This is a genomic window from Pseudomonas sp. NFIX49, assembly GCF_900115915.1.
GTDB classification, from domain to species: Bacteria; Pseudomonadota; Gammaproteobacteria; order Pseudomonadales; family Pseudomonadaceae; genus Aquipseudomonas; species Aquipseudomonas pharyngis.
The window spans coordinates 1-100,273 of the sequence record NZ_FOYE01000012.1 but is presented as its reverse complement, the minus strand read 5'-3'; the positions used below and the strand labels follow the sequence as shown (position 1 = coordinate 100,273).

Here is a 100,273-nt window from a genome sequence, read left to right as displayed (position 1 = left end):
GAATCGCTTCCACTACACCGAGCAAGTGCGCACCGCCGTGCAGGTGCAGCGCGACTACACCTTCACCCACCCGCGCTACAACCAGCAGCACACCGCGACGGGCGATCAGGATCTGAACAACCAGCACAAGGACTACGAACGCTACGATTATCCCGGCCGCTACAAGCGCGACATCGCTGGCAAACCCTTTACCAAAACCCGGCTGGCCGCCCTGCGCAATGACGCCAAACTGGCCCATGTGGAAGGCGACGATGCTCGCCTGCAACCGGGATTGGCCTTCGACCTCAACGAGCATCCCCGCGACGATTTCAACGATCGCTGGCGAACCATCGCCATCCAGCACGAGGGCAAGCAGCACACCAGCCTGCAGGAAGAATCATTTGGCAGTGGCCTTGGCACGTCCTATGAAATGAAGGCCAGCGCCATCCGCTGGACCTCGGACTGGAAAGCGCCGCTACGCGACAAGCCCTGCATCGACGGCCCGCAGATTGCCACGGTGGTTGGGCCTCCCGGTGAGGAGATTTATTGCGATGAATGGGGCCGGGTCAAGGTGCAGTTTCCGTGGGACCGTGCGGATAAAAACAACGATCAGAGTTCGTGCTGGATTCGTGTGGCGCAAGGTTGGGCAGGCGCGACCTGGGGCGCGATGGCGATCCCCCGTGTGGGCCAGGAACTGATCATCAGTTATCTCGACGGTGATCCGGACCAGCCGATTGCCACCGGGCGAGCGTACCGGCAGACCAATCTGCCGCCGTATGAGCTGCCCAAACACAAAACGCGGATGACTATCAAAAGCCGCACTCATAAGGGCTCGGGGTTCAATGAGCTGCGTTTTGAGGATGAGTTGGGGCAGCAGGAAGTCTTTATCCATGCGGAAAAAGACAAGAACGTTCATATCAAAAACAACAACGGGATCTTCGTCGGCAATGACCGTAATAAAGAGATTGGTAACGACGAGCATGTTTCGATCGGCAATGATCAAACTCACGCCATAGGCCAGAATCGCAGTCTTGACGTCGGTCGCGACTATAAGGTCTTCATTGGGCGCGACCGGTGGGATGGCGTTGGCAATGACAGATACGAATCCACAACCGCCAACCACAAAATCGAAGTGGGCGGTCATAGCGAGCACACGATCAAGGGACAGCATAGCGTTGCGGCAGGTCAGGGTTTCGAGTGCACCACTACCGTTTATAGCTTGCAGAGCAGTGAAAAAATCGTCTTTCAAAGCCCAGGGGGCAGCATCACTCTCGATGCTCAAGGCATTCACCTCGATGGCTTGGTCATCACGATCCAAGGCCCAGTCTCTGCGACGGCGTCGGGCGGCGGGCAACCTTTTTCTCTGCAACTGGAACCCGATGCGGGACACACTTGCGTGGAGAAAACAAAATGACTCCAGCTATTGTCCAGGCCTTCGCAAAGGAGCAGCACGCCGCCAATGCGTCGTTGTATCTGTTGCTTGATCCATTGGCGGACTGCGCCGAAGACGACCCATTGCATATCGACACTCTGTGCCAATCATTAGGCAGCGATGCAGTAACTAGACTGCGCCGCCCAGATTTGGCCCACACACCGCAAGCATGTCCGGTGCTGGTGACCCTAGCCACGGCTGGCGCCGAACCTTCAGATTATTTGCTGTCGTTGTCGGTGCTGCGGGCCAAAGAAGATGAACGTCGCTCGAGACGCTATGTATGTGGCTGGCTCAGTAGTACCGCAACAGCCGCGACGGTCAGCAATCACCTGATAGAACTCGGTCATTTGCCGACCTCCGCAGGGAAACAATTCTTTCCGGTGTATGAACCGTTGCGCCTGGAGTTACTGGTCGCCACGTTCAAACATGGAGAGACAGGAGGCTGGTGGCCCATCCATCAGTGGCTCTTTCCAACAAGCAGTGGTGCCAGTAGTTGCTTGATTGGCCAGGCAGACACGAGCGTTGTCTTCTCGCCATTCACTAGCGCAGTACAACAGGATGCAGCACTGGTGTCCTCACTGCTCGGCGCGTGGCGTCGCGCTGTCAGCCTTCCCCTTACTTACGCCCCCGCTCGCTGGCAAGGCCATACTTTGCTACCTCCTCAAGCTGCTGCTAGGGCTTATAAACAGATAAATGACGCCCGCCAGTTGGGGCTGAAAAACCAGCACGACATTGTGACCTTGGCACTACACCGTCTGATTCTGCATTCGAGCCTTCATACACACGCATACATAGGCACATCAATAAAGCTGGCAATCGAGAATGGCACCTCGCTCGGAAAGCTTTTTTCCGAATTAAATGACCAGTCCTGGCAAAGGATCGTGTCGGATTTGACGTTTGCAGGAGCACATCAATGACCTTGAGTTCCCAGCTTGAAAATGCAGTATTGGAAACATGCCTTCCTTTGGATCAATGCAACGCCTGCACCCGCCAAGGATTACCAATCCTTCCGCTGCGAAAAGCTCTGGTTCCGCGCGCTAGCGAAGACACCGGTGCGATGTCCAACTCTCGTATGGGCCTGCGTACATTACGCGCCGGCTATTTGTACGTATTACTCGATCAGCAGACGTGGCATGCCTATCAAGTGACACCTGATGGTTATCTACGTCAGTTCAATCCCGACGCGCCCCCCGCCGCCAATGAGACCCCTTTATGCGATGCCTGTACCTCAGCAGGCCACGACGCTCCAGCGTCCTTTCTTAATATCGATATCCGTAAATACACCCATGCATGGCTGGCCTTTGCCAGTGACCCCTGGCCTGGTAGCGTTCTCGATGCCTACAAAAATAGCGCTGCTGCGGGACGCTTCCGAAAACTTGACCTGCGAACTGCTCGGGACACCCCCGACCGCATAGAGGACGCGTTGCTGATGACGGCGACGGAACCTTGCGTCGATCAGCAAGTGCATGAATATCAGCGTCACCAGGCTGTCGGAGACCTGGATAAGGTGCATGGCTTTCACAGCCGAGTAACACGGGTGGGAGCACTGAAAAATTACCTGCGCCAAACGATCGACCAGCAAGGGTTGCAGCGAGGTGTGCTGGCTCTGGTGCTGGATGACACGGTGGGCCTGATTCAACAGTACAACTACTTGCGTAACGGCTGGATTGAAGCTCGTCAGCGGTACATTGAAGACCCTATGAGGGCTTACAAACGCCAAACGTCAGACCTGCTTCTGGCCATTCGCGAAATGCACCCGATCTGGGCCGAACAACAGACCGCTTCATTTGCACCCATGACAGGGGATGCTGCACCGACCTTTGGCGATCCCGAGGTGGAACGCCAGCGCGTTATAAAAGAAAAAGTACGGAAATACACCGCCTCACTGGAAAAACGCTACAGCGAAGCGGATCGCGCCTCGTTTGAAAAAGACTATCAGCGCGAATTGGCAAACTACCAACACTATATCGATTGGTGCGGCAGGCAGTACGCGGAGCTGTGCCACAGCGCGCCGTTCAAGCGCATCGAAGAGCATGACTATGACGGAGCTGATTTCACGTCAGGTGTGGCCTACAGCCTGACCATGACGATGTGTCTGCGCGGCGGCATCAGTGAAGCACCGCTCATCAACCAGCAGAGCGCCGATGAAAAAACGCCTCTTTCGGATAAAGATCCTACAGCCAAGCTTTGGCTTGAGTGGCTGAAAAATCCGCAAAGCCCGGTCTATCGCGCGATATTGAGGCGGGACGAATCGCTGCTGGCGGGCTTGCTACCGAGTTTCAGCGTGACCGGGGAGACCGACTGGAACGATAGCGAAAAGCTCTACTCGGCAGTAACCAAGGCCCTGACCAGCGATGAGTTCAACCGTTATGTTCAGCCGCATATCCAGACCGCCATGGCCCAACTCCTCGGCGCACTCAACGCCGCCAGCGTCCGACTCCAACCCAGACTGGGGCCGGGTGTCGGGCGTGTAGTTTCTCGACTCAATAGCGCAAGCCAGCTGTTGTACAACCGGGTTCACCTCACCGAACTCAAGATCCAAATGAAGATCAGCGAGTACTACGCCCTGCAATCCGAGCACTTGCGCAAGGCGCAGAGTCGGGCTTCCGAAGCCATCCGCCGGGGCGAAAAAAGCGCAAAGGTCAACGTGGACAAGGTGAACCACAAGTTCCAGAAGGTACAACGGAGGGTCGTCCCGCTGATCAGGACAGGGCTTCTCAGCTTGGCTGTGCTGGATCCCAAGGTGGCCAATCAATTGATAACCGTCTCGGTTTGGGTGGAGGGCGAAGCCGACAACCTACGGCGCGACCTGATGCGCAATACCGAACAAGGTATCGGCCGCGCGGGAGCCAGCGCCCAGCATCTGCTGCAGGAAGTTACGGTAGGCGTGGGCAGCCTGGACCCGAAGGCCAGGGCGACGCTACGCGGGCTCAAGGTGTCCGCCGGGGGGGCTGCCAACTGGGTGCGCGCAGGGTTCACTGGGTTGCGGGGAGTTGCCAGTAGCGGCCAGCTGTTGTTGGCGATGGGCGGGTTTTATTTGCTCAACGACTCCATGAAGAAGAACTTTGAAGAAGCCGAGCGAGCCCTGGGCGATAAGGCCCCCGAAGCCAGATTGGCTCTGTATGGCGCGACGCTGGGGGTACTGGCCGCCGGCATGGAAGTCATAGGGATTGCCCTTGAAGCAGGCGCGGGGAGAATTCAGCAGGTGGCAGGCCTGCCTGCTCCGGTGGCAGCCTCCGCCAAGGCTACATTTCGCGCCGGCCAGATACTTACCAGAACGGGAGCCGTGATCGGGGCTGTGACCGGGTTGTTTGATGCGACGCAGGCGGGGATGGCGGCTAGTCGAACTTGGAAGCAAGGAGATAAGTCAGCAGCAGGAGGATATGCATTTTCGGCAGTTTTGTTTGCACTAACAGCTGGCGCAGGCATCTTTGCCGCGTCAACGACATCTCTCGCTCTTATGGGGCCGTTAGGCGTTGCGATAGTCCTAGGCATCGTAGCGTTCTCCTTACAAAAGTGGGCTCAACGGCAGGAATCCACACCACTGGAAACATGGGCCAGGCGCTGCATCTTCGGTTACGCCGACGAAACGCCAAAGATTCACTGGAATCAGCCCGAACACGCTTCGATTGCCATCGCCGAACTCAACGCAGCAACTTTTGGCGTCGAAGCCAATGTTCGCTTTCGTCTGCGTTTGATCGCCGGCCAGAGCCACCATCGGGGTGGTTCGACCGGCGGCGCAGGTACCCTCGCTCAGGAAGAGAGGCTGGAATATCGCTTGGTATTACCCTGCTTTCATCCGGAACATTCGAATTATCAATGGACCCTGCGCCTCCTGCGCGAGGGCGACAATCCATACACTGAGGGTATCGGCGAAGTAGCCGCGAGCGGCAACCTGATTGCTCCTCCCCCACCATCGACAGCCAACGGCACGGCCGAACCCGCCCAAAAAATGCATTATCAGGCGGAGGCCGGCACGCCGACCGTCAAAACTCGCAGCGCCATGTCACCCAACAACAGCGCCCTACAGGTCTTGGACATTTCGGGCGCCCTCGTATTCAAGTCTGTGGAACGTCGCCAACGAGTCGAAGGGGCAATCCTGTCGTTGACCTACTGGCCAGATCGCACCGTCACCGAAGGCTATGCAGCACTGACTCTTACAACGTTCTCCAACCTTTGATCTCTCCAGGGTTCACCTGATGTTTTTCACCAAACCTTTACTCGATCCCCCCGCCCCAGGCTGGAAACGCGATTTGCCGATGCCGGATCTGCCCCCAAGTACCGATCCTTATCCGCCAGTGCTACCCCATCCACCCAATTATCTGGATTCCGTTTACTTGGAGTTGCCGCGCTCGGCATACAGGATGCGAGGCCTTTGCGCATGCGTTGCAGTGGTCTTAATCCTTCTCGCCATTCTTTCACTACTCATTGGAGGTGCGTATATCTTGGCAACGGCCAGTTTTCTGCCTTTAGTTCCGAGCTTAGGTATGCTCCTGAGCTCTATCTCCGGTTTTTGGTTAGGTATCTATGCTTGGCGAATGACTGTGCAAGCCCCCCTCGACGAACCCATCCGCTTCAACCGCTTGCGCCGCAGAGTCTATGTCTATCGGTACCATCACGATGGCTTACGCCCATTCAGCCGAACTGCCTGGGGCGTGCGTACGGAGGTCTACGACTGGAATGATCTGCGCGCCGAGGTGAGCAGCGTATATGGCCCCATGGGCACTGGCGGGCTGATCGAATCGGTCAGCATCGCCGTGGTAAAGCCCGGCACCTGTCAGGTGCGCGAGCGCTTCCATTTCGCCCACGGCACCATGCAGGGCGAAATGTACTGGGCCATGGCCCAACTGTTCATGCAGCAGGGCCCGCAAGCCCTGCCCACTTTCCCCAGACCACCGCGCGACTGGAACAACGAAGAGGTGCGCTTCAATCTCGCCCGCCGCCTCGCCCCGAAAGTGCAATGGCCCGCAGACATTGATCTGCAATCGCGGACGGCGCCGTAATGGCTTTTGCCTTCCCGTTGATCTCCAATCGCTATGCCGACAAGAGACCTTTTATGTATTTTTTTGAATGGCTCATATACGACGGACGTACAACGACTGATTACGAAATATTGGCAAGACAAGCTGATGCAAAAATTCGCCAAAATGAAAAATTATCATCCATTCGTACAAGTCGGACAGTTTCAAAAGAAATAACAAGTAACGATTCACTATATAGTTACAACTCAACCTATATAGACGTCCGTACTCCAAACGATGAGAAGCGAGGACTCATTACTTTAATGATCGGAGGATGTGGCGCAATATTACTTTGGCTGCTAGGCATGACAATCCATTATGCTTTCAGAGACATTTTGGCGGGATATAAAGGCGACCAAATTCCATTGGTTGCGTTTGACTACATCTTATTGGGGGGCATTCCGCTCATACCCTTAACAGCTCTTTATTTTTACGTAAAATACGCATTTCGCTACTTGCGACTTGAGGTTTTCACCGCCCGTCGCCTTATCGTCCGTTTCAACCGCATCACCCGAAAAATCTATCTGCTTCGCCCTAATCATCTAGGAGGGATTGTGGCACTGGACTGGGGCACCGCCGAGGTTTGCATTGATCCAAAAATGTCTGAGCTGAATGGCACCGGCGGATTTGTCGTGCTGGGATGGGACAAGGAAAGTCATTCCGTCCGTGATATCCATGGCAACCTCAAGGACGACTTCGAAATCACCTTTGTGGGCAAACCAACTCGTAATGCATCTGAGCTGCTGGCGTTCTGGGAGTATATCCGGCGATATATGGAGTATGGCCCGGAAGCCGCACCCAAACCCAAGAAGCTCATTGGCAAATTCCCTTGGCCTTGGCGTTCATTCATGGCCGTATGGCGGCTGGACAGCCACTTTGTAAAAGCCCCAAAATTGTGGTTTTTCGTAATCATCTACAGTCTTCTTGTACCGCTGATAGTTGTTCATGCCTGTGCGCATTGGGTTTCCCTATTGCTGTGTTACGAGCCAAAGTTTCCTAGAAATATTGAAGAAGCAGGTAACTAAGCATGGTGATTTGCGCCCAGACCAAACTGGAATTACCCCGATGATATTCACAGCTCCGTTACTCGATCCACCAGCGCCGGGCTGGAAGCGCGACTTGCCGATGCCGGATCAGCCCCCCGGTACCGATCCTCATCCTCCAGTGCTGCCCAATCCTCCCAATCATCTGGACTCTGTTTACTTGGACCTGCCGCGCTCTACCGTTAGAACGCGGGGGATTGGCTCTTGGTTGGCAATCATCATGATTGTCTCATCCCCATTTTCCATCGTGAGCTGGTTTACTTTTCCATTCGAAATACAGACTTCCCATTTTTTTGCATTCACTCTTAGCAGTCTTTTGTTATCCATAACGGCTCTCTGGTTCGGCATTTATGCTTGGCGGATGGACGTAGAATCTCCCCGCGACGAACCCATCCGCTTCAACCGCCTGCGCCGTAAAGTCTACGTCTATCGCTTCCACCACGACGGGCTACGCCCCCTTAGCCGAACTGCATGGGGCGTACGTACGGAGGTTTACGACTGGGATGATCTGCGCGCCGAGGTGAGCAGCGTATATGGCCCCATGGGCACTGGCGGGCTGATCGAATCGGTCAGCATCGCCGTGGTGAAACCCGGCACATGTCAGGTACTTGAGCGCTTCCATTTCGCCCACGGCACCATGCAGGGCGAAATGTACTGGGCCATGGCCCAACTGTTCATGCAGCTAGGCCCGCAAGCCCTGCCCACCTTCCCCCGCCCACCCCGCGACTGGAACAACGAGGACGTGAGTTTCAACCTCGCGCGGCGCCTGGCGCCCAAGGTGGAGTGGCCCGCCGGTATCGACCATGAATCCAGGACGGCCCCTTGATGATATTTGGCGCGGTAAGCGCCCTCGCGGGCATTTATGGATCAAGAATCTGGAGAGGGAGCATGCCCCCTCTCCACACTCGTGGTCAGGCGATCACGATCCCGTCGGCACTGAGGCTGTTCAACGCAACCCCGACCAGCGTCACCGAATCAGCACCGAATTTCAGCACCGTGTCCTGTCCCACCGCCGTGGCATGGGCGCGGAAGTCGTCGCCCGGCAATACGCCCTGCACGCCGAGGAACACCAGCTTGTCGTTGGCGGTGTAACCCACCACGCGATCCTGGCCGAACGCGCCGCTGAACAGGAAGGTATCCGCGCCGCCGCCCGACTCCAGCAGATCATTGCCGGCACCGCCGACGAACACGTCGTTGCCCGCCCCGCCGATCAGATGGTCGTTGCCGTCCAGCCCGAACAGCCAGTCACCGCTGGCCTTGGCCTTGAGGGTGTCGGCGCCGCCGGTGCCCTTCACGCTTGATTCGTATTGAGTGACGTTGTTGCCGACCTTCAAGCCGGTCGCCGTGACGCTGTGGGTCACGTCGTCCTTGAACAGGCCCCAGAGAAAGCCCGGCTCCTTGGTGACGATGCTGCCGATGTCCCGGGTGATGCTGATCCCGCCGTTGGCATCGCGGATGTACAGGTTGCCGGCGCCGTCGTTGGCGAAGTCGAAGGTATTGACCGACTTCTGCAACTCCAGGGTGTTGTTGCCCGAGCCGCCGAGCAGGATGTTGTAGCCCCCGCCATCGCGGAACGTATCGTTGCCGGCGCGGCCCTCCAGGTAATCGTTGCCGCTGCCGCCCTGAATCAGGTCATTGCCGTCGCTGCCGATGATGAAGGTGCTGCCCTTGTGGGTTTCGGCGTTGCGGTTCAGGTCTTGCACCCAGGTGTTGGCCCGCGCCGGATCCGACAGGTTGGCGACGATGATCGTCGAGTCCTTGCTGGTCAGGTCGTAGAACTTCGACTCGATCACCCGGTTCATGCCGTCGCCATAGGCGGTCGGCAGGTGCGAGATCCAGGTCGGAATGTTGACGATCGAGAACGGCAGCACGTTCCACGCCGCCGAGGCGTAGTGGTCGTTGAAGCTGACGATGTTGTCGGTCGCCGACTCCTTGGGCGCGTCGTGCACGCCGAGCGAGGCGCCGGTGAAGGTCGAGCCGTCGAGGGCGCGGAACACCGGATCGTTTTCGTAGCCGACGTTGAGCACCTTGTCGGTGCTGCTCTGGGTTGGCGAGGCGTAGGCGATGTAGTTGGAGTCCTGGAAGAACCCGCCCCATTTGCTGGTGCTCAAGTCCGCCATGCTGTTGACCGCCAGCCCGCCCAGGCTGTGGCCGCTGACCAGCACGTCCTTGCCGGTCAAACCGTTGGCTTTGGCGAACGCCACCACATCGTTCATCAGGTTGCCGAAGGCTTCACCGACGTAGTTTTTGGCGTAATCCTTGGGCCCGAACGCGGCGAGCAAGTCGTTGATCACGTCACCGATGGAGTCGCCGATCAGGATTTCCCGTGGGCCGCTGGTGCCGCGAAAAGCGATGCCGATTTCCGTCAGATGGCCCTGAGCGTCGTATTTGCCGAGGATTTCCACTTGGGCGCTGGTGTAACCGGCCTTTTCACCGAAAAAGGTGCCGCGCGCATCGGTCTTGCCCTCGTACCCCAGTTGCGAGGCGGTGATCGGGGTCCAGCCGGCTTTTTTCACCGCATCGAGCGCGGCTTTTTCCGAATCGGGGTTCCACGGAATGCCGGGGATCACCCCCTGGGAATCCGTGCCGCCGATCAGCGCGGTCACCAGCGTGGCCGGCAAACCGAGGCCAAAGCCGTTGTGCTGATAACCGACGGCAAAGCCGTTATCGAGGTTGTGATAGGAATACAGCGTAATGGCCATGGCGTCGCTGAACAGCGCCTTGGATTCCGCCGTACCGAAATTCTTGTAGTCATACACACCCATTGCTGTTGCCTCTCTCTTTGTTGGAATTGTTCAGAGATAGCTCACAACCAGAACGCCCCTCCCGAGGCGCCCCGGAGCATTTCAGTACAACTTTCGTTTGTCAGGCGAAGACGAAACTCGAATCCGACAGGTTAGCCACACCGACCCCGACCAGCGTCACGGCAAAGTCGCCAATCTTCAGCACGGTATCGCTTCCGGACTGCGACGCGTGTTGCTTGTAGTCGTAGCCCTGCCCTGCGCCTTCGACGCCCATGAACACCAGTTTGTCGCTGCCCTGGTAGCCATTGATTGCGTCGAAGCCGAAGGCACCGCTGAACAGGAAGGTGTTGTTGCCACCCACCGCGCTCATCACGTCATTGCCGGCGCCGCCGACGAAGGTCACGTGGGCCTTGTCGCTTTGCAGGTGATCGTTACCGCCGAGGCCAAACAGCCAGTCGCCGTCGGCGGTGGCTTTGAGGGTATCGCCCATGGCGCCGCCGCTGAGCGAATGGTTGTACTGGGTCAGTTCGGCACCGTTGGCCAGGCCTTTGGCGGTGACGGTCCAGGTGATTTCCTTGCTGCCCCACCACGAACCCGACTCCTTGCTCACGAGCGCGCCGATGTCACGGGTCATGCTGATGCCGCCGTAGGCGTCACGCACGTACAGCGTGCCGTCGCCGTCGTTGGCGAAGCTGAAGTTCTGCAACGGCTTTTGCAGCTCGAAGGTGTTGTGGCCCTGGCCACCGAGCAGGATGTTGAAACCGCCGTCATCACGGAAACGGTCATCGCCGCCCAGGCCTTCGAGGAAGTCGTTGCCCGCTCCGCCCTTGAGCCAGTCACCGCTGTCGGTGCCGATGATGAACGTGCTGCCGGTGTGCGGTTCGCCGCTGCGGCCCAGATCCTCGACCCAGGTCTTGCCCCGCGACGCTTCTTCAAGGTTGGAGACGATGATCGTCGAGTCCTTATGCGTCAGGCCGTAGAACTTCGACGCGATCACCCGATTCAGGCCGTCGGCATACCCCAGCGAGCTGTGGGCCGACCAGTTCAGCGGATTGGCGATGCTGAACGGCACCAGGTTCTGCGCGGTGGACGCGTAGTTGTCGTTGAAGTTGACGATGTTGTCGGTGGTCGAATCGTGCGGCTTGTCGTGCTTGCCCATCGACGCGGTACTGAACGTGGTGCCGTCGAGCACGCGGAACACCGGGTCGTTCTCGTAACCGATGTTCAGCACGTGGGTGCCGGTGCTGCTCTGGGTCGGCGAGGCGAACGAAATGTAGTTGGCGTCCTTGAAGAACCCGCCCCAGTTGCTCGCACTCAACTCCGCCACGCTGTTGACCCCGAGGCCGCCGAGGCTGTGGCCGCTGACAAGTACGTCCTTGGCCGCAATGCCGTGGGCGATGGCGAAAGCAGCCACCGATTTGAGCAGGTTGTCGAACGCGTTTTTCGCGTACTGGGTGGCGTAATCCGACGGGCCGATGGCGGCCAGCAGGTTGTTTTTCATGTCGCCGAAGGTATCGCTGTAACCCAATCCACCGGTGCCCCGGAAGGCTACGCCGATGCCGATCAGCTTGCCTGCGGCGTCGTACTTGCCGAGCACTTCGGCTTCGGCGCTGGTGAAGCCGTCCTTCTCGCCGAAGAACGTGCCCTGCGCCCCGACCTTGCCCTGATAGCCCAGCGCCGTGGCCCCGATCGGCTTCCAACCGGTGCCGGGCAAGGCCTGCCCGGTCGGCGTGTAGGCATACAGCGTCAGGGCGATGGCATCGCTGTACAGCGCTTTGCCGTCGGCATTTTTGTAATCGAACAGTCCCATGTTGTGCTCTCTCTTCCTTTAAAAAACGGCAGTTCTCGAAAGAACTGCCGTTACCCCTTAGAACTGCCAGTCCAGCGTCAGGCCCACGCCGTGGTCCTTTTCGTTGGAGCCGATCAGCCCGTTGTAGTCCAGGTTGACCCGGACATCGCGATTGAGCGCCAGACCGGCGCGCACGCCGACCACCGCTGCATCTCGATCCATCGACACACTTTGCACGCTGAACGCGCTGTTGCCATTGGCGAACGCCAGGTGACTGTCAGCATCCACGCTGCTCAGGTTGTGCTGCCAGCCCAGGCTTGCGCCCAGTTCCAGCTGGTGTTTCTCCGACAGGGCAAACGTGCGTTTGGCCCGTACACCGAGGGTCGACAGCACCACATCGCGGTTGTCTTCGCCGCCCTTCAGTGCGGCGGCATCACCCTTCTCGGTGAAGCTGTCGCTGTTGAGGTGCACGTAGGCCAGATTGGCGAACGGCTCCAGGTTCATCGGTTGCAGGCCCAGGTCGTAGGCCGCTTCGGTGAACAGTTGTGCGGTGGTCGCATCGCGCTTGGTTTTCTGTTTGCCGCTGACGCCACCGAACTGCAGGTCGCGTTTGACGTCGATGCGATGCCAGCTGTAAGCCGCACCGGCGGTCAGACGCAGTGCATCGATCTGATGCCCCAGGTACGCGCCCAGGTGATAGCTATCGACCGAGGCGGACGAATGCGTACCCTCGCCCATGCTCAACGAGCTGTCGCTATAACCAGTAACGAAACCGAGACGAGTATCTTCAGCGATCAAGCCGTCGACACCGGCCAGCAGGCCACCGATGGAGCTGGTGGAATCGGCGTATTTCGACCCGCCATCGCTCTTGCCCCAGGCGCCCAGCACTTTGAGCCAGGCGTTACTGCGGTCATCAGTTGGCGCGCCGGCATCGAACAGATCACGCTCACGCAGACGTTCGCCCACCGCATCGCGCAGGTAGCGGCTGTCGTTGATCAGCAGCGTGCCGATGGCCGGGTGAATCTCGCCGGACAGTTGCTGGAAGGCCTCCTGCGCAGCGGCCGCCGACGGCGACAGCAACAGGGTTTCGAACAACGCATTGCCGGCGCCGAGGCGTTCGGCAGCAGCGCCGACCGCGCGCTGGTTCGGGGTCAGGCCGACGCTGGCGAACGAGGCGCCGTTACGGCCAACGTCCAGTTGCACACCGCTCGCCGAGTACGCCAGGGTGCCGCCGAGGAACGCGTAGTCGGGCAACACTTGGCCGAACTGCCCTTCAATGCCGCCCGCTGCCTGCAAGATGTTGAACTGGGTGCCGAGCAGGCTTTTCACTTCGCCGGTGGTCAACAGCGTCGGGCTGTTTTCCAGCGACATGGTCACGGTTGCGCCTTCGATCAGCGCTTTGCCGCCGGCGACGATCCGGTCGCTGCTGGTCGGCGAGACTTCCACCGCATAGGTCGAACCCGGTGCGAAGGTCACGTCACCGGCCACATTCAAGGTGCCGATGGAGTTGCCCGGCGCCACCGTACCGCCACTGTTGGCGGTCAGCGCAGCGATCCGACCGTTACCGCCGAGGATGCCGCCGTCATTGACCGTGACCGCCGATTGCAGCGAGCCATTGATTGCCAGTCGCCCCTGATTGACCAGAGTCGGGCCGCTGTAGGTGTTGTTGCCGGTCAGCACCAGAGTGCCGATGCCTTGCTTGGTCAGACCGCCGTGGCCTGAGATGTTGTTGCGCCAGGTGTCGAGGCCGCAGGTGATGTCGTTGCACACGCGCTCGGTGGGTTTGCCCGCATCAATGATCGCGCCGATGCCCGGCAGATCGGCCACGAACTGACCGGAACCGTAGGCGCCCTGAATGCGGAATTCTTCGGGAATGTCCTGCTCGGTGACGAACATCGCCGGGCCGTCGATGCCCTTGCGCAGGTTGATCATGCCCCAGCCGTACAGGGCGTCGATGCCCGGTGCGCCGAGGTCGGTGGCCGTGGTGCGCAACACGCTGGCGACCTGGTCGCCGGTCATGTACGGGAAGCGCTCCATCAGCACCGCCATGGAGCCGGCCACGTGCGGCGCGGCCATCGAGGTGCCGTTGTAGTTCTTGTAGCCGGTGGTCAGGTTGTCGGCGTTGGTGCCTTCGATGATCGAACTGTAGATCTGCGTGCCCGGTGCCGAGACGCAGAAACTGGCGGTGTAGCCGCAGCGCGAAGAAAACGTACTCATGATGTACGGATTGGCGCTGGTCTGATCCGGGTTCCTCTGCAATGCGGCGACAGTGATCCAGTTCGGCGCGATGTCCGGCACGAAGTAACCGAGGCCGGCGATGGCGTCCGGGTTGTTCAGGTTGTAGTCGTTGCCCGCTGCGAAAATCGTCACGATCCCGCTGCGTGCGGCGGCGATTGCGCCGTCGTAGGCGCCGCCGGGTTTGGTGCCCAGCAGTGTGCGGATTTCGTTGAACTGCAGTTGCGCGTCGTTGACGGTGAAGTGCGGGTACGCCGGGTCGCGGCCGCCGAGGTCAAAACGGTCGGTGATGCCGATCCCCCAGCTGTTGTTGATGATCCGCGCGCCGCTGGCGATCAGCGCATCCCAGCCGGCCTTGTACACCGCACCGTCGTTGCCGCGCACGATGCCGTCTTCCGGGCCCGGGTCGCCGTTGTCGGCGCTGATGATTTGCGCGCCAAACGCCACACCGTGCATCGGCCCGCCGTCACGGCTGCCGGCGGCGATACCGCCGACGTGGGTGCCGTGGGCGCCGAGCTTGCCGTCGGAACCGACCGAGGGCGAACCGTCATAACGGAACGCGTCCCCGGCTTTGACCGGGATGTACGGGTCGGTGTATTCGCGGATCCCCGAGGTCACCAGGGTGATGACCTTGTTGCTGCCGGAGAACTCCGGGTGCGCGGCGTAGACCGGTTGGTCGAAGATCCCCAGTTTCACGCCTTTGCCTGTATAGCCGGCGGCGTAGGCGTGATCCGCACCGATGGCGCCCAGGCCCCAGTCGGCCTGGAATTCGGCGCTGCGCCAACTGCCTGGATCCCCTGCCCGACCGTTTTCCACATAGGGCGCCGCGTTTGCGTTGCCCCAGGTGGTCATTGCGCAGAGCAAGGCGAAATTGAGGGTTTTCAGGCGAAAGCAGCCACCCGATTGCGCGGGGGTGTTGTTGTTTTTCATCCAGCGACCTTCCTTAGTGATGTTGCGAAAAATCCGTCTATTGAAGTGATCGTTCCCACGCCTTCCCCGTTGATCGTTCCCACGTCGAGGCGTCGAACCGTCTGCGTGGGAATGCCTCTGGGGACGCTCCGCGTCCAGTGACGCGGAGCGTCACGGGCTGCATTCCCACGCGGGAGCGTGGGAACGATCATCTCTCGGTGAGTCAGAATTGCCAGTTCAGACTCAGGCCTACGCCGTGCTGCTTCTCGCGGCTGGCCAGTTGTCCGGTGTAATCGAGGTTGACCCGCACGTCGCGGGTCAGCGCCAGGCTGGCCTGCACGCCGACCAGGGCGGCGTCGCGCACCAGTGGCGAGCTTTCGACCGTGTACGGCGCGCTGCCGTTGGCGAAGCGCACATGCTGTTCGGAGTCGATGTCGGTCAGGCTGTGCTGCCAGCCCAGATGACCGCTCACGTCCAGCTTCTGCGCGGACGGCAGATCAAAGGTCTTGATCGCCCGCACGCCGAGGGTGCTCAACACCGCGTCGCGCTGGTCGCCGTTGCTTTTCAGCGCGGCGGCGTCGCCCTTCTCGGTGAAGCCGTCGGTGTCGAGGTGCACGTAAGCCAGGTTGGCGAACGGCTCCAGGGCCAGCGCTTGCAGATTCAGTCGATAAGCCGCTTCGCCGAATACCTGAGTGGTGGTGGCATCGACCTTGGCTTTCTGCTTGGCGCTGACGTTGCCGTACTGCAAATCGCGCTTCACATCGGCGCGATGCCAGCTGTAGGCGGCGCCGGTACTCAGGCGCCAGGCGCCGATGTCGTGACCGGCGTAGGCGCCGAGGTGATAGCTGTCGACCTTGGCCGAGGAATGGGTGCCCGAGCCCATGCTCAGCGAGCTGTCGCTGTAACCGGTGACCAGACCGATGCGGGTCTGCTCATCGACCGCGCCGTCGATGCCGGCCAGCAAGCCACCGATGGAGGTGCTGTAACCGGCGGTGTCGTGTCGCGAGTCGGTCGTACCCCAGGCGCCGAGGGCCTTGATCCAGCCATTGCTTTGCGTGGTTTGGGCGTCATGCAGGCGCTCGCCGATGGCGTCGCGCAGTTGGCGGCTGTCGTTGATCAGCACCGAACCGAGGGCCGGGTAGATTTCACCGCTCAACTGTTGAAAGGCTTGTTGCGCGTCACTGCCGGTGGCCGACAACAGCAGGCTTTCGTAAACGGAATTGCCCGCGCCCAGACCTTCGACGGCAGTAGCCACGGAGCGCTGATTCGGGGTCTGGCCGACGCTGGCGAACGATGTCGCGTTGCGCTCGACATTCAAGCCGATGCCGTTGTCGCTGTAGGCCAGGCTGCCACCGATGAACAGGTAATCCGGCAGCACCGCACCGAACCGACCCTGAATGCCGCCCGCCGCTTGCAGAATGTTGTACTGCTGGCCGAGCAGGCTTCTGGCTTCGCTGGTACTGAGCAGTGTCGGGCTGTTTTCCAGCGACAGGCTCACGGTGGCGCCGTTGATGGAGGCGATGCCGCCGGCGACGATGCGGTCGCTGCTGGTGGGAGACAACTCCACGGCGTAGGTCGAACCCGGCGCGAAGGCCACGTCACCGGCGACGTTCAACGTACCGATCGAATTGCCCGGTGCCACCCGGCCGCCGCTGTTGGCGGTCAGCGCGCCGATTCGCCCGGAACCGCCAAGAGTGCCGCCGTCGTTGACGGTCACGGCCGATGTCAGCGAGCCGTTCACTGTCAGCAGACCACCATTGACCGTGGTCGGCCCGCGATAGCTGTTGTTACCGGTCAGAATCAGTCGCCCGTCGCCGGACTTGATCAGACTGCCCCGATACACCCGACCGGCCGCCGCTGCGTCGCGGGCCATGCCCACGGCGTAATCGGTCTGATCCTGTTGGCTGGCGCCGGCCGGCACGCCGTTCTGCCAGCCTTTGTTTTGCAGTGTTTGCTGCCAGGCGCTGTGTTCGGCGAGGTCTTCGCGCTGGCGCTGGATCAGCGCCTTGTCGCTGATGTCATTGCTCCAGACATCGCTCTGTCCGGCCGCCAGATGGGCGTCGAACGCCCCGAGCAACTGCCCCGGCCCGCGCATCGCCCGGTAAAGATTGGCCACGCCCCAGCCGACCCGTTCGGTCGGCGCATCGGTCACCGAACCGTCGAGTTGGGTGGCGGTGGTCAGCAACACTTCGAGAGCCTGCTGATTGTTCATGTACGGATAGCGTTCCATCACCAGCGCCAGTGCGCCGGTGGCGTGCGGCGCGGCCATCGAGGTGCCGGACTTGATCGCATAACCGCCGTCGGGAATGGTGCTGTCGATCTTCGCGCCCGGTGTGGTGATGCACCAGTATTTGGCGATGCCACACTGGTTGTACTTCTGCTGATTGCTTTGATCCAGCCCGGAGACCGCCAGCCAATGCCCTTCCAGGTCCGGCTGAAAGTACGGCAGCGCCGAGCGCACGCTGGCATTCGGGTAGCCGCTGTTGCCGGCGCTGAACACGTTGATTACGCCGCGACGGGAAACGTCCGCCGCTGCGTCAATCCACGTGCCCTTGTTCCAGTGCTGAGCGTAAGCGGCGTGCAGATCCGCAAGGGTTCGATAGCTGACATCCGGCGGTTGGCTGCCCCAGCTGTTGTTGATCGCTCGCACACCGGCATCGGCCAGGGCGTCGTACACTGCCTTGAAGTAGCGGGGATCGGGGTTGGGGCCGAACAGGAAACTGTCGTTCTTGTTGGTGTTGCCGACGTAGATTTGCGCGTTGTACGCCACGCCATGCGTGCCGGTGCCGTCACGGGATGCGCCCATGGTGCCGACCACGTGGGTGCCGTGGGAATCGTTGTTCGGGTTGAGGGTGCCGTTGACGCTGAACAGCGAACCGTCGATGTAACTGCCGCTGGCCAATACCGGGTGATAGCGGTCGCTGGCGAACTCGGGATGGGCGGCGTCGAAACCGGAGTCCAGCGCGCCGATTTTCACGCCCTTGCCGGTGATGCCGGCGGCGTAAGCCTGATCGGCCTGCATCCGTTCCAGTCCCCAGTCGCGCAGGAATTCGGCGCTGCGCCAACTGGCCGGATCGCCGGGCTTTCCGGATTCGAGGTATTGGGCCTGAGCCTGGGTTGCAGACATCACAAGCAGCAGGGTGCCGACCGTGATCGGCTTGATGCATACGTCCATGTTCACCACTCACTTTTATTGTTTTATGCAGGTTGATTCTGCGGTGTTGCCCATTCCCTCATCGGAACGCCGCCCGCCCAGCCCTCTCCCCAAGGAGAGGGAGCTGACCGAGGTGTCTTGCGTCATACATCGACCTGAAAAAAACCGGGTCGATGCTGGATTCGGTGACGCCCGATCAGGTCGGTGTACCTCCAAAATATCCCCCGATCAGTCCCCTCTCCCTCCGGGAGAGGATTAGGGTGAGGGCCGGTCTGAAGCCATGCACATCAACGCCGAGCCACACCAAACGCCTCATCCACCCGCGCCAGGTCCTGCTCGCTCAAGGTGCCCGCGTAGTAATGCAATTTGGTCCAGGCCATGAGGTAGTCATAGCGCGCCTGAGCCAGATCACGGCGGGTGGTAAATAGTTGTTGCTCGGCGTTCAGCGCATCGAGATTGGTGCGCTCGCCACCGAGAATGCTTTGTTTGGTCGATACCACCAGCGCTTCGGCCGAGGCCAGGGCCTTTTGATAGGCGCGCAGCTTGTTCACTCCGGACAGGCAGGCGCTGAACTGACGACGCAGTTCGATCAGGGTCTCGCGGGTTTTGCCGTCCAGTTCGTATTCGGCCTGTTCCATGGTGCGGCTGGCCTGACGGGTCGAAGCGGACACGCCGCCACCGGCGTACAACGGCACGCTGACTTCGAAACCGATGGTGTTGGTTTCGTAACGCTGGTTGTAGGTGTTGCCGCTTTCCGATTCGTTCTGGCGCATCGTGGCATAGGCGCTGACTTTCGGCAGATGCCCGGCACGGTTGCGCTCGACTTCGTAGCGCGCCACTTCCACCGCCTGACGCTGGGACGCCAGGTTCGGGTTGTTGCTGACCGCCAGTTCGTGCCAGGTGTCGTAGTTGGCCGGCATCAAGGCGAACGTCTGGAAGTTCTGATCCAGCGGCGCCAGATCGCTGATGTCCACCGCCGGCACCCCCACCAATGCGCCCAGTTCGCGTAGCGCGGCGTCCTGCTCGTTGCGGGCCTCGATTTCCTCGGCGGTCGCCAGTTCATAGCGCGACTCGGCCTCGAGGATATCGGTGCGAGTGCCCTCGCCTTGGCGGAACATGTGCTCGTTCTGCTGGAACTGCTGCTCGTACGCCTTCTTCTTGGCCAGCGCGATGTCGATCTGATCCTGGGCAAACAAGGCCTTGGTGTAGTTGTCGAGCACGCGAACCAGCAGTTCCTGGCTCTTTCCGCGAAAGTTCTCGTCGGCAAACAGCGACTGGGCCACGCCCTTGCGATACGCCGCGTAGGCTTCGTAGTCGAGCAACGGTTGTTGCAGGGTCAGGCTCGAGCCGTAACTGCTGTAGTTGCGGTCATCGGTGCGGTTGCGCGCACGTTCGTCGAGGGAGGTGGCTTTCGACGAGTTACGGCCCTTGTTGTAGTTGTAACCCAGTTTCGGCAACAGCCCGGCGCGGCCGATGGCGCGGTTTTCGAGGCCTGCATCGCGCTCCTTGATCGCACCGAGGAACACCGGGTCATTGCGCAACGCCTGTTCGTAGATCTCGAACGGCCCCATGGCCGCCACTGCACTGTTGCCCGCGAGCAGCGCGAACGCTGCCGCCAGCATGGAAAGCTTATTCATACAGCCGAACATCCTTATTCTTCGGTCAACGCGGAACCGGCGCGGTCGAGCAGCGGCTTGAACAGGTAGTTGAGGAGTGAACGTTCGCCAGTGCGCACGAACATTTCCGCCGGCATGCCGGGCTTGATCACCAGGCCGTTGAGTTTTTCCATGGCCTGATCGCTGACGCTGCTGCGCAACACGTAGTAAGGCACGCCGGTTTTCTCGTCGACCATCTGGTCGGCGGAAATCAGGCTGACTTCGCCGGGCACCCGTGGGGTTTTGCTCTGGTTGAACGCGGTGAACAGGATGTCGACCGGCAAGTGGGTGCCGACCTTGTCGATCAGGTTGATCGGCAGGTGCCCTTCGACTTCCAGGCGCGTGCCTTGCGGGACGATTTCCAGCAGAGTTTCGCCCTGACGCACCACAGCGCCTTCGGTGTGCACGCCGAGGTTGACCGCCACGCCGTCGGCGGTGGCGAGGATTTCGCTGTGTTGCAGGTCGAAACCGGCGGAAGTCAGTTGCTCCGACAGCGTGACGCTTTTCAGTTGTGCGTCGGCCAGCTGAGTGCGGACTTCCTTCTGGTATTCCTCGCCGTGCTGTTGCAGTTTCAGCCGGGATTCAAGAATGCCCTGCTCCACCCGGCCGCTTTCACCGGTGTTCTCGGCCAGTTGCTGCTGCACCTGCGACAGCTGACGCTGGTATTCCATCAAGCGGTTACGCGGGATGTAGCCGTTGTCGGCCAGCGGTTGCAGGTTGCTCAACTGCTGTTGCAGCGAATCGGCTTGCGCGTTGAGGTCAGTTCGGGCGCGGCGCATGCCCGCCAGCTGCGCGGTGGCACCCTCGATGCTCGCGCGCAGGGCGGCCTGTTCGCGGGCAAACGCTTCGCGACGGCTGCTGAACAATTGCCGCTGGCCTTCCAGCACCAGCGCCAGGCGCGGATCTGCGTTGTCGCTCAGCTCTGCCGGAAACGTCACTTGCTTGAGGTTGTCACGCTCGGCCTGCCAGCGCGCCAGGCTGGCCCAGGCCATGCGGTATTGCGCCTGAAGTGACTGCACGTCGGCGGCGACCTGAGTCTGGTCGAGTCGGAACAGTGGCTGGCCCTGCTTCACGATTTCGCCTTCACGCACCAGAATCCGGCTGACCACGCCGCTGCTCATCGACTGCACGGCCTTGCGCTTGCCCGACACCACCACGGTGCCCTGCACCGGAATGCCTTGATCCAGCGGCGCCAATGCCGCCCAGGTGAAGAAACTGCCGGCACCGACCAGTGCCAGAATCCAGCCCATGCGGGCGAAAAACCTGGCGTCGCGTTCCGGGCGCTCGGTGATGTAGTCGTGTTCCATCGTCGCTTCGTTTTGCGTGTTCATGCTCGCGCTGCTCATACACCCGAATTCCTTGTCGTCGGCTGATACTGGCGGCTCATGCTGAGTCCGGCCGGTGCTTGCGCAGGTTTTTCATTTTGTTGTGACTGGTTGCCGGGCTGGTTTGCGGACAGTGCCTTGAGCACATCATGGCTCGGGCCGAAGGCCTGCAGACGGCCGTCGTTGAGTACCAGCAGCTTGTCGGCCTGTGCCAGTACCGAAGAACGGTGGGTGACCAGTACCACGGTGGTGCCCTGGGCCTTGAGCTGCACGATCGCGCTGGACAACGCGGCTTCGCCGACGGTGTCGAGGTTGGAATTCGGCTCATCAAGCACTACCAGGCTCGGGTTGCCGTAAAGCGCACGGGCCAGTGCCACACGCTGTTTCTGGCCGCCGGACAAACCGCTGCCGTCCTCGCCCAATTGCGTGTCGTAGCCTTGCGGCATGCGCAGGATCAGTTCGTGCACGCCGGCCTGTTGCGCGGCGGCCACGACCTTTTGCGGATCGGCTTCGCTGAAGCGGGCAATGTTTTCGGCGATGCTGCCGCTGAACAGCTCGATGTCCTGCGGCAGATAGCCGATGTACGGGCCGAGCTGATCGCGGTTCCAACGGTGGATGTCGGCGCCGTCCAGACGCACCGTGCCACCGAGCGCCGGCCATACGCCGACCAGCACACGCGCGAGGGTCGATTTGCCGGAACCGGAGGCACCCAGCACGCCCAATACTTCACCGGCCGCCAGGTTGAAATTGACCATGTGCAGGGTCGCGGCGCGCTGCCCCGGTGGACCGGCGCTGACTTGTTCGAAGGTGATCTGGCCTTTCGGCGCCGGCAGCGCCATGGCGTCATCGCTCGGCGGGAAGGCTTGCAGCAGCGCATCGAGGCGGCGGTAAGCCAGCTTCGCCCCGCTCCACTGCTTCCACACGGCAATCAACTGGTCGATCGGGCTCAAGACCCGGCCCATCAGGATGGAGCCGGCGATCATCATCCCGGCGGTCATGTCACCTTTGATCACCAGCAGTGCGCCGAGGCCCAGCACCAGCGATTGCAGGCACAGACGCAGGGTCTTGCTCAGCGAGCTGATCACCGCGCCAGTGTCGCTGGCCTGATTTTGCAGACCGAGGAAGCGCGAATGCACCTGGAACCAGCGCTTGCGCAAGGCACCGAGCATGCCCATGGCTTGAATGGTCTCAGCGTTGTGAAGGTGGCTGGTGGCCAACTGGCTGGATTTCTGCGAATAACCGGCGGCTTCGCCCAGCGGCTTCTTGGTCATGTATTCGTTCAGGCAAGCCAGCGCGATCAACAGCAGCGCGCCAGCGGTGGCGAGTACGCCGAGCCAGACGTTGAACAGGTAGATCACGAACAGGTACACCGGGAACCACGGCGCATCGAAAAACGCGAACAGCGCAGGCCCGGTGACGAATTGGCGAATGTGGGTCAGATCGCCAAGGGACTGCCCGGCGTTGCCCTCGCCCTTGAACAGGTTGCGTTCGAACGCTGCCTGATAGACCCGCAGATTGAAACGGCGCTCGAGCTGGCTGCCGATGCGGATCACGATAAAGCTGCGCACCACTTCCAGCAGGCCGATAAACGCGAAGAAACCGACGACCATCAGCGACAGCATCGCCAGGGTGGTTTCGTTCTGCGAAGACAGCACCCGGTCGTAGACCTGGAGCATATAAATGGAGGGCACCAGCATCAGCACGTTTATCAATGCGGTAAAACACCCGACGCTGATCAGAATGCTTTTATAGTCACCCAAGGCCTTGAATAAGGGAGCGGTGGCTGGGGCCTTCGCCATCTTCATTGATTCTTCCTGAAATGATTGAACCCGCCAAATAGAGACGAGCGCTCAATTGTTATTTCGCTTACCTGCGAGAGATGACTTGCAAGTACCCGCTTACATTTTCACAACAACTTTTTCCAAGTCTTATAACTGCCGGGTACTTCTTTATATTCGTTGCGTTATTGCTCGACACGCTTGAGCGTCACGATCAGCCCCGACTTCAAAGTACTGGAATAAAGTCCGTCATGTTGTCGGCTGAAGAACTGGATTCTGGAGCCTTCCTTTCCGGTGATGGACAGACCGTCCGGATCGGGAAACCAGCCGATGGCATTTTCCTGCAGCCAGGCACTCAGGCAGTCGGCGCCGTGGCCAAGTGTCTGGTTTGGCTCAAGGTCGATCTGGCAGGTGTTGGAAGGTTTGTCTTGCAGTACCTGCGCTTCGGGGGCGTCATGGGCGGCGGTCAGCGTCGCCTGCCAATGCCCGGCGAATACCGATGGGTCTTCGAGTCTAAGGCTGCTTGCCATGGTTGTTTCTCCAGAAATCATCATCAGCATCGGCATGAAACAGGCGACTGCCATGCGGGAAAAAGAGTTTCGAATCATAGGAAATTTCACTCCGGCGTGTAGCCTTGCGCACGTAGCGAGACGAAGCAAGCGAAGAAAACGGCGCATCAAGCGCCGCTTTCCCGTGTTACATCACGCCACGATGTCGCTGGTGGCTGCCTGGCCAACGGTGCTGACCTGGAAATCAGCCACGCCGTGCCCGGAGAAGTCCACCGACAGCAGGCTGTTGCCGCCCGAGGACGTCAGAACCGCATCACCCGCCGCACCGGTGAAGGCGCTGACGAAGTGCAGGCCCGCGCCCTTGGTGATACCGGTCAGGTCAATTTTGTCCAGACCGCTGACGAAATCGAGGATCTGATCGATCGCACCCGGCTTGGAGTCGGAGCTGGCCGCGAACACAAAGGTGTCCGAACCCGCGCCGCCCCACAGCTTGTCGGCACCGCCGGCGCCCCAGATGATGTCGTTGCCGGCACCGCCCTTGAGCTCGTTGGCCGCGCTGTTGCCGATCAACAGGTCGTTGCCCGAACCGCCGATCGCGTTCTCGATGGTGACGCCCTTGGCGATGGACACGTTGCCCACCAGGCCGCCAACGTCGGAGAACGAGGCTTCATTGAGGTTGATCTTCTGGTTCTGGGTGAAACCCGAGAAGTCGAAGGTGTCCTTGCCGCCCGCATCCCACACCGAGAACACCAGCTTGTCGGCCGACGACGAGGCGCTGAGGAAATCGCGACCGGCGTTGGAGTTGAAGCCGTAGGTGGTGTCACCGGTACGGGTGGTCAGGTTGGCGCCGTAGAGCTTCTGGATCGCTGCGATGTCATCCATCAGCGGGCCGGAGGAATAGGCTTCCACCCCGCCCTTGCTGAAGTTCTGGCTGGTGTTGCTTTCGCTCCAGTAGCTCATGACGCTGTAGCCGCGGGTGTCTTGCCCGTAGGTCGCGTCGTTGTAGGTCGGGTTGCCGTTGCCGGCGTTGTAGTCGCCCGGGTGTGCCAGGCCAAGGGTGTGGCCGATTTCGTGGGTCAGGGTCTGACGGCCGTAGTTGTTCAGATCCGGGTTTTTGTTTTGCGTGTAGCCACTGTTGATCAGGTACCACGACGTGCCGTCGTAACCGGCGCCGGTGCCCGGCAGATAAGCGAACGCTGCAGCGCCATCCTGGCCGCCGCTGTAGTTGCCGAAGGTCATGTGGCCGTCACCGCCCGAGACTTTCTCGGTGAAGGTCACGTTGGCCACGTCAGCCCAGGATTGCATGGCGAGCTTGGCCTGGGCTTGTTGTTGTGCACTGAACTGACTGAACCCGCTGATCCCGTGCTTGTTCATCGTGCTGGACGATGCAGAGGTCAGGAACGTGTAGGTGAGTTCGATTTTGCCGCTGCCATCCTTGTCCTGGTAGGCAGCGCCGTCGCGCAGCAACTGGGTTGCGGCCTGGTCGACGGAAAAGGAGGGTTTGCCATTGACCGTGAGGTTGCCGCCACGATCGTACTGGTGGCTGAAGCTATTGATCTGGTTATACGCCGTGCTGGTCGCTGCCAGAGGTTGCGGCGCCGCGCCCAGCTGGAAAGCCTGTTCGGCGGTATCAATAGCGTTAGCTTTTACTTTCGACATAAACACACTTCCTTGTTTAGCAATGGAACAGTTTTTGTCCGATAGCGACAACCCCTGGCGAGATTGTCCTATCACTCGCCCAATGAAGGCGTAAGAAACCTGACACAATTTGAAATCTGTCGTCTAGCATTTTTTCGAGATCAAATTGAACTGTTCCGGGAAACTCCCGTAAACAAAGCACGTGCCGCCGAAAGAAGTTTGAAAGTGTGGTGATGTCGCCTAATTGTCTGACGATTTCTTATTTAAATATTAAATATCGGTAAGTTGTTTTTTGTTAGCAGCGTCTCACTTTGCTGCACTTTACCGATGCAATGCCAGTGTATTGATATCAAGTAGATTCAACAGAAAATAGTCAGGCGAGGGCTGTGCCGCCCTCGCCTTTTTTCCTTCAGCTGCCGGTCCGAATCTTGTTCCACACCCGAGTCCGAATCCGGTCGATGTTCAGCGGCATCGCTTCCAGTGCGAACAGCTTGCCCATCATTTCCGGGCTCGGATAAACCTTGGTGTCGTTCTTGATCGCCGGGTCGATCAGGCTGTCAGCCTGTTCGTTGCCATTGGCGTAGTGAACGTAATTGCTGATGCCGGCCATCACGTCGGGCTGCAGCAGGTAGTTCATGAACGCATAGCCGGCCTTCTCGTCCGGTGCGTCGGCGGGCATGGCGACCATGTCGAACCAGATGGCGGCACCTTCCTTGGGAATTTCGTAGCCGATGTCGATGCCGTTCTTCGCCTCTTTGGCGCGGTTTTCCGCTTGCAGGATGTCGCCGGAGAAACCGACAGCCACGCAAATGTCGCCATTGGCCAGGTCGCTGGTGTACTTCGAGGAGTGGAAATAGCTGACGTACGGCCGCACTTTCATCAGCAGCGCTTCAGCTTTCTTGTAGTCCTCGGGGTTCTTGCTGTGATGCGGCAACCCCAGGTAGTTGAGCGCTGCCGGCAACAGTTCCGGGCCGTTGTCGAGGATTGCCACACCGCACTTCTGCAGTTTTTCCATGTATTCGGGTTTGAAGATCAGGTCCCAGGAGTCCACCGGCGCGTTGTCCCCCAGCACAGCCTTGACCTTGGCGATGTTGTAGCCGATGCCGGTGCTGCCCCACAGGTACGGAAAGCCGTGTTCGTTGCCCGGATCGTTGGTCTGCAAGGCCTTGAGCAACACCGGGTTGAGGTTCTTCCAGTTCGGCAACTGGCTCTTGTCGAGCTTCTTCAGGGCCCCGCCCTCGATCTGCCGCGCCATGAAGTGGTTGGACGGAAACACCACGTCGTAACCGGATTTGCCGGTCATCAGCTTGCCGTCGAGAGTTTCGTTGCTGTCGTAGACGTCATAGGTGACGCCAATGCCGCTGGCCTTTTCGAAGTTCTTGGCGGTGTCCGGCGCGATGTAGTCGGACCAGTTGTAAACCTTGACCGTATCCGCGGCCTGAGCAAGGGAAACGGCGAGCATCAAAGGAGCGAGCGCGAGGGTCTTTCGGATCATGGATCGATTCCTGTATTGGCTATTGTTGTTGGCAGGCAATCAAAAGGATCAAAACGTCAGAAAATCAGGACATAGGTCTTGCGCACGGTTTCCTGGATGTCCCAGATCCCGAGCGTATTGGCCGGCAACATCAGTGCGTCGCCACCTTGTATGTGCACGGTTTCGCCGCCGTCGTCCGGGGTGAACGTGCAGCGACCGGAAATGAAATGGCAGAACTCCTGGGCGGTGATCTGCCGCCGCCAGCGACCCGGGGTGCATTCCCAGACGCCGGTTTCGACGCCGTCGTCGCGCTCGACGCTGGTGGTCGAGGCAATCGCCACCGGCGTGCCGAGCGGCACGGCCACCGGGTTTGAATCTTCCAGTTGCAACGTGGCGGTGTTCTTGAATTGGGTGATGCTCATGGCGTTACCTGTCTGGTAGTAAACAACGTTCAGTGCATGAAACCTTCCATGAACCCGGCTACCTGACTGGCAAGCTTGCGCCGCCAGGGCGCAGTCGCCGGGTTGGCCAGGGTCTGGTCTTCGTGGACGAAGCTTTTGATGATCGCGTTGTAGCCGAGCCAGCGGCACGGTTCCGGCTCCCATGCCCGCAGCGCGTGGATCCCGCCGTCGGGCAGCACCCACGGCTGATGCGTCAGCTCGGTGTCGCGCTCGAGAATCAGATCCGCAAGCGTGCGCCCGCCCAGATTGGAAGCGCCGACACCCTCCCCGCCATAGCCGCCGGACAGCGCGATGCCGTTGGCCCGGTCACACAACATGTGCGGTTTGAAATGCCGGGACATGCCGAGGTTGCCACCCCAGGCGTGGGTGATCTGTACGTTTTTCAGTTGCGGAAACAGCTCGCCGAACAGGTAGCGCCGCAGTTCGACTTCGTCGCGGGTCAGGTCGAAGTTATGCCGCAGTTGGCCGGCGAACTGATAACCGCCACGGGCGCCGAAGATCAGTCGGTTGTCGGCGCTGCGCTGGCCGTAAGTGACCTGGCGGCTGAACTCGCTGAAGGCTTGGCCCCGGTTGAGGCCGATTGCGTCCCAGGTCGCGGCGGACAACGGTTCGGTGGCGACGATCAGGCTCTGCACCGGTAATTGATAACGGCCCAGCGGTGGCAGCGTGACGGAATAGCCTTCGATGGCCGGGACGATCCAGCGGCTGCGCACGCTGGCGTTGTCGGTCCGCAAGCTGCCGGCCTGCCAATGGGTCACCGGGCTGTTTTCGTAGATTTTCACTCCCAGGCGTTCGACGGTTCGCGCCAGGCCGCGCACCAGTTTCGCCGGGTGAATGGTCGCCACATGCGGGGCGAAGATGGCGCCGTAGGGTTTGGCGATGCGCAGCTGCTGCGCCAGTTGCTCCGGGCTTAGCCAGCGGTAATCGTCGTCGGTCAGGCCCTGAGCGTGGAGTTTTTTCAGGTATTCGCGAAGATTGGCTTCCTGCTCGGGATAGCGCGCGGCGCAATACAGCACTCCGCCCTTACGGTAGTCGCAGTCGATGCCTTCGCGCTCGAGGACGACTTCTACTTCATCGGGAATGCTGTGCAACAGGTCGAACGAAGCGCGGCGTTGTTGCGGTGACAGGCCCGCCAGCAAACGATCCTCGCCCAGCAGATTGCCCATCAACCAGCCGCCGTTGCGACCGGACGCGCCGAACCCGGCGGTTTGCGCTTCGATGATGGCAATGTTCAGGCTCGGAGCCTGTTGTTTCAGGTAGTACGCGGTCCACAGTCCGGTGTAACCGGCGCCGATGATCGCCACGTCGACATCCAGGTCCTGCGCAAGCGACGGGCGCGCGGTCAGCGGCTCGTCGAGTTGGTCCATCCACAAACTGATAGTGCGCCACGCCGGCATGCAAGACTCCGCCAATCCAGGTTTCGATGGCGTCGATCCTAGTGGCTGGACTCAGGGATTGTCTTGCGCGCGTGTCCGCAAAGAAATTTGCTTCGCATAAGCTTTCGGCGATTGCCCGGTGTGCTGGCGAAAGCAGCTATAGAAAGCCGACAGTGAATTGAACCCGGCGGCAAACGCCAGTTCGTCGATACGCAGCGGCGGCGTGGCGCTGTCCAGCGACTGCAACAGATGCTGCAGGCGCGCCTGATTGACGTAGCGGTAGAAGCTTTGCCCCAGCACTTGGTTCAGCAGGTACGAAATCTGATTGCGGCTGTATCCGCACTCCTTCGCCACCCGTTGCAGGTCGAGCTCCGGATCGAGATACGGTTGCTGGCGCTGGAAATACTGCTGCAAGTCATCGGCCATGAAGCTCAACTGGCGCGGCGACAGGCCCAGGCGACTCACCGCCGGACGCTGGCGGGTTGTCGTCGGACTTTCAGCCTGTTCGCGCACCAGCGATGCATATTCGTTGACCCGCCAGATCCGCCCGTCCTTGACCGTGATCGCTTCACTGGAGCGAAACGACACCAGCCCGTTACCACCGCGCAACGTCACTTCGTATTGAATGAATGCGGTGTTGCCGTCGATGCGGATGCGGTCGCAATGCTCCAGCGCTTCGTCGGATTCGCGTGGCATGCTGACTCGGACGTACTCGCGCAGTTCGTCGAGTCCGAGCACGCGGTTCTGGAAAAAATCGTTGTACTGGATGTCCGGGTGATACAGCGCCATCACGCCATCCAGGTCCCGGTGTTTCCAGCACAGGTGATAGCGCATGACCGTTTCGGCCGTGGCCCTGGTCTGTTCCGGGCCGTCATCATCGGCGTGCATAAGGGACTCTTGGAAAAAGAACCGAGCTTGCCCAACTTCCGGCGCTGCTTCAACAACCGGTGGTGATGGCATTTTGGCGACGATTGGGTTGTATCGTGACTTACATCAAAAGAATCCTCGCAATCGCTAAATGAACTGAAAATTCTCACAGGAATTTCACATTCAGATGCTACTTTTAAAGGCAGTCACCGGTTGAGCCAATGAAGGCTCTTCCCACCTAACATGAGCAAACGGAAGCGCTCGATGAAGAAGGCGGGCAACACATGAACAAAGGGTCAAGCAAAGTCACGTTTCCCAATGCCTGCCAGCTCATGCGCTGGCATTTTCATCCCATGGGTTTCGAGGCCACTATGGATGCGCCAGGCAGTCTGGTCGCGCGCCTGTTTGATCGGGCCAGCGGCGAAACCCTGATCGCGATCGCCGGCATTCCCTGTGCCACGGTCATGAACGCGGCGGATGTGGAGCGAATAATCGAAGCCGTCGAGGACGAATTGGAGGCTTTCATTCCTCCAGAATCTCTCAAGAGTTATGCGTAACTAGCTGATTTAGAATAAAAAGCCCGCTTTTTGCGGGCTTTTTCATGGGCATTGGATTCAGGCCGTTTTCTTTTCAGGCCGATGATCGACGAAGAACGGTTTACCTTTGGCGACCCGGTCCGAGGCCCGAGGCATGTTGACCGCCTGAGTGTCCTGCGGCTCGACATACCAGTAGCAATGGCTGACTGCACGAGTGATGCCGACGTAAGCCAGGCGCAGGATTTCGTCTTTCTGCGCGCTGTCGTACGGCTCGCTGTCGCCGGCCTTGCCCAGTCCGGCCATGCGGTACACCTGATTCTTGTACGGTGAACTGGTCAAGTGCTGGCAATCGCCCAGCAGAAAAACCGCGTCGGCCTGCAGACCTTTGGCGCTGTGATAGGTCAGTTGTTTCAGTCGACGGGACTCGTACGGCAAGCTCGAATCCACATTAACTACAGACTGAATATGCTGCTCAATCAATAACTTATCGCTGCTTTTTCGATAGAGCATCAGGATTGAATCGCCCTTTCGATAGTGTTCCGCCAGGCGCTGGCCGAGTGCCTGATCGTCGCGCTCCAGCACGTTGACTGGCTGCAACGGCCTCTCCTCGCCGCTGGCCTTGGCCTTCTTGCCCGGGATCGCCGGCGCTGCCCGGACGATGTGTTCTGCCGCGTCGATGATGTGCTGATGGCTGCGATAGTTGTCGCTGAGCATCACCCGCGTCGTGCTCGGCGACGGGAATTCCTTGTTGAACTCCATGAAGTAACTCGGCGAGCTGCCGCGCCAACCGTAGATCGATTGCCAGTCATCGCCCACGCAAAGCAGCGACGATCGCTGCGCACCTCGTCCGACGTGCATGGCAGGGCCACGACTGCGGATTTCCGAGAGGCTCGCGCGGATCCACGAGACGATCTGCGGTGAAACGTCTTGAAACTCATCAATCATCAGGTGCGACATCGGCCGCAGCAGCTCATCACTGAGCAGCTTGAAGTTTTCCGGCGAATGCTCGCTGAACAGCGCGAACATCCGGTTGTAGGTCATGACTGGCGGCTTCTGATCAAGCAAATGGTCCTCCAGCGCTCGCCAGAACAGGCTTAAAGCTTCGAAGAAAAACCGGTCCGGATCGTCCTTGGCGAAACTCATGCGGCCAACGGCGTCCGGCACATCCAGGCCCAGGTTCTCGATAAAGCCTGCAGCAGCGACAAAACAATCGAGCAACGGCGCGGAAGCGAGCTCACCCTTTACCTTGTAGTCGAAGCCCGGACCGGCGCTGACATCACCCGCCAGCGTGGCCAATAAACGCTTTGACGACTCGTAACTATCCAGCCAAATCAACGGCTTACGACAGAAAGCTTGAAACAGGGTGCGTTTGACTGCCCACTCTGCACGCACCGTCAGTTTGGCGTTGGGACGGCAGACCTGTGGGTTTTCCCGTGGGTCGAAACCCAATACGACCCAGGCGTCCAGGCTCGGAATGTAGCCGTGGCAATGGAACGATGCGCCATTGATTTCGAATGTCTGGCGGCTCGGTTCGATGCCCTTGATCGGCCAGGCACCGGCACGAAGCCACATGTCTTCGATCATGTCGCACAGCTCTTCGTCGCGGCGAGCCGCCAGTTCCGTTACAGCGACGCGCTTTTGCACGTCCGGGTGATCGCGTTCCAGCTCCTTGAGCTGCAAGGCATGCCGGGACAGCGGCTGGATCAGTTGCGCAAAGCGCGGATCTGCTTTGTAGAGACGGTGGTAACAGGCGTTGAGCTGTTGGCGTTGTGCGTCGTTGATGCGGAGATCGAACGGATTGCTGTCGACGTCTTCATCCCCGCCAGGCGCGCGGTGGCTGAGGTTTTCGAATGCCTGCAAGCGCTCGAATCCGGGCAGACTGCGAACCATCGGCAAGATCCGCGAGTGGAAGGTGCGCACCAGATCCCGCGCGTCTTTCTGACTGAGTGAACGACCCCACAATGCGAACAGTTCGATCAGTTTGCTGATGAAATCCTTGCGCGACTCGCGGGTGAAGGTCACCACGGTCATCGAATCCAGCTCAAATCCCAGGTAGTGAGTCAGCAGCAGGATCCGCAGCACCAGCGTGGTCGACTTGCCGGCTCCGGCGCCGGCAATCACCGAGGTTGACGGGGTATCGCTGAAAATCATCTTCCATTGCGCAACGCTCGGCTGTGCATGGGCCGGTAACAGGCGCGCGACGTCGGCTTTCATGCGCTTCTTCAGCTCTGCGCTGAGCGGCAGGCGCCAGTCGTCGAACAGGTGTTTGTCGATACCGGGTGGCCGATGCTCGGTATTGCGACTGTCGCGGATCAACAAGACCTGGCGGCCCTCTTCCAGCCCGTCAGCCTTGCCTTCCTTGTACCCGTAATCCACGCCGGCGGTATGCCCGCTGCGAAAACCGTCAGCCTGGCCGTGCAGCCACGAGGCACGGTGCTGAGCACGCAGCCGCGTCAGACCGTGGCCAAGGAAACGCGCCGCCAGGCGTTTGAACCAGGGCATCTCGGCCAGGGGACGAAGTTCGGGAGGAAGATCGGGGGTGTGTTGCGCCACGCTGACGGACTCCGGATGTGAGGCTGTTGAGGGCTATGGTGTCTGCATTTGCTTTTTTGTTCTAGCGAAATGCTTACAGGTCATTGGTTTAGGTGATCAATTGAAGGTGAGATGAGACGGTTTCGAGCTTTTTAAATATCAACTGATTCGATTGGAATGCCGCACTTTTTACGCTTTTTCTCGATGATTGACTGATAGATGATGGCTGCCATCAATCACCGGTCTCGCTTCGTGGCTCAGGCGTCACGCCCCATGACGAACCTTTTGAGGAGACGATCATGCTTGAACTCAGACCTTTCAGCTCGCTGGGCGGCGCCCATCACGGCTGGTTGGATGCCCATCACCATTTTTCGTTCGCCGAGTACTACGATCCGCAACGCATGAGCTGGGGCAATCTGCGTGTATGGAACGACGACATCATTGCCGCCGGCACGGGCTTCCCTACTCACCCGCACCGCGACATGGAAATCATCACTTACGTGCGTGAAGGTGCGATCACCCACCAGGACAACCTGGGCAACAAGGGCCGCACCGAGGCTGGCGACGTGCAGGTGATGAGCGCCGGCACCGGGATCGCCCACAGCGAATACAACCTGGAAGCAACGGACACCAGGATTTTCCAGATCTGGATTCTGCCGACCGAAACCGGCGCACCGCCGTCATGGGGCGCCAAACCGTTCCCGAAAGGCGACCGCGAAGGTTTCGTGACTCTCGCCAGCGGCAAGGACGGTGACGATCAAAGCCTGCGCATCCGCGCCGACGCGCGTTTGGTGGCGGCCAATATCAAGGCCGGGGAAACCGCTGAATATCGCCTCGATGCCGGACGTCGTGCGTATCTGGTTCCGGCCAAGGGTGTCATTGAAGTCAACGGCTTGCGCGCACAAGCTCGAGACGGTGTGGCGGTGGCCGATGAACAGGTGTTGACCGTCACGGCGCTGGAAGACAGCGAGATCGTATTGGTGGATCTGGCCTGAACGGCGAATCACGGGCACAAAAAAGGGCGACCTCAGGGTCGCCCTTTTCCATGGTCTGGCTTTAATTAGTGCTGATCGCACCGTCTACCAGAGTTTGCGCTTCAGCCACCAGTTGCTTGAGGTGGTCGTCGCCGATGAAGCTTTCGGCGTAGATCTTGTAGATGTCTTCGGTGCCCGACGGACGCGCAGCGAACCAGCCGTTTTCGGTCATCACCTTCAGACCGCCAATGGCCTGATCGTTGCCTGGAGCCTTGCTGAGAATGCTCTGGATCTTCTCGCCCGCCAGTTCGGTCGAGGTGACCTGTTCCGGCGACAGTTTGCTCAGCAGGGCTTTCTGCTCCGGGTTGGCCTTGGCGTCGACACGCACGGAGAACGGCTCGCCCAGTTCGTCGGTCAATGCACGGTAGGCCTGGCTTGGGTCGCGGCCGGTACGGGCAGTCATTTCAGCGGCCAACAGGGCTGGGATCAGACCGTCCTTGTCGGTGCTCCATACACCGCCGTCCTTGCGCAGGAACGAGGCGCCGGCGCTTTCTTCGCCGCCAAAACCCAGCGAGCCGTCGAACAGGCCATCGGCGAACCATTTGAAGCCGACCGGCACTTCGTACAGACGACGGCCCAGACGCTTGGTCACGCGATCGATCAGACCGCTGCTGACCACGGTTTTACCCACGGCTGCGTCGGCACGCCATTGCGGACGGTTCTGGAACAGGTAGTCAATCGACACCGCCAGGTAGTTGTTCGGTGCCAACAAGCCGCCGGACGGTGTGACGATGCCGTGACGGTCGTGATCCGGGTCGCAGGCGAAGGCCACGTCAAAGCGCTCCTTCAGACCGATCAGGCCTTGCATGGCATGGCTGGACGATGGGTCCATGCGGATCTGCCCGTCCCAGTCGACGGTCATGAAACGGAACGTCGAATCGACTTCCTTGTTCACCACGTCCAGGTCCAGACGATAGTGCTCGGCAATCGCCGACCAGTAGCGCACCCCTGCTCCGCCCAGCGGATCGACGCCCAGGCGCAGTTTGGCGCCGCGAATGGCATCGAAGTCGATGACGTTGATCAGGTCGGCGACGTAGGTGTTGACGTAGTCGTGACGGTGGGTGGTGCCGGCCTTGAGCGCTTGCTCGTAGCTGATGCGTTTGACGCCGGCCAGTTTGTTGGCCAGCAGTTCGTTGGCCTTGGCTTCGATCCACTTGGTGATGTGGGTGTCGGCCGGGCCACCGTTGGTTGGGTTGTACTTGTAACCGCCGCTCTGAGGCGGGTTGTGCGACGGCGTGATGACGATGCCGTCGGCAAGACCCGTGGTGCGACCACGGTTGTAGCAGAGAATGGCGTGAGAAACCGCCGGGGTCGGGGTGTACTCATCCCCTTCGGCGATCATCACGGTCACGCCATTGGCCGCCAGTACTTCCAGGGCGCTGGCCCCGGCCGGAGTCGACAGCGCATGCGTGTCGATACCGACAAACAGCGGGCCGGTGATGCCCTGGGCTTCGCGGTACAGGCAGATCGCCTGGCTGATGGCCAGCACGTGCCACTCGTTGAAACTCAAATCAAAGGAACTGCCCCGGTGCCCTGAGGTGCCGAACGCCACACGCTGGGTGGAAACCGAGGCGTCGGGTTGACCGGTGTAATACGCCGTAACCAGTCGCGGGATGTCGACCAACAATTCTGCCGGTGCCGGTTTGCCCGCAAAAGGACTGAGTGTCATGCAAAACCTCTGAAATAGAGTGGTTCAGGAAATTACAACGGAGTTTACTGGCAGTTGCTCCGGAGCGCGATGGGGTCTATTGCGTACAAGCCGGGTGTTTTCGCGCATCTGTCCGCGGAGCCAGTCGCAACGCATCCCCAAGCAGTCCGACAAGTCTTAACAACTCGTGTTCCATGCTGCTTGTCACGCTTAGACGCAAGTGCTGTGCATGCAGGCCCTGAAGACTGAACAACTCCCCCGGCGCGATCAGTACATGCTGTCTGAGCAGCCGTTGAAACACTGAATCCATCGCGACCGGATGCGCTGAATGCAGCCAGATCGTCGCGCCGCCCTGGGGTTCGACGAGCTGCAGAACGTCGCCCAGGCGCTCTCTTATCAGCTCGACCCATCGGGTCCGACGCTCCCTGAGTATGCGCCTGAGTATCGGCAAGTGCTGTTCGACCCGCCCGCTCCCATAGAGTCGGGCAATGGCCTTCTGCCGGATCGGTGACAGGCGAAACGAACGCAACAGGAAGTGACGCTGCAAATCGGCGCGCCATTGTCGCGACAGGACAAACCCGTAGGGCGCTTCAACCCCGATGATTTTTTCGAACATGGAAAAGACCAGCAGCCGGTCGGGATCCACCAGTTCGCGCAGTGGCTCACCGTCATCTTTGTCCAGCAACTCGCCATGACAATCATTCTCCAGAACCCAGGTGCCATGATTCGCGAGCAACTGCGCGACGGCCTGGCGACTGTCCTGAGGTATACGGCTCCCGTGGGGCATGTTCAATTTCGAGGACAGCAGGATCAGCCGTACCCGCTCGGTTTCGAGCAGCCTCTGCAGTGTATGCAGATCGAGCGCCCCGTCTGGTTGAATCGGGAGTTCGATGACCCGGACTTCGGCAGACTCAAGCAGGCGCAGGATCATCCAGTCACAAGGCGACTCGACGACTACGGTTGCGTGGCGCAATTGGAGCACTGCGATCAGGATCTCCAGCACTCCTCTCAGATCGGCACCGATGTATACATCCTCGGCGTGCCAGCAATGCTTCGCCGATGAGGTGTAGCGAGCCGCCAGCAATGTGCGCAGTTCCAGCTCTCCGCACGGCTGGGCAGGCGCTTGCAAGTGCTGGGGATACTGGCGCAACAGTTCTCGCTCAATCGTCAGCAAGGGGCGATCCAGGGGCTGGACCAAGGCCGGCTCATCGGCACTCAGTACGTGCATGCCGGCGCATCTGGCGTTGACGTAGACCGTTTCCAGCAAATCACTGCCGCGACCGGGCGGCATGATCGTGGATGTCGCCTGCGCAAAGTAACCTGATTTGGCCACGGAATAGACCCGGCCTTCTTTCTCCAACAGTGCGTAGGCGTACTGAATGGTCGAGATCGATACGTTCAAACGCTCGGCCAGTTGCCTTAACGATGGCAGTCGAACAGGTCCCTGATTGCTCGGTTCGCTGATCAGTTGCGTCAGGTAGCGATACACCGCCTGATAGGCAAAATCGGACGCTTGCGACTCACTCATGTCCAGATGCCCGCAGACACATCCGCGTGACGGAGCAGCAAATTCGCACTCAACCTTCCGCCGATCGGTCACTCGCAGTGACCTCGTGCTCGGGCAGCTCATGCGTCTTGGCGTGATCGCCCATCCGGACTGCATCCATTGCATACAACCGGCAGATCAGGCGCAAAGGCATGCCGCTGACATCGGTCATCCATTGCAAGACCTGCTCTGGCGCGTGCAGGCCTTGCATGGCACGGTGCAGATCCGGCATGGCGACCAGCATGCCGGGATGGCAGGTTCGCAGGAAGCGTTCAAGGCCGGCGCCGGCATTGATGAACGGCGCGAACAACAGGCAAACCAGCTGCGGCTCGTTGAGGCCGAAATTCTTTTGCAACGCCGCCGCTGCCAGCGCCCGCTGTCCGACGGGATCGGACAGATTGCAGAATGTGGCAATGAAACGTTCGCAAATCTGTTCGGGTGTGTTCCTGCGGCGCATCGCCGCCAGGTATTGCTGCAGATAGTCCGATACACCGGCTTCGTAGTCGCGCCCTTCGATATAACTGGCTTGCAACCCCTTCAGGTAGGCGCCCACCAAGGGGTCGGTGCATTCACCGGTGCGGGCTTCAAGCATCAGGTCATCGGCCTGAAACCCGAGGAAATCGCTGAGCAAGGGCCAGCGTTCCTCCATTTTGCCGACGACCATATCGTCGATGCCGATATAGCCGGTTCGACGACAGGCTTCGAATTCGCCAAGCGGCCGCCAGGGTACCCGATCATCCTGGGAATAGACTTCGCGAAAGCAATCGCCACCGACGCTATCGAGCAATCCGAACAATTCATCGAACCCACCTCCCTTTCGCGCCAGTCCGCCAAGGCCGGCCTTGCGCACTGCGCGGTCCAGACCGTCGATAAATTGCTCCTGACGGCGCGCGTTGTCGCTACTGATCAAGGCGTCGACACCGTTATTCCAGCGGGCGACCTGACCGTAGAATTCGGCAGTGGTCAGAAACAGGTCGTCCCAGAGTGTCAGATCTTCATCCCATCCACGGCGATGCCCTATCATCAGCAGGTTGAGTCTGCCGGCCTCGCGCCCCTCGTCGCAGACAGGTGCCAGATGGTTGAACGGCAGGATCTCGCGATGATCCACCATCAAAAGCTCGACCCTTGGATCGTCGTGCAGGAACAGCGCGCTGAAGCTGCGATGCATGTTGTGCAATGCCGAAGCCGGTACGCCATTGCAACGCAGCGTCGCGACCCTCAACTGGAATGTGGCAGGTGCTCGGCCGGCAATGCTCAGTTGCGCTGCACGTAACAAGGCCAGGCTGTAGCAACAGTCGCGTGTGCCGGATTGAGTCACCAATACCTTGAATTCACCGATACGCTCCATGCCCCCGGCAGCAACCGCAATGCGCTGGATCAATAGCTGCAATGCCGTTCGTTCGGCACGGGAAAAGAAACTCAGCAGTCTCTGCAATACTTGCTGGTAGACATAATTCATTGCCTGATCATGGATCGTGCTCATCAGTACTTCACCCGGTATCAAAGGTTTTATATCACGCACCCACGCGGGGCGAGCGCGCAATCACGCTTCATTAATTAATAGACGCTGAAATGCTAACACTTAAGTTTTTGTAGTTATTTGAAACAGTTATGCGCGTGGCATTTAGTCATCATGACCAATGCGAGCTCAGGCCCCGTCATTGCAGGGCTCTCGGTAAGCTTTAGTTTTCCTAGGAAACTTCTTACAAGACCCTGCACATAATGAGCACAAGAAATAAAGAAGGGATTACATGGATCCCCTACAAACTTTAAACAGAAGTTTGAAGTGCGATGATAAACAGCTGATCGATACTGCATGGGACAAATAGAATGCACAGACATAGCTCATTCCTTGAGATGAAAGTAGTCATTCAATTATCAGGGTCTGGAGGGCAATTAGAAGATACAGATCAAGAGCAAAAACCAGTTCAGTTGCTGAACGTCCCCAGGTGTCTGACCCAGGGGTTCTTGATGTCTGAAGGATAAAACGCACAAGAGTCCGTGGGGCCACGGACTCTGATTGGAAAGGTCAGGCAGTTTCGATTTGCAGGGCAACCCGCTCGCGGCACGGACATTCATCCATGTAGCGGTGAGCTTCGACAAACTCGTTGAACGGGAAAACCCGGGTCTTGAGCGGAAGCAGTACACGGTCAGCGGTGAGTTGGTTGATATCACGCAAGGCACGCTGCAAGGCGACGTGATCCTGGATGATGCCCAGCTCCGGCTTGCCGGTGAAGTTGCCGATGCAGTGCACGAAGAACTGAATGTTCTTCTGGAACGCCGCACAGGCCGGGAACGGCGTCTGGTTGCCACCCTGCAAGCCGTACAGCACCAGGCTGCCACGGGGTGCCAGTACATCACCGAGCAGCGACATCTGTGGCCCGCCGAGACCATCGAACACCACATCGACGCCGCGGTTGTCGGTGATCTTGTTGATTCGCATCAACAGGTCTTCTTCTTCGGTGACGATTACTTTTTCGGCACCGAGAGACAGCAGATACTCACGTTCCTCCGCCGTTTTGGTGGCAGCAATCACCCGCACACCCAGCGCCTTGCCCAACTGGACAAAGGATGGACCGGCACAGTGGCTGGCGTCGGTCACCAGGGCGAACTGCCCGGGTTTGACCCGTGCCAGATCAACGTAACCAAAATAGGCAATCAACAACGGCGTGTAATGCACGCTGGCTTCAACCGGGCTGAGCACGTCCGGATACCGGGTCAGCGCGGTGCGCGGCAGAACGATCAGTTCGCCGTAGACCGGGTAATCGTTGGGGCTCTCGGCCGGGAAGCTGGCCACCTTGTCGCCCACCGCCAGATCTTCGACACCGTCGCCGATCGCTGTGACCACGCCGGCCATTTCATGACCGAGGCCCGAAGGCAGACGCGCCTGGGACGACGCCAGATTCTGACGCCAGAGCGTGTCATACCAGCTGATGCCGATCGCCTCGACACGCACCTGCACTTCGCCAGGACCTGGCTGAGCAGCCGCATGCTCTTCGCATTTGAGCACCTCGGCCGGACCAAACTTGTGAAAACGGATCGTGCGGGACATCGCAAACCTCGTCAAAGTAACCTCTAATGCCATGAACTCTATCTGGGCTTTCCAGCCAAGACTATCAGTGGCTATTAATAGTCGACATGCCTGTCATTGATTCCGCAGCATGGCCAGCATTGAAAATATCCATGAAAAAACTGCTGCCGCCTTCTCAGTAAAGCTGAATTACCCGGTGCAGAGTACCAGCCTTTCCCCGTAAGATTCATGCCGGCCATTGTTCTCATATGGTCGCTCTCGTCAAGCTTGATGACTCTGCCAGGACTCCAGATGAATCGTAATGACCTGCGTCGTGTCGACCTCAACCTGTTGATCGTGTTCGAAACGCTGATGCATGAGCGCAGCGTGACCCGTGCGGCGGAAAAGCTGTTCCTCGGACAGCCGGCGATCAGCGCGGCGCTATCGCGCCTGCGCGGCCTGTTCGACGATCCCTTGTTCGTGCGCACCGGACGCAGCATGGAACCTTCCGCCCGCGCGGTGGAAATCTTCGCCCTGCTCTCCCCGGCCCTGGACTCGATTTCCACCGCCGTCAGCCGTGCAGCGGAATTCGACCCGGCCACCAGCACTTCGGTATTTCGCATCGGCCTGTCGGACGATGTCGAATTCGCATTGCTGCCGATGCTGCTCAAGCGCCTGCGCGCCGAGGCGCCCGGCATTGTGCTGGTGGTGCGTCGCGTCAACTACATCCTGATGCCCGGCCTGCTCGCCTCCGGCGAAATCTCCATCGGCGTCAGCTACACCACCGATTTGCCGGCTAACGCCAAGCGCAAGGTTCTGCGCCGTAGCGCCCCTAAATTGCTGCGCGCCGATACTGTCCCGGGCCCATTGAGCCTCGACGATTACTGCGCCCGACCGCATGCGCTGGTGTCGTTTGCCGGCGACCTCAGTGGTTTCGTCGATGAAGAACTGGAAAAACTCGAACGTAAACGGCATGTGGTCCTGGCGGTGCCGCAGTTCAATGGACTGGGTACGCTGCTGGCGGGCACCGACATCGTAGCGACCGTCCCCGATTACACGGCGGAAGCCCTGACAGCCGCTGGCGGCCTGCGCGCCGAAGACCCACCGCTGCCGACACGCACGTTCGAGCTGCACATGGCCTGGCGCGGGTCGCAGGATAACGATCCGGGTGAGCGGTGGTTGCGATCGCGGATTCAGATGTTCTTCGGCGACCCTGACAGTCTCTAGGTTTCGCCGGGCGGGCTGTTCATCTGATCATTTCTGGCTTTTCATGGATCCTGGAAATCCAGTCACTTCCAGTGCACTTCGCGATTACAGCCCACCCGCTACCGGTACCCAAGGCTGTAGCGTGCAAGCCGGATCAAAGGTGCAACGCGGGTTTGGCCTGGCGAACGCCATGTACAGAAGGCACGCGGACCCGCAGAGCAATCAGCAGCGCGGCCAGTAGCATCAGCGCGGCCGCTGCGACGAATACGCCTGCGCTCCCACCGAGGCTGAATACCGCACCGCCAGCGGCGGCGCCTGTTGCGATGGCCGACTGCACAGACGCCACCACCATGCCTCCAGCGCTTTCCGCCTGATCAGGTACCGCGTTGGCGACCCAGTTCGACCACGCCACCGGCACACCACCAAAGGCCAGCCCCCAGATCGCCAGCAATACCGCCTGCCCCGGCACCGTCGCCGGCAACAGCACCAACGCCAGTGCTGCGACGCCGACCAGCGCGGGCATCAACACCAGAGTGGCCAGCGGGTAGCGCTCCAGCAGCTTCCCGGCTAACAACGTGCCGACGAAGTTCGCCACACCGAACCCCAGCAGCATCAGCGACAGCCCTTGCGGGCCGATGCCGGTAGTCCCTTCAAGGAATGGCCGAACATAAGTGAACATCGCGAAGTGCCCGCTGTGCACCAGTACACAACCGAACATGCCCATGGCGATGCCCGGACGCTGCAACACCTCGAAAACGGTGCGCAGTCTTGCCGGCCGGCGCGGCGCGAGGCGCGGCAGAGTGAGCGACTGGAAAGCCAGGGTCACCATGCCTACCGCCGCCGCTGCAAAGAACGCGCTGCGCCAGCCATATAACCCGCCCAGATAACTGCCCAGCGGCACTGCAACTACCGTCCCAATGGCTATGCCGCTGAAAATGATCGAAAGCGCCCGAGGCAACAAGGCACTCGGCACCAGGCGCATCGCTACCGCTGCCGCCATGCTCCAGAACCCGCCAAGGGCAATACCCAGCAAGATGCGCATCAACAACAGCACCGCGAAGCTGGAGGAAACGGCGACCAACAGATTCGAGGCGACCATCAACGTGGAAAAGCCCAGTAACACCCAACGTCGGTCGATGCCGCGGGTCAGGCCTGGCACCAACAAGCCAGCGAACAGCGCCACCACGGCTGTCACCGTCACCGCCTGGCCAGCCAGCGCTTCGGACACTCCCAGGTCGGTAGCCATCAGCGTCAACAAACTCGCCGGAAGGTACTCAGCGGTGAGTAACCCGAACACACCCATTGCCAACGAGAAGACGGCCATCCACGCGGGCGTCGCAGGCTCTACATCCGCGCCGACGCCGCAATGGCGGTCGGATACGGCGTTACATACACAGTCAGTCATTGCACGGATCTCCCAATGTTCATTGCGAGCCGAGTCTAGGCGCCGAAAACTGGATGATCTATGATCCAAAGTCTCTATTTTTTGATCAAAACACCTGAACGATGCCTGCAGACCAATTTGCTCTTTCCTCGGACCTCATCAACGAGCTGTTGCGCGGCATGCGCCTGCGTGGCGTTGAATACCGGCGTATCCAGGCGGGTCCAACGTTCGGATTGAGCTTCGCGGAAAAACCTGGGCACGCCTGGTTCCACTTCATGGCCATCGGCAATGCGCAATTGCGAATGGAGGACGGCAACAGGTACGCGCTGTCTGCCGGCAACGCCGTGTTCATCTCCCATGGCGCGGCCCATCAACTGTTTTCCCATCCGGACGCGCCTGTCCAAGACATCGACGGTCTAGACGGCGAAACCTTGGGTGACACCGTCAGCGCGGTGGATACCGGAGCCGATGCCAGCCCAACGCCGAGCACTGTTTTGTTCAGTGGTTGCATGGAGTTTGAGCTGGGCAGTATCCATGGCCTTGGCCGGCTGATGCCGGGCCTGATGCTGATTGATGCCGGTGGCCAGCGTTATCCCGGGCTGGTACCGATCCTGACCACCATGGAGCGCGAGGTCAGCGCCGCCCGCGTGGGCTTTGCCGGCATCCTCGCACGGTTGGCCGACGTGGTGGCCGCCATGGTCGTTCGCGGCTGGGTCGAGTGTGCCTGCGGCAATGCTTCGGGTCTTATCGCCGCCTTGCGTGATCCACGCTTGGCCGGTGCACTGCTTGCGCTTCATCAACAACCGGGCCGCGACTGGACCGTTGCGCAGTTGGCAGAGCACTGTAATACCTCACGTTCGGTATTCGCGGAGCGCTTCCAGGTCACGATTGGCATGACTCCGCTGCGCTACGTGACCGAACTGCGAATGCGGCTTGCAAGCCAGTGGCTGACGCTCGAAAGGCTGCCGATCGAAGAGGTGGCGCAGCGTTTGGGTTATACATCCCAGGCTGCGTTCAGTCGTGCATTCAAGCGCATTACGGGCAGGACACCGGGTTTGAGTCGCAAGGCGAGGCAGTCCGCGACTACTTGAAGTCCAGCGCACGGAGTCAATGATCCTCGCCTCTGAGTCATTTGCCGCCGGTTACGTCGAGGAATGTACCGGTAACAAATGATGCTTCTGCACCAGCCAGCCACAAAATGGCCCGCGCCACTTCCTCCGGCTGCCCGCCCCGGCCCATCGGGATCGAGTCCTTGACCCGATCGACCCGCCCCGGCTCGCCGCCGCTGGCGTGCATGTCGGTATAGATGTGCCCCGGGCGGATACAGTTGACGCGAATGCCCTCACGGGCCACCTCTTTGGCGAACCCGATGGTGAACGTTTCCAGCGCGCCTTTCGATGCTGCGTAGTCGACATATTCATTCGGACTGCCCAGACGGGCCGAGGCCGACGACACATTGATCACCACGCCGCCCGCACCGCCGTGCCGCAGGGACATGCGCTTCACGGCCTGTTGGGCGCACAGGATCGGCCCGAGAGCATTGACCGCAAAGATGCGTTGCATGCGCGCGAAGCCCAGGTCCTCCAGGCGTGACTGTTGCGCCAGCACGCCAGCGTTATTGACCAGGACATCGATGCGCCCGAACCCGCGGTCGATCGCGGTAAAAAGACTCGCGACCTGCTCGGGGTCGGCGCTGTCGGCGCGCATCGCCAACGCCTTGCGACCCAGCGCTTCGACATCCGCCGCCACTGCCAGCGCGGCGGACTCATTGGCAACGTAACTGATCGCGACATCGTAGCCTTGAGCAGCAGCGAGTCGGGCGGTGGCGGCGCCCACTCCCCGACTGCCACCTGTGATCAGAATCAGCGGAGCCTGCGAGACGTTGACCATGAAAACTACTCCTTAGCAGATGATGCCGAGTCAGCCGATGATGATCGCGCCGCAGGCGATCACCACACAGGCCAGCATCCGGCGGACGGTAAGGGTTTCACCGAGGAACAAGTAACCAAGCAACGCCGCGAACAGCACGCTGGTTTCGCGCAAGGCTGACACCGCGCCCAGCGGGGCTTCGTTCATCGCGTAGATAACGATTGCATAGGCAAGCAGAGAGACCAGCCCGCCCATTGCCGCAGCGAACATTCCGGGCCGAATCGAAAACAGGCTGCGGGCATCGCGCAGAACGATGTAGACCACCGGCATCAGCACGCCCCACAAGGCACTCATCCACACCGTGTAGGCCAGCGGCGCGCCGGACAGCCGCGCGCCAATGCCGTCGACCACGCTATAAGCCGCGATAAAGCAGCCGGTTCCCAATGCGTAAGGCAGGCTGGGCACCGACAGGCTGCGTCCCCGGAAGGCCAGCGAAATGATCCCGCCAGACACCAGAGCAATGCCGAGCAATTCGCCGGGGGTGATGGTTTCGCCGGCAAACAATGCGGCGCCCAGCGTGATCAACGCGGGCGATGAGCCGCGCGAAATCGGATAAATCTGTCCCAGATCGCCGACCCGGTAACTGCGCACCAGAAACAGGTTGTAGCCAACGTGCAGCAATGCCGACAGCAGCGCATACCCCCAGCTCTGAGGCGCAGGCGCCACCATGAACATCGCGGCAACTGCACAGACTATGGCAATTGCAACGCACATCACCGTCATCGACCAGAGCCGATCGGCACCGCCGCGCAGCAATGCATTCCAGCCGGCGTGCAGCAGCGCGGCGAACAGGACAAGGAGGACGAGATGAGTAGGCATTGGCCATTTTAGGCAGCCCGAACGGTCGGATTACAGAGAAGACTCCTCATTGCTCCATGAGTGATTATTCATGCCTTCAAACCTGCCCGCCTTGCACTTTGAGCGCCTCACCGAGCAGCCATTCGCGAAAACTCTCAATGTGCGGCTGCGTCTCAACGCCCTTGGGGCAAACGAAGTAGTAGGCGAGCGGTGACTGAAACGGCACATCGAACAGCCGCACCAGACGGCCATCGCCGATTTCCTTCTCGACATGCCCGCTGCGTACCAGGGCAATGCCATGGCCGAGCAAAGCCGCCTCCACCGTCATATTGGTATCGCCAAACCTGACGCTTTCCCGTAGCGGCAAAAATGCCAGCCCGACGGACTGGAACCACGCTTCCCATTTCGGTGCCAGTTCAGCGCCGTCACGTGCCAGCAGCGGCAACTGCAACAAATCGGCGGGACTGCCCGGCACTCCGACGCGTTGCAGCAGTTCGGGACTGGCCACAGGGAAAACCTGCTCACCGAACAAAAACTGTGAATACAGACCGGGATAGTTGCCCTTGCCCAAGCGGATCGCGACATTGGCTTCGCTGCTGGCGAAATGGATGACCTTGTCCGTGGTGTCCAGCGACACCAACAGTTCCGGGTGCTGGCGGGCCAGGCTCGGCAAGCGTGGCAGCAACCATTTCAACGCAAAGGAATAGGTTGTGCTGACGCTGAGCCGGACCCTGCCCTTTTGCTCACGCAGATCGGCCAGCGTCGCCTCAAGGCTCATGAAGAACTCACGCACAATCGGCGCCAGGGTAGCGCCCGCAGGCGTAAGGCGTAACGACTTGCCCCGTTCAAACAGCTGCAAGCCCCAAAGTTCTTCCAGATGCCGAAGCTGATGGCTGACCGCGCTCTGGGTCACATGCAATTCCTGCGCGGCGGCGGTGAACGTCGGGTGCCGGGTGGATACTTCGAAAGCACGCAAGGTTGCGGCCGGGGGCAGATCTCTCATAAACAAAGGGTCCGGGATTGGCAAAACATCGAGGTATGAGTATCAGGTCATGTTAGAGCGAAATGTTGTGGGTTGCCTGTTCCGGGTAACAGGACTCTTGATGTTGGCGTAATGCTCCAGCAGCCAGGCGAGGTCTTTGTAAACAAGCGCCATATGCTCCGCAAGGATGTCGAAGCTCGGTAACTTCAGCGCAGCATTTAATCGCCGCATAATCCTCACCCAGCAATTTCGCCTGCGACAGTTGCCGATCGCGCAACACAGAATTGTCATCAGGCCAATTGATAGCCCCCTAACGAAAGGCGCATGCTAGAGGGCTTCTCTCGGGCTTATATCATTCCGAATGATAGTTACCTTCGTGTCATTCGATTCGTTTTGCTATCGACCCGCCGAGCATCATCCGCCCATCTTCAATACATTGGCGGATGCATCCATGGAACAATCACTCAAACATTTGCGCTTCCCGTTGGCTCTGTTGGCCGTGCTGGTGATGAGCGCCTGCGGCAAGACTCCGGAAACCGCGGCGGCCATGCCTGCTGCCAAGGTCAGCGTGGCCAAGGTGCTGGAACAACCGGTCAACGACTGGGACGAATTCACCGGGCGCCTCGAAGCGCCGGAAACCGTTGAAATCCGTCCGCGGGTCTCCGGCCAGATCGACGAAGTCGCCTTCACCGAAGGTGCTCTGGTCAAGAAAGGCGACCTGCTGTTCCAGATCGACCCGCGTCCGTTCCAGGCTGAGGTCCGCCGCCTCGAAGCGCTGGTTGCCCAGGCCCGTGCCAATGCCACACGCAGCGAAAACGAAGCCGGCCGTGGCGAACGCCTGCGTGCCAGCAACGCCATCTCCGCCGAATTGGCCGACTCGCGTACCAGCGCTGCACAAGAAGCCCGAGCCGCTGTCGGCGCGCTGCAAGCGCAACTGGATCTGGCCAAACTCAACCTGAGCTTCACCCGCGTCACCGCGCCAATCAGCGGCCGCGTCAGTCGTGCCGAAATCACCGCGGGCAACCTGGTGACCGCCGACACCACTCCGCTGACCAGCGTGGTTTCCACTGACAAGGTCTACGCCTACTTTGACGCGGACGAACGTGTGTTCCTCAAATACACCCAGCTCGCCCGTCAGGGTCAGCGCGGCGCCACTACCCCGGTGTACATGGGCCTGTCCAATGAAGACGGCAACCCGCACCTGGGCCAAATGAACTTCGTCGACAACCAGGTCAACCCGAAAACCGGCACCATCCGTGGTCGCGCCGTGTTCGACAACAGCGACGGCACTTACACCCCGGGCCTGTATGCACGCCTGAAACTGGTCGGCAGCGGCACCTACAACGCCATGCTGATCAACGATGAAGCGGTCGGTACCGACCTCGGCAAGAAGTTCGTGCTGGTGATGGATGGCGACAACAAGACCGTCTACCGCGCCGTCGAGCTCGGTCCGAAGATCGAAGGCCTGCGTATCGTGCGCAGCGGCCTGAACAAGGACGACACGATCATCGTCAAGGGTCTGCAACGGGTTCGTCCTGGCTCGCCGGTTACGCCTGAAGTGATCCCGATGGCCAGCGAGCAAACCATTGCCGCTCTCGCTCAACAACGACAAGCGCTGGAAGCCAGCAACCCGCCCAAAGTCGCACCAGCCAAAGGCGCGCCGGGTTCGGTTGTGAAACTGGCTGCTGCGACCCCACGCGGTTAAGGGACGACAACTCCGATGAATTTTTCCCAATTCTTCATTTCACGGCCGATCTTCGCAGCGGTGCTGTCGCTGTTGATCCTGATCGCCGGTGCGATTTCGCTGTTCCAATTGCCGATCAGCGAATACCCGGAAGTCGTGCCACCGACCGTGGTGGTGCGTGCCAACTTCCCGGGCGCCAACCCAAAAGTCATCGGTGAAACCGTGGCGGCTCCACTGGAGCAAGCCATCACCGGCGTCGAGAACATGCTGTACATGTCCTCGCAATCCACCGCTGACGGCAAAATCACCCTGACCATCACCTTCGCCCTGGGCACTGACCTGGACAACGCGCAGGTGCAGGTGCAGAACCGCGTGACCCGGACCGAGCCGAAGCTTCCGGAAGAAGTGACGCGCATCGGTATCACCGTCGACAAGGCTTCGCCCGACCTGACCATGGTTGTGCACTTGACCTCGCCGGACAAACGCTACGACATGCTGTACCTGTCCAACTACGCGATTCTCAACATCAAGGATGAGCTCGCTCGCCTCGGTGGTGTCGGTGACGTGCAGTTGTTCGGTATGGGCGACTACTCGCTGCGTGTATGGCTCGACCCGAACAAGACCGCTTCGCGCAATCTGACCGCGACTGATGTGGTGACCGCCATTCGCGAACAGAACCGTCAGGTGGCCGCCGGTCAACTGGGCGCGCCCCCTGCCCCGACTGCGCAAAGCTTCCAGCTGTCGATCAACACTCAGGGCCGTCTGGTCTCCGAGGAAGAGTTCGAGAACATCGTTATTCGCGCCGGCGACAACGGTGAAATCACTCGCCTGAAGGACATCGCTCGCGTCGAACTGGGCTCCAGTCAGTACGCCCTGCGTTCGTTGCTGAACAACCAGCCAGCCGTAGCGATCCCGATCTTCCAGCGTCCGGGCTCCAACGCCATCGAAATCTCGAACGAAGTTCGCGGCAAGATGGAAGAGCTGAAGAAAAGCTTCCCGCAAGGCATGGACTACAGCATCGTCTATGACCCGACGATCTTCGTGCGCGGCTCCATCGAGGCGGTGGTTCACACCCTCTTCGAAGCACTGATTCTCGTGGTTCTGGTGGTGATCCTGTTCCTGCAGACCTGGCGCGCCTCGATCATTCCGTTGGTGGCGGTGCCGGTATCGTTGATCGGTACGTTTGCGGTGATGCACCTGTTCGGCTTCTCGCTCAACGCCCTGTCGCTGTTCGGCCTGGTACTGGCGATCGGTATCGTGGTGGACGACGCCATCGTGGTGGTTGAGAACGTCGAGCGGAACATTGAACTGGGGCTCAACCCCTTCGATGCGACCAAAAAGGCCATGGGTGAAGTGACCGGCCCGATCATTGCCACGGCGCTGGTGCTGTGCGCGGTGTTCGTACCCGCCGCGTTCATCTCGGGCCTGACCGGTCAGTTCTACAAGCAGTTTGCTTTGACCATCGCGATCTCTACGGTGATCTCGGCGTTCAACTCGCTGACGCTGTCGCCAGCACTGGCCGCCGTGTTGCTCAAGGGCCACGACGCGCCGAAAGACCGTTTCTCGCGAGTGCTGGACAAGATCTTCGGTGGCTGGCTGTTCCGTCCGTTCAACCGTTTCTTCGACCGCGCCAGTCACGGTTACGTCGGTACCGTGCGCCGGGTCATCCGTGGCAGCGGCATCGCCCTCTTCCTGTACGCAGGCCTGATGGTGCTGACCTTCTTCGGTTTCTCCAGCACCCCGACCGGTTTCGTACCGGGCCAGGACAAGCAATACCTGGTGGCCTTCGCGCAACTGCCGGACGCCGCGAGCCTGGACCGCACTGAAGACGTGATCAAGCGCATGTCCGACCTGGCACTGAAACAGCCAGGCGTGGAAAGCGCCGTAGCGTTCCCGGGCCTGTCGATCAACGGCTTCACCAACAGCCCGAACGCCGGCATCGTGTTCGTGACCCTGAAACCGTTCGACGAGCGTAAAGACCCGAGCATGTCCGCCGGTGCGATTGCCGGTGCCTTGAACGGCCAGTACGCGGGAATTCAGGAAGCCTACATGGCGATCTTCCCGCCACCGCCGGTACAAGGTCTGGGCACCATTGGTGGTTTCCGCCTGCAAATCGAAGACCGGGGCAACCTGGGTTACGAAGAGCTGTACAAGGAAACCATGAATATTATTGCCAAGAGCCATAACGTTCCGGAACTGGCCAACCTGTTCACCAGCTACACCGTGAACGTGCCGCAGGTCGATGCCGCCATCGACCGGGAAAAAGCCAAGACCCACGGCGTGGCCGTCAGCGACATCTTCGACACCCTGCAGATCTACCTGGGTTCGCTGTATGCCAACGACTTCAACCGCTTCGGTCGTACCTATCAGGTCAACGTTCAGGCAGAGCAGCAGTTCCGCCTCGAATCCGACCAGATCGGCCAGCTGAAAGTACGCAACAACAAAGGCGAGATGATCCCGCTGGCGACCTTCATCAAGGTCAGCGACACCTCGGGCCCGGATCGCGTGATGCACTACAACGGCTTCATCACCGCTGAAATCAACGGTGCCGCAGCCCCGGGCTACAGCTCCGGCCAGGCCGAAAAAGCCATCGAGAAACTGCTCAAGGATGAACTTCCGAACGGCATGACCTACGAGTGGACCGACCTGACCTACCAGCAGATTCTGTCCGGCAACACCGCGCTGTTCGTGTTCCCGCTCTGCGTATTGCTGGCGTTCCTGGTGCTCGCGGCGCAATACGAAAGCTGGAGCCTGCCACTGGCGGTGATCCTGATCGTACCGATGACCCTGCTGTCGGCCATCACCGGTGTGATCATCTCTGGCGGCGACAACAACATCTTCACCCAGATCGGCTTGATCGTACTGGTGGGACTTGCCTGTAAGAACGCGATTCTGATCGTCGAGTTCGCCAAGGATAAGCAGGAAGAAGGCCTCGATCCGCTGGCCGCCGTACTGGAAGCCTGCCGTCTGCGTCTGCGGCCGATCCTGATGACCTCGTTCGCGTTCATCATGGGTGTGGTGCCACTGGTTTTCTCCAGCGGTGCCGGTGCCGAGATGCGTCATGCCATGGGCGTGGCGGTGTTCTCCGGGATGCTCGGTGTGACCTTCTTCGGTCTGCTGCTGACCCCCGTGTTCTATGTGCTGATCCGCAACTTCGTGGAGCGCAGCGAAGCTCGCAAAGCGACCAAGGCGCAAAATCTTCAAAAGCCACTGGAGGCGCACCCATGAGTCTGAAAGTCTTCCTGCCGAGCCTGCTGGTGCTGGCCCTGAGTGCCTGCGCCGTCGGCCCTGACTACAAGACCCCGACGACGGAGGCGGCGAACATCACGTCCGCCACCGACGGCGCCGCCGGCCAGAAGAACTTCGACCGTTCGAAATTCGAAGGCATCTGGTGGCAGCAGTTCGACGATCCGACTCTCAACCAGTTGGTGACTCAATCACTGCAAGGCAACCGTGAACTGCGCGTGGCGTTCGCCCGCTGGAAAGCCGCCCGGGCGATCCGCGACGACGCCAGCAACGATGCAATGCCGACCATCACCAGCCGCGCCAGCAGCGATCTGGCCAAAGGTCAGATCCCGGGCCAGACCACCAATCGGGTCAACAGTGAACGCTATGACCTGGGCCTGGACATGGCCTGGGAACTGGACCTGTTCGGACGTATCCAGCGCAATCTGGAAGCCAGCGACGCCGACCAGCAAGCGGCCGAAGCCGATCTTTACCAACTGCAAGTCACCATGATTGCCGAACTGGTGGACGCTTACGGTCAACTGCGCGGTGCTCAACTGCGGGAAAAGATCGCGCTGGCGAACCTGAACAACCAGCAGGAGTCGCGCAAGATCACCATCAGCCTGCGTGACGCCGGCGTTGGCGATCAGCTCGATGTTGAACGGGCCGATGCGCGTCTGGCGTCGGTCGAAGCCAGCGTGCCGCAGCTGCAGGCAGAACAGGCTCGGCAGAAAAACCGCATCGCCACCCTGCTGGGTGAGCGTCCGGACAAGCTGACCGTCGACCTGAGTCCGAAAGACCTGCCGGCGATTGCGAAGGCCTTGCCGATCGGTGATCCGGGCGAACTGCTGCAGCGTCGTCCGGACATCCTCAGCGCCGAGCGCAGACTGGCTTCGGCCACGGCGCGTATCGGTGTAGCCAAGGCCGACCTGTTCCCACGGGTCAGTCTCAGCGGTTTCCTCGGCTGGACGGCCGGGCGTGGTTCGCAGATCGGTTCCTCGGCGGCCAACGCCTGGGCACTGGGCCCGAGCATCACCTGGGCGGCGTTCGACCTTGGCAGCGTGCGAGCCCGTTTGCGCGGCGCCGATGCCGATGCGGAAGGCGCACTGGCGACCTACGAACAGCAAGTATTGCTCGCGCTGGAAGAGTCGGAAAATGCCTTCAGTGATTACGGCAAACGTCAGCAACGTCTGATTTCGCTGATCCGTCAGAGCGAATCGAGCCGCAAGGCTGCCGACCTCGCCGAAATCCGCTACCGCGAAGGCACCACCGATTTCCTGGTGCTGCTCGACGCCCAGCGTGAACGCTTGAACGCCGAGGACAGCCAGGCCCAGGCCGAAGTGGATCTGTATCGCGGCATCGTCGCGATCTACAAGGCGCTCGGTGGCGGTTGGCAGCCAGAAACGGTGGCCAGCAAGTAATCGTTTTTTAAAGAGCTCCTTTGGTTGGCCGCAACCAACCAAATTTTTTGCCCCGCGTATCATTCGGTCGCGGGGCTTTTTTGTCTCTGTTTTTCATGATTTTCCAGCACCGTGACCGTCGCGGTGGTACCGGCTCTGAGTCGATCCTTGCCTGCGTAATCAGGGTCGATGCCGATCCGCACCGGCACCCGTTGCGCCAGTTTCACCCAGGTGTAGCTGGGGTTGATGTTGGCCAGCAATCGGCTGCCCGGCGCGTTTTCCCGATCAGCAATGGCGAAGGCGATGCTTTGCACGGTGCCGCCGAATTTCTCCCCGCTCATCAATTCGATCCGCACCCGGTCGCCCTCCTCGATCCGTGGCAGTTTGGTTTCCTCGAAATAGCCGCTGACATAAAAGGAGCCGCTGTCCACCAGTGCCAGCAGGGCGCTACCGGCCACCGCGTAATCCCCCTGACGGGTCAGCAGATTAGTGACATAACCGCTGACCGGCGCTTCGACTCGGGTACGTTGCAGATCCAGTTCGGCCTGGGTCAATGCAGCAATCGCCAGTTGCACGTTGGCTTCGGCGAGACCGAGATTGGCCTGATTGCGCAACAGATCGGCCTGGGCCACGGCCACGTCGGTACTGGACTTCTCCCACTCTTCCCCGGAAATCGCGAACCCTTGCTTGAGCGTACGTCGCCGGCGCTCTTCACTCTGGCGTTGTTTGAGCAACGCTTCGCTGGCGACGATGGCTGCTTGCGACTGCCCGAGCGTGGCCTTGGAGACCTCCACCGAGCGTTTCGCATGCTCGACCGCGAGGCTGTAACGAGCCGGGTCGATCTCCAGCAACAACTGGCCCTTGTCGACATGCTGGTTGTCCTGCACCGCCAGTGTGACGATGCGGCCCGAAACATCCGCCGAGAGTGTCACCACATCCGCCCTCACCCGCGCATCCCGAGTCCACGGGGCCCGGGTGTAATGTTCCCAGGCAAACCAGCCGAGCACGATGGCCAGCAGCACCACCGCCAATGTCGTCAATCGAGTGAGCAACGTCTTCAAGGTTTCAGGCTCCCATCAGCAGAATCAGTGCGGCGCACACACAGGCATAAAGGGCGCCTTCGAACAGCGCCTCATGCCAGACAAAACGCAGGACGCCGAGCCGGCGCAAACCCCAGTCGAGCAGCAGAAAAACCGGTATGGCCAGCAACAAGGCCTGAGCGATTGGCGGCAGGTAAACGCCGCCGATCTCGAAATCAATGGGCAAGGATGGGCTCTCCTTCAGATCGGTCGGGCTGCAAATGCTCGCCATGTCGTTCCAGAAACGACACCACGATCAACAGGGCCACGCGCATGCGAAATACCGACCACAAGTGCTCATGGGTGGCGACATGCAAGGCATCCAGCTCATCGCCGAGCGCATGCAGCGTAGCCAGTAAAGGTGTCAGGCGTACATCCGGTCGGCCGGCGACGAAACGGCCGGTCTGACGCAATGCCGTCGACAGCTGCCTATGCAAATCGTCCGTAAGCAGAGCATTGTTTTGCGCCTGTTGCCTGAGCTGGTGCATGGCCACGCCCAGCGCTACACAGGCGAGGCTGATTTCATACAGGCGCTGCATGTCCCGTTCGTTGGCGGCCGGCAACACGCCCAGCATCGAGGTCAGGCGATCAACCATTCGGCTTTCGAAGGCGAATTGCTGTTCATCGGTGGCCGGGCTCTTGGTCAGTTGGTAGACCTGCTCCCGCGCTTCGTTGTAAAAGCGCCGGATGCGCAGAGCCGGGCGGAACGGGAAAATCCAGGCATAAACAATCAGAGCCAGCATCGCCGCACTCACGTAGGCTCCGGCAAATTCGAACCATTGAATGGCGGTGTTCTGCCCGGTGCCGACGTTCTGCGGCCCGAGCATCAGGAAACTCGACAGCCCCAGGCCCATGCCGATACCGGTGGTGGCCGGGTTGGCCAGTCCGACCGCGATCACATACAGCAGAGGCGCGAGCAGCAAGGCCAGCATTTCGAAATCACTGATCGCCGGGACCAGCATGAATTGATAGAACGCCGACACCACCAAGGCCAGTCCCAGCCCTCGGGCGTAACTCTGCGCGGCGATCAACGGGCGCGGAAACGTCGCCATCAACGAACACAGAATCCCCACCAGAATCATCCCGCCCCGCGCGCCGTCCCACGCGGTTTCGATCCAGATCAGTCCGGCCACCAACAATGCGCTGAAGGCGCGGATGGCGTTCATCGTCGCGAGGGTGAAATCCAGGTGCAAGGGGCTGGACTGGCCACGGAACATGCAACTGGCCTCCCGCCCTTCCTGTATCGCATCGCTCAGTTCGAGAATCTGCTCCAGTTGCTGCAACAGCCGCGCCTGTTCCCAGCGCAATGCCCACGCCAGCGAGCGCAGGGTTGCACTCATGTCTTCCGTCAATTGTTCGGCCCTGTAGGCGAGCCCTTCGAACTGCTGTTGCAGCGCGACGAACTGGTGCCGCGCCTCGGCCGGCAATGAGCGCCCTTGCAGTGCGAGCTGGTCGAGCAGTGCCAGTTCTTCTGCACGCAATTGCTGGATTTCCAGCGGCAGGTCGCCCTCCCATCGCTCAGTGAGCAGCTCCCGCTGGTGACGCAGCGCGGTCAGGCGTGAGGTCAGCAGCATCAGTTGATTGCCCAGCAACAACACCAGATTGTTGGCGCTGCGCAGGCGTGGAGCATCGAAATACAAGTGCCGGCGCAGACCTTCGAGGGCGCTGATTTCCCCCAGCAGCTGCATTTGCCGGCGCTGAAAGTCCGCTTCGCTTTCTTCGGTGCGAAGCACAGCGGCGGCATGGGTGGCGGCGAGCTTGATCACCTGATCAACCTTCGCGAAATAGTTGCGTGATACCGCTTCGGGCCGCGCCGTCAACAGGCTGACCACGCATACGCACGCCACCGCCAGCAAGGTTTCGGTGACCCGGGTCACCGCCAGCAGAAAGGTGCCGTCCTGATCCGGAATCGCCAGCAGCGCCACCACCACGGCGGTGTACCCGCTAAGCACGAACGCCTGGGAACTTGTATAGCGCAATAACGTGCCGCCGGCAGTGCACAGGGCCAGCCAAAGCGCCAGGGTCGTGATGAACGGCAACGGCGCCTGGGGAAAGATAGCCATCAGCAGCACTGCCACCACCGCGCCAAGGGTTGTCCCGATGATTTGCCCGAAGCTGCGTGCCAGCGCCATCCCGGCCAGTGGCTGGCTGATGATCACTACGGCCATGATCGACCATTTCGGCTGGTCGAGATCGAACAGAAACGCCAGGTACAAGGTCAGCAATCCGGCGACAATGGTGCGCAAACCAAACAGCAGTACTGCCTGGCTGGGGTGGATGACTGCCTTGAAATAAATGAGCAGGGACTGCATGGATGGCCTCGTAGAAACAACTTCTGCAAGCGTAGACACTGCATGGAGAGGATGACGGCAAACAGGGTCGACACAAGCTGTAGGTCGATTCAACGCCTGTAGCAGGCCATATCGGGCAGAGGGTTTGACTCACGGCGCGAGCTGACAGAAGCTTGCGACCTCCGCTGCAAAACGAAAGTTTCGGAAATTCGCATGCCTCAGTCTCGCCGCTATTTGCTCATCAGCCTCGGCCTTGCGCTGGTCCTGATCGTCGCCTGGCTGTCTTTGCGCAGCACTGCGCCGGTTGTGCCGGAGGCGATCAAACACGGTTACAGCGAAGCGCTGGCCGCTGCTCGTGCCGGTCAACCGGGGGCTGCGCGGATGCTGTACCAGCAACTGGGGCGCCCGGATCTTTCAGTCAAACGGCGTGTCTGGCTGCACGCCGAGCTGCCCAACTACCCGAGCCCCCAGGCCCTGAAACTGGCGGATGCCGATCTGCAAAACGAATCGCCGGACGTTCGACTGGCCGCAATCAAAAGCGTGACGGGCCTGGTGCCTGGCGGTCAGCGCAGTTTGCTGTTGGGCCCGTTGCTCGACGATGAAGATCAAACCGTACGCTTCGCCGCAATCAACGCCCTGCTCGGCTTGTCTCCGGATCAACTGGGCCTGTATTTCGCCCCGCTCCAGCAAGGCATCGACGTGTGGGAGCAGGCGCTGAGGGCCCAGCCGGAAAGCGCTGCCAATTACGCTCAACTGGCGCGCCTTTATCTGCACAACGCTGAATTGAAACAGGCACAGCAAGCGCTGGAACAAACCCTGCGCCTCGACCCCGGCAACCTGCCGGCGCTGGTGATGCAGATCGAAGTGCTCGACCGTCAGGGCCAGAGCGACGCTGCCCGACAACTGCTCGCCCGACAACTGAAGGCCCAGCCCGACTCGGCTTATCTGCAACATGCCCTGGGCCTCTGGTTGCTGCACCACGACCAACGCGAGTACGCCCTGCTCGGTTTGTCCAAAGCCGTGGAACTCGAGCCCGACAACAAGGATTACCGCTACGACCTCGCCACCACCTTGCACAGCGCCGAAGAACTGGAAGCGGCACAAAAGCAGTTGCAGGAAATCGTCCAGCGTCACCCCGCCGATCGCAAGGCGCGGGTGCTTCTGATCAACTATTGGAAAGAAAGCGGTCAGTTGCAGAACGTGCAGATCCTGTTGGCTCAGCTCGAGCAGATGAACCCCGATGATCCCTCGTTGCAGCAAGGCCTCTAGCGGCCTTCTCCACACATCCCGCAAGAAAATCGGAACCGTCGTCACGGCAAAAGGTCAAGTAATCAGGCAGTGCCAAAACGGCGTCCGGCGCCCGCTGCCTCGTTTCCCCTAGTCATGAGAGGGCATTTTTTGTCTACATCGAACGCGTTGATCAGTGCAAAAGCCGCCACCGGCATCGAAGGGTTGGACGATATCCTGGCCGGTGGTTTGTCCCGCAGTCACGTTTTCTTGCTGGAGGGCGAGCCTGGAACCGGTAAAACCACAGTCGCGTTGCATTTCTTGCTGGCCGGCGCCCGAGCCGGCGAACGTTCGTTGTACATCACGCTGTCCGAAACCGAGCGAGAGTTGCGCCAGGGCGCAGCGTCCCACGGTTGGGAACTGAACGAAAATATCGAGATTTTCGAGCTGACGCCCCCGGAAAGCCTGCTTAACGCCGAGCATCATCAAAGCCTGCTCTATTCCTCTGATCTTGAACTGGGCGAGGCGACCAAACAGATTTTCGAAGTGGTCGAGCGCTTCAAACCCACCCGTGTGGTGCTCGACAGCCTCTCGGAAATCCGCCTGCTGGCGCAAAGCTCCCTGCGCTACCGTCGGCAGATTCTGGCGATCAAGCACTATTTCGTGCGTTACGACGCCACGGTATTGCTGCTGGATGACCTGACCACCGAATCCCTGGACAAAACCGTTCACAGTGTCGCTCACGGCGTGATTCGCCTCGAAGAATTGACCCCCAACTATGGCGCCGAGCGCCGTCGCGTGCGGGTTATCAAGTACCGAGGCCAGAAGTACCGTGGCGGCTTCCATGACTTCACCATCATGGGCGATGGCGTGCACGTCTTCCCGCGTCTGGTGGCGGCGGAGCATCGCGGCGATTACCCACGCCTGCAGCTGTCCAGCGGTATCAAGGAAATGGACGCTTTGCTGGGTGGCGGTATCGAGACCGGCTCCAGCACACTGATTCTGGGCCCGGCGGGCACCGGCAAATCGTTGATCACCATGATTTTCGCGGCAGCGGCCGTGGCGCGTGGTGAAAAGGCTGCGCTGTTCATTTTCGATGAAGAGCTGGGCTTGCTGTTCGAGCGCATGAACAACATCGGCATTGACCTCAAGGCTTTGCAGGCCACCGGCAATCTGCTGATCGAACAAGTGGACGCCGCCGAATTGTCCCCCGGCGAGTTCTCTCACCGGGTGCGACGCTGCGTCGATGAAGGTGACATCAAGACCGTGGTGATCGACAGCATCAACGGCTATCAGGCCGCGATGCCGGAAGAGAACGCGCTGGTACTGCACATGCACGAATTGCTGCTGTACCTGAACCGCAAGGGCGCCGCGACGTTCATGACCGTCGCTCAACACGGTCTGGTCGGCGACATGCAGGCCCCGGTCGACATCACTTATCTCGCCGACACTGTGATTTTGCTGCGCTATTTCGAAGCCCTCGGCAAGGTACGTCGCGCAGTTTCGATCATCAAGAAACGCACCGGCAGCCACGAATCGACCATCCGCGAATATCGCATTTCCAAACAAGGCATGACCATCGGTGAGCCATTGGAAGCTTTCCAGGGCGTGCTGCGTGGCGTACCCACCTACCTCGGCGCGAGTAACCCGCTGCTTAAGGATGAAAACTTGTGACCGTCACCGTGCCGCTGTCGGAACGGGCGCTGATACTTGCACCCCAGGGTCGCGACAGCCAGGTTGCTCTGATGATCCTCAACGAGGCCGGATACGGTGGCCTGATCACTCCCGATCTGGCCACCCTGTGCAACGAATTGGAACCCGGCGCCGGGCTGCTGTTGATCGCCGTCGAGGCTCTGCATGGCCCGGAACTGGAATCCCTGCTGTTATATCTGGAGCAACAACCTGCCTGGTCAGATCTGCCGATTGTGTTGTTGACCCATCACGGCGGATCCGGACAGGGCCCCTCTTCGCAGCTCAGCAAGTTACTGGGTAACGTGACGTTTCTTGAACGCCCCTTCCATCCGGTGACGCTGGTCAGCCTGATCTCCACCGCCCTGCGCGGTCGACGACGACAATACGAGGCCCGTGATCGCCTGATCGATCTGAGCAATAGCGAACGACGTCTGCAATCGACCCTCGAAACCCTTGAGCAACAAGTCGAGGAACGCACGGCGCAACTGCGGCACAACGAGGAAGCGCTACGTCAGTCGCAGAAAATGGAAGCGGTCGGTCAATTGACCGGCGGTATCGCCCATGACTTCAATAACATGCTGACCGGCATCATCGGCAGCCTCGAATTGATTCGCCGTCGACTGGCGCGTGGCCGCACGGAGGATCTCGACAGTCTCATCGACCTCGGCGTGACCTCCGCCAACCGCGCCGCCGGCCTGACTCACCGTCTATTGGCATTTTCCCGTCGCCAGTCACTGGACTCAAAAGCGGTGAAGATGAACGATCTGGTGCAATCGATGGGCGAACTGCTGCAACGCAGCCTCAACGAAAGCATTCAACTGGACATGCGCCTGCACGAACAATTGTGGGTAGCCGAGGCCGACCCCAATCAACTGGAAAGCGCCCTGCTCAACCTGGTTATCAATGCCCGCGACGCGATGCCCGACGGCGGCAATCTGGTAGTCGAGACGAGCAATCAGGTGCTGGGAAGTGATTTCACCGCCGCTTACAGCAACCTGAAGCCCGGCGATTACGTCCTATTGAGCGTGACCGACAATGGTTGCGGCATGCCCGAGAGCGTGATCAATCGCGCATTCGACCCATTTTTCACCACCAAGCCGATCGGCCAGGGCACCGGCTTGGGTCTGTCGATGATCTACGGTTTCAGCAAGCAATCCGGTGGCCACGTCTCGATCGACAGCAAAATCGACGAGGGCACCACCGTCAGACTCTATCTGCCGCGCTTCCAGGGCGAATCGTTGTCTCACGCGCCAACGCACACGGAGCAGGCGCCCGACGCCGTGGAAGGCGAAACCGTATTGATCGTCGAAGACGATCCGGCCGTGCGGGTGCTGGTCAGTGCAGTGTTGAGCGAACTGGGTTATGGATTTGTCGAGGCCAGCGATGCCGACAGTGCCGTGCCGATTCTGGATTCGGAGCAGCGTATCGATCTGCTGATCAGCGACGTCGGCCTGCCGGGCATGAACGGCCGGCAACTGGCGGAAATCGGCCGGCAATACCGGCCCGACCTGAAGGTTCTGTTCATTACCGGTTACGCTGAACACGCCGCTGTGCGCGGCGGGTTCCTTGATTCCGGGATGCAGATGATCACCAAGCCGTTCACCTTCGATCTGCTGACGGCGAAGGTGCGGGAGATGATCAAGAGCTGAGGCGGTTCACGCCTCAGGCCAGCAGTTCCTGAATCTTCTCCTGCAATACATCCAGATCGAACGGCTTTTCCAGGATCGGCGCCCGGCGGGTGATGGGGCTGCCGGTCTCGCGGATTTCCTGCGGATAGCCGCTGATGAAGATCACCTTCAGATCAGGGCGCAATTTGACGGCGGGTTCGGCGATCTGCACGCCCGAGATGCCTCCCGGCAAACGAAAATCAGTAATCAACATGTCCAGATGCGGCTTGCTCGCCAGAATCTCGAACGCCTGCTCGCCGTTCTCGGCCTGCAATACGCGATAGCCCTGCCCTGACAGATAGTCTGTCAGCACCATCAGGATCACCGGTTCGTCCTCGACGACGAGTACTACATCTTGTGCATCTACGCTCATGGGAAGCCTTTGTTCGGTCAATAGCTGCTGATACGACCGTGCGGTCACTCAGAGGTTGCGTTTGTTTCGCCGTTTTCCTGGAGCGGCAGACAAACGCGAAACAGGGCGCCCTCGTTGATCTTGCTTTCGACGACGATGAAGCCGCCATGGGCGGCGACGATCTGTTCGGAGATGAACAGACCCAGTCCGAGGCCGGCCACCACCGTCTTGGCGGAGACGCGTTCGAACTGTTGAAAAATACGTTTCTGATTTTCCTCGCTGATGCCGATGCCGTGATCCTGGACCTCGACACGTGCCTGGTTGCCCTGGCGATAGACGCGCACCTGAATCGGGCTTCTACCGCCATAACGCAAGGCATTGGTCAGCAGGTTGGAAATCACCTGTTCGATGCGAAACTCATCCCAGCAGCCTTCGACCGGACTCTCCGCTTCGAAGGAAACGGTGGTTTCCGCCGCCTCGATCTGTTGCGCAAAGTTTTGCAGCAAGTTGCTCACCAACTGCGCGAGATCGAAGCGACTCGGGCGAATCGACAGCTTGCCGGTGCGGATCCGCGAGACGTCGAGCATGTCCTCGATCAGCCGGATCAGGCTTTTGATCTGGCGCTCGTCGCGGTCAACCATCGCGTGCATTTTGTCGAGGGTGAACGCGGCAGCGTTGTCCCGGGCCAAGTGCATCTTGCGCAGTTGGGTTTCGAGGATAAGGCCGTTAAGGGGCGTGCGCACTTCGTGGGCGACGATCGACATGAAATCGTCACGCATGCGTACCGCCTGCTCCAGTTCGCCCTGGGTGCTTTGCAGTTGCTGCAACAGCGCTTCCTGTTCGCGACGGCTCTGCTCCAGCGCTTCGACCTGTTGCTTCATCGCCTTGCTCTGGCGGTACAGATCGACAAAGACATTCACCTTGCTTTTTACCGCATGGATGTCCAGCGGCTTGTGCAGGAAGTCCACCGCCCCGCTTTCGTAGCCCTTGAACGCGTAATTGAGTTCGCGGCCAGCGGCGCTGACGAAGATGATTGGAATGTTTTTGGTTTTCTCGGTACCGCGCATCAATTCGGCCAGTTCGAAGCCGTTCATGCCGGGCATCTGCACGTCGAGGATGGCCATGGCGAACTCGTGTTGCAGCAGCAGCGACAGCGCTTCGTCCGCCGACAGCGCTTTGTAGACGGTGCGGTCTTCGCGTTTGATCAGCGCTTCGAGGGCCAGCAGGTTCTCGGGCAGATCGTCGACGATCAGCAGTTTTGCCTGGATATTACTCAGCATGCGATTCGTTCCAGCTCGACAAGCAGACGGCCGATGCCGTGTATGGGAAGGATGTAATCCGGTTGATGCGTTTTCAGTGCCGCGCGAGGCATGGTGGCGACCTGCGCCTCGTCGGGGTCCTGCACGATGGTCAGCCCGCCCAGGCGTTTGACTTGCGCCAGGCCTCGCGCGCCATCGTGGTTCGCGCCGGTCAGCAGCACTGCGGCCAGCGCCGGCCCATAGGCATCAGCGGCGGACTCGAACAGGAAATCGATCGAAGGCCGCGAATGGTGCAAGCGGTCTTCAAGGCTCAGCGACAGACTGAGGTCCTGCTCCACCGACAGGTGATAACCCGGCGTCGCGAAGTACACGGTGCCGGGCGTGATGTCCTGTTTATCGATGGCTTCTGCTACCGGCAGCGCCAGCCGCCGGGCGAACACCTCGGCGAGCTGGCTGCGGCGCTCTTCCGGCAAATGCAGCACGATGATGATCGGCAGACCGAACCCGGCCCGCAGCGAGCCAAGCATGGTCAGCAAGGCCTCGACGCCACCGGCGGAAGCCCCGACCACAATCGCCTCGACCCGAGGCAAATCCGCTGCACTGTTCATGATTTGCGGTAGATCCGTTCTTGTTTCACCAGCGGTTCGAACTGGTTGGAATAGCCGGAAAAATCCAGGGTTTCCTTGCTGCCCAGCACGAGGAAGCCACGGTGGCACAGCGATTCATGGAACAACCCGAACGCTCGATCCTGAAGTTTTTTGTTGAAATAAATCAACACGTTACGACATGAAATTAATTGAGTTTCGGAGAATACACTATCGGTCGCCAGGCTGTGATCGGCGAACGTCACGTTTTCACACAGGCTCTTGTCGAAAATCGCGTAGCCGTACGCCGCAGTGTAGTAGTCGGCGAAAGAGCGCTGACCGCCGGCCTGCTGATAGTTGGCCGTATAGGCTCGCACGTTCTCCATCGAAAAGATCCCCTGCTTGGCCTTGTCCAGCGAACGCGGGTTGATGTCGGTGGCGTAGATGATCGTACGATCAAGCAGGCCTTCTTCGCGCAGCAGGATCGCCATCGAGTAGACCTCCTCACCGGTACTGCAACCGGCGATCCAGATCTTGATCGACGGATAGGTCTTGAGCAGCGGCACCACCTCCTGACGGATCGCCAGGAAGTGCGATGGATCGCGGAACATCTCGCTGACCGGGATCGTCAGCAATTGCAGCAACTGCATGAACGCCGTCGGGTCATGCAGGACTTTCTCCTGCAAGGCCGAGATGGTCGCGCACTCGAACTGGTTCAACGCATGTTGCACACGGCGCTTGATCGAGGCGCCGGAGTAATCGCGAAAATCGTAGCTGTACTTGAGATAAATCGCCTCGATCAGCAACCGCAGTTCGATTTCACTGTTCCGCTCAACGGAATTACTACGTTCCACTAAATGCGTTCCATCTTGGGTAACCACACGCGAATCAGCGAGAACAGGCGATCCAGGTCAATGGGCTTGGCCAGGTAATCATTGGCACCCGCCTGCAGGCAGCGCTCCTGATCGTCCTTCATGGCCTTGGCCGTCACCGCGATGATCGGCAGCTTGCGCCAGCGCGGATCCTTGCGGATTTCCATGGTGGCTTCAAAACCATCCATTTCCGGCATCATCACGTCCATCAGCACCAGGTCGATGTCCTCGACTTCATTCAGTTTTTCAATCGCTTCGCGACCGTTTCGGCCAATCACCACGACTGCACCCTTGGTTTCCAGCGCACTGGTCAGGGCGAAAATATTACGTACATCGTCGTCCACCAGCAGCACCTTGCGTCCTTCGAAGACCTTATCGCGGCTGCGGGCGGTCTTGAGCATCTTCTGCCGTTCATGGGACAACTGCGATTCGACTTTGTGCAGAAAGAGTGTGACCTCATCCAGCAGACGTTCAGGCGACCGTGCGCCCTTGATGATGATCGAACGCGAGTACTTGCGCAGTTCGGCTTCTTCGTCGCGGGTCAGATTGCGCCCTGTGTAGACAATGACCGGCGGGAACGAGCAGATGTCCTCGGTGGACATGCGCTTGAGCAGATCGTTGCCAAGCATGTCCGGCAGCTTCAGATCGATAACCATGCAATCGAAAATCGTCGTGCGCAGCAGCTCCAGTGCGTCCTGCGCCAGGCCTACAGCGGTGATTTCGATGTCGTCGTCGCCGATCAGGCGGGCAATGCTTTCCCGCTGCAGATCGTCGTCCTCCACCAGCAGCACACGTTTGACCTTCTGCGTGAGCTTGGCTTCGAGACGGGCGAACACGTCCTTGAGCTCTTCGCGAGTCGTCGGCTTGACTGCGTAACCGATGGCGCCCATGTGCATGGCCGCTTCAACGCGGTCCTCCACGGAAATCACGTGCACGGGGATGTGCCGGGTCTGAGCGTTTTCCTTCAGACGCTGCAGAACGGTCAGGCCCGAATGGTCTGGCAGGCGCATGTCCAGCAGGATCGCGTCCGGCACGAACTCTTGCGCCAGGTCATAACCTTCATCCGCCCCGTGCGCGACCAGGCACTGGTAGCCCAGTTCATGGGCCAGGTCATAGAGGATGTGGGCGAAATTCGGTTCGTCTTCCACCACCAGAATGCAGCGGGTATCGAACGGCGCTTTATTGCGGTCATCGTTGAAGCGCGGAATGTCGACAGAGGCCAGCGGCGAAACCGTCACGGCGGATGCAATGACCGGAGCGGCAGCGGGCGGGCTGAACGTCAGCGGCGCGACCGGCGCGTCGCCCGGCTCGCGGTATTGTTGCGGCAACACCAGGGTGAAGGCACTGCCCTGCCCCGGCGCGCTGCTGACGCTGATTGAACCGCCCAGCAACGTCGCCAGATCCCGGGAAATCGACAGCCCCAACCCGGTGCCGCCATATTTGCGGTTGGTGGTGCCGTCGGCCTGGCGGAAGGCTTCGAAAATGCTTTCCTGTTGATCCTGCGCAATCCCGATCCCCGAGTCGCGCACGATGAAAGCAATGCGATCGTCCGGCTGGCCGGCGATGGTCAGGCTGACCGTGCCCTGTTCGGTGAATTTCACGGCGTTGGACAGCAGGTTCTTGATCACCTGCTCCAGACGCTGGCGATCGGTAAACAGAGTGATCGGCGCATCAGGCTGCAACTCGACGGTGAACGTCAGTTTCTTGTCCGCCGCCAATGGTTCGAAGACGCTGCGCAGGCCGTCGGCCAGGCGCGCGACGCTGGTGTTTTCCGGCACCACTTCGAGTTTGCCGGCTTCCACCTTGGAAATGTCGAGAATGTCGTTGATCAGGTTGAGCAGATCGTTGCCGGCAGAGTAGATCGACTCGGCGAACTTGACCTGCTCGGCGCTGAGGTTGTCCTGCGGGTTTTCCGCCAGCAGCTTGGCCAGGATCAGCGAACTGTTCAGCGGCGTGCGCAGCTCGTGGGACATGTTGGCCAGGAATTCGGATTTGTACTTGCTCGAGCGCTGCAACTCTTCGGCGCGCTCTTCGAGCTGCACCTGGGCCAGATTGAGCTCGGTGTTCTTCTGGTCCATGGCGTCGCGCTGCTCGGCCAGGGTCTGGGCCTGTTCGGCCAGTTGCTCGTTGGTCTGTTCCAGCTCGACTTGCTGGGTTTCCAGATGCGCCTGGGATTCCTTGAGAATCCGCGATTGCTCCTCCAACTCTTCGTTGGCGGTTTTCAGCTCTTCCTGCTGCACCTGCAACTCTTCATTGAGTTGCTGGGTTTCAGCCAGCACTTCCTGCAAGCGCTGGCGATAGCGCGCGGCTTCGATGGAGGTGCCGATATTGCCGGCGATCAGTTCCAGCAGCGCCACATCACGGTCGGTGAGCGGACGCAGGAAACCGAGCTCGATTACGCCGTTGACCCGCTCGTCATCACTGGTAGGTACCACCAGCACGCTGTGCGGCAGGCCTTCGCCCAGACCGGAACTGACCTTGAAGTAGTCGGACGGCACTGAATCGAGACGAAGCAGCCGAGCCTGCTGTGCGACCTGTCCGACAAGGCCTTCATCGCTGTAGATCAATTGATTCTGCTGTTCCTGTTCGCGGGAGAATCCGTAAGTCGCCACGCGTTTGAGGCCGCCATGTTCCTCGCGCACATACAACGCGGCCACGGCGGTGCCGAGGTACTGGGCGCAGAATTGCAGGATATTGCGCCCCAGCAGATTCAGCGTCAGTTGCCCCAGCACCTGCTCTGCCAGCTGAGTCTGACCGTTGCGCAGCCACGCTTGTTGTTCCAGACGAAGGGCGCTGGCCTCTTGCGCCGCGAGGGTCGCACCATAACTTTGCGAAAGGTTGAGCAGATCGCGTCGACCGACATAGGCCAAGAGACCGCTGATGCCGGCCACGAACAGCAGATAAAGGCTGATGCTCCAGACCGTGGTGCGGCGCACGTCCTCGTTGCGCGAGGCGCGCAGCAACTGCTCGGTTTCAATCACATCTTCGAACTGTTTACGTATTTCATCGGTCAGGCGCTTGCCCTTCCCCGCTTTGACCGCCGACTTGTAATCGCCACTGGCCCGTTGCAGATCGATCATCGATTGCGCATACGTCGCCCACTCGGTTTGCAGCGCCTGAAGTCGACGCAGGCGATCGGTTTGCGCCGGATTGTCGGCAGTCAGCTCAAGCAACGTGTTGAGTGCCACGGCAATCCGGGGCTTGGCCGTCTCGTACGGATCGAGGAAGTGCTCGTCGCCGCTGAGCAGATACCCGCGCATGCCGGTTTCCAGATCCACGGTGAGTTTCACCGCTTCGTTGGCGTTATTGATCACCCGGTCGGTGTGCTCCACCCACTGAATCACGGACAACAAATAGGTGATCAATGAAATGAAGAACACGGCACTGATGACGCCGACGCCCAACGGCAAACTGACGTTGCGGGTCAGGAGTTTGCGAAACCGTTGCTCATCAACCGAAGACGGAGAGGACATGTGGCAGCCTTGTCGAACTGTTGAAAACCAGGGAGTTTGCCCCAAAACGGCACCATGGATCCATTTTTCTCACAGCTTTAGTACTGTTTTCCTACATTTGCCTACGCCGAATCGCGGCCCAACAGTTATCCTTGCCCGCCCGTTTGCGCCTATCCTTTTTTTGTATGCCGTCGGGAACTTGTGGCTATGCGCCACTTACTCATGCAAGAGCCCGGCATTTTTGATCGACCGGCGCCCCGTCCCCCATTCTTGAGAGCCGCCATTATGTCCAGCCCTGAGTCCACCATCCTTGTAGTAGAAGACGATGCCATCGTGCGCATGCTGATCGTCGATGTGCTGGAGGAGCTGGAGTTCAAGGTTCTGGAGGCAGATGGCAGCGAGCAGGCGCTGGAAATCCTCAAGGATACGAATCAGCACATCGACCTGATGATGACCGACGTCGGCTTGCCGATCATGGATGGCCGTCAACTGGCCACCGAAGCCCGCAATATTCGCCCCACACTGCCGATTCTGTTTGCCAGCGGTTATGCCGAGACCATTGAAGTACCGATGGACATGCATGTGATCGGCAAGCCATTTTCCATTGATCAACTGCGAGACAAGGTCAAAGCCGTTCTCGGGCAATCCTGAGCACGAGACTTCAATGTCTGAATGAAGCTTTCACACGCCCTGTCGATCGCCTTCTCCCTCGCCCTCGTCCGATGCAAACCCGATAAAAACGGATCACCCGACGCCTGGGTTATGGTCTAATCCGCGCGCCTTTTTTCCGTCACTTCGTTCCAGGAACCGTTTCTCATGAGTCAGCCCGCAACCAAAGTCCTCGTCATTGGTTACGTCTGGCCGGAACCTCGTTCCTCTGCGGCAAGCGGGCATGTGATGCAAATTCTCGAAACGTTCCTGCGCCAGGGTTGGCAAATCACCTTTGCCAGCCCTGCCGGTGTTGGCGAACATCCGGCCGATTTGGGCTCGCTGGGAATCCATACGGTCCCGATCGAGCTGAACAGCAGCAGTTTCGACACCTTCATCAGCGAGCTGGCGCCGGATATCGTGCTCTTCGATCAATTCATGATTGAAGAACAATTCGGCTGGCGGGTAGAAAAACACTGCCCCGACGCGTTGCGTGTTCTGGAAACCTCGGATCTGCAAAGCCTGCGGCATGCCCGGCACCAGCGATTGAAGGACCGGCTCAAGCACAGCGATGATGCCAACGACTTCAATCAGTTGTTTGCGCCGGCGCTGGCCGAAGAGTTCGAGCTGATGGCTGACACCGATCTGGCAAAACGCGAGATTGCCGCGCTGTATCGCTGCGACCTGAACCTGATGATCTCGCAGGTGGAAATCGAGTTGCTGGTGCAGCAGTTCAAACTGCCGCGCGAGCTGTTGCACTGGTGTCCCTTGATGGTCGAAGCGCCCAGCACACCTGCGAAACCCTTCGAAGAGCGTGCGCACTTCCTCAGTATCGGCAATTTCCGTCATGCGCCGAACTGGGATGCGGTCTTGTGGATGAAATCGACCGTCTGGCCGTTGATTCGCGAACAACTGCCAAAAGCCCAACTGCATGTTTATGGCGCCTACACGCCACCCAAGGCAGCGGCGTTGCACAATGTTGCGCAGGGTTTTCACATCATGAACTGGGCAGAGGATGCGTTGCAGGTCATGTCCGATGCACGTATTTGCCTGGCCCCTCTGCGTTTCGGTGCGGGCATCAAGGGAAAACTGATCGACGCCATGCTCTGCGGTACCCCCAGCGTCACTACCCCTATTGGCGCGGAAGGCATGCACACCGATCAGCCGTGGCCTGGCGCGGTCTGCCGCACGGCGCAGGACCTGGCGAATGCCGCGGTACAACTTTATCGCGACGAAGTCCGTTGGCAAGTTGCCCAGTCTCAGGGCAATACCCTGCTCAAGGACATTTATCAGCAAGCGGTCCATGGCCAGGCGCTGATCAATAAACTGCAGGAATGTCGCAAGAATATTGCAAAACTGAGACTCAGCAACTTTACGGGCGGCATGTTGCGACATCACGCTCACAAGAGCACGCAATACATGGCGCAATGGATCGAGGCGAAGAACCTGAACAAGTAAGCACACCTCCGAAACAAGCACAAACAACAACCAACAACCTGAATTAAATAATGAGTGGCCACTTAAACCCCCAAACAATATAAACATCCTGCAAGCGCCATCACCTTTCAAAGTCGGCGCCATTAAAAACTTGCAGGCATGTATAGATGAATAATTTTTTGGATAATAACTTTGAGCTTCACAATTGGATGGCTGCCACGCCGGCGATCGATGACCTGTCTCTTACGGAGATGACTTTGCCGGGTGCTCACAATGCCGGCTGTGACCGTGAAGCATCTTATGCAGTGCCTCTGGCTGAAACCTGGATAGCTTGTCAGGATGTGCCGATCTATGCCCAACTCAACCGTGGCGCCCGGGCACTTGACCTCCGTCTGGGGTACTACGCCAAAGCGGACGACATGAAGAAATTCCAGTTCCAGCACAGCGGATATCTGTCTTCACGCCATTTAGGTGATCTGGTAATCGAGATCGAATCGTTTCTTGAAAGAAATCGAGATGAATTTATTATTCTGGACTTTCATGAACTCAACAAAGGTTCAGACGAATTTGATTACCAGCTGTTCAACGACACCCTGCTCAAAAAACTTGGCGATCGAATAATTCCTGTAGAAAACAGGCATCTTGCGTTGCACGAGCTAAAAGCCGCGAGTCCTTTGCAACGATTATTAGTGGCAGCCCCCTATCACCACCAACTCGATCGCAGGTATTTCTGCGACAGGATCCCGCACTCGTGGATCAATAAAGAAATGGTCAGCGTCGATGATCTTTATCAATACATTAAAAGTGTCATGAAAGCTCCACCCGGTGGGAGGCCTTGGTCACTAAGCGCGACCTGTTATGGCATTATCGGCCCCCTACGCATCCTTGATGAGCTGGATAACTGGTTTGATCCGGACAAAACTGAATGGGCGCAGCGATGCAGCATCATTAATTTCGACTTCATAAAAAATAGTCGGATCGTTTCATTCTGCCGAACGGCCAACCTTGCAAAAGCCCGTAGAAAAATCTAATCACACCAGTGATTCAAAGCGCTGTCGAAGCCGCACACTGGTGCTAAGCACGGAAAACGAGGCATGATCGTCAGGCGATAACAAGAAAAGCACTCAGCCATGACCCGAACCGCTCGCGTGACCGATCCCTCCTACGAGCTGATGGATGACCACAACGGGTTGTCCATCATCTATCGCCAGCATGGTTTCCCCTGCCCGCTGGTGCGCTGGCACTTTCACAAGGAATACGAGCTGCACCTGATCGTCGCCAGTTCGGGCAAGGTGTTCATCGGCGACTACATCGGCAATTTCTACCCGCAGACGCTGTTCCTGACCGGCCCCAATCTGCCGCACAACTGGATCAGCCAGGTGGCCGAAGACGAAGTGGTCGAGAAACGCGACATGCTGGTCAACTTCACCGATGAGCTGTTTGAAAGCGGCCATCAGGTATTCGCCGAACTCAAGACCCTGGCGCCGCTGCTCGAGCGTGCGCAGTACGGCATCGAATTCCGTTCCCCGCACACCATTCGCCAAGCCATGACCCTGATGCAACGCATCGCCGATTCAAACGGCATCACCCGCCTCGGGCATTTTTTCATCCTGATGGAATTGTTGGCGGCCTGCGACGACTACCAGTTGCTGTCCGGCGCGACCACCCCGCAACTGGCCGACGAGCACAACATCGACCGCACCAACCGCGCAGTGGATTACATCTTCGCCCACTACGCCCGCGAGTTGCCGCTGGAGGAAGTCGCCGAGCACCTGGGCATGAAGCCGACCTATTTCAGTCGGGTGTTCAAGCAGGCCACCGGGCGCAACTTCATCGAATTCGTCAATCGCCTGCGTATCAGCAAATCCTGCGAACTGCTGGCGGACGGCGACAAACCGGTGACCGAGGTGTGTTTCGAGTCGGGCTTCAACAATATTTCCAATTTCAATCGGCGTTTTCAGCAGCTCAAAGGCATGACGCCTTCGCATTATCGGCGGTTGGTGGTGCAACGCCTGACCGAGCAAAACCACGGCTGACGCCGGAAAACCTGTACGGATTCATGCCGGCCGTCCTTCTGAAACGCCCTTCCCTGCGTTTGCCGCGCCAATCCCGAGTGCAAAAAAGTATCGATTCAAGTGCTAGGGATGATTTGTCAGCCCTGCGTCAGAAGGCTGTAATCAGTGCACATTCTTCCCCCGCTGGAAGAACACAAAAACAATAACTGTCCTTCTGCCCCCGCCGGGTGCAGAAAAGGAGTGCACGATGCAACCCACTGCAAAAGCTCTGCTGGCCCTCACCTGCATGACCCTCAGCAGCGTCAGCCTTGGCGCCCAGACCCTGACCATCGCCACCGTCAATAACAGCGACATGATCCGCATGCAAAAGCTCTCGAAAACCTTCGAGACCGAGCATCCGGACATCAAGCTCAATTGGGTGGTGCTGGAAGAAAACGTCCTGCGTCAGCGCCTGACCACCGACATTGCCACTCAGGGCGGTCAGTTCGACGTGTTGACCATCGGCATGTACGAAGCCGCACTCTGGGGTGCAAAAGGCTGGCTCGAACCGATGAAGGATCTGCCGGCCAGCTACGCCCTCGACGATGTATTTCCGTCGGTGCGCGAAGGCCTGTCGGTGAAGGGTTCGCTGTACGCCCTGCCGTTCTATGCCGAAAGCTCCATCACCTACTACCGCACCGACCTGTTCAAGGACGCCGGCCTGACCATGCCCGAGCGTCCGACCTGGGAACAGATCGCCGGCTTCGCCGAAAAACTCACCCACAAGGACAAGGAACAGTACGGCATCTGCCTGCGCGGTAAGGCTGGCTGGGGTGAAAACATCGCGTTGATCACCACCGTCGCCAACGCCTACGGCGCACGCTGGTTCGATGAGCAGTGGAAACCCGAATTCAGCGATCCGGAGTGGAAGAACGCGCTGAACTTCTACGTCGACACCATGAAGAAATCCGGCCCACCGGGCGCCTCCAGCAACGGTTTCAACGAAAACCTCGCCCTGTTCAACAGCGGCAAGTGCGCAATGTGGGTCGATGCCAGCGTCGCCGGTTCGTTCGTTACCGACAAGACTCAAAGCAAGGTCGCCGATCACGTCGGCTTTACCTACGCGCCGCATCAGGTCACCGACAAAGGCTCGGCGTGGCTGTACTCGTGGGCACTGGCGATTCCGACCAGTTCCAAGGCCAAAGACGCCGCCAAAGAATTCAGCGCCTGGGCCACCTCAAAAGAGTACGGCGCACTGGTCGCCAAGACCGACGGCATCGCCAACGTTCCGCCGGGCACCCGTGCCTCGACCTACAGTGACGCTTACATGAGCGCCGCGCCGTTTGCCAAGGTCACGCTGGAATCGCTGAAAGCGGCCGACCCGAGCAAACCGACCCTCAAACCTGTGCCTTACATCGGCATCCAGCTGGTAACCATTCCTGAATTCCAGGGTGTAGGCACCCAGGTCGGCAAGCTGTTCTCCGCCGCGCTGATCGGCCAGACCACGGTCGACCAGGTACTGACCGCCGCGCAGCAAACCACCGAACGCGAGATGAAGCGCGCGGGTTATCCGAAGTAATCCTGCGAAAAGCTGCTCCTGCCCCTGTGGGAGCGAGCTTGCTCGCTCCCACAGGGGATCTCCATAGGTCTGTATGACTCGGTTGTGATCACCATGAATACTTCAACTGCCAAAGCCCACATCGACCTGTCGCAGCCCCGGCGCAAAAGCCGCGTGGCCAATCCCGGCTGGTTTCTGGTCAGCCCTTCGGTGGCCCTGTTGCTGCTGTGGATGATCGTGCCGCTGGGCATGACCGTCTATTTCTCGATGATCCGCTACAACCTGCTCGACCCGGGCACCAACGAGTTCGTCGGGCTGGAAAACTTCACCTACTTCCTGACCGACTCCGGCTTCATGCCCGGCGCCACCAACACGTTGCTGCTGGTAGGCAGCGTGCTGCTGATCAGCGTGGTGTTCGGCGTGTTGATCAGTGCGCTGCTGGAGGCCAGCGAATTCTTCGGTCGCGGCATCGTGCGGGTGATGCTGATTTCGCCGTTCTTCATCATGCCCACCGTCGGTGCGCTGATCTGGAAGAACCTGATTTTCCATCCGGTGTCCGGGATCCTCGCCTACATCTGGAAACTGTTCGGCGCGCAACCGGTGGACTGGCTGGCTCACTACCCGCTGCTGTCGATCATCATCATTGTCTCGTGGCAATGGCTACCCTTCGCGATCCTGATCCTGATGACCGCCATGCAGTCCCTCGACCAGGAACAGAAAGAAGCCGCCCGCCTCGATGGTGCCGGCCCGATCGCGATCTTCTGGCACCTGACTTTGCCGCACCTGGCGCGGCCGATTGCGGTAGTCGTGATGATTGAAACCATCTTTCTGCTATCAGTGTTCGCCGAAATCTTCACCACCACCAACGGCGGCCCGGGCTACGCCTCGACCAACCTCGCCTACCTGATCTACAACCAGGCGCTGGTGCAGTTCGACGTCGGCATGGCCTCGGCCGGCGGCCTGATCGCCGTGGTCATCGCCAACATCGCCGCGATCATTCTGGTGCGGATGATCGGCAAAAACCTGACTGACAAAGCCTGAGGCCTGCCATGACTCTTCAACAATCCCGCCGGCTGCAAAGCCTGCTGCTCGGCACGCTGGCCTGGGCCATCGCGATCATCATTTTCTTCCCGATCTTCTGGATGGTGCTGACCAGTTTCAAAACCGAAATCGATGCCTTCGCCACACCGCCGCAGTTCATCTTCACGCCGACGCTGGAGAATTACCTGCACATCAACGAGCGCAGCGATTACTTCAGTTTTGCCTGGAACTCGGTGGTGATTTCCTTCAGCGCCACGGCTCTTTGCCTGCTGATCGCGGTGCCGGCGGCCTACTCGATGGCGTTCTACGAAACCCAGCGCACCAAGGGCACGCTGCTGTGGATGCTCTCCACCAAGATGCTGCCGCCGGTGGGCGTGCTGATGCCGATCTACCTGCTGGCCAAGAGTTTCGGCCTGCTCGACACGCGCATCGCGCTGATCGTGATCTACACGCTGATCAACCTGCCGATCGTGGTCTGGATGGTTTACACCTACTTCAAGGACATCCCCAAAGACATCCTCGAAGCCGCCCGCCTCGACGGTGCCACCCTGGCTCAGGAAATGCTCCGCGTGCTGCTGCCGATCGCCAAGGGCGGCCTCGCGTCGACCGTGCTGCTGTCGCTGATCCTGTGCTGGAACGAAGCCTTCTGGTCGTTGAACCTGACTTCGTCCAAAGCCGCGCCGCTGACCGCATTGATCGCTTCCTACTCAAGCCCCGAAGGCTTGTTCTGGGCCAAGTTGTCGGCCGTCTCGACCCTGGCCTGCGCGCCGATCCTGATCTTCGGCTGGATCAGCCAGAAACAACTGGTGCGCGGCCTGTCGTTCGGCGCCGTCAAATAAGAATTCGCATGAGGAGCGCCACCATGGCCAACCTGAAAATCAAGAATCTGCAAAAAGGCTTTGAAGGTTTTTCCATCATCAAGGGCATCGACCTTGAGGTGAACGACAAGGAATTCGTGGTGTTCGTCGGCCCGTCGGGCTGCGGCAAATCCACCCTGCTGCGACTGATCGCCGGTCTTGAAGAAGTCAGCGGCGGCACCATCGAACTGGACGGACGAGACATCACCGAAGTCAGCCCGGCCAAGCGTGATCTGGCGATGGTGTTCCAGACCTACGCGCTGTACCCGCACATGACCGTGAAGAAAAACATGTCGTTCGCCCTCGACCTGGCCGGCGTGCCGAAAGCCGAAGTCGAGAAGAAAGTCGGCGAAGCGGCGCGCATCCTCGAACTGGGGCCGATGCTGGAACGCAAGCCGAAACAGCTCTCCGGCGGCCAGCGTCAGCGCGTGGCCATCGGCCGGGCGATCGTGCGCAACCCGAAAATCTTCCTGTTCGACGAGCCTCTGTCCAACCTCGACGCCGCCCTGCGGGTGCAGATGCGCCTGGAACTGTTGCGCCTGCACAAGGACCTCAAAGCCACGATGATCTACGTGACCCACGATCAGGTCGAAGCCATGACCATGGCCGACAAGGTGGTGGTGCTCAATGGCGGCAAGATAGAGCAGGTCGGCTCGCCGCTGGAGCTGTACCACAACCCCGCAAACCTGTTTGTCGCCGGTTTCCTCGGCACACCGAAAATGGGCTTTCTCAAAGGCCAGATCGCGCGCATTGACGGCGCGAGCTGCGAAGTCTCGCTGGACGCCGGTACCCGCATCAACTTGCCGTTCAACGCGGCGAATCTGAGCGTCGGCAGCGCCGTGACCCTGGGTATTCGCCCGGAGCATCTGGAACTGGCGCAAGCGGGCGACTGCACCCTGCAAGTCACCGCCGACGTCAGCGAGCGGCTCGGCAGCGACACCTTCTGCCACGTCAAGACCAACGCCGGCGAAGCCCTGACCATGCGCGTGCGCGGTGATCTGGCGAGCCGTTACGGCGAACAACTGAACCTGCACCTGGACGCTGCCCACTGCCATCTGTTCGATGCCGACGGCGTGGCGCTGACCCGCCCGCTACGCGCAGCCGCCTGATTTCGAGACTGACCCGATGAAACTGAACAAGCAAAACCTCAACCGCCTGGCCGCCGAAGTGAAGCTTCCGGCCTACAGCCTGAGCGAAACCCGCCAGGGCATCGCTCACATTGGCGTCGGCGGCTTCCATCGCGCGCATCAGGCGTATTACACCGACGCGCTGATGAACACCGGCGAAGCGCTGGACTGGGCGATTTGCGGCGTCGGCCTGCGCGCCGAGGACCGCCGTGCCCGCGATGACCTCAAGGAGCAGGACTACCTGTTCACCCTGTTCGAACTGGGCGACAGCGACGACACCGAAGTCCGCGTCATCGGCGCGATCCGCGACATGCTGCTGGCCGAGGACAGCGCCCAGGCGCTGATTGAAAAACTCGCCGATCCGCAGATCCGCATCGTCTCGCTGACCATCACCGAAGGCGGTTACTGCATCGACGACAGCAACGGCGAATTCATGGCGCACCTGCCGCAGATTCAGCACGATCTGACGAACCCGCAACAGCCGAAAACCGTGTTCGGTTTCCTCTGTGCGGCGCTGGCCAAGCGGCGTGCGGCGGGCACTCCGGCGTTCACGGTGATGTCCTGCGATAACCTGCCGCACAACGGCGCGGTGACCCGCAAGGCGCTGCTGGCCTTCGCCGCGCTGCTCGATCCGGACCTGCACGACTGGATCGACGCCAACGTCAGTTTCCCCAACGCCATGGTCGACCGCATCACGCCGATGACCAGCACCGCGCATCGCCTGCAACTGGCGGACAAACACGCTGTCGATGACGCCTGGCCGGTAGTCTGCGAACCCTTCGTGCAATGGGTGCTGGAGGACAAGTTCGTCAACGGCCGCCCGGCCTGGGAAAAGGTCGGCGTGCAGTTCACCGACGACGTTTCACCCTACGAAGAGATGAAGATCAAACTGCTCAACGGCAGCCATCTGGCGCTGACCTATCTGGGCTTTTTGAAGGGTTACCGCTTCGTTCACGAGACCATGAACGACCCGCTGTTCGTGCGCTACATGCGCGCCTACATGGACCTGGACGTAACCCCGCAACTGGCGCCGGTGCCGGGCATCGACCTGACCGAGTACAAGAACACGCTGGTGGCGCGGTTTTCCAATCAGGCGATTGCCGATCAGCTTGAGCGTGTTTGCTCGGATGGGTCGTCGAAGTTTCCCAAGTTCACGATTCCGACGATCAATCGGTTGATTGCCGATGGACGCGAGACCGAACGCGCGGCATTGGTGGTGGCGGCTTGGGCACTTTACTTGAAGGGCGTGGACGAGAATGGCGACACTTACTCGATTCCGGATCCTCGGGCGGCGTTCTGTCAGGGGTTGGTGGCAGAGGATGCTTTGATCACTGAGCGGTTATTGGGGGTTGAGGAGATTTTCGGGGTGGCGATACCGCGTTCGCCAGAGTTTGTTGCGGCGTTCGAGTGGTGCCTGAATAGCTTGCGTGAAGAAGGCGTGACACGAACTCTGGAAAAAATTCTCGTCGCCTGATCGTTCCCACGCTCTGCGTGGGAATGCAGCCCGGGACGCTCCGCGTCCCATTCAACAGCGGACGCAGAGCGTCCATTGAGGCATTCCCACGCGGAGCATGGGAACGATCTTTGTGGAGAGCATATGACAACCCAGCAACTCTTCCTCGGCATCGACTGCGGCACCCAAGGCACCAAAGCCATTATCCTCGACGCTGTCAGCGGTCAGGTTCTCGGCCAGGGCGCCGCTGCCCACACGATGATCAGCGGCGCCAACGGCCGTCGCGAGCAAGACACCGCGCAATGGCTGGAAGCCTTCGCCCTCGCCACCCGCCGCGCTTTACTGGCGGCGAATGTCGACGGCCAGTCAATCCAGGGCATCGGCGTTTCCGGCCAGCAACACGGCCTGGTGCTGCTCGACGATCAAGGCCAGGTCCTGCGCCCGGCCAAGCTCTGGTGCGACACCGAAACCACGCCTGAAAACGATCGCCTGCTGACTCACCTGGGCGGTGAACAAGGCTCGCTGGAACGCCTCGGCGTGGTCATCGCGCCGGGTTACACCGTCTCCAAATTGTTGTGGACCAAGGAGCAGCATCCGGATGTGTTCTCCCGCATCGCGCGAATCCTGTTGCCCCACGACTACCTGAATTTCTGGCTCACCGGCCGTGCATGCAGCGAATACGGCGATGCGTCCGGCACCGGCTATTTCAATGTGCGCACCCGCCACTGGGATTTGCAGCTGCTGCGCGACATCGACGCCAGCGGTCGTCTGCAATCCGCGCTGCCGGAACTGATCGACGCCCATCAAGCGGTCGGCACGATCCTTCCTGCCATTGCCGAACAGCTGGGCATCAACCCCAACGCGGTGGTGTCCAGCGGTGGCGGCGACAACATGATGGGCGCTATCGGCACCGGCAATATTCAGCCGGGGGCGATCACCATGAGCCTCGGTTCTTCCGGCACGGTGTACGCCTACGCCGAAGCGCCGAAGGTCAGCCCGGACGCGTCGGTCGCGACCTTCTGTTCCTCGAGCGGCGGCTGGCTGCCATTGATCTGCACCATGAACCTGACCAACGCCACCGGCGCGATCCGCGAGCTGTTCAACCTCGATCTCGACGCGTTCAATGCCTTGGTGGCCCAGGCTCCGATCGGCGCCGAGGGCGTGAGCATGTTGCCATTCCTCAACGGCGAACGCGTGCCGCCCCTGCCCCACGCCACCGGCAGCCTGCACGGCCTGACCATCGATAACCTGACCCAGGCCAATCTGTGCCGCGCCGCCGTCGAAGGCACCACCTTCGGCCTGCGTTATGGACTGGATCTGTTGCGCCAGAATGGTTTACAAAGCCGCAGCATTTGCCTGATCGGCGGCGGCTCGAAAAGCGCGGTGTGGCGGCAGATCGTCGCCGACATCATGAACACCCCGGTGATCTGCACCGAGCAGAGCGAAGCCGCAGCCCTCGGCGCGGCGATTCAGGCGGCGTGGTGCAAATCGTGGTCGAACGGCCACGAAGACACCCTGGCCGATCTGTGCCGGCGCTGCGTGAAGCTCGACCTGAACAGTGAAACCCTGCCGGTTGCCGCGAATGTCGCGGCGTTCCAGCAGGCCTATGAACGCTATCGACTGCATGTCGCAACCTTATAAAGAGCAAACAACTATGTACCTGGTGTGTGGCGAAGCACTGTTCGATTTCTTCAGCGAAGACGATGCCGGCGGGCAGGCATCGAAAGTCAATTTCAAGGCGATTGCCGGTGGCTCGCCGTTCAACGTGGCGATGGGTTTGCGCCGCCTGGGCGTGGATTCGGCGCTGTTCGGCGGGTTGTCCACCGACTACCTCGGCCGACGCTTGCAGCAAGTGCTGCAGGATGAAGGTGTACGCCCGGACTATCTGGTGGATTTCGCTGCACCGACCACCCTGGCAATGGTCGCGGTGGGCGCCAACGGCTCGCCGCACTACAGCTTCCGCGGTGAAGGTTGCGCCGACCGGCAGTTGAGTCAGGCGCACCTGCCGACGCTGGGCCCTGAAGTGCGCGGTTTGCACTTCGGTTCCTTCTCGCTGGTGGTGCAACCGGTTGCCGATACCTTGCTTGCGCTGGTGCAACGCGAAAGCGGTAAACGCCTGATCAGCCTCGACCCGAACGTGCGCCTCAACCCCGAGCCCAACATCGACCTGTGGCGTGAACGAATCGCTACGCTGGTGCCGTTGGCGGACTTGATCAAAGTCAGCGACGAGGATTTGAACCTGCTGTATCCCGAGCAGGATCCGGCGCGGGTCATCGAAGGCTGGTTGCAGCATCGCTGCCAGGTGGTGTTCCTTACCCGTGGCGGCGAAGGCGCGACCGTGTTCAGCCGTGCCCACGGTTCATGGTCGGTGCCGGCAAGCTCCGTGAAGATTGCCGACACCGTCGGCGCCGGCGATACCTTCCAGGCCGCTTTGATCACCTGGCTGACCGAACATGAACTGGATTCGGTGGAAGGCGTGCAGTACCTGAGCCGCGAACAGATCGACGGCATGCTCAGGTTTGCCGTACAGGCCGCCGCCCTTACATGCAGTAAAACAGGTCCGGATTTGCCTTATCGCCACCAGTTGACCTGACCGCGTAGACTGGCGCCCTTTTTTGCACGACGGGATGACGGCTTTTGAATTCGGGGCGCACGGTTGGACTCTTGGTATTGGCGGCACTGTTGACCGGTTGCGGAACATCTCCACCGCGTTCGCCGGAAAACCTCTGCGAGATTTTCCGCGAAAAGAGTGATTGGTACGACGCGGCGCAAGTCACGCAAAAGCGCTGGGGCGTGCCGATCCAGGTGCCGTTCGCGATCATGTATCAGGAGTCCGGCTACCGCTATGACGCCAAGACGCCGCGCAAATACCTGTTGTGGGTGATCCCGTGGGGCCGGGTTTCGACGGCCTCCGGCTATGCACAGGCCAAGGATGAAGTCTGGTCCGACTACCAGAAAAGCACCGGTCGCTACGGCGCCGATCGCGAAGACTTCGACGACGCCATCGACTTCGTCGGCTGGTACATGGACAAGACCACCTCGATCAACGGCGTGTACAAGTACGACGCCTACAACCAGTACCTCAACTACCACGAAGGCTGGGGCGGTTTTCGCCAGAAGACCTACGCCAGCAAGGCGTGGCTGATGCCGGTGGCGCGCAAGGTGCAGAACCGCTCGGACATGTATGGCCAGCAATACGCAGCGTGCAAGGATGATCTGAATCGCGGGTTCTGGAGCCGGTTCTGGCATTGGCTCTGACCTTCGGTGCCCTTTAGGACGCCATCGTGGGCAAGCCCGCGATGGCGTCAGTTCAAACACCGCCGACCTGTGGGTTACAACACCGAAAAGTTGTAACTCACAATCAACCGGGTCTCATCCACATCCCGGGCGAACTTCTCGTAGTTGGTGCGATAAGTCGCATTACGCAACCGCAGGCTGACATCCTTGAACGTCCCGGTCTGAATCACGTATTTCAACTCGCTGTCACGTTCCCACTCTTTGCCTTCCTGATCGCTGCCCGGCACCTTGATGTGATCGCCGTTCACGTAGCGGGTCAGGAAACTCAAGCCGTTGATGCCGATCGCCTTAAAGTCATAGTCGTAACGCAACTGCCAGGAACGTTCCTGGGCGGCGGCGAAGTCGTTGACCTGCACGTAGTTCACCAGGTACGGGTTGCTGCCATCCAGGTACGGCATCGAATTGTCGCCGTTCATGCGCTGCCAACCGGCGCTGAAGGTGTGGCCGCTGATGCCGTAGGACAGCATGCCGCTCAGCGCCCGGTTATCGATGGACCCGGCTTTGGCATCGCCGCTGTCGGCGCTTTTCAGCAAACGCAGATCGGCTTTCAACACGCCGTCACCCAGCGGCTGATTGGCCAACAGTCCCACGAAGTGCTGGCGATAGATGTCTTCCAGCTCGGCATAGTGGTACTGCGCGGTCAGGCGATCATTGATCTTGTAGTCGAAGCCGTACATGTCGAAATGATCGGCGGTGGTGTTGCAGGCATAACGCTTGTTCTTGCAGTGCACGCGGATGTCTTGCGAATCGGTCGAATCCCGGGCGGTGTATTTGTCCAGACGCGCGGCCATGAAGGTCAGGTCCTTCACCTCTTTGGAGGTCAGCATCGTACCGTTGAACATGGTTGGCAGCAGGCGACCGTCGTTGTACTTGAGCAACGGCAGATCCGGCAGCAACGCGCCGTATTTCAGCACCGTATCCGAGACTTTGACCTTGGCGGTCAGGCCCATTTTTGCGTACTGACCTTTTGAACCGCGCGGGTTCTCGCCACTGGACGGCAGCAGGCCGCTGTTGCTGCGATCCGGGCTGGAATCGAGCTGAAAACCCGCCATACCCAGCGCATCGATACCAAAACCGACAGTGCCTTCGGTGTAGCCCGATTGCAGATTGAGAATAAAGCCCTGCGCTGACTCTTCGCGCTTGGACGCGCCCTGATCACTCGAGGTGTGCCCGTCACGGAAATCGCGGTTGAAATACACCGTGCGCGATTCGATCTTCGCCGTGGTGTCTTCGAAAAAACCGCTGGCCTGGACCTGTGCGGTAAAACCGGCGCACAGCACAAAGGCTCCGAAGCCAAGCGACTGGCGCGGGGTGACGAGGGGAAATGGGGGACGCATTGAAAACTCCAACAGAACAACGATTGCGCAAAGGCGCAAACAACCAGAAATAGCTCCCGTCCCGGACCAGTGAAGAACCGGGAGGCAGTGAACACGCGGGGGTGAACGGCAATGATGGCAGATGGCTTTGACGTGCTACAGGCGACTTTAGTCTGAAACTGACTGGTTGTTCCCGGACGCGGTATTCGGCGTTCGCGACAGATTGGTTCGTCCGCAAGTGCCTGTTTTACTGAGCCAAACCGTGGCCCTAAGGGTTTTCCCTATGGGTTCGGACCACTGCCTCTACGGCATTTGCGCCTTGAACGAGGCCGTTTAATCCTGCACCATCCGCCCACGCTAATCCAAAGGACGGAAAACAAGGCATGCTGGACGCCAATGCTACCCACATTACCCTCACGCTCGAAGGCGCTTCCGCCGACCTGCAGGTCCTCAGCTTCACCGGTCGCGAAGCCCTCAACGAGCCGTTCCGTTTCGACCTCGAACTGGTCAGCGCCCGTCCCGACCTCAACCTTGAAGAACTCCTGCACAAGCCTGGCTGCCTGACCTTCGGCGCCACTGGCGAGGGCAAGATTCATGGTCTGGTGTATCGCATCGAGCAAGGCGATTCCGGCAAGACCCTGACCCGCTACAGCCTGAGCCTGGTGCCGCAACTGGCCTACCTGCGGCACAACCATGACCAGCAGATTTTCCAGAACCTCACCGTGCCGAAGATCATTGCCCAGGTTCTGGAAGATCGCGGCATCCTGGCCAACGCCTACAGCTTCCAGCTCGGCGCCGAATACCCGGAACGCGACTACTGCGTGCAGTACGACGAATCCGACCTGCATTTCATCCAGCGCCTGTGCGAAGAGGAAGGCATTCACTTTCACTTCCAGCACAGCAGCAGCGGCCACAAACTGGTGTTCGGCGATGACCAGACCGTGTTCCGCAAACTGAAACCGGTCAACTACCAGCAAGACTCCGGCATGACCGCCGACAAACCGGTGATCAAGCGCTTCAACCTGCGCCTGGAAACCCGCACCAGCCGCGTCAGCCGCCGCGATTACGATTTCGAAAAACCAAAGATCCTGCCCGAAAGCGCGGTCAAATCCGCGTTCATGCCAGACCTGGAAGACTACGACTACCCCGGCCGCTTCACCACGCGCGAGCGCGGCAAGTTCCTCTCGACCCGCGCGCTGGAACGCCATCGCAGCGACTACAAACTCGCCGAAGGCAAAGGTGACGAACCGACCCTGACCAGCGGCCACTTCATGACCCTGGCCGAACACCCGCGCGCCGAATGGAACGATTTGTGGCTGCTGCTGGAAGTCTTCCACGAAGGCAAACAGCCGCAAGTGCTGGGCGAAAACGTCACCAGCGACGTCACCGACAACAAGAGCGATTTCCACCAGGGCTACCGCAACAGCTTCGTGGCCACCCCGTGGGACGCCCACTACCGCCCTGCCCTCGAACACCCGAAACCAAAAGTCCTCGGCAGCCAGACCGCGATCGTCACCGGCCCCGCCGGCGAAGAAATCCACTGCGACCAGTACGGCCGCGTGAAAGTGCAATTCCACTGGGACCGAGAAGGCCAGGCCGACGACAAGACCACCTGCTGGCTGCGCGTCGCCAGCGGCTGGGCCGGCGCAGCCTACGGCGGCATCGCCATTCCACGCATCGGCATGGAAGTGCTGGTGACCTTCCTTGAAGGCGACCCCGACCAGCCATTGGTGACCGGCTGCCTGTACCACAAGGAAAACGTCGTCCCCTACGACTTGCCGGCGAACAAGACCCGCAGCACCTTCAAAACCCTGAGTTCACCAGGCGGCAAGGGCTACAACGAGTTCCGCATCGAAGACAAGAAAGGCGCGGAACAGATCTATATCCACGCTCAGCGCGACTGGGATGAAAACATCGAGCACGATCAGAAGATTCGGGTTGGCAATGAACGGCATGACACCGTTGAAGCCAATGTTTTAAGTGAATTCAAGGTTGAAGAGCACCGCATCACTCATCTGGATCGTGTCAGTGAGATGCGGGCGAATGATCACCTGACCGTGGGCGTGACCCAGCATGTGAAGGTCGGCACCGGTCAGTTCGTTGAAGCGGGCACGGAGATTCACTACCACGCTGGTGAAAAAGTCGTGATCGAAGGCGGGATGGAACTGACGGCGAAGGCTGGCGGCAGTTTCATCAAGGTCGATGCGGGTGGTGTGACCATCAGCGGTGCGGAAGTGAAGGCCAACACCGGTGGTGCGCCGGGTGTGGGCTCAGGCATTCAGATCCTTGTGCCTTTCATCCCTGGCCTGGCCGCCCTCGACAAGGCCGGACGCTTGATGCAAACCCGGCTGAATCAAAAGATCGAGGCTGAATCGCTGGCCGTAGTGCCGAAGCTGAAGGCGCCGAAAGGCATCTGCGTTGAGTGCCTGAAGAAAGCCATGCGGGAAAAACTGGCCCTGCAATCGGGAGCCAATTGATGACGAAGGACGACGCAGCGAAAGCCTGGGTAGAGGCGCATAAAAACGCACAGTCGAGATTCGCAATCGTTGAAGCGGGCCTGCTCTCCGAGCCGGCTCGACAGCAATTCCTCAAATCCGATCCGTCACGCCGCCCCTTGATGCTTCAATCGGAATTCGCCGAATTGCGCAACTACGGCCCATGGCTCGTGGACGTCAGCGACATGGAATTCGAGGCCTTTCTCGCCCACGAATACTTCACCGGCTGCACCGCCATGGCCAGCTGGATCCGCACCGACTGCCCTGCCGACAAACTCGCGGCGCACCTGAGCGATGCCTTGCTGGCAAAAAATGAAGCCGGCGAAGTCCTGATGATCCGCAGCTACGCCCCTGAAGTACTGCCGATGCTCCACGCCCGCGACGATCTGTCCTGGCATGCCTGGCTTTTCGGCCCGTTGCAGGAGTGGTGGGTGCCAGCGGCGGATGATGAGTGGCAATGCTTCAAAGGGCTTAACCTGGAAAAGCCGGGCAAGTACCAGCCGATTTTCCTGGACGCAAAGTTATGGAAGGACATGGAGGTCGATCCCCTGCCCTACAACCTGACCACCGAACTGGAAAAAGACGCGCCAGAGGTATTCACCAGTAGCTGCCATGGCGACCGGTTGAACCAGGTCAAGCAGGCGCTGGACGCAGGTCGCGCAGAAGGCTTGTCGGACCCGGAAGACGTCAGCCTGTTTGCCAGCCTGCAATTGATGGACCCCGAGTTCCCGGCGAATTGGCCGATGTGGGGAAAAGCCAAAGAGCGGGCTGTTGGGGAGAAGTTGCCGCTTGGGGTTGTGATGAGGGAGTTGTCTGAATGAGTCAACAATTTTCCGTAGAAAGCCGATTGGTGAAAAAGAGCCTTGGAAATTTTCAATGTCGTTAAGCCTGAATAATTTGAATCAACGCAGATGGAAGAACCGAGCCTTATCTATCGGCATCCTTATTATTGCTGTCCCTTTTTTAGCATTTTTCATTTATAGCCAAAACCGAATGCCCGGCGCGGCGTTGACGTCTCATAACTATATGGACAGACCTGTCGGTAGCTACTGGGTAAATGATAACTGGGGTGGAAACGGAGGCGTCACCTGCTGCTGGGACATATCCGGAGAAAATGCCAAATTAGTTTGGATCCTGAGCATGTCAAAAGCTCAGGAGGACCAGGGCATGAAAATAGAGAGACATGAGGCTCTGTTGCCCCTGCCAAAACGTAAAGCCGGAGACGATACATTGCACGTCTATTTTCTCCCCGAAAACAAGATTGAGCTTTTGTGGTCTGCCACGACCCTGGATACGAGGTACGCTCCGGAAAACTCAGCAAACCCTCCATCTGACGGACCAGGAAGTCATCCATGAGCACACCAAAAAAATTGTCTGATGCACAAGCTATCAGCGCGCGTTCAAACACGGACACGGTGGGTAAGAAGAGTTCGGTATTGCCCTGTGAAGGAACTCTTCACGTAGGATTTTTTTTTGACGGCGTCAGTCGAAATCTCGAGAATGACTTAAGAGAGGACCGAGTTACGAATATTGGACGGCTTTTTCTTGCCTATCCTCATGAAAAGACGGCTGCGCCCTCCGACCCAGCCAACCAGTATCATAAATTCTACATATCCGGGCTCGCTACATCTTTCGACGCTACTTTAGGAACAAACGCAACTACCAGTTCCGCCGACCTCAATGGCGCAGTGAGTAAAGTCAAGGATGATGTCTCAAAGCTGCCTAAGGATAACGCTACAGAAGCGGCTGTCGATGTTGGCAAGGACCTTTTGACGGGAAAAAACTGGTGGGAAAACCTCACGAACAATATAAGACCGAAGAATATTATTTCCACGATTGCCACAGCAGCAGCAAAAGCGTCAGTCGAAGGTATCTCGCCGGTCCGTGACGACGAAGTTGTTTTTAGCTTACTCAAAACTGGTGTGGATACTCGATTAGAAGCCGCAACAAATCGATTCGAAAAACTCGTTGAAGATGTGAAAAAGGCAAATCCGATTTCGATCAAGAAAATATCTGTGTCGATATTCGGATTCGATTATGGCGCAACACTGGCGCGAGCCTTTGCTCATAAGATATTCGAAGCGTGCGATCCTGGTACTACTACCTACAAAGGCGCAAAACTTGAAGTTATCTTCGCGGGTTTGTTCGATGCGGTCGATAGAAGCATGGAAGCATCTGTCGTTCTTGATTTTTTGCTGCCAATCTCCAATAAAGTCGATGACGGAGAGTGTCTGCCGGGCCCTGTAAAATCAGCCCTTCATCTAGTTGCTGCTCATGAATGCAGGGATAACAGGCGTGCTCGACTGATTGGCACTGGATCACTCACCCCGCGCTGGGAAGAGCGCTTGGTTCCAGGAACAAGTTTTGATGTAGGGGGAGGACTAAAAAAAGACAGTACCCCTCACAGTCGCGAACTACACATGGCAGCTCTGCACGATATGTACCGCGCAGCCTACAGTGCCGGAGTTCCCTTCCCTTCGATGGCAAAGCTCCAGGAAAAAGATAGATACGTGTCCAGTTTCTTCGAGTTACACGACCACATTAATGGCACAAGCGCCATTGAGGCGAGTAATCGATACATTTCCAAGGCTGGCAATAAAAAAGTTTCTGCCGATGCCTTTCTCGCCCATCGTCGTCTTTATATTCAAAGACTTCGCGGACTGTGGGAGTTGTACAGTGAGCAACACCGTGCTTATTCCGAGGAAGAAGAGCGTTTGGAGCGACCGGTTTTTGGTGAAAATGGATCTTTCAAGCGCATGTTGGGAATGGGTAGCGAAACCGAAGCTCAAGCCAAAAAGCGTGATACGTCTCTAAAACAGACACGTGAGAGCAAAGAAAGTCTTCGCGCTGAGCTTGGTTGGCTTGAGGAAGTTGATAGAGAAGCCAAACGTCTTCGCATCGGACTTGCTTCGAAATCAGAAAAGGCATTATTGGATGAATGGTTTGCCCCGCAACCAAAGGGCCTCAGCTTCGACATCGAAGATCTTCTGGAGCTCTATCTGAGTGATAGATTCATGATAAACAATATGACGCAATCCCCGAGCACAATAAAATATTTCCTGGTTCGAGAGTTCGATATTCCTGATTTGACAAAGACTAAAGGAATGTCGCCAGACTACATGGAGCAAACGATACGTAAGCCATCGACGCAATCGTCAGGCGCTTAGAGTCGAAGTAAGGATAGTCTAAGGTTAGGCTCAAATTGCCCCCTGACAGACTAGTTTGGATATCTTTGATTTCATAAATGATCCAGTCCCGGATGAAGAGCCTCGCCTTTAGCTCATCGAAAGCCTCCAACAGCATCACGGGCAGATAATGCTTCTGCCCGTGAATACCAGGCCGCTTTTCAAACCATCAAACCGGCGCCTGCCAGTTCAACATTTTCTGCTGCGCAACCTGCAGCAAATCACTGCCATCCTGCGTCAGCAGGTACAGCGCATGGGTGATGTGGGGAATGTCCTGGACGTCGGCGTGTTTGAAGCACAGGCAGTGCAGGGTTTCGAGCAGGTCGCTGGCGGCGCGGATGCGTTGCACGGCGGCTTCGAAGAGGTCTTTCGGGTTGGCTTGGGTGTCGATGACCAGCGGTGCGCTGTCGGTGACGCCGCTGTTGAGCGGGAGATAGCGGGCGGAGCTTAATTTCAGGATTGGCATTGGAATTACTCGATTAGGTTGTAAGTAACCGCCGACACCGTGACCAAACGATGGGGAGGCGGACTGTGCGCAGGCTTGGTCAACCGAGAACAACCCAACTCAGCACGCCCGAAGGCGACCCTGCACACAGCCGCCACTGCAATGCACTTCGAGGACATAGATGTCCACGGAGCGAATAATGGCACACTTGTGAGGGCTGTTATTTTAGGTGACCAAACCTAAGTCGCTGATTTTGCAGCGACGCCAAACCATAACCGCACCGCTCCAGCCCCCGAAAGCAGACAAGGCATCCACCCTTGTAGGAATCCGCCGAGACTCCCCCGCGAAACAATCCCCGCCCAGACAGCCGGCGTTCAGCCCGGTTAACCATCGCTTAACGCCGCGGTCAAAAACTCTACTGAACCGCACGCCCTCAGCCCTTGGCTGACGCCCAGTGCGGCAGGTTTGGCTGGCAATCCGCCGAACTCCATTTCCGTCGCACCGGAGTCCATCATGAACATTCGTCCGTTCCTGCTCACCACCGCCCTCGCCTGCACCGCGTTTGCCGGGCTGGCCCAGGCCAATGACACCTCCAAGGCTGTTCCCTATGAATACGGCATGCCGCTGCATGTCGCCAAAGTGGTTTCCCTGACCGAGCCGCAGACGCAGGAGTGCAAGGTCATCACCGCCGACATGAAATACCTCGACAACACCGGTAAACCGGAAGAAATCAGTTACCGGAAATTATCTGACGCGTGCAGCTTCCAGAACTGACAGAAAGCTCTGATTTGCGGCTTTGCGGTAGGCGAGCACGGGGCTCGAAGAGTATGCTCGGGGCCCTCCTCACTGCCGCAAGGATTCGCCATGCAGTTGTCGTTCCGCACGCTCTCGACCCTCACCTTCTCCCTGTGTTTTCTGCTTTCCTTGGCGTGGGGTCTGGCACCACAGATGTTGCTGGCGATCTGGAGCATCGAGTATTCGGAAGCCGCCGGATTCGTCGCACGGCGCAGCGCGGTGCTGTTTGCGGCGTTGGGGGTGATGTTTTATCTGGTGCGCAACGCGCCGGTCTCGATCGCACGCAATGCGCTGAGCAACGGCTTGATCGTCGGCTGTTTCGGCCTGGCGGTGCTGGGGTTTGCTGAATGGCTCAACGGCCACGCCGGCCCCGGGATTCTGCTCGCGGTGCTGGTCGAGTTCGCGCTGGGCCTTGGCTTCTTGCAGGCCCGGCGCGTGACGGTCGAACTGGGTGAAACAGTCGGTTAGACAACTCGGGATCGCGGCACTGAATGATGGGTTGCCGTTTGTTGCGCAAGATCCGAGCGCAACCCGGCGATCAGGCCGTTGATTTCGCGACAGCTGTTCAAGTGACTGGCATCGATGCCACTCACCTGCAGCTCAACCTGATCGGTCTGGTGATCGCCATACACCTTGACGGTCATCGACAGATCCGGGGACAGCGTGCACTGGCAGCGTTTCGGTAGAAAACTGCTTTCAATGATGTTGCGGAGTTCCAAGGCAGACAGAAACATGGCGAAACCTCTCCTTACTGTGAGACTGCCAATCAAGTATTCACGTCGACCGTTGCCACGGTTCCCACGGGTGTGTCCCCGCTGAATCCTTGGGTTGTGACAAGCGGCTGTACTGCGAAATGCCCATTGGAGTGTAGGCGCCCGAACTCGGTGCGCTGCACCAAATCAACGCATAAAACGTGCCTTTCATCAGGTTGCATTCACCTCCTTGCAAATCAAAGGCTTGGGAAAAAGGCAGGCCACTGGCCAGTTGCAAAATGCAAGATTCGCTCGTGCAGGCACTGCAATTTGCAAGCGATCGGCGATTTGCATTCATTGGCCGTGACAGTGAGAATGCCCGTCAACCAACGTACACCCGCCAGGAGGCTTCAATGGGAAATTTCACCGTCCGCGCGACGGCCGGCCTGATGCTCGCCAGCCTGTCCACCCTCACCCACGCAGCCAAACTTGAAGACACCGCGCCTTATCCGAAGGCCGAAGCGGGCTTCACTCGCCAAGTCATCCACCTGCCGCAGCAGGCCCAGGAAGAAAACTTCAAAGTCGAAATCCTCGCTGGCAAGACCCTCGAAGTCGACTGCAACCGCCAACGCCTGGGCGGCACCCTCGAAGAGAAAAACCTCGAAGGCTGGGGTTATCCGTTCTACCGCCTGGAAAAAGTCAGCGGCCCGATGAGCACGCTGATGGCCTGCCCGCCCGGCACCCAGAAAAAGCGAGCGTTCGTGCCGGTGATCGGTGACGGTTTCACCGTGCGCTACAACAGCAAGCTGCCGATCGTGATTTACGCACCGCAGGACGTCGAAGTGCGCTTCCGCATCTGGTCGGCCTCGGACAAGATTGGCGTGGCAATACCCGAATAATCTGCAAAGGAGCCGCAGCCTTGATTACCTGCCACGTCAGATACGTCATTGACCCCTATCAGTTGGACGCATTCGAGGCCTACGCCAAGACCTGGCTCGGCATCGTCGAACGGCTGGGAGGAACGCATCATGGTTACTTCCTGCCCTCGGAAGGCGCGAGCAATATCGCGTATTGCCTGTTCAGTTTCCCGTCGCTGGCGGATTACGAAAGCTATCGCCACATCGCACTGACCGACCCCGAAAGCACGGCGCTGGTGGCCGATCTGGTCGAAAAGAAGTTCATCATCAGCTACGAGCGCAGCTTTCTACGCCCACTGCTGCCCTGAACGCTTCAACGCCGTTGGCAACTGCCAACGGCTGATAGCTGCGCAACTTGAAATTCCGACTCATCTGCCCAAGGAAGGAATACCTGATGTCCATCGCCCTGCCCCTCACCGCTTTGATCGCCTTTGGCGGCTATACCGTCTCCGTGATGCTTCAGGCCGAACAGTCGCTGATCGACTTCGGCATCAGCCTGATGTCACGGCCGGACACCGCGCAAGTGGTGATCGATCTTTATCTGCTGGCAACGCTGGCCGGCATCTGGATGTTCAAGGATGCGCGCAAGCGCGGGCAGTCGGGCTGGTCGGTGGTGCCGTATCTGTTGCTGACGGCGGTATTTGTTTCGGTCGGGCCGTTGTTGTACCTGGTGGTCCGGGGCCTGCAGGATCGCAAGCGTTCGGCACCGGTCATTTCGCCAGACGCCTGAGCCCGAACAGCATCCCGCCGGCCCCCAACAGCATCGCTGCCAGAAACAACGGGTACGACACCCACCACGGTGTGCCGGCGGTCATCATGCTGAATTCCGACATGCCGCCAATGCTGGCAATCAGGTTGAGCGGCAGGAACACCACGTTGATCAGCGTCAGTTTGCGCAGCAGGTTATTCATGCTGTTGTTCATCAGGTTGCCCCGGGCGTCGATCAGCCCGGAGAACACCGTCGAATAGATTTCCGCCTGCTTGTAGCACTGATTGTTTTCGATGATCAGGTCGTCGATCAGGCCGATCGATTCGCTGCCGAAATGCTGTTTTTCCGCGTGATTGCGCAGCCGCGTCAGCACCGCGCCGTTGCTGTGCAGGGCGTTGATGTAATAGATCAGGCTTTCGCTGAGGTTGAACATCTGCACCAGATGCTGGTTTTGCATCGAGGCGTTGAATTTTTGCTGCAACTCCCGGGCGACCAGTTTGATCACCTTCAGATGCCCGAGGTAGTGATGGATGTTGTTGAACAGCAAGTCCAACAACACATCCAGCGGCGTGTTCAGTGGCTGACGTGTACCGACACCGTGCAGCGGCGTGTCGTCCGTAGCGATCACCAGCAACTGGCCCGGCGAGAACAGCAAGCCGCAGGACGAAACCTCAAAAGCCAGGCTGCCACCGCCGGAATAGTTTTCCGGGCGTTTCCAGATCAGAAACAAGTGGTCGGGGTGAAACTCGATCCGCGACACCTCGTCCGGATCAAGCGCCGAGGCCAGCGCGTGTTCATCGAGTTTGAAGTGACAGTGCAGCAAGTCGCGCTCGGCAGCGTCCGGGTCGCTGAACAGCATCACCTCGGCGTCCAGCCGCTCGACCCGCTGCAAACCGCCGTGATTGAGTGCAAAACTGTTGATCATCGGCCGGTCACCAGGCCTGACCGCGGCGTTTCAGCTCAAGACGCCGCACGAACTCTTCCAGTACCAGCGAATACAGGTCGTCCTGCAGGTAGGCGTCTTCGATGCCGGCGTCGAGGTTCGGGTTGTCGTTGACCTCGATCACCACCACCTTGTCGCCGGCCTGTTTCAAATCGACGCCATACAAGCCATCGCCGATCAGGTTGGCGGTCTTCACCGCCAGTTCCACCACCGCGCGCGGCGCTTCGTGGATGGCCAGCGTGCGGCATTCGCCGTTGACATCCTGGCCCTTGGCCTTGTGGTTGTAGATCTGCCAATGACCCTTGGACATGAAGTACTGGCAGGCAAAGATCGGTTTACGGTTGAGCACGCCGATGCGCCAGTCGTACTCGGTGTAGAAAAACTCCTGAGCCAGCAACAACACCGAGTGTTCGAACAGCTCGGCGGTGGCTTCCAGCAAGGCCTGCTGGCTCTCGACCTTGATCACGCCACGGGAGAAACAACCATCAGGGATCTTCAGCACCAGCGGAAAACCGAGGCGTTCGCCGACCCGCTCGAAGTCTTCGGGGCGCTCCTTGTAGAGAATTTCCGTAGCCGGCATGCCCAGTTGATGGCTGTTGAGCAAGTCGGTGAGGTAGACCTTGTTGGTGCAGCGCAGGATCGACGTCGGGTCGTCCATCACCACCAGCCCTTCACTTTCGGCTTTTTTGGCGAAGCGATAAGTGTGGTTGTCGACGCTGGTGGTCTCGCGGATCAGCAGGCCGTCGTACTCGGCCAGCCTTGCGTAATCCTTGCGCTCGATCAGCTCGACATCGATGCCCATGCCCTTGCCGACCCGCACAAAGTTTTCCAGTGCGCGGGCATTGGACGGTGGCAAGGCTTCCTGCGGATCATGCAGGATCGCCAGGTCATATCGCGCTACTTGCGGCGAACGCGGTACACGCCAGATCTTGCGGCTGAAGCCGTCCAGCGCATTGGCGAACTGATCTTCCTGATCGTCGCGCAACTTGTGCAAGGCGCCAGACTTTATTCCTTCGATGTGCCAGCCGTTAGTTCGACGAAACTCAACTAACAGAATCGGACACGGAAATACTTCAAACAATTGCCGGGCCAGATCCTGCAACGGCTCGATATGGGTTCTGCCGAAATAAAGTGTCAGCGTAAAACCTTCAGTGTCGCTGTAGAGATGATGGCTGAGGGCTTTTTCCAGGGTTTTATCCAGGTCATCCAGTGCCAGGCCATAAAGAGATTTTCGGGTCAGCTCGCTGATGGTGCGTACCGACGGAATCACCTTGTGCCCTCGGGCTTCAGCCAGCAGCGAGCAGTAGTAGCCGTGGCCCAGGTACTTGTAGCTGCGGCACAGATTGATCACCTGTACGCGTTTTCCCGGCTCGCTGTCGGGTGGCTGTTCAAGGTATTCCTGGGCCGTCAGGATGTCTTCGCTGGGGAAGTACGAGGCCCAGTCTTCCTTGCGTTCGACGATGATCAACACTTGACTGGAAGTTCTGATCTGCGGTTTTAAATAAGTTGCCGATGGCAAACTTTGACTGGATACTTCGCGCCAATGACCCTGTACCGCTGACATAGAAATTGATCCGTTGGAGAACAAGACCTTTTCTATTAAGCACGAAGTTTTTCGAAAGTCCCGTTTCGTTACGCAACTTTTACGGTGGTCATATGAATGCTGTTTTTCGGCTGGCGGTCATTGAGGATTTGCCAGCGTTGCTCGCGCTGGAGATGCACTGTTTCACCACGGACCGGCTCACCCGCCGCAGTTTCCAATGGATGATCACCCGGGCCCACGGGCAATTGTGGGTGGCCGAACGCGAGGGTCAACTGGCCGGTTATGCGCTGGTGTTGTTTCATCGCGGCACCTCGCTGGCCCGTCTGTATTCCATTGCGATTGCCCCCGAGGCGCGCGGCGGTGGTCTGGGCAAGCAACTGCTGCAACGGATCGAGGCGTGCGCGCTCGAGCACGACTGCGCCTACCTGCGTCTGGAAGTGCGCACCGACAATCCGGCCGCCATCGCCCTGTACGAGCGCAACGGTTACCGGCACTTTGCGCTGATCCATGACTACTACGAGGATCACGCCGACGCGCTGCGCCTGGAGAAACGCATTCTCCAGCACCGCGACTCACGCAACATCAAGGTCCCCTATTACCGACAAACCACCGACTTCACTTGCGGCCCGGCCTGCTTAATGATGGCCATGGGTGCGTTGCAGGCCGAACGTTTGCTTGAGCGGCGCGAGGAATTGCAGTTGTGGCGTGAGGCAACCACGGTGTTCATGACGGCTGGTCATGGCGGTTGCAGCCCACAGGGTCTGGCACTGGCAGCGTGGCGCCGGGGTTTTAAAGTGCGTTTGCAACTGAGCATGAGCGGGCCGCTGTTTCTCGACGGAGTCCGTGACGCGCATAAAAAAGACGTCATGCGCCTGGTGCATGACGAGTTCATGGCACAACTGAACGACACCGATGTCGATCAAGTCAGCGGCGTAGCGCTGGATTTACCCACGTTGCTGGCCAACGGTGGCCAGCCCTTGGTGCTGATCAGCAGCTATCGGCTAACCCGTTCCAAGTCGCCGCACTGGGTGATCGTCACCGACTGCGACGAAGACTTCGTCTACCTGCACGACCCGGATGTCGATCACAGCCAGCATCGCCAGCCCATGGACTGCCAGCACGTGCCGGTCAGCCATGGGGAGTTCGAGAAAATGTGCCGCTTCGGTCGTGGAAAATTGCGGGCGGCGGTGGTGCTTTACGCTCGCTCACCCGCGTGAAGGGTTCATTTGAGTCCGACCTTGTAAAGCGAACCGTCGGACTCATCCGTCAGCACATACAGGTAACCATCCGGCCCTTGGCGCACATCACGGATCCGCTGTTTCAATTCGCCGAGCAAGCGCTCTTCATGCACCACCTTGTCGCCGTCGAACTGCAAGCGGATCAGTTCCTGCGTTACCAGCGCACCGATGAACACGTTGTGCTGCCAGGGTTTGAAGCGATCGGCGTCGTAGAAGGCCATGCCGGTGACGCCCGGGGATTTTTCCCAGACATGGTGCGGCCCGACCGTGCCTTCGGCGGTCTTGCCCTTGGCTTCTGGGATCGGTTGCATGGAGTAGTTGATGCCGTGGGTCGCCAGCGGCCAGCCGTAGTTCTTGCCGCGTTCGATGATGTTCACCTCGTCGCCACCGCGTGGGCCGTGTTCGTTTTCCCACACCGTTCCGGTCCATGGATTGAGTGCGGCGCCCTGAGGATTGCGGTGGCCGTAGGACCAGATCTCCGGGCGCACGCCGGACTGGCCGACAAAGGGATTGTCGTCCGGCACCTTGCCGTCGGGGTAGATCCTCACGACCTTGCCTTGCAACTTGTCCAGGTCCTGCGCGGTCGGGCGATCGTTGTTTTCGCCCAGGGTGATGAACAGATAACCGTCCCGGTCGAACACCAGCCGCGAGCCGAAGTGATTGCCGACCGACAGTTTCGGCTCCTGGCGGAAGATCACATTGAAGTCCTTCAGGGTTTTCAAGTCATCCGACAGGCGCCCGCGCCCGACCGCCGTTCCGGCCTTGTCACCTGCACCGCCGCCCTCGGCGTAAGACAGGTACACGAGGCGATCCTGTTTGAAATCCGGTGACAGCACCACGTCGAGCAATCCGCCCTGCCCCTTGGCCCAGACGTCCGGCACACCGGTGATCGGCGCAGAAAGCTTGCCGTCGGCATCCACTACGCGCAGATTGCCGGGGCGTTCGGTCACCAGCATGCCCTGGCGATCAGGAAGGAAGGCCAGAGCCCATGGGTGCTCGAGGCCCTGGGTAATGGTCGTGACTTCAAGGGTGCCCTGCTCGCTTTGCAGTTCTTTGGGAGCGGCGGCGAACGCCGGGGCGGTGATCAGTGCACTGGCACACAGGCCGGCCAGAAGGGTTTTACGCAACATGCACGATTCCTTTTGTTCGTTTGAAGGGCTGACAGAAGCGGTTCTGCCATTCAACGGTTGCTCCCGCTGTCACGGGCTGGAGGGTTGGGGATGAAGGTGGGTGGCGTGCTCGGCACGGAGCGCAGCGGCTGGCCATTGCCGATACCGCGATTTTCCAGGGTCGGTGGACGCGGCACGGGAACGGTGTTCGGCCCGCGAACGGGCGGAGTGCTGGGCTGGGTGCCCTGCATGCTGTTGGGGTTCGCCCGGCGGATCGGGCTGTTGTAGGGGTTGTTGCTGTTGCCGGTCGGACTTTGTGCCAGCAACAGCGATGTATGGCTTATTGCGCCATCGGCGTGAACCAGCCCGCCACTGAGGGCGAGCAACGCAATGCCAAGCAGGAAACGGTTCATGAACGGCCTCTTTCGGTGCGCAGGGACTAGAGCCTTCGAGTCCACGCTACGCCGTGGGTTCGCATTTGTTAACCCGTCACCGCTAAACAAGATGTAACACGGCTTGACCTGACGTTTAGCGGCACCCAGCAAACAACGGAAACTTTTACGCCGGGCCACGGGTCACCCGAACATCACTCGGAGAACAGCACATGGCTCGGGCAATCTGGAAAGGCGCAATCAGTTTCGGTCTGGTCCACATCCCCGTGGCGCTGGTCTCGGCGACGTCATCCCAAGGCGTCGACTTCGACTGGCTCGACAGCCGCAGCATGGACCCGGTCGGCTATAAACGGGTCAACAAGGTCACTGGCAAGGAAGTCACCAAAGAGCACATCGTCAAAGGTGTTCAGTTCGAAAAAGGCCGCTATGTGGTGCTCAGCGAAGAAGAGATCCGCTCGGCACACCCGGTTTCGACCCAGACCATCGATATCTTCGCCTTTGTCGACAGTGAACAGATCCCGCTGCAGAACATCGACACGCCCTATTACCTGGCTCCGGACAAGCGCGGCGGCAAAGTCTACGCCTTGCTGCGTGAAACCCTGAGCAAAACCCGGAAGGTCGCCCTCGCCCGAGTGGTTTTACATACGCGTCAATACCTGGCGGCGCTTATGCCTCTGGAGTCGGCGCTGGTGCTGGTGAAGTTGCGCTGGCCGCAGGAAGTGCGCAGCCTGGACGAACTTGAGCTGGGCAGCGAAGTGACCAAGCCGCAACTGGCCAAAGGCGAACTGGACATGGCCAAACGGCTGGTGGAAGACATGACAGCGGACTGGACGCCCGAGGATTACAACGACGAGTTCGAAGACAAGATCATGGCGCTGGTGGACAAAAAGGCCCATGAAGGCAAGATCGAAGACGTTGAGACCGTCTCTGCAGAAGAAGAGCGCAAAACCGCAGATGTTATCGACCTGACCGAACTGCTCAAGCGCAGCTTGGGCGGAAAAGCTCCGGCCAAACCGGCGAAGAAGACCGCCAGCAAGACAACAGCGGCGAAGAAAACCAAAAAGGCCTCATGAAAATGAAATCGGGCGACTGTCTTTAACAGTCGCCCGATTCGTCAGATCAAGATGAAGATCGCCAGCAGACCGCCGAAGATCGCCCACTTTTCCATGTAGTAGAGTTTGCGATTGCGCTTTTTGAGCTCTTTTCCGCGCAGGCGAATCTTGTAGATTTTGGTAAATAACCGGTTGATGCCACCGGTGCGGTCACCCGCATCGTTCGGCGCACCGGCCGCCGACATCACGGTGCGGCTGAACCAGCGGTTGAACGCCGCCGCCCAGCGATACTTCATCGGGCGCTCGATGTCACAGAACAGGATGATGCGGTTCTGGTCGGTGGTGTTTTCCGCGTAATGAATGAACGTCTCGTCGAACATCACCGCTTCGCCATCGCGCCAGTGATAGTTCTCGCCATCGACGTTGATGTAGCAACCGGCGTCGTTCGGCGTTTCCAGGCCCAGGTGATAACGGTAGGAACCGGCGTACGGGTCGCGGTGACGCACCAGTTTCGAGCCCGGCGGCAGCTCGGCGAACATCGCAGCCTTGATCGAGCCGATGCTCTGCACCAGTTCGGTGGTGCGCGGGCACAGTTGCAGCGCCGACGGGTGGCTGTCGCCGTACCACTTCAGGTAGAAACGCTTCCAGCCGGTCTTGAAGAACGAGTTGAAACCGACGTCGTCGTACTGGTTGGAACGTTTGATTTCGCCGGCGCGCAGCAGGTTACGACCTTCTTCACGGATTTCTTCCCAGTGGGTCTGCAACGGAGTCAGATCGGGAAAGTCCTTTGGATCAAGGTAAGGCGTGTTGGGCTTTTTCGAGAACAGATAAAGGAAGCAGTTGATCGGTGCCAGGAACGAAGAGTGATCGCTCAGTTGACGACCGAGTTTGTGGCGTACGCGACCGCGCAGGTGAACGTACGCAATGGAAATGACATATACAGCGGCAATGATGAGTTTCACGGAAATCGTCACACGTCAGAAGTGAACAAACTGCGCGCCTTTCGGGCTGTGGCCCAAGGTCTGTGGCAGTGGTCTGAAATCAAAAAAACGTCCCGGTGGCGCATCCTTGAGCCCATGCCGGACAAGGCATTGGGTGAATGGATGGCATTTTAGCCACAGTTTGTAACCAATAGTGAACCTTCATCTGTGAAAAACTGTCTCGCGATTGCGCCAAACGGCAATCGGAATGTCACCGCCCTATCGTTTAAAGAGCCAGACCAGTACAATCGCCGCCAAACTTTACGCGCCCCCCTTGGTTGATGACGGGATTGCCCCGCCTCAGCGCACTTCGACTCGGGCCAAGCGCTCCGGCTGCACCCTCGCTACTCAGCACGCTTCGCAGGAAAAACCTTTGATTTCTACAGCTAACATCACCATGCAGTTCGGCGCCAAGCCGCTGTTTGAAAACGTTTCGGTCAAATTCAATGGCGGCAACCGCTACGGCCTGATCGGCGCCAACGGTTGCGGCAAGTCAACCTTCATGAAGATCCTCGGCGGCGACCTCGAGCCATCCGGCGGCCAGGTCATGCTGGAGCCGAATGTACGCTTGGGTAAATTGCGCCAGGATCAGTTCGCCTACGAAGAATTCACCGTGATCGACACGGTGATCATGGGTCACGAAGAGCTGTGGAAGGTCAAGGCCGAGCGCGATCGCATCTACTCGCTGCCGGAAATGAGCGAAGAAGACGGCATGGCCGTGGCCGAGCTGGAAACCGAGTTCGCCGAGATGGACGGCTACACCGCCGAATCTCGCGCCGGTGAACTGCTGCTGGGTCTGGGCATTCCGCTGGAACAGCACTTCGGCCCGATGACCGAAGTCGCGCCGGGCTGGAAGCTGCGTGTTCTGTTGGCTCAGGCACTGTTCTCCGATCCGGAAGTGCTGCTGCTCGACGAACCGACCAACCACCTGGACATCAACACCATCCGCTGGCTGGAAACGATTTTGACGGCGCGTAACAGCACCATGATCATCATTTCCCACGACCGTCACTTCCTGAACAGCGTCTGCACCCACATGGCCGACCTGGACTACGGCGAGCTGCGTCTGTTCCCGGGCAACTACGACGAGTACATGACCGCGGCGACCCAGTCCCGCGAGCAACTGCTGTCGGACAACGCCAAGAAGAAAGCCCAGATCGCCGAACTGCAAACGTTCGTCAGCCGCTTCTCGGCCAACGCCTCGAAAGCCAAGCAGGCCACTTCCCGCGCCAAGCAGATCGACAAGATCCAGCTGGCCGAGGTCAAGCCATCGAGCCGCGTGAGCCCGTTCATCCGTTTCGAACAGACCAAGAAGCTGCACCGCCAGGCTGTGACCATCGAGCAGATGTCCAAGGGCTTCGACGGCAAGACCCTGTTCAAGAACTTCAGCTTCACAGTTGAAGCCGGCGAGCGCGTGGCGATCATCGGCCCGAACGGTATCGGCAAGACCACCCTGCTGCGCACGCTGATGGGCGAACTGACCCCGGACGCAGGTTCGGTGAAGTGGACCGAAAGCGCGGAGCTGGGCTACTACGCTCAGGACCACGCCCACGATTTCGAAGACGACGTCAGCCTGTTCGACTGGATGGGTCAGTGGACTCAGGGCGAGCAAGTGATCCGTGGCACCCTGGGTCGCATGCTGTTCTCCAACGACGAAATCCTCAAGTCGGTGAAAGTGATTTCCGGTGGTGAGCAAGGCCGCATGCTGTTCGGCAAGCTGATCCTGCAAAAGCCGAACGTGCTGGTGATGGACGAACCGACCAACCACCTGGACATGGAATCGATCGAGGCGCTGAACCTGGCGCTGGAAAACTACCCGGGCACGTTGATTTTCGTCAGCCACGACCGTGAGTTCGTATCGTCCCTGGCCACCCGCATCATCGAGCTGAGCCCGAACGGCGTGACCGACTTCAGCGGCACCTACGACGACTACCTGCGCAGCCAAGGCGTGGTGTTCTGAAAACTTGTCTAGTCCTGAAATAGGTTTACACCTGTCTCATCCTAACGCCCGATGCACTGCATCGGGCGTTTTGTATTTTAAGGACAGGTGAGGGCGCTCCTGGTTGTAGATCAGGATCGCCTCCCGCACCATTTGCTCCGCTTGCGCCAAGTCTGTCGGCCGGTGGAGCAAGAGCTCTGTCTTCAAGATGCCGTTGACCCGCTCTGCCAAGGCGTTTTGGTAGCAGTCGTAGCCATCAGTCATTGAGCACGTAATGCCATGCTTGGCATGGAGCTTTTGATAAAGCGCCGAGCAGTACTGCACACCTCGATC

At 59.4% G+C, this 100,273-nt stretch carries 80 protein-coding genes; 40 read left to right on the top strand and 40 right to left on the bottom strand.

Going from position 1 to position 100,273, the window contains the following annotated elements; translation table 11 throughout:
- From BMZ46_RS28420 to BMZ46_RS28395, 6 genes are all read left to right on the top strand, one after another.
- Positions 1 to 1,393, top strand: a 1,393-nt coding sequence (locus BMZ46_RS28420; protein ID WP_092163891.1) for a type VI secretion system Vgr family protein, incomplete at its 5' end; no start/stop codon positions are given.
- Positions 1,390 to 2,328 (top strand): hypothetical protein, encoded by a 939-nt coding sequence (locus tag BMZ46_RS28415; protein ID WP_081353132.1) that lies wholly within the window; start codon positions 1,390 to 1,392, stop codon positions 2,326 to 2,328. The genes BMZ46_RS28420 and BMZ46_RS28415, both read left to right, overlap by 4 nt.
- A complete protein-coding gene (locus BMZ46_RS28410; protein ID WP_074690631.1) occupies positions 2,325 to 5,591 on the top strand; it encodes a T6SS effector BTH_I2691 family protein in 3,267 nt (1,088 codons plus the stop codon). Before BMZ46_RS28415 ends, BMZ46_RS28410 begins: the two co-directional genes overlap by 4 nt.
- 358 nt (positions 5,592 to 5,949) lie before the next feature.
- On the top strand, positions 5,950 to 6,414 hold the full coding sequence (locus BMZ46_RS28405) for a DUF6708 domain-containing protein (protein ID WP_074690632.1): 465 nt from the start codon (positions 5,950 to 5,952) through the stop codon (positions 6,412 to 6,414).
- A complete protein-coding gene (locus BMZ46_RS28400) occupies positions 6,414 to 7,457 on the top strand; it encodes a DUF6708 domain-containing protein (protein ID WP_134333768.1) in 1,044 nt (347 codons plus the stop codon). The genes BMZ46_RS28405 and BMZ46_RS28400 overlap by 1 nt, the downstream gene beginning before the upstream one ends.
- Before the next feature lie 226 nt (positions 7,458 to 7,683).
- Complete coding sequence (locus tag BMZ46_RS28395) at positions 7,684 to 8,301, top strand: DUF6708 domain-containing protein (RefSeq protein ID WP_254778429.1); 618 nt, start codon at positions 7,684 to 7,686, stop codon at positions 8,299 to 8,301.
- Between the two features lie 85 nt (positions 8,302 to 8,386).
- On the opposite strand, the gene BMZ46_RS28390 is transcribed toward BMZ46_RS28395, so the two are convergent.
- The 13 genes from BMZ46_RS28390 to BMZ46_RS28330 all read right to left on the bottom strand — a co-directional run bounded on the left by BMZ46_RS28390 (position 8,387) and on the right by BMZ46_RS28330 (position 29,410).
- The gene (locus BMZ46_RS28390) at positions 8,387 to 10,240 is read right to left on the bottom strand and encodes a polyurethane esterase (RefSeq protein ID WP_074690633.1); all 1,854 of its coding nucleotides are present in this window, start codon (positions 10,238 to 10,240) and stop codon (positions 8,387 to 8,389) included.
- A gap of 100 nt (positions 10,241 to 10,340) precedes the next feature.
- Positions 10,341 to 12,029 (bottom strand): polyurethane esterase, encoded by a 1,689-nt coding sequence (locus BMZ46_RS28385; protein ID WP_074690634.1) that lies wholly within the window; start codon positions 12,027 to 12,029, stop codon positions 10,341 to 10,343.
- A 57-nt stretch (positions 12,030 to 12,086) separates the two neighbouring features.
- A complete protein-coding gene (locus BMZ46_RS28380; protein WP_074690635.1) occupies positions 12,087 to 15,173 on the bottom strand; it encodes an autotransporter serine protease in 3,087 nt (1,028 codons plus the stop codon).
- A 202-nt stretch (positions 15,174 to 15,375) separates the two neighbouring features.
- On the bottom strand, positions 15,376 to 18,327 hold the full coding sequence (locus BMZ46_RS28375) for an autotransporter serine peptidase EprS (protein ID WP_074690636.1): 2,952 nt from the start codon (positions 18,325 to 18,327) through the stop codon (positions 15,376 to 15,378).
- 266 nt (positions 18,328 to 18,593) lie between these two features.
- Positions 18,594 to 19,955 carry a TolC family outer membrane protein gene (locus BMZ46_RS28370; protein ID WP_074690637.1) on the bottom strand — a complete coding sequence of 454 codons (1,362 nt, stop codon included), beginning with the start codon at positions 19,953 to 19,955 and terminating at the stop codon, positions 18,594 to 18,596.
- Between the two features lie 2 nt (positions 19,956 to 19,957).
- Positions 19,958 to 21,307: an HlyD family type I secretion periplasmic adaptor subunit gene (locus BMZ46_RS28365; RefSeq protein ID WP_039768319.1), complete on the bottom strand. Its 1,350-nt coding sequence runs from the start codon at positions 21,305 to 21,307 to the stop codon at positions 19,958 to 19,960.
- Positions 21,304 to 23,091 carry a type I secretion system permease/ATPase gene (locus BMZ46_RS28360; RefSeq protein ID WP_039768317.1) on the bottom strand — a complete coding sequence of 596 codons (1,788 nt, stop codon included), beginning with the start codon at positions 23,089 to 23,091 and terminating at the stop codon, positions 21,304 to 21,306. The genes BMZ46_RS28365 and BMZ46_RS28360 overlap by 4 nt, the downstream gene beginning before the upstream one ends.
- 158 nt (positions 23,092 to 23,249) lie before the next feature.
- Positions 23,250 to 23,672: an AprI/Inh family metalloprotease inhibitor gene (locus BMZ46_RS28355; protein ID WP_158248857.1), complete on the bottom strand. Its 423-nt coding sequence runs from the start codon at positions 23,670 to 23,672 to the stop codon at positions 23,250 to 23,252.
- A gap of 93 nt (positions 23,673 to 23,765) precedes the next feature.
- On the bottom strand, positions 23,766 to 25,232 hold the full coding sequence (locus tag BMZ46_RS28350) for a serralysin family metalloprotease (protein WP_074690639.1): 1,467 nt from the start codon (positions 25,230 to 25,232) through the stop codon (positions 23,766 to 23,768).
- Between the two features lie 388 nt (positions 25,233 to 25,620).
- Complete coding sequence (locus tag BMZ46_RS28345; protein ID WP_064381664.1) at positions 25,621 to 26,706, bottom strand: polyamine ABC transporter substrate-binding protein; 1,086 nt, start codon at positions 26,704 to 26,706, stop codon at positions 25,621 to 25,623.
- 56 nt (positions 26,707 to 26,762) lie between these two features.
- On the bottom strand, positions 26,763 to 27,107 hold the full coding sequence (locus tag BMZ46_RS28340) for a cupin domain-containing protein (protein ID WP_074690640.1): 345 nt from the start codon (positions 27,105 to 27,107) through the stop codon (positions 26,763 to 26,765).
- Between the two features lie 29 nt (positions 27,108 to 27,136).
- The gene (locus tag BMZ46_RS28335; protein WP_074690641.1) at positions 27,137 to 28,543 is read right to left on the bottom strand and encodes an NAD(P)/FAD-dependent oxidoreductase; all 1,407 of its coding nucleotides are present in this window, start codon (positions 28,541 to 28,543) and stop codon (positions 27,137 to 27,139) included.
- 51 nt (positions 28,544 to 28,594) lie between these two features.
- Complete coding sequence (locus BMZ46_RS28330; RefSeq protein ID WP_074690642.1) at positions 28,595 to 29,410, bottom strand: helix-turn-helix domain-containing protein; 816 nt, start codon at positions 29,408 to 29,410, stop codon at positions 28,595 to 28,597.
- 263 nt (positions 29,411 to 29,673) lie between these two features.
- Here BMZ46_RS28330 and BMZ46_RS28325 point away from each other — a divergent pair, with 263 nt between their 5' ends.
- Positions 29,674 to 29,946, top strand: a complete 273-nt coding sequence (locus BMZ46_RS28325) for a DUF1652 domain-containing protein (RefSeq protein WP_011334086.1) — start codon at positions 29,674 to 29,676, stop codon at positions 29,944 to 29,946.
- A gap of 57 nt (positions 29,947 to 30,003) precedes the next feature.
- Here the strand turns inward: BMZ46_RS28325 and BMZ46_RS28320 are convergent, their stop codons facing one another.
- Entirely contained in the window at positions 30,004 to 32,478 is a 2,475-nt protein-coding gene (locus tag BMZ46_RS28320) for a UvrD-helicase domain-containing protein (RefSeq protein WP_074690643.1), read from the bottom strand.
- Positions 32,479 to 32,756: 278 nt separating this feature from the next.
- Between BMZ46_RS28320 and BMZ46_RS28315 the strand changes: the two genes are divergently transcribed.
- The gene (locus tag BMZ46_RS28315) at positions 32,757 to 33,452 is read left to right on the top strand and encodes a pirin family protein (RefSeq protein ID WP_074690644.1); all 696 of its coding nucleotides are present in this window, start codon (positions 32,757 to 32,759) and stop codon (positions 33,450 to 33,452) included.
- A 61-nt stretch (positions 33,453 to 33,513) separates the two neighbouring features.
- On the opposite strand, the gene pgm is transcribed toward BMZ46_RS28315, so the two are convergent.
- From pgm to BMZ46_RS28295, 4 genes are all read right to left on the bottom strand, one after another.
- Complete coding sequence (pgm, locus tag BMZ46_RS28310) at positions 33,514 to 35,160, bottom strand: phosphoglucomutase (alpha-D-glucose-1,6-bisphosphate-dependent) (RefSeq protein ID WP_074690645.1); 1,647 nt, start codon at positions 35,158 to 35,160, stop codon at positions 33,514 to 33,516.
- A gap of 76 nt (positions 35,161 to 35,236) precedes the next feature.
- The gene (locus BMZ46_RS28305; protein ID WP_074690646.1) at positions 35,237 to 36,667 is read right to left on the bottom strand and encodes an aminotransferase-like domain-containing protein; all 1,431 of its coding nucleotides are present in this window, start codon (positions 36,665 to 36,667) and stop codon (positions 35,237 to 35,239) included.
- A 49-nt stretch (positions 36,668 to 36,716) separates the two neighbouring features.
- Positions 36,717 to 38,168, bottom strand: coding sequence for a hypothetical protein (locus BMZ46_RS28300; protein WP_039768300.1), 1,452 nt, complete (start codon positions 38,166 to 38,168; stop codon positions 36,717 to 36,719).
- A 546-nt stretch (positions 38,169 to 38,714) separates the two neighbouring features.
- Entirely contained in the window at positions 38,715 to 39,737 is a 1,023-nt protein-coding gene (locus BMZ46_RS28295; RefSeq protein ID WP_039768299.1) for a zinc-dependent alcohol dehydrogenase family protein, read from the bottom strand.
- A gap of 270 nt (positions 39,738 to 40,007) precedes the next feature.
- Between BMZ46_RS28295 and BMZ46_RS28290 the strand changes: the two genes are divergently transcribed.
- Positions 40,008 to 40,922 (top strand): LysR family transcriptional regulator, encoded by a 915-nt coding sequence (locus tag BMZ46_RS28290; RefSeq protein WP_074690647.1) that lies wholly within the window; start codon positions 40,008 to 40,010, stop codon positions 40,920 to 40,922.
- Between the two features lie 133 nt (positions 40,923 to 41,055).
- Here BMZ46_RS28290 and BMZ46_RS28285 read toward each other — a convergent pair whose 3' ends face one another.
- A complete protein-coding gene (locus BMZ46_RS28285; RefSeq protein ID WP_074690648.1) occupies positions 41,056 to 42,306 on the bottom strand; it encodes an MFS transporter in 1,251 nt (416 codons plus the stop codon).
- 101 nt (positions 42,307 to 42,407) lie between these two features.
- On the opposite strand from BMZ46_RS28285, the gene BMZ46_RS28280 reads away from it, so the two are divergent.
- Entirely contained in the window at positions 42,408 to 43,376 is a 969-nt protein-coding gene (locus BMZ46_RS28280; RefSeq protein ID WP_074690649.1) for an AraC family transcriptional regulator, read from the top strand.
- A gap of 37 nt (positions 43,377 to 43,413) precedes the next feature.
- Here the strand turns inward: BMZ46_RS28280 and BMZ46_RS28275 are convergent, their stop codons facing one another.
- The 3 genes from BMZ46_RS28275 to gcvA form a co-directional block, all read right to left on the bottom strand.
- Complete coding sequence (locus BMZ46_RS28275) at positions 43,414 to 44,175, bottom strand: SDR family oxidoreductase (protein WP_074690650.1); 762 nt, start codon at positions 44,173 to 44,175, stop codon at positions 43,414 to 43,416.
- Positions 44,176 to 44,205: 30 nt separating this feature from the next.
- Positions 44,206 to 45,033, bottom strand: coding sequence for an EamA family transporter (locus BMZ46_RS28270; protein WP_039768292.1), 828 nt, complete (start codon positions 45,031 to 45,033; stop codon positions 44,206 to 44,208).
- A gap of 76 nt (positions 45,034 to 45,109) precedes the next feature.
- On the bottom strand, positions 45,110 to 46,015 hold the full coding sequence (gene gcvA / locus BMZ46_RS28265) for a transcriptional regulator GcvA (RefSeq protein ID WP_074690651.1): 906 nt from the start codon (positions 46,013 to 46,015) through the stop codon (positions 45,110 to 45,112).
- A 430-nt stretch (positions 46,016 to 46,445) separates the two neighbouring features.
- Between gcvA and mexE the strand changes: the two genes are divergently transcribed.
- Genes mexE through BMZ46_RS28250 form a run of 3 tightly spaced genes read left to right on the top strand, consistent with a single transcriptional unit; the run spans position 46,446 to position 52,324 of the window.
- Entirely contained in the window at positions 46,446 to 47,699 is a 1,254-nt protein-coding gene (gene mexE, locus BMZ46_RS28260) for a multidrug efflux RND transporter periplasmic adaptor subunit MexE (protein ID WP_074690652.1), read from the top strand.
- 15 nt (positions 47,700 to 47,714) lie between these two features.
- A complete protein-coding gene (locus BMZ46_RS28255; protein WP_074690653.1) occupies positions 47,715 to 50,906 on the top strand; it encodes an efflux RND transporter permease subunit in 3,192 nt (1,063 codons plus the stop codon).
- Positions 50,903 to 52,324, top strand: coding sequence for an efflux transporter outer membrane subunit (locus BMZ46_RS28250; protein WP_039768284.1), 1,422 nt, complete (start codon positions 50,903 to 50,905; stop codon positions 52,322 to 52,324). The genes BMZ46_RS28255 and BMZ46_RS28250 overlap by 4 nt, the downstream gene beginning before the upstream one ends.
- A gap of 59 nt (positions 52,325 to 52,383) precedes the next feature.
- On the opposite strand, the gene BMZ46_RS28245 is transcribed toward BMZ46_RS28250, so the two are convergent.
- The 3 genes from BMZ46_RS28245 to BMZ46_RS28235 are packed head-to-tail and all read right to left on the bottom strand — an operon-like array spanning position 52,384 to position 55,694.
- Positions 52,384 to 53,364 carry an HlyD family secretion protein gene (locus BMZ46_RS28245; RefSeq protein ID WP_074690654.1) on the bottom strand — a complete coding sequence of 327 codons (981 nt, stop codon included), beginning with the start codon at positions 53,362 to 53,364 and terminating at the stop codon, positions 52,384 to 52,386.
- A 4-nt stretch (positions 53,365 to 53,368) separates the two neighbouring features.
- Entirely contained in the window at positions 53,369 to 53,569 is a 201-nt protein-coding gene (locus tag BMZ46_RS28240) for a DUF1656 domain-containing protein (RefSeq protein ID WP_039768281.1), read from the bottom strand.
- Positions 53,559 to 55,694, bottom strand: coding sequence for an FUSC family protein (locus BMZ46_RS28235; RefSeq protein WP_074690655.1), 2,136 nt, complete (start codon positions 55,692 to 55,694; stop codon positions 53,559 to 53,561). Before BMZ46_RS28235 ends, BMZ46_RS28240 begins: the two co-directional genes overlap by 11 nt.
- 192 nt (positions 55,695 to 55,886) lie before the next feature.
- On the opposite strand from BMZ46_RS28235, the gene BMZ46_RS28230 reads away from it, so the two are divergent.
- The 3 genes from BMZ46_RS28230 (at position 55,887) to BMZ46_RS28220 (ending at position 60,241) form a co-directional block, all read left to right on the top strand.
- Complete coding sequence (locus BMZ46_RS28230) at positions 55,887 to 56,942, top strand: tetratricopeptide repeat protein (protein ID WP_039768276.1); 1,056 nt, start codon at positions 55,887 to 55,889, stop codon at positions 56,940 to 56,942.
- A gap of 129 nt (positions 56,943 to 57,071) precedes the next feature.
- Positions 57,072 to 58,574, top strand: coding sequence for an ATPase domain-containing protein (locus BMZ46_RS28225; protein WP_039768275.1), 1,503 nt, complete (start codon positions 57,072 to 57,074; stop codon positions 58,572 to 58,574).
- On the top strand, positions 58,571 to 60,241 hold the full coding sequence (locus tag BMZ46_RS28220; protein ID WP_074690656.1) for an ATP-binding protein: 1,671 nt from the start codon (positions 58,571 to 58,573) through the stop codon (positions 60,239 to 60,241). Before BMZ46_RS28225 ends, BMZ46_RS28220 begins: the two co-directional genes overlap by 4 nt.
- A 13-nt stretch (positions 60,242 to 60,254) precedes the next feature.
- On the opposite strand, the gene BMZ46_RS28215 is transcribed toward BMZ46_RS28220, so the two are convergent.
- Genes BMZ46_RS28215 through BMZ46_RS28195 form a run of 5 tightly spaced genes read right to left on the bottom strand, consistent with a single transcriptional unit; the run spans position 60,255 to position 66,799 of the window.
- Positions 60,255 to 60,632 (bottom strand): response regulator, encoded by a 378-nt coding sequence (locus BMZ46_RS28215; protein ID WP_007954537.1) that lies wholly within the window; start codon positions 60,630 to 60,632, stop codon positions 60,255 to 60,257.
- Between the two features lie 44 nt (positions 60,633 to 60,676).
- Entirely contained in the window at positions 60,677 to 61,891 is a 1,215-nt protein-coding gene (locus BMZ46_RS28210; protein ID WP_039768271.1) for a hybrid sensor histidine kinase/response regulator, read from the bottom strand.
- On the bottom strand, positions 61,885 to 62,478 hold the full coding sequence (locus BMZ46_RS28205) for a chemotaxis protein CheB (RefSeq protein WP_039768269.1): 594 nt from the start codon (positions 62,476 to 62,478) through the stop codon (positions 61,885 to 61,887). The genes BMZ46_RS28210 and BMZ46_RS28205 overlap by 7 nt, the downstream gene beginning before the upstream one ends.
- The gene (locus BMZ46_RS28200; RefSeq protein WP_074690657.1) at positions 62,475 to 63,308 is read right to left on the bottom strand and encodes a CheR family methyltransferase; all 834 of its coding nucleotides are present in this window, start codon (positions 63,306 to 63,308) and stop codon (positions 62,475 to 62,477) included. The genes BMZ46_RS28205 and BMZ46_RS28200 overlap by 4 nt, the downstream gene beginning before the upstream one ends.
- Positions 63,308 to 66,799, bottom strand: coding sequence for a response regulator (locus BMZ46_RS28195; RefSeq protein ID WP_039768264.1), 3,492 nt, complete (start codon positions 66,797 to 66,799; stop codon positions 63,308 to 63,310). The genes BMZ46_RS28200 and BMZ46_RS28195 overlap by 1 nt, the downstream gene beginning before the upstream one ends.
- Before the next feature lie 264 nt (positions 66,800 to 67,063).
- Between BMZ46_RS28195 and BMZ46_RS28190 the strand changes: the two genes are divergently transcribed.
- The 12 genes from BMZ46_RS28190 (at position 67,064) to BMZ46_RS28135 (ending at position 80,151) form a co-directional block, all read left to right on the top strand.
- Positions 67,064 to 67,429 carry a response regulator gene (locus BMZ46_RS28190; protein WP_074690658.1) on the top strand — a complete coding sequence of 122 codons (366 nt, stop codon included), beginning with the start codon at positions 67,064 to 67,066 and terminating at the stop codon, positions 67,427 to 67,429.
- Positions 67,430 to 67,594: 165 nt separating this feature from the next.
- Complete coding sequence (locus BMZ46_RS28185) at positions 67,595 to 68,884, top strand: glycosyltransferase (protein WP_039768262.1); 1,290 nt, start codon at positions 67,595 to 67,597, stop codon at positions 68,882 to 68,884.
- 146 nt (positions 68,885 to 69,030) lie between these two features.
- On the top strand, positions 69,031 to 69,894 hold the full coding sequence (locus tag BMZ46_RS28180) for a phosphatidylinositol-specific phospholipase C domain-containing protein (protein ID WP_074690659.1): 864 nt from the start codon (positions 69,031 to 69,033) through the stop codon (positions 69,892 to 69,894).
- 99 nt (positions 69,895 to 69,993) lie between these two features.
- Positions 69,994 to 70,899, top strand: coding sequence for an AraC family transcriptional regulator (locus tag BMZ46_RS28175; protein ID WP_039768255.1), 906 nt, complete (start codon positions 69,994 to 69,996; stop codon positions 70,897 to 70,899).
- A gap of 226 nt (positions 70,900 to 71,125) precedes the next feature.
- A complete protein-coding gene (locus tag BMZ46_RS28170; protein ID WP_074690660.1) occupies positions 71,126 to 72,436 on the top strand; it encodes an ABC transporter substrate-binding protein in 1,311 nt (436 codons plus the stop codon).
- A gap of 93 nt (positions 72,437 to 72,529) precedes the next feature.
- A complete protein-coding gene (locus tag BMZ46_RS28165) occupies positions 72,530 to 73,456 on the top strand; it encodes a carbohydrate ABC transporter permease (protein ID WP_039768250.1) in 927 nt (308 codons plus the stop codon).
- Positions 73,457 to 73,464: 8 nt separating this feature from the next.
- Positions 73,465 to 74,295, top strand: coding sequence for a carbohydrate ABC transporter permease (locus BMZ46_RS28160; protein WP_007957423.1), 831 nt, complete (start codon positions 73,465 to 73,467; stop codon positions 74,293 to 74,295).
- A gap of 23 nt (positions 74,296 to 74,318) precedes the next feature.
- Positions 74,319 to 75,422 carry an ABC transporter ATP-binding protein gene (locus tag BMZ46_RS28155; protein WP_039768248.1) on the top strand — a complete coding sequence of 368 codons (1,104 nt, stop codon included), beginning with the start codon at positions 74,319 to 74,321 and terminating at the stop codon, positions 75,420 to 75,422.
- A 16-nt stretch (positions 75,423 to 75,438) separates the two neighbouring features.
- Positions 75,439 to 76,914 carry a mannitol dehydrogenase family protein gene (locus BMZ46_RS28150; RefSeq protein ID WP_074690661.1) on the top strand — a complete coding sequence of 492 codons (1,476 nt, stop codon included), beginning with the start codon at positions 75,439 to 75,441 and terminating at the stop codon, positions 76,912 to 76,914.
- 123 nt (positions 76,915 to 77,037) lie between these two features.
- Positions 77,038 to 78,534, top strand: a complete 1,497-nt coding sequence (gene xylB, locus BMZ46_RS28145; protein WP_074690662.1) for a xylulokinase — start codon at positions 77,038 to 77,040, stop codon at positions 78,532 to 78,534.
- Between the two features lie 13 nt (positions 78,535 to 78,547).
- Positions 78,548 to 79,486, top strand: a complete 939-nt coding sequence (locus BMZ46_RS28140; RefSeq protein WP_074690663.1) for a carbohydrate kinase family protein — start codon at positions 78,548 to 78,550, stop codon at positions 79,484 to 79,486.
- A 44-nt stretch (positions 79,487 to 79,530) separates the two neighbouring features.
- Positions 79,531 to 80,151 (top strand): transglycosylase SLT domain-containing protein, encoded by a 621-nt coding sequence (locus BMZ46_RS28135; protein WP_074690664.1) that lies wholly within the window; start codon positions 79,531 to 79,533, stop codon positions 80,149 to 80,151.
- Between the two features lie 74 nt (positions 80,152 to 80,225).
- Here BMZ46_RS28135 and BMZ46_RS28130 read toward each other — a convergent pair whose 3' ends face one another.
- Positions 80,226 to 81,527, bottom strand: coding sequence for an OprD family porin (locus BMZ46_RS28130; protein ID WP_074690665.1), 1,302 nt, complete (start codon positions 81,525 to 81,527; stop codon positions 80,226 to 80,228).
- Between the two features lie 362 nt (positions 81,528 to 81,889).
- Here BMZ46_RS28130 and BMZ46_RS28125 point away from each other — a divergent pair, with 362 nt between their 5' ends.
- Genes BMZ46_RS28125 through BMZ46_RS28110 form a run of 4 tightly spaced genes read left to right on the top strand, consistent with a single transcriptional unit; the run spans position 81,890 to position 87,168 of the window.
- Entirely contained in the window at positions 81,890 to 83,983 is a 2,094-nt protein-coding gene (locus BMZ46_RS28125; protein WP_074690666.1) for a type VI secretion system Vgr family protein, read from the top strand.
- Complete coding sequence (locus BMZ46_RS28120) at positions 83,929 to 84,822, top strand: DUF4123 domain-containing protein (protein WP_139184873.1); 894 nt, start codon at positions 83,929 to 83,931, stop codon at positions 84,820 to 84,822. Before BMZ46_RS28125 ends, BMZ46_RS28120 begins: the two co-directional genes overlap by 55 nt.
- Positions 84,823 to 84,877: 55 nt before the next feature.
- A complete protein-coding gene (locus tag BMZ46_RS28115) occupies positions 84,878 to 85,357 on the top strand; it encodes a DUF3304 domain-containing protein (RefSeq protein WP_074690668.1) in 480 nt (159 codons plus the stop codon).
- Positions 85,354 to 87,168, top strand: a complete 1,815-nt coding sequence (locus BMZ46_RS28110; protein WP_074690669.1) for a DUF2235 domain-containing protein — start codon at positions 85,354 to 85,356, stop codon at positions 87,166 to 87,168. The genes BMZ46_RS28115 and BMZ46_RS28110 overlap by 4 nt, the downstream gene beginning before the upstream one ends.
- A gap of 187 nt (positions 87,169 to 87,355) precedes the next feature.
- Here BMZ46_RS28110 and BMZ46_RS28105 read toward each other — a convergent pair whose 3' ends face one another.
- Both BMZ46_RS28105 and BMZ46_RS29440 read right to left on the bottom strand, forming a co-directional pair.
- The gene (locus BMZ46_RS28105) at positions 87,356 to 87,652 is read right to left on the bottom strand and encodes a hypothetical protein (RefSeq protein WP_074690670.1); all 297 of its coding nucleotides are present in this window, start codon (positions 87,650 to 87,652) and stop codon (positions 87,356 to 87,358) included.
- 362 nt (positions 87,653 to 88,014) lie between these two features.
- Positions 88,015 to 88,152 (bottom strand): hypothetical protein, encoded by a 138-nt coding sequence (locus tag BMZ46_RS29440; RefSeq protein ID WP_158248856.1) that lies wholly within the window; start codon positions 88,150 to 88,152, stop codon positions 88,015 to 88,017.
- Here BMZ46_RS29440 and BMZ46_RS28095 point away from each other — a divergent pair.
- Positions 88,145 to 88,405: a DUF2790 domain-containing protein gene (locus BMZ46_RS28095; protein ID WP_011334038.1), complete on the top strand. Its 261-nt coding sequence runs from the start codon at positions 88,145 to 88,147 to the stop codon at positions 88,403 to 88,405. The two genes, BMZ46_RS29440 and BMZ46_RS28095, sit on opposite strands and share 8 nt — an antisense overlap.
- 90 nt (positions 88,406 to 88,495) lie before the next feature.
- Positions 88,496 to 88,894, top strand: coding sequence for a hypothetical protein (locus BMZ46_RS28090; RefSeq protein WP_074690671.1), 399 nt, complete (start codon positions 88,496 to 88,498; stop codon positions 88,892 to 88,894).
- On the opposite strand, the gene BMZ46_RS28085 is transcribed toward BMZ46_RS28090, so the two are convergent.
- The gene (locus BMZ46_RS28085) at positions 88,891 to 89,160 is read right to left on the bottom strand and encodes a DUF1652 domain-containing protein (RefSeq protein WP_039768222.1); all 270 of its coding nucleotides are present in this window, start codon (positions 89,158 to 89,160) and stop codon (positions 88,891 to 88,893) included. The two genes, BMZ46_RS28090 and BMZ46_RS28085, sit on opposite strands and share 4 nt — an antisense overlap.
- Before the next feature lie 371 nt (positions 89,161 to 89,531).
- On the opposite strand from BMZ46_RS28085, the gene eco reads away from it, so the two are divergent.
- The 3 genes from eco to BMZ46_RS28070 all read left to right on the top strand — a co-directional run bounded on the left by eco (position 89,532) and on the right by BMZ46_RS28070 (position 90,765).
- A complete protein-coding gene (gene eco, locus BMZ46_RS28080; RefSeq protein WP_039768221.1) occupies positions 89,532 to 90,017 on the top strand; it encodes a serine protease inhibitor ecotin in 486 nt (161 codons plus the stop codon).
- 20 nt (positions 90,018 to 90,037) lie between these two features.
- Positions 90,038 to 90,343, top strand: a complete 306-nt coding sequence (locus BMZ46_RS28075) for an NIPSNAP family protein (protein ID WP_039768220.1) — start codon at positions 90,038 to 90,040, stop codon at positions 90,341 to 90,343.
- A gap of 83 nt (positions 90,344 to 90,426) precedes the next feature.
- Entirely contained in the window at positions 90,427 to 90,765 is a 339-nt protein-coding gene (locus BMZ46_RS28070; RefSeq protein WP_074690698.1) for a DUF2834 domain-containing protein, read from the top strand.
- Here BMZ46_RS28070 and BMZ46_RS28065 read toward each other — a convergent pair.
- Entirely contained in the window at positions 90,746 to 91,669 is a 924-nt protein-coding gene (locus BMZ46_RS28065; protein WP_039768216.1) for a magnesium transporter CorA family protein, read from the bottom strand. The two genes, BMZ46_RS28070 and BMZ46_RS28065, sit on opposite strands and share 20 nt — an antisense overlap.
- A 7-nt stretch (positions 91,670 to 91,676) precedes the next feature.
- Complete coding sequence (locus BMZ46_RS28060; protein ID WP_074690672.1) at positions 91,677 to 93,251, bottom strand: RimK family protein; 1,575 nt, start codon at positions 93,249 to 93,251, stop codon at positions 91,677 to 91,679.
- Between the two features lie 92 nt (positions 93,252 to 93,343).
- Between BMZ46_RS28060 and BMZ46_RS28055 the strand changes: the two genes are divergently transcribed.
- Entirely contained in the window at positions 93,344 to 94,447 is a 1,104-nt protein-coding gene (locus BMZ46_RS28055) for a GNAT family N-acetyltransferase/peptidase C39 family protein (protein WP_039768214.1), read from the top strand.
- Between the two features lie 5 nt (positions 94,448 to 94,452).
- Here BMZ46_RS28055 and BMZ46_RS28050 read toward each other — a convergent pair whose 3' ends face one another.
- Positions 94,453 to 95,598, bottom strand: coding sequence for a PQQ-dependent sugar dehydrogenase (locus BMZ46_RS28050; RefSeq protein ID WP_074690673.1), 1,146 nt, complete (start codon positions 95,596 to 95,598; stop codon positions 94,453 to 94,455).
- Between the two features lie 50 nt (positions 95,599 to 95,648).
- Complete coding sequence (locus BMZ46_RS28045; protein WP_039768211.1) at positions 95,649 to 95,990, bottom strand: hypothetical protein; 342 nt, start codon at positions 95,988 to 95,990, stop codon at positions 95,649 to 95,651.
- A gap of 191 nt (positions 95,991 to 96,181) precedes the next feature.
- Here BMZ46_RS28045 and BMZ46_RS28040 point away from each other — a divergent pair, with 191 nt between their 5' ends.
- A complete protein-coding gene (locus BMZ46_RS28040; protein ID WP_039768210.1) occupies positions 96,182 to 97,042 on the top strand; it encodes a non-homologous end joining protein Ku in 861 nt (286 codons plus the stop codon).
- Between the two features lie 41 nt (positions 97,043 to 97,083).
- Here BMZ46_RS28040 and lpxO read toward each other — a convergent pair whose 3' ends face one another.
- A complete protein-coding gene (lpxO, locus tag BMZ46_RS28035) occupies positions 97,084 to 97,983 on the bottom strand; it encodes a lipid A hydroxylase LpxO (RefSeq protein WP_039768931.1) in 900 nt (299 codons plus the stop codon).
- A 391-nt stretch (positions 97,984 to 98,374) separates the two neighbouring features.
- Between lpxO and BMZ46_RS28030 the strand changes: the two genes are divergently transcribed.
- Positions 98,375 to 99,961, top strand: coding sequence for an ABC-F family ATPase (locus tag BMZ46_RS28030; RefSeq protein WP_039768209.1), 1,587 nt, complete (start codon positions 98,375 to 98,377; stop codon positions 99,959 to 99,961).
- A gap of 36 nt (positions 99,962 to 99,997) precedes the next feature.
- Here the strand turns inward: BMZ46_RS28030 and BMZ46_RS28025 are convergent.
- Positions 99,998 to 100,273, bottom strand: a 276-nt coding sequence (locus BMZ46_RS28025) for an integrase core domain-containing protein (RefSeq protein WP_139217036.1), incomplete at its 5' end; no start/stop codon positions are given.

What these genes read in the sequence shown, in the direction of transcription:
- BMZ46_RS28185 (WP_039768262.1), top strand. Translation starts at nt 67,595, where the DNA reads ATGAGTCAGCCCGCAACCAAAGTCCTCGTCATTGGTTACGTCTGGCCG.
- BMZ46_RS28295 (WP_039768299.1), bottom strand. Translation starts at nt 39,737, where the DNA reads ATGTCCCGCACGATCCGTTTTCACAAGTTTGGTCCGGCCGAGGTGCTC.
- xylB (WP_074690662.1), top strand. Translation starts at nt 77,038, where the DNA reads ATGACAACCCAGCAACTCTTCCTCGGCATCGACTGCGGCACCCAAGGC.
- BMZ46_RS28130 (WP_074690665.1), bottom strand. Translation starts at nt 81,527, where the DNA reads ATGCGTCCCCCATTTCCCCTCGTCACCCCGCGCCAGTCGCTTGGCTTC.
- BMZ46_RS28150 (WP_074690661.1), top strand. Translation starts at nt 75,439, where the DNA reads ATGAAACTGAACAAGCAAAACCTCAACCGCCTGGCCGCCGAAGTGAAG.
- BMZ46_RS28170 (WP_074690660.1), top strand. Translation starts at nt 71,126, where the DNA reads ATGCAACCCACTGCAAAAGCTCTGCTGGCCCTCACCTGCATGACCCTC.
- eco (WP_039768221.1), top strand. Translation starts at nt 89,532, where the DNA reads ATGGGAAATTTCACCGTCCGCGCGACGGCCGGCCTGATGCTCGCCAGC.
- BMZ46_RS28095 (WP_011334038.1), top strand. Translation starts at nt 88,145, where the DNA reads ATGAACATTCGTCCGTTCCTGCTCACCACCGCCCTCGCCTGCACCGCG.
- BMZ46_RS28055 (WP_039768214.1), top strand. Translation starts at nt 93,344, where the DNA reads ATGAATGCTGTTTTTCGGCTGGCGGTCATTGAGGATTTGCCAGCGTTG.
- BMZ46_RS28355 (WP_158248857.1), bottom strand. Translation starts at nt 23,672, where the DNA reads ATGATTCGAAACTCTTTTTCCCGCATGGCAGTCGCCTGTTTCATGCCG.
- BMZ46_RS28385 (WP_074690634.1), bottom strand. Translation starts at nt 12,029, where the DNA reads ATGGGACTGTTCGATTACAAAAATGCCGACGGCAAAGCGCTGTACAGC.
- BMZ46_RS28380 (WP_074690635.1), bottom strand. Translation starts at nt 15,173, where the DNA reads ATGAAAAACAACAACACCCCCGCGCAATCGGGTGGCTGCTTTCGCCTG.
- BMZ46_RS28335 (WP_074690641.1), bottom strand. Translation starts at nt 28,543, where the DNA reads ATGCCGGCGTGGCGCACTATCAGTTTGTGGATGGACCAACTCGACGAG.
- gcvA (WP_074690651.1), bottom strand. Translation starts at nt 46,015, where the DNA reads ATGAGAGATCTGCCCCCGGCCGCAACCTTGCGTGCTTTCGAAGTATCC.
- BMZ46_RS28125 (WP_074690666.1), top strand. Translation starts at nt 81,890, where the DNA reads ATGCTGGACGCCAATGCTACCCACATTACCCTCACGCTCGAAGGCGCT.
- BMZ46_RS28250 (WP_039768284.1), top strand. Translation starts at nt 50,903, where the DNA reads ATGAGTCTGAAAGTCTTCCTGCCGAGCCTGCTGGTGCTGGCCCTGAGT.
- BMZ46_RS28210 (WP_039768271.1), bottom strand. Translation starts at nt 61,891, where the DNA reads ATGCTGAGTAATATCCAGGCAAAACTGCTGATCGTCGACGATCTGCCC.
- BMZ46_RS28140 (WP_074690663.1), top strand. Translation starts at nt 78,548, where the DNA reads ATGTACCTGGTGTGTGGCGAAGCACTGTTCGATTTCTTCAGCGAAGAC.
- BMZ46_RS28195 (WP_039768264.1), bottom strand. Translation starts at nt 66,799, where the DNA reads ATGTCCTCTCCGTCTTCGGTTGATGAGCAACGGTTTCGCAAACTCCTG.
- BMZ46_RS28155 (WP_039768248.1), top strand. Translation starts at nt 74,319, where the DNA reads ATGGCCAACCTGAAAATCAAGAATCTGCAAAAAGGCTTTGAAGGTTTT.
- BMZ46_RS28190 (WP_074690658.1), top strand. Translation starts at nt 67,064, where the DNA reads ATGTCCAGCCCTGAGTCCACCATCCTTGTAGTAGAAGACGATGCCATC.
- BMZ46_RS28410 (WP_074690631.1), top strand. Translation starts at nt 2,325, where the DNA reads ATGACCTTGAGTTCCCAGCTTGAAAATGCAGTATTGGAAACATGCCTT.
- BMZ46_RS28405 (WP_074690632.1), top strand. Translation starts at nt 5,950, where the DNA reads ATGACTGTGCAAGCCCCCCTCGACGAACCCATCCGCTTCAACCGCTTG.
- BMZ46_RS28230 (WP_039768276.1), top strand. Translation starts at nt 55,887, where the DNA reads ATGCCTCAGTCTCGCCGCTATTTGCTCATCAGCCTCGGCCTTGCGCTG.
- BMZ46_RS28325 (WP_011334086.1), top strand. Translation starts at nt 29,674, where the DNA reads ATGAACAAAGGGTCAAGCAAAGTCACGTTTCCCAATGCCTGCCAGCTC.
- BMZ46_RS28050 (WP_074690673.1), bottom strand. Translation starts at nt 95,598, where the DNA reads ATGTTGCGTAAAACCCTTCTGGCCGGCCTGTGTGCCAGTGCACTGATC.
- BMZ46_RS28110 (WP_074690669.1), top strand. Translation starts at nt 85,354, where the DNA reads ATGAGCACACCAAAAAAATTGTCTGATGCACAAGCTATCAGCGCGCGT.
- BMZ46_RS28045 (WP_039768211.1), bottom strand. Translation starts at nt 95,990, where the DNA reads ATGAACCGTTTCCTGCTTGGCATTGCGTTGCTCGCCCTCAGTGGCGGG.
- BMZ46_RS28280 (WP_074690649.1), top strand. Translation starts at nt 42,408, where the DNA reads ATGCCTGCAGACCAATTTGCTCTTTCCTCGGACCTCATCAACGAGCTG.
- BMZ46_RS28235 (WP_074690655.1), bottom strand. Translation starts at nt 55,694, where the DNA reads ATGCAGTCCCTGCTCATTTATTTCAAGGCAGTCATCCACCCCAGCCAG.
- BMZ46_RS28180 (WP_074690659.1), top strand. Translation starts at nt 69,031, where the DNA reads ATGAATAATTTTTTGGATAATAACTTTGAGCTTCACAATTGGATGGCT.
- BMZ46_RS28060 (WP_074690672.1), bottom strand. Translation starts at nt 93,251, where the DNA reads ATGTCAGCGGTACAGGGTCATTGGCGCGAAGTATCCAGTCAAAGTTTG.
- BMZ46_RS28300 (WP_039768300.1), bottom strand. Translation starts at nt 38,168, where the DNA reads ATGAGCACGATCCATGATCAGGCAATGAATTATGTCTACCAGCAAGTA.
- BMZ46_RS28360 (WP_039768317.1), bottom strand. Translation starts at nt 23,091, where the DNA reads ATGAAGATGGCGAAGGCCCCAGCCACCGCTCCCTTATTCAAGGCCTTG.
- BMZ46_RS28350 (WP_074690639.1), bottom strand. Translation starts at nt 25,232, where the DNA reads ATGTCGAAAGTAAAAGCTAACGCTATTGATACCGCCGAACAGGCTTTC.
- BMZ46_RS28285 (WP_074690648.1), bottom strand. Translation starts at nt 42,306, where the DNA reads ATGACTGACTGTGTATGTAACGCCGTATCCGACCGCCATTGCGGCGTC.
- BMZ46_RS28290 (WP_074690647.1), top strand. Translation starts at nt 40,008, where the DNA reads ATGAATCGTAATGACCTGCGTCGTGTCGACCTCAACCTGTTGATCGTG.
- BMZ46_RS28115 (WP_074690668.1), top strand. Translation starts at nt 84,878, where the DNA reads ATGTCGTTAAGCCTGAATAATTTGAATCAACGCAGATGGAAGAACCGA.
- mexE (WP_074690652.1), top strand. Translation starts at nt 46,446, where the DNA reads ATGGAACAATCACTCAAACATTTGCGCTTCCCGTTGGCTCTGTTGGCC.
- BMZ46_RS28160 (WP_007957423.1), top strand. Translation starts at nt 73,465, where the DNA reads ATGACTCTTCAACAATCCCGCCGGCTGCAAAGCCTGCTGCTCGGCACG.
- BMZ46_RS28340 (WP_074690640.1), bottom strand. Translation starts at nt 27,107, where the DNA reads ATGAGCATCACCCAATTCAAGAACACCGCCACGTTGCAACTGGAAGAT.
- BMZ46_RS28165 (WP_039768250.1), top strand. Translation starts at nt 72,530, where the DNA reads ATGAATACTTCAACTGCCAAAGCCCACATCGACCTGTCGCAGCCCCGG.
- BMZ46_RS28375 (WP_074690636.1), bottom strand. Translation starts at nt 18,327, where the DNA reads ATGGACGTATGCATCAAGCCGATCACGGTCGGCACCCTGCTGCTTGTG.
- BMZ46_RS28330 (WP_074690642.1), bottom strand. Translation starts at nt 29,410, where the DNA reads ATGCACGCCGATGATGACGGCCCGGAACAGACCAGGGCCACGGCCGAA.
- BMZ46_RS28085 (WP_039768222.1), bottom strand. Translation starts at nt 89,160, where the DNA reads ATGTTTCTGTCTGCCTTGGAACTCCGCAACATCATTGAAAGCAGTTTT.
- BMZ46_RS28400 (WP_134333768.1), top strand. Translation starts at nt 6,414, where the DNA reads ATGGCTTTTGCCTTCCCGTTGATCTCCAATCGCTATGCCGACAAGAGA.
- BMZ46_RS28065 (WP_039768216.1), bottom strand. Translation starts at nt 91,669, where the DNA reads ATGATCAACAGTTTTGCACTCAATCACGGCGGTTTGCAGCGGGTCGAG.
- BMZ46_RS28205 (WP_039768269.1), bottom strand. Translation starts at nt 62,478, where the DNA reads ATGAACAGTGCAGCGGATTTGCCTCGGGTCGAGGCGATTGTGGTCGGG.
- BMZ46_RS28275 (WP_074690650.1), bottom strand. Translation starts at nt 44,175, where the DNA reads ATGGTCAACGTCTCGCAGGCTCCGCTGATTCTGATCACAGGTGGCAGT.
- BMZ46_RS28040 (WP_039768210.1), top strand. Translation starts at nt 96,182, where the DNA reads ATGGCTCGGGCAATCTGGAAAGGCGCAATCAGTTTCGGTCTGGTCCAC.
- BMZ46_RS28315 (WP_074690644.1), top strand. Translation starts at nt 32,757, where the DNA reads ATGCTTGAACTCAGACCTTTCAGCTCGCTGGGCGGCGCCCATCACGGC.
- BMZ46_RS28345 (WP_064381664.1), bottom strand. Translation starts at nt 26,706, where the DNA reads ATGATCCGAAAGACCCTCGCGCTCGCTCCTTTGATGCTCGCCGTTTCC.
- BMZ46_RS28255 (WP_074690653.1), top strand. Translation starts at nt 47,715, where the DNA reads ATGAATTTTTCCCAATTCTTCATTTCACGGCCGATCTTCGCAGCGGTG.
- BMZ46_RS28270 (WP_039768292.1), bottom strand. Translation starts at nt 45,033, where the DNA reads ATGCCTACTCATCTCGTCCTCCTTGTCCTGTTCGCCGCGCTGCTGCAC.
- pgm (WP_074690645.1), bottom strand. Translation starts at nt 35,160, where the DNA reads ATGACACTCAGTCCTTTTGCGGGCAAACCGGCACCGGCAGAATTGTTG.
- BMZ46_RS28370 (WP_074690637.1), bottom strand. Translation starts at nt 19,955, where the DNA reads ATGTTCGGCTGTATGAATAAGCTTTCCATGCTGGCGGCAGCGTTCGCG.
- BMZ46_RS28175 (WP_039768255.1), top strand. Translation starts at nt 69,994, where the DNA reads ATGACCCGAACCGCTCGCGTGACCGATCCCTCCTACGAGCTGATGGAT.
- BMZ46_RS28390 (WP_074690633.1), bottom strand. Translation starts at nt 10,240, where the DNA reads ATGGGTGTGTATGACTACAAGAATTTCGGTACGGCGGAATCCAAGGCG.
- BMZ46_RS29440 (WP_158248856.1), bottom strand. Translation starts at nt 88,152, where the DNA reads ATGTTCATGATGGACTCCGGTGCGACGGAAATGGAGTTCGGCGGATTG.
- BMZ46_RS28090 (WP_074690671.1), top strand. Translation starts at nt 88,496, where the DNA reads ATGCAGTTGTCGTTCCGCACGCTCTCGACCCTCACCTTCTCCCTGTGT.
- BMZ46_RS28305 (WP_074690646.1), bottom strand. Translation starts at nt 36,667, where the DNA reads ATGAGTGAGTCGCAAGCGTCCGATTTTGCCTATCAGGCGGTGTATCGC.
- BMZ46_RS28415 (WP_081353132.1), top strand. Translation starts at nt 1,390, where the DNA reads ATGACTCCAGCTATTGTCCAGGCCTTCGCAAAGGAGCAGCACGCCGCC.
- BMZ46_RS28365 (WP_039768319.1), bottom strand. Translation starts at nt 21,307, where the DNA reads ATGAGCAGCGCGAGCATGAACACGCAAAACGAAGCGACGATGGAACAC.
- BMZ46_RS28215 (WP_007954537.1), bottom strand. Translation starts at nt 60,632, where the DNA reads ATGAGCGTAGATGCACAAGATGTAGTACTCGTCGTCGAGGACGAACCG.
- BMZ46_RS28105 (WP_074690670.1), bottom strand. Translation starts at nt 87,652, where the DNA reads ATGCCAATCCTGAAATTAAGCTCCGCCCGCTATCTCCCGCTCAACAGC.